General features: G+C 43.0%; 99 protein-coding genes, 1 tRNA gene and 6 pseudogenes (1 of these 106 running past the window's edge). 45 read left to right on the forward strand and 61 right to left on the reverse strand.

What is annotated here, in order from left to right:
- Positions 1–303, forward strand: a 303-nt coding sequence (locus C4S60_RS00005) for an integrase core domain-containing protein (RefSeq protein WP_146060826.1), incomplete at its 5' end; no start/stop codon positions are given.
- Between the two features lie 768 nt (positions 304–1,071).
- Here the strand turns inward: C4S60_RS00005 and C4S60_RS00010 are convergent.
- The 3 genes and pseudogenes from C4S60_RS00010 to C4S60_RS00020 all read right to left on the reverse strand — a co-directional run.
- A pseudogene (locus C4S60_RS00010) lies at positions 1,072–1,584 on the reverse strand (helix-turn-helix domain-containing protein); the annotation flags it as partial.
- Between the two features lie 318 nt (positions 1,585–1,902).
- Positions 1,903–2,214, reverse strand: a complete 312-nt coding sequence (gene yciH / locus C4S60_RS00015; protein WP_103878275.1) for a stress response translation initiation inhibitor YciH — start codon at positions 2,212–2,214, stop codon at positions 1,903–1,905.
- A 1-nt stretch (position 2,215) separates the two neighbouring features.
- A complete protein-coding gene (locus tag C4S60_RS00020; protein WP_103878276.1) occupies positions 2,216–2,584 on the reverse strand; it encodes a DUF3319 domain-containing protein in 369 nt (122 codons plus the stop codon).
- Between the two features lie 94 nt (positions 2,585–2,678).
- On the opposite strand from C4S60_RS00020, the gene C4S60_RS00025 reads away from it, so the two are divergent.
- Positions 2,679–3,635, forward strand: a complete 957-nt coding sequence (locus tag C4S60_RS00025; RefSeq protein WP_103878277.1) for a tyrosine-type recombinase/integrase — start codon at positions 2,679–2,681, stop codon at positions 3,633–3,635.
- On the opposite strand, the gene C4S60_RS00030 is transcribed toward C4S60_RS00025, so the two are convergent.
- Entirely contained in the window at positions 3,632–4,627 is a 996-nt protein-coding gene (locus tag C4S60_RS00030) for a D-alanine--D-alanine ligase (protein ID WP_103878278.1), read from the reverse strand. The two genes, C4S60_RS00025 and C4S60_RS00030, sit on opposite strands and share 4 nt — an antisense overlap.
- A gap of 181 nt (positions 4,628–4,808) precedes the next feature.
- A complete protein-coding gene (locus C4S60_RS00035) occupies positions 4,809–5,387 on the reverse strand; it encodes an SPOR domain-containing protein (protein WP_103878604.1) in 579 nt (192 codons plus the stop codon).
- Between the two features lie 243 nt (positions 5,388–5,630).
- Between C4S60_RS00035 and C4S60_RS00040 the strand changes: the two genes are divergently transcribed.
- Positions 5,631–8,318 (forward strand): bifunctional acetate--CoA ligase family protein/GNAT family N-acetyltransferase, encoded by a 2,688-nt coding sequence (locus C4S60_RS00040; RefSeq protein ID WP_103878279.1) that lies wholly within the window; start codon positions 5,631–5,633, stop codon positions 8,316–8,318.
- Between the two features lie 18 nt (positions 8,319–8,336).
- On the opposite strand, the gene C4S60_RS00045 is transcribed toward C4S60_RS00040, so the two are convergent.
- Positions 8,337–9,224 (reverse strand): LysR family transcriptional regulator, encoded by an 888-nt coding sequence (locus C4S60_RS00045; RefSeq protein WP_103878280.1) that lies wholly within the window; start codon positions 9,222–9,224, stop codon positions 8,337–8,339.
- Between the two features lie 201 nt (positions 9,225–9,425).
- Between C4S60_RS00045 and C4S60_RS00050 the strand changes: the two genes are divergently transcribed.
- Complete coding sequence (locus C4S60_RS00050) at positions 9,426–11,603, forward strand: TonB-dependent hemoglobin/transferrin/lactoferrin family receptor (protein ID WP_103878281.1); 2,178 nt, start codon at positions 9,426–9,428, stop codon at positions 11,601–11,603.
- A 197-nt stretch (positions 11,604–11,800) separates the two neighbouring features.
- On the opposite strand, the gene C4S60_RS00055 is transcribed toward C4S60_RS00050, so the two are convergent.
- Positions 11,801–12,172: an NADH:ubiquinone oxidoreductase gene (locus C4S60_RS00055; protein WP_103878282.1), complete on the reverse strand. Its 372-nt coding sequence runs from the start codon at positions 12,170–12,172 to the stop codon at positions 11,801–11,803.
- A gap of 501 nt (positions 12,173–12,673) precedes the next feature.
- Between C4S60_RS00055 and C4S60_RS00060 the strand changes: the two genes are divergently transcribed.
- From C4S60_RS00060 to C4S60_RS00070, 3 genes are all read left to right on the forward strand, one after another.
- The gene (locus C4S60_RS00060; protein ID WP_103878283.1) at positions 12,674–13,906 is read left to right on the forward strand and encodes an L-lactate MFS transporter; all 1,233 of its coding nucleotides are present in this window, start codon (positions 12,674–12,676) and stop codon (positions 13,904–13,906) included.
- Positions 13,907–14,066: 160 nt separating this feature from the next.
- Positions 14,067–16,421, forward strand: coding sequence for a fatty acid cis/trans isomerase (locus C4S60_RS00065; protein ID WP_103878284.1), 2,355 nt, complete (start codon positions 14,067–14,069; stop codon positions 16,419–16,421).
- A 30-nt stretch (positions 16,422–16,451) separates the two neighbouring features.
- A complete protein-coding gene (locus tag C4S60_RS00070; RefSeq protein ID WP_103878285.1) occupies positions 16,452–16,637 on the forward strand; it encodes a hypothetical protein in 186 nt (61 codons plus the stop codon).
- Between the two features lie 64 nt (positions 16,638–16,701).
- On the opposite strand, the gene C4S60_RS00075 is transcribed toward C4S60_RS00070, so the two are convergent.
- The 3 genes from C4S60_RS00075 to torS form a co-directional block, all read right to left on the reverse strand.
- A complete protein-coding gene (locus tag C4S60_RS00075; protein ID WP_103878286.1) occupies positions 16,702–17,241 on the reverse strand; it encodes an RES family NAD+ phosphorylase in 540 nt (179 codons plus the stop codon).
- Positions 17,238–17,591, reverse strand: coding sequence for a hypothetical protein (locus C4S60_RS00080; protein ID WP_103878287.1), 354 nt, complete (start codon positions 17,589–17,591; stop codon positions 17,238–17,240). Before C4S60_RS00080 ends, C4S60_RS00075 begins: the two co-directional genes overlap by 4 nt.
- Positions 17,592–17,666: 75 nt before the next feature.
- Positions 17,667–20,588, reverse strand: coding sequence for a TMAO reductase system sensor histidine kinase/response regulator TorS (gene torS, locus C4S60_RS00085; protein ID WP_103878288.1), 2,922 nt, complete (start codon positions 20,586–20,588; stop codon positions 17,667–17,669).
- A gap of 92 nt (positions 20,589–20,680) precedes the next feature.
- Between torS and torT the strand changes: the two genes are divergently transcribed.
- Positions 20,681–21,691: a TMAO reductase system periplasmic protein TorT gene (gene torT, locus C4S60_RS00090; protein ID WP_103878289.1), complete on the forward strand. Its 1,011-nt coding sequence runs from the start codon at positions 20,681–20,683 to the stop codon at positions 21,689–21,691.
- A gap of 142 nt (positions 21,692–21,833) precedes the next feature.
- Entirely contained in the window at positions 21,834–22,289 is a 456-nt protein-coding gene (locus tag C4S60_RS00095) for a methylglyoxal synthase (protein ID WP_103878290.1), read from the forward strand.
- A 67-nt stretch (positions 22,290–22,356) separates the two neighbouring features.
- On the opposite strand, the gene C4S60_RS00100 is transcribed toward C4S60_RS00095, so the two are convergent.
- The 3 genes from C4S60_RS00100 to C4S60_RS00110 all read right to left on the reverse strand — a co-directional run bounded on the left by C4S60_RS00100 (position 22,357) and on the right by C4S60_RS00110 (position 25,485).
- Positions 22,357–23,586, reverse strand: coding sequence for an ABC transporter substrate-binding protein (locus C4S60_RS00100; RefSeq protein WP_103878291.1), 1,230 nt, complete (start codon positions 23,584–23,586; stop codon positions 22,357–22,359).
- A 127-nt stretch (positions 23,587–23,713) separates the two neighbouring features.
- Positions 23,714–24,565 carry a carbohydrate ABC transporter permease gene (locus C4S60_RS00105; protein ID WP_103878292.1) on the reverse strand — a complete coding sequence of 284 codons (852 nt, stop codon included), beginning with the start codon at positions 24,563–24,565 and terminating at the stop codon, positions 23,714–23,716.
- Positions 24,565–25,485, reverse strand: coding sequence for a carbohydrate ABC transporter permease (locus tag C4S60_RS00110; protein WP_425275098.1), 921 nt, complete (start codon positions 25,483–25,485; stop codon positions 24,565–24,567). The genes C4S60_RS00105 and C4S60_RS00110 overlap by 1 nt, the downstream gene beginning before the upstream one ends.
- A 278-nt stretch (positions 25,486–25,763) precedes the next feature.
- Here C4S60_RS00110 and C4S60_RS00115 point away from each other — a divergent pair, with 278 nt between their 5' ends.
- Positions 25,764–26,846: an ABC transporter ATP-binding protein gene (locus C4S60_RS00115; RefSeq protein WP_103878293.1), complete on the forward strand. Its 1,083-nt coding sequence runs from the start codon at positions 25,764–25,766 to the stop codon at positions 26,844–26,846.
- A gap of 27 nt (positions 26,847–26,873) precedes the next feature.
- Here the strand turns inward: C4S60_RS00115 and C4S60_RS00120 are convergent, their stop codons facing one another.
- From C4S60_RS00120 to C4S60_RS00135, 4 genes are all read right to left on the reverse strand, one after another.
- The gene (locus C4S60_RS00120; protein ID WP_103878294.1) at positions 26,874–27,785 is read right to left on the reverse strand and encodes an alpha/beta fold hydrolase; all 912 of its coding nucleotides are present in this window, start codon (positions 27,783–27,785) and stop codon (positions 26,874–26,876) included.
- 143 nt (positions 27,786–27,928) lie between these two features.
- Positions 27,929–31,102 (reverse strand): response regulator, encoded by a 3,174-nt coding sequence (locus C4S60_RS00125; RefSeq protein WP_244182980.1) that lies wholly within the window; start codon positions 31,100–31,102, stop codon positions 27,929–27,931.
- A gap of 172 nt (positions 31,103–31,274) precedes the next feature.
- Positions 31,275–32,150 carry a YdcF family protein gene (locus C4S60_RS00130; RefSeq protein WP_103878295.1) on the reverse strand — a complete coding sequence of 292 codons (876 nt, stop codon included), beginning with the start codon at positions 32,148–32,150 and terminating at the stop codon, positions 31,275–31,277.
- 12 nt (positions 32,151–32,162) lie between these two features.
- A complete protein-coding gene (locus C4S60_RS00135) occupies positions 32,163–32,561 on the reverse strand; it encodes an OsmC family protein (RefSeq protein WP_103878296.1) in 399 nt (132 codons plus the stop codon).
- A gap of 127 nt (positions 32,562–32,688) precedes the next feature.
- On the opposite strand from C4S60_RS00135, the gene msrB reads away from it, so the two are divergent.
- Positions 32,689–33,825, forward strand: coding sequence for a peptide-methionine (R)-S-oxide reductase MsrB (gene msrB, locus C4S60_RS00140; RefSeq protein WP_103878297.1), 1,137 nt, complete (start codon positions 32,689–32,691; stop codon positions 33,823–33,825).
- Between the two features lie 259 nt (positions 33,826–34,084).
- Complete coding sequence (locus C4S60_RS00145; RefSeq protein WP_103878298.1) at positions 34,085–35,191, forward strand: mechanosensitive ion channel family protein; 1,107 nt, start codon at positions 34,085–34,087, stop codon at positions 35,189–35,191.
- A gap of 56 nt (positions 35,192–35,247) precedes the next feature.
- Here C4S60_RS00145 and aroG read toward each other — a convergent pair whose 3' ends face one another.
- Positions 35,248–36,300, reverse strand: a complete 1,053-nt coding sequence (gene aroG / locus C4S60_RS00150) for a 3-deoxy-7-phosphoheptulonate synthase AroG (RefSeq protein ID WP_103878299.1) — start codon at positions 36,298–36,300, stop codon at positions 35,248–35,250.
- A gap of 534 nt (positions 36,301–36,834) precedes the next feature.
- On the opposite strand from aroG, the gene C4S60_RS00155 reads away from it, so the two are divergent.
- On the forward strand, positions 36,835–38,445 hold the full coding sequence (locus tag C4S60_RS00155; protein WP_103878300.1) for a VRR-NUC domain-containing protein: 1,611 nt from the start codon (positions 36,835–36,837) through the stop codon (positions 38,443–38,445).
- A 73-nt stretch (positions 38,446–38,518) separates the two neighbouring features.
- Here C4S60_RS00155 and C4S60_RS00160 read toward each other — a convergent pair whose 3' ends face one another.
- On the reverse strand, positions 38,519–39,199 hold the full coding sequence (locus C4S60_RS00160) for a MaoC family dehydratase (RefSeq protein WP_103878607.1): 681 nt from the start codon (positions 39,197–39,199) through the stop codon (positions 38,519–38,521).
- A 331-nt stretch (positions 39,200–39,530) separates the two neighbouring features.
- On the opposite strand from C4S60_RS00160, the gene C4S60_RS00165 reads away from it, so the two are divergent.
- Positions 39,531–39,621, forward strand: a tRNA-Ser gene (locus C4S60_RS00165).
- Positions 39,622–40,226: 605 nt separating this feature from the next.
- Here C4S60_RS00165 and C4S60_RS00175 read toward each other — a convergent pair.
- On the reverse strand, positions 40,227–40,832 hold the full coding sequence (locus tag C4S60_RS00175) for a TetR/AcrR family transcriptional regulator (RefSeq protein WP_103878301.1): 606 nt from the start codon (positions 40,830–40,832) through the stop codon (positions 40,227–40,229).
- Between the two features lie 141 nt (positions 40,833–40,973).
- Between C4S60_RS00175 and C4S60_RS00180 the strand changes: the two genes are divergently transcribed.
- From C4S60_RS00180 to C4S60_RS23835, 4 genes are all read left to right on the forward strand, one after another.
- Positions 40,974–41,528: a hypothetical protein gene (locus C4S60_RS00180; protein WP_103878302.1), complete on the forward strand. Its 555-nt coding sequence runs from the start codon at positions 40,974–40,976 to the stop codon at positions 41,526–41,528.
- 124 nt (positions 41,529–41,652) lie between these two features.
- A complete protein-coding gene (locus tag C4S60_RS00185; RefSeq protein WP_103878303.1) occupies positions 41,653–42,681 on the forward strand; it encodes an acyltransferase in 1,029 nt (342 codons plus the stop codon).
- A 354-nt stretch (positions 42,682–43,035) separates the two neighbouring features.
- A complete protein-coding gene (locus C4S60_RS00190; protein WP_103878304.1) occupies positions 43,036–44,106 on the forward strand; it encodes a hypothetical protein in 1,071 nt (356 codons plus the stop codon).
- 200 nt (positions 44,107–44,306) lie between these two features.
- Entirely contained in the window at positions 44,307–44,435 is a 129-nt protein-coding gene (locus tag C4S60_RS23835; protein WP_279626931.1) for a hypothetical protein, read from the forward strand.
- A gap of 129 nt (positions 44,436–44,564) precedes the next feature.
- On the opposite strand, the gene hypF is transcribed toward C4S60_RS23835, so the two are convergent.
- Genes hypF through hypA form a run of 6 tightly spaced genes read right to left on the reverse strand, consistent with a single transcriptional unit; the run spans position 44,565 to position 50,407 of the window.
- On the reverse strand, positions 44,565–46,859 hold the full coding sequence (hypF, locus tag C4S60_RS00195) for a carbamoyltransferase HypF (protein WP_160111305.1): 2,295 nt from the start codon (positions 46,857–46,859) through the stop codon (positions 44,565–44,567).
- Positions 46,860–46,889: 30 nt separating this feature from the next.
- Positions 46,890–47,903, reverse strand: a complete 1,014-nt coding sequence (gene hypE, locus C4S60_RS00200) for a hydrogenase expression/formation protein HypE (protein ID WP_103878306.1) — start codon at positions 47,901–47,903, stop codon at positions 46,890–46,892.
- A 46-nt stretch (positions 47,904–47,949) separates the two neighbouring features.
- Positions 47,950–49,056: a hydrogenase formation protein HypD gene (gene hypD / locus C4S60_RS00205; protein WP_103878307.1), complete on the reverse strand. Its 1,107-nt coding sequence runs from the start codon at positions 49,054–49,056 to the stop codon at positions 47,950–47,952.
- Positions 49,057–49,080: 24 nt separating this feature from the next.
- Positions 49,081–49,341 (reverse strand): HypC/HybG/HupF family hydrogenase formation chaperone, encoded by a 261-nt coding sequence (locus tag C4S60_RS00210; RefSeq protein ID WP_103878308.1) that lies wholly within the window; start codon positions 49,339–49,341, stop codon positions 49,081–49,083.
- On the reverse strand, positions 49,341–50,066 hold the full coding sequence (hypB, locus tag C4S60_RS00215) for a hydrogenase nickel incorporation protein HypB (RefSeq protein WP_103878309.1): 726 nt from the start codon (positions 50,064–50,066) through the stop codon (positions 49,341–49,343). The genes C4S60_RS00210 and hypB overlap by 1 nt, the downstream gene beginning before the upstream one ends.
- Positions 50,066–50,407, reverse strand: coding sequence for a hydrogenase maturation nickel metallochaperone HypA (gene hypA / locus C4S60_RS00220; protein ID WP_103878310.1), 342 nt, complete (start codon positions 50,405–50,407; stop codon positions 50,066–50,068). Before hypA ends, hypB begins: the two co-directional genes overlap by 1 nt.
- Before the next feature lie 118 nt (positions 50,408–50,525).
- Between hypA and C4S60_RS00225 the strand changes: the two genes are divergently transcribed.
- Genes C4S60_RS00225 through C4S60_RS00245 form a run of 5 tightly spaced genes read left to right on the forward strand, consistent with a single transcriptional unit; the run spans position 50,526 to position 55,190 of the window.
- Positions 50,526–51,656: a 4Fe-4S dicluster domain-containing protein gene (locus C4S60_RS00225; RefSeq protein ID WP_160111306.1), complete on the forward strand. Its 1,131-nt coding sequence runs from the start codon at positions 50,526–50,528 to the stop codon at positions 51,654–51,656.
- A 52-nt stretch (positions 51,657–51,708) separates the two neighbouring features.
- Entirely contained in the window at positions 51,709–52,569 is an 861-nt protein-coding gene (locus tag C4S60_RS00230; RefSeq protein ID WP_208623222.1) for an FAD/NAD(P)-binding protein, read from the forward strand.
- The gene (locus C4S60_RS00235; protein ID WP_208623223.1) at positions 52,569–53,375 is read left to right on the forward strand and encodes an NADH-quinone oxidoreductase subunit B family protein; all 807 of its coding nucleotides are present in this window, start codon (positions 52,569–52,571) and stop codon (positions 53,373–53,375) included. The genes C4S60_RS00230 and C4S60_RS00235 overlap by 1 nt, the downstream gene beginning before the upstream one ends.
- Entirely contained in the window at positions 53,372–54,703 is a 1,332-nt protein-coding gene (locus C4S60_RS00240) for a Ni/Fe hydrogenase subunit alpha (protein ID WP_103878312.1), read from the forward strand. Before C4S60_RS00235 ends, C4S60_RS00240 begins: the two co-directional genes overlap by 4 nt.
- Positions 54,696–55,190 (forward strand): hydrogenase maturation protease, encoded by a 495-nt coding sequence (locus C4S60_RS00245; RefSeq protein WP_160111307.1) that lies wholly within the window; start codon positions 54,696–54,698, stop codon positions 55,188–55,190. Before C4S60_RS00240 ends, C4S60_RS00245 begins: the two co-directional genes overlap by 8 nt.
- A gap of 402 nt (positions 55,191–55,592) precedes the next feature.
- Here C4S60_RS00245 and C4S60_RS23395 read toward each other — a convergent pair whose 3' ends face one another.
- On the reverse strand, positions 55,593–56,324 hold the full coding sequence (locus tag C4S60_RS23395) for an HD domain-containing protein (protein WP_208623224.1): 732 nt from the start codon (positions 56,322–56,324) through the stop codon (positions 55,593–55,595).
- A 138-nt stretch (positions 56,325–56,462) separates the two neighbouring features.
- On the opposite strand from C4S60_RS23395, the gene C4S60_RS00255 reads away from it, so the two are divergent.
- The 3 genes from C4S60_RS00255 (at position 56,463) to C4S60_RS00265 (ending at position 63,309) form a co-directional block, all read left to right on the forward strand.
- The gene (locus C4S60_RS00255) at positions 56,463–57,437 is read left to right on the forward strand and encodes a GlxA family transcriptional regulator (RefSeq protein WP_103878314.1); all 975 of its coding nucleotides are present in this window, start codon (positions 56,463–56,465) and stop codon (positions 57,435–57,437) included.
- A 787-nt stretch (positions 57,438–58,224) separates the two neighbouring features.
- Positions 58,225–60,633, forward strand: a complete 2,409-nt coding sequence (gene ppsA, locus C4S60_RS00260) for a phosphoenolpyruvate synthase (RefSeq protein WP_103878315.1) — start codon at positions 58,225–58,227, stop codon at positions 60,631–60,633.
- A gap of 30 nt (positions 60,634–60,663) precedes the next feature.
- Positions 60,664–63,309, forward strand: a complete 2,646-nt coding sequence (locus C4S60_RS00265) for a cation-translocating P-type ATPase (protein WP_103878316.1) — start codon at positions 60,664–60,666, stop codon at positions 63,307–63,309.
- 565 nt (positions 63,310–63,874) lie between these two features.
- On the opposite strand, the gene C4S60_RS00270 is transcribed toward C4S60_RS00265, so the two are convergent.
- Complete coding sequence (locus C4S60_RS00270) at positions 63,875–64,768, reverse strand: EamA family transporter (RefSeq protein WP_103878317.1); 894 nt, start codon at positions 64,766–64,768, stop codon at positions 63,875–63,877.
- Positions 64,769–64,864: 96 nt separating this feature from the next.
- On the opposite strand from C4S60_RS00270, the gene C4S60_RS00275 reads away from it, so the two are divergent.
- Positions 64,865–66,250, forward strand: a complete 1,386-nt coding sequence (locus C4S60_RS00275; protein ID WP_103878318.1) for an aminotransferase-like domain-containing protein — start codon at positions 64,865–64,867, stop codon at positions 66,248–66,250.
- 209 nt (positions 66,251–66,459) lie between these two features.
- Here the strand turns inward: C4S60_RS00275 and C4S60_RS00280 are convergent, their stop codons facing one another.
- Positions 66,460–66,933 carry a hypothetical protein gene (locus C4S60_RS00280; RefSeq protein WP_146060827.1) on the reverse strand — a complete coding sequence of 158 codons (474 nt, stop codon included), beginning with the start codon at positions 66,931–66,933 and terminating at the stop codon, positions 66,460–66,462.
- Positions 66,934–67,100: 167 nt separating this feature from the next.
- Complete coding sequence (locus C4S60_RS00285; protein ID WP_103878320.1) at positions 67,101–67,481, reverse strand: hypothetical protein; 381 nt, start codon at positions 67,479–67,481, stop codon at positions 67,101–67,103.
- Positions 67,482–67,636: 155 nt separating this feature from the next.
- Between C4S60_RS00285 and C4S60_RS00290 the strand changes: the two genes are divergently transcribed.
- Positions 67,637–67,921, forward strand: a complete 285-nt coding sequence (locus tag C4S60_RS00290) for a hypothetical protein (RefSeq protein ID WP_103878321.1) — start codon at positions 67,637–67,639, stop codon at positions 67,919–67,921.
- Positions 67,922–68,121: 200 nt separating this feature from the next.
- Here C4S60_RS00290 and C4S60_RS00295 read toward each other — a convergent pair whose 3' ends face one another.
- Both C4S60_RS00295 and C4S60_RS00300 read right to left on the reverse strand, forming a co-directional pair.
- Entirely contained in the window at positions 68,122–69,501 is a 1,380-nt protein-coding gene (locus tag C4S60_RS00295; RefSeq protein WP_103878322.1) for a DEAD/DEAH box helicase, read from the reverse strand.
- Positions 69,495–70,025 carry a hypothetical protein gene (locus tag C4S60_RS00300; protein ID WP_103878323.1) on the reverse strand — a complete coding sequence of 177 codons (531 nt, stop codon included), beginning with the start codon at positions 70,023–70,025 and terminating at the stop codon, positions 69,495–69,497. The genes C4S60_RS00295 and C4S60_RS00300 overlap by 7 nt, the downstream gene beginning before the upstream one ends.
- Positions 70,026–70,129: 104 nt before the next feature.
- On the opposite strand from C4S60_RS00300, the gene C4S60_RS00305 reads away from it, so the two are divergent.
- On the forward strand, positions 70,130–70,444 hold the full coding sequence (locus C4S60_RS00305; protein WP_103878324.1) for a helix-turn-helix domain-containing protein: 315 nt from the start codon (positions 70,130–70,132) through the stop codon (positions 70,442–70,444).
- Positions 70,445–70,779: 335 nt separating this feature from the next.
- Here the strand turns inward: C4S60_RS00305 and C4S60_RS00310 are convergent, their stop codons facing one another.
- A complete protein-coding gene (locus C4S60_RS00310; protein ID WP_103878325.1) occupies positions 70,780–71,652 on the reverse strand; it encodes an SDR family oxidoreductase in 873 nt (290 codons plus the stop codon).
- Between the two features lie 27 nt (positions 71,653–71,679).
- Positions 71,680–72,297, reverse strand: coding sequence for a hypothetical protein (locus C4S60_RS00315; protein WP_103878326.1), 618 nt, complete (start codon positions 72,295–72,297; stop codon positions 71,680–71,682).
- 207 nt (positions 72,298–72,504) lie between these two features.
- Between C4S60_RS00315 and C4S60_RS00320 the strand changes: the two genes are divergently transcribed.
- Positions 72,505–73,053 carry a TetR/AcrR family transcriptional regulator gene (locus C4S60_RS00320; protein ID WP_103878327.1) on the forward strand — a complete coding sequence of 183 codons (549 nt, stop codon included), beginning with the start codon at positions 72,505–72,507 and terminating at the stop codon, positions 73,051–73,053.
- A gap of 309 nt (positions 73,054–73,362) precedes the next feature.
- Here the strand turns inward: C4S60_RS00320 and C4S60_RS00325 are convergent, their stop codons facing one another.
- The 5 genes from C4S60_RS00325 to C4S60_RS00345 form a co-directional block, all read right to left on the reverse strand.
- The gene (locus C4S60_RS00325) at positions 73,363–73,998 is read right to left on the reverse strand and encodes a LysE family translocator (protein WP_103878328.1); all 636 of its coding nucleotides are present in this window, start codon (positions 73,996–73,998) and stop codon (positions 73,363–73,365) included.
- Between the two features lie 46 nt (positions 73,999–74,044).
- Positions 74,045–74,881, reverse strand: coding sequence for an AraC family transcriptional regulator (locus C4S60_RS00330; RefSeq protein WP_103878329.1), 837 nt, complete (start codon positions 74,879–74,881; stop codon positions 74,045–74,047).
- 566 nt (positions 74,882–75,447) lie between these two features.
- Positions 75,448–75,894: a PTS sugar transporter subunit IIA gene (locus C4S60_RS00335; protein ID WP_103878611.1), complete on the reverse strand. Its 447-nt coding sequence runs from the start codon at positions 75,892–75,894 to the stop codon at positions 75,448–75,450.
- A complete protein-coding gene (locus tag C4S60_RS00340; protein ID WP_103878330.1) occupies positions 75,891–77,144 on the reverse strand; it encodes a PTS ascorbate transporter subunit IIC in 1,254 nt (417 codons plus the stop codon). Before C4S60_RS00340 ends, C4S60_RS00335 begins: the two co-directional genes overlap by 4 nt.
- Positions 77,145–77,156: 12 nt before the next feature.
- The gene (locus tag C4S60_RS00345) at positions 77,157–77,429 is read right to left on the reverse strand and encodes a PTS sugar transporter subunit IIB (protein ID WP_103878331.1); all 273 of its coding nucleotides are present in this window, start codon (positions 77,427–77,429) and stop codon (positions 77,157–77,159) included.
- Positions 77,430–77,837: 408 nt separating this feature from the next.
- Here C4S60_RS00345 and C4S60_RS00350 point away from each other — a divergent pair, with 408 nt between their 5' ends.
- Both C4S60_RS00350 and C4S60_RS00355 read left to right on the forward strand, forming a co-directional pair.
- Positions 77,838–78,317 carry a hypothetical protein gene (locus C4S60_RS00350; RefSeq protein WP_103878332.1) on the forward strand — a complete coding sequence of 160 codons (480 nt, stop codon included), beginning with the start codon at positions 77,838–77,840 and terminating at the stop codon, positions 78,315–78,317.
- Positions 78,318–79,804: 1,487 nt separating this feature from the next.
- Positions 79,805–80,761: an alpha/beta fold hydrolase gene (locus C4S60_RS00355; RefSeq protein ID WP_103878333.1), complete on the forward strand. Its 957-nt coding sequence runs from the start codon at positions 79,805–79,807 to the stop codon at positions 80,759–80,761.
- 120 nt (positions 80,762–80,881) lie between these two features.
- Here the strand turns inward: C4S60_RS00355 and C4S60_RS00360 are convergent, their stop codons facing one another.
- The 6 genes from C4S60_RS00360 to C4S60_RS00385 all read right to left on the reverse strand — a co-directional run bounded on the left by C4S60_RS00360 (position 80,882) and on the right by C4S60_RS00385 (position 85,855).
- Entirely contained in the window at positions 80,882–81,679 is a 798-nt protein-coding gene (locus C4S60_RS00360) for an amino acid ABC transporter ATP-binding protein (RefSeq protein WP_167390948.1), read from the reverse strand.
- 20 nt (positions 81,680–81,699) lie between these two features.
- The gene (locus C4S60_RS00365) at positions 81,700–82,359 is read right to left on the reverse strand and encodes an amino acid ABC transporter permease (protein WP_103878335.1); all 660 of its coding nucleotides are present in this window, start codon (positions 82,357–82,359) and stop codon (positions 81,700–81,702) included.
- Between the two features lie 10 nt (positions 82,360–82,369).
- On the reverse strand, positions 82,370–83,020 hold the full coding sequence (locus C4S60_RS00370) for an amino acid ABC transporter permease (RefSeq protein ID WP_103878336.1): 651 nt from the start codon (positions 83,018–83,020) through the stop codon (positions 82,370–82,372).
- A 1-nt stretch (position 83,021) separates the two neighbouring features.
- Positions 83,022–83,975 carry an agmatinase gene (gene speB / locus C4S60_RS00375; protein WP_103878337.1) on the reverse strand — a complete coding sequence of 318 codons (954 nt, stop codon included), beginning with the start codon at positions 83,973–83,975 and terminating at the stop codon, positions 83,022–83,024.
- Complete coding sequence (speB, locus tag C4S60_RS00380) at positions 83,972–84,940, reverse strand: agmatinase (RefSeq protein ID WP_103878338.1); 969 nt, start codon at positions 84,938–84,940, stop codon at positions 83,972–83,974. The genes speB (C4S60_RS00375) and speB (C4S60_RS00380) overlap by 4 nt, the downstream gene beginning before the upstream one ends.
- 63 nt (positions 84,941–85,003) lie before the next feature.
- A complete protein-coding gene (locus tag C4S60_RS00385) occupies positions 85,004–85,855 on the reverse strand; it encodes a transporter substrate-binding domain-containing protein (RefSeq protein ID WP_103878339.1) in 852 nt (283 codons plus the stop codon).
- Between the two features lie 313 nt (positions 85,856–86,168).
- Between C4S60_RS00385 and gcvA the strand changes: the two genes are divergently transcribed.
- The 4 genes and pseudogenes from gcvA to C4S60_RS00405 all read left to right on the forward strand — a co-directional run.
- Positions 86,169–87,104, forward strand: a complete 936-nt coding sequence (gene gcvA, locus C4S60_RS00390; RefSeq protein ID WP_160111308.1) for a transcriptional regulator GcvA — start codon at positions 86,169–86,171, stop codon at positions 87,102–87,104.
- 112 nt (positions 87,105–87,216) lie between these two features.
- Positions 87,217–88,422: a M24 family metallopeptidase gene (locus C4S60_RS00395; protein ID WP_103878341.1), complete on the forward strand. Its 1,206-nt coding sequence runs from the start codon at positions 87,217–87,219 to the stop codon at positions 88,420–88,422.
- Between the two features lie 3 nt (positions 88,423–88,425).
- Positions 88,426–89,307 (forward strand): DMT family transporter, encoded by an 882-nt coding sequence (locus tag C4S60_RS00400; protein ID WP_103878342.1) that lies wholly within the window; start codon positions 88,426–88,428, stop codon positions 89,305–89,307.
- 252 nt (positions 89,308–89,559) lie between these two features.
- A pseudogene (locus C4S60_RS00405) lies at positions 89,560–89,751 on the forward strand (transposase); the annotation flags it as partial.
- A 50-nt stretch (positions 89,752–89,801) separates the two neighbouring features.
- Here the strand turns inward: C4S60_RS00405 and C4S60_RS00410 are convergent.
- The 4 genes and pseudogenes from C4S60_RS00410 to C4S60_RS00425 all read right to left on the reverse strand — a co-directional run bounded on the left by C4S60_RS00410 (position 89,802) and on the right by C4S60_RS00425 (position 92,517).
- Positions 89,802–90,877: pseudogene (locus C4S60_RS00410) on the reverse strand (IS3 family transposase).
- Positions 90,878–90,922: 45 nt separating this feature from the next.
- Positions 90,923–91,315 (reverse strand): hypothetical protein, encoded by a 393-nt coding sequence (locus C4S60_RS00415; RefSeq protein WP_103878344.1) that lies wholly within the window; start codon positions 91,313–91,315, stop codon positions 90,923–90,925.
- An 87-nt stretch (positions 91,316–91,402) separates the two neighbouring features.
- Positions 91,403–91,798, reverse strand: a complete 396-nt coding sequence (locus tag C4S60_RS00420) for an ACT domain-containing protein (RefSeq protein ID WP_103878345.1) — start codon at positions 91,796–91,798, stop codon at positions 91,403–91,405.
- Positions 91,799–91,899: 101 nt separating this feature from the next.
- Positions 91,900–92,517: a hypothetical protein gene (locus tag C4S60_RS00425; protein WP_103878346.1), complete on the reverse strand. Its 618-nt coding sequence runs from the start codon at positions 92,515–92,517 to the stop codon at positions 91,900–91,902.
- Positions 92,518–92,801: 284 nt separating this feature from the next.
- Between C4S60_RS00425 and C4S60_RS23725 the strand changes: the two are divergent.
- Positions 92,802–92,948, forward strand: a pseudogene (locus C4S60_RS23725) (TetR/AcrR family transcriptional regulator); the annotation flags it as partial.
- Positions 92,949–94,090: 1,142 nt separating this feature from the next.
- Here the strand turns inward: C4S60_RS23725 and C4S60_RS23400 are convergent.
- Positions 94,091–94,309, reverse strand: a complete 219-nt coding sequence (locus C4S60_RS23400; RefSeq protein WP_146060828.1) for a hypothetical protein — start codon at positions 94,307–94,309, stop codon at positions 94,091–94,093.
- Between the two features lie 525 nt (positions 94,310–94,834).
- Positions 94,835–95,353 carry a hypothetical protein gene (locus tag C4S60_RS00435; protein ID WP_103878347.1) on the reverse strand — a complete coding sequence of 173 codons (519 nt, stop codon included), beginning with the start codon at positions 95,351–95,353 and terminating at the stop codon, positions 94,835–94,837.
- Between the two features lie 683 nt (positions 95,354–96,036).
- Here C4S60_RS00435 and C4S60_RS00440 point away from each other — a divergent pair.
- Positions 96,037–96,912 (forward strand): alpha/beta hydrolase family protein, encoded by an 876-nt coding sequence (locus tag C4S60_RS00440; RefSeq protein WP_160111310.1) that lies wholly within the window; start codon positions 96,037–96,039, stop codon positions 96,910–96,912.
- A gap of 336 nt (positions 96,913–97,248) precedes the next feature.
- On the opposite strand, the gene C4S60_RS00445 is transcribed toward C4S60_RS00440, so the two are convergent.
- The 6 genes from C4S60_RS00445 to C4S60_RS00470 all read right to left on the reverse strand — a co-directional run bounded on the left by C4S60_RS00445 (position 97,249) and on the right by C4S60_RS00470 (position 104,798).
- Positions 97,249–97,716: a prepilin-type N-terminal cleavage/methylation domain-containing protein gene (locus tag C4S60_RS00445; RefSeq protein ID WP_160111311.1), complete on the reverse strand. Its 468-nt coding sequence runs from the start codon at positions 97,714–97,716 to the stop codon at positions 97,249–97,251.
- A 380-nt stretch (positions 97,717–98,096) separates the two neighbouring features.
- Entirely contained in the window at positions 98,097–98,870 is a 774-nt protein-coding gene (locus C4S60_RS00450; protein WP_103878350.1) for a substrate-binding periplasmic protein, read from the reverse strand.
- An 11-nt stretch (positions 98,871–98,881) separates the two neighbouring features.
- A complete protein-coding gene (locus C4S60_RS00455; RefSeq protein WP_160111312.1) occupies positions 98,882–100,372 on the reverse strand; it encodes a methyl-accepting chemotaxis protein in 1,491 nt (496 codons plus the stop codon).
- Positions 100,373–100,437: 65 nt separating this feature from the next.
- Positions 100,438–101,352 carry a GGDEF domain-containing protein gene (locus C4S60_RS00460; RefSeq protein ID WP_103878352.1) on the reverse strand — a complete coding sequence of 305 codons (915 nt, stop codon included), beginning with the start codon at positions 101,350–101,352 and terminating at the stop codon, positions 100,438–100,440.
- A 369-nt stretch (positions 101,353–101,721) separates the two neighbouring features.
- A complete protein-coding gene (locus tag C4S60_RS00465) occupies positions 101,722–103,302 on the reverse strand; it encodes a sensor domain-containing phosphodiesterase (protein WP_160111313.1) in 1,581 nt (526 codons plus the stop codon).
- A 419-nt stretch (positions 103,303–103,721) separates the two neighbouring features.
- Positions 103,722–104,798 carry an AraC family transcriptional regulator gene (locus tag C4S60_RS00470; RefSeq protein WP_103878354.1) on the reverse strand — a complete coding sequence of 359 codons (1,077 nt, stop codon included), beginning with the start codon at positions 104,796–104,798 and terminating at the stop codon, positions 103,722–103,724.
- Between the two features lie 657 nt (positions 104,799–105,455).
- On the opposite strand from C4S60_RS00470, the gene C4S60_RS00475 reads away from it, so the two are divergent.
- The gene (locus tag C4S60_RS00475) at positions 105,456–105,737 is read left to right on the forward strand and encodes a hypothetical protein (protein ID WP_103878355.1); all 282 of its coding nucleotides are present in this window, start codon (positions 105,456–105,458) and stop codon (positions 105,735–105,737) included.
- A gap of 71 nt (positions 105,738–105,808) precedes the next feature.
- Here C4S60_RS00475 and C4S60_RS23910 read toward each other — a convergent pair.
- The 3 genes and pseudogenes from C4S60_RS23910 to C4S60_RS00485 all read right to left on the reverse strand — a co-directional run.
- A pseudogene (locus C4S60_RS23910) lies at positions 105,809–106,406 on the reverse strand (IS3 family transposase); the annotation flags it as partial.
- A 76-nt stretch (positions 106,407–106,482) separates the two neighbouring features.
- Positions 106,483–106,925, reverse strand: a pseudogene (locus C4S60_RS00480) (transposase); the annotation flags it as partial.
- Between the two features lie 218 nt (positions 106,926–107,143).
- Positions 107,144–108,118, reverse strand: coding sequence for a LysR family transcriptional regulator (locus tag C4S60_RS00485; protein ID WP_103878356.1), 975 nt, complete (start codon positions 108,116–108,118; stop codon positions 107,144–107,146).
- A gap of 225 nt (positions 108,119–108,343) precedes the next feature.
- On the opposite strand from C4S60_RS00485, the gene C4S60_RS00490 reads away from it, so the two are divergent.
- On the forward strand, positions 108,344–108,895 hold the full coding sequence (locus tag C4S60_RS00490) for a TetR/AcrR family transcriptional regulator (RefSeq protein WP_103878357.1): 552 nt from the start codon (positions 108,344–108,346) through the stop codon (positions 108,893–108,895).
- 78 nt (positions 108,896–108,973) lie between these two features.
- On the opposite strand, the gene C4S60_RS00495 is transcribed toward C4S60_RS00490, so the two are convergent.
- On the reverse strand, positions 108,974–109,156 hold the full coding sequence (locus C4S60_RS00495; protein ID WP_103878358.1) for a hypothetical protein: 183 nt from the start codon (positions 109,154–109,156) through the stop codon (positions 108,974–108,976).
- A gap of 252 nt (positions 109,157–109,408) precedes the next feature.
- Here C4S60_RS00495 and C4S60_RS00500 point away from each other — a divergent pair, with 252 nt between their 5' ends.
- From C4S60_RS00500 to cas6f, 5 genes are all read left to right on the forward strand, one after another.
- Positions 109,409–110,329, forward strand: coding sequence for an IS5 family transposase (locus C4S60_RS00500; RefSeq protein WP_103878359.1), 921 nt, complete (start codon positions 109,409–109,411; stop codon positions 110,327–110,329).
- A gap of 307 nt (positions 110,330–110,636) precedes the next feature.
- Complete coding sequence (locus C4S60_RS00505) at positions 110,637–111,821, forward strand: TniQ family protein (RefSeq protein ID WP_103878360.1); 1,185 nt, start codon at positions 110,637–110,639, stop codon at positions 111,819–111,821.
- Complete coding sequence (locus C4S60_RS00510) at positions 111,822–113,744, forward strand: type I-F CRISPR-associated protein Csy2 (RefSeq protein ID WP_103878361.1); 1,923 nt, start codon at positions 111,822–111,824, stop codon at positions 113,742–113,744.
- Entirely contained in the window at positions 113,716–114,774 is a 1,059-nt protein-coding gene (csy3, locus tag C4S60_RS00515) for a type I-F CRISPR-associated protein Csy3 (RefSeq protein ID WP_103878362.1), read from the forward strand. The genes C4S60_RS00510 and csy3 overlap by 29 nt, the downstream gene beginning before the upstream one ends.
- A 2-nt stretch (positions 114,775–114,776) precedes the next feature.
- On the forward strand, positions 114,777–115,343 hold the 5' portion of the coding sequence (gene cas6f, locus C4S60_RS00520) for a type I-F CRISPR-associated endoribonuclease Cas6/Csy4 (RefSeq protein ID WP_103878363.1). The gene runs 33 nt beyond the window's last position; only the first 567 of its 600 coding nucleotides appear in the window; it begins with the start codon at positions 114,777–114,779; the stop codon falls past the right edge of the window.

The raw sequence follows: 115,343 nt of genomic DNA on the forward strand, positions 1-115,343 counted from the left end.
AAGCGTAGCGATGAGCTGATCCACCACTCAGACAGAGGTCTCCAATATTGTTCAGGAGAATACCAAGCACTACACAATAAACATGGGGTAAGCTGCTCCATGACTGATGGTTATGACTGCTATCAAAATGCTCTAGCAGAACGGGTCAATGGGATCTTAAAAATGGAGTACTTACTGAACAAGCCGAGTAACTTGAGTGAAGCTCGGAAAATGGTTGCAGAATCAGTGAGACTCTATAATGAAAAGAGACCACACACGGCTCTAAAATACAAAACGCCCGATGAAGTACATCGAGCGTTTTAATCTAAAAAGTGTCAACCCATATCAGGACGGGTCACCATACAGTATCCATTTGCATTTCGAATAGGTCGAAAGTTACTGCCTCAAAACAATGCAATTTCGCGCCTCCAGTTCCCATTTTTTATCTTTATGCGGTATAAAACAATGGCTTATCGCGATATAAAACACTAATCACCAAAGCGCCCGTTACTTTGCTTGTAATTAAATTACAGAACCAAAGTGATAGTCTTTTGAACGTAGTGATTTATACTGTACGTGTATCAATAACTATGGAGAGAGTAAGTGGTCACAGCCAGAATTGAGTGAGAGTGGTTTTTACGCTGGCATATAGCAAGCTAAAGGGAACTATCTATCAAGAATTCGATCATAATTAAAGAACTTCACATCCAGAGTGAGGCATCATATTTGATGTTACGGCGTCACTTGATGGGTTAGGGCGCCCTTTAACGCACTATAACTAAATTCACTTTTGATAACACACACTGTTTAGTAATTGTGATAAGTAATAGTAATTCTCATACCTAAATACCGACCTGGTGAGTTATGGCACGCGTGTGACGCGGTAACTAAAGAGTGATTCAGATTCTAATTGAAGCGGAATAAGACATGTTTTTGCTAAAGTCCATAAAAATAAAGAAAAGAATGATCAAGTGCGTGCCGGCATTTGCAGGACACAGCCTGCGCTTTAGGTTACGCCGTAACCCAAATGAGCTTCCGTAGGTTTCAATAAAACGATTTTGAAGGGTTTCAGAGATTGGTGTCGTTTTGAGGGTTCATTAAGCGGCCAGCAGCATCATCGATGAAAGCCAATAGGCAGCATTTGTCGCTGCGTCCTTCGAACCAGTCATGGTGCGAGCCATCAATTTGAATGAGTTCGCCAAGGCAATCTCTGCGATAGCGAGGTTGATAGACTTTTGGCTTGCGCTTAGAGTGTGGAGTCCATAGACCGTCAGCGATCATCCATTGACGGAGCGTTTCTTTAGAAACCGTTAGGTTGTGATACTCAGAGAGTTTTTCTAGCGCAAACGTTGGTGAAAAGTCGAAGTATTGCTCACGCACGATCCTTAATACTTCAGCTCGAAATCGATCATCATAACGGTGGTTGCTTGGGCGGCCTCGAGCTGCATGTGCCAAGCTTTGAGCACCATAAGTTGCCAGTTGATTTAGTAAGCGTCTGACATGTCGAGTAGAGATATTCAAAATATCAGCAGCGTCGATTTGTCGTAAGCGTTTTTCTCGCACATCCGTCAGGACTTTGAATCGATTAATCTCGTGATCACTCATAGCAATTAACATCAGTTTAGGTCCTCATAAGCTAACTACGATTTAAGCTTAGGAGGACATTTTAAAGTTGCTCAAACCGGACATTACTATATTGCTTCCACAACCATAGTGCGTATTATCTATCTTATGTTAAATGCAGTGTAACGCTAGGTAAAATCTATGCCTTTTTCCTCTCCTGACCCTCATAACAGCGTCCCATTTAACGATAACTGTTATTTACCATAAAATAGCTAATAACTACATGCTTTAATCTTAGGATTAAACCTCGTTGTTATTAGTACTAAAAAGCCAGCATTAATGCTGGCTTTTGCTCCGGTATTATCCACCGGAAAGCTTAACGGTATAACCTTTCTTTTCCAAAACTGTTTTGATCTTCTCGCGTGCATCGCCTTGAATCTCGATATCACCGTCCTTGACTGATCCCCCGCATCCGCATACTTTCTTTAGTTCTGCCGCCAGGAGTTTCAATGCCGCATCTTCCAGGTCCAGGCCGGTAATGATTGATACACCTTTGCCTTTACGACCTTTAGTTTGCTTCTGAATCCGAACGATTCCATCGCCTTTTGGGCGAACCGGTTTCTGTTTTTCTTCTTTGATTCGTCCGGTTTCTGTTGAATATACTAGAGTCATATTACTTCTTTGTTTGTTCTGCTTTCTGCTTCGCGATTAGATAAGCCTCAATGTGCCGTTGTATGGCAAGCTTACCGCCTTTGATAAGTTTACCATTAAACATGCAATACCATGCGTTATTTTCCCCGGTATCATTTTTTAAGGTAAAACCGTGAAAATTTTCCTGTGTGACTTTGGAGGCTTTCGCTTCTGCCGATTGTGCTAATTGGGATGGCTCGATAATCGAGGCCGTATCACACCACCAATCGATGCTCTTCTTTACAGCAGACAACGAACCTTGTAGTTCTCTGTTTTTTATAGCCACTTTCCATAATTGGTTGTTAGAACCAATAGATTTAAGGGTAAAACCTCGATAACTCGCTAGAGCCATATAGACCTTTCTCTTATGTATGTGATTGTCTTAGCTTGCGTTTGTCATGGTATCAGCTATTCTGTATCAATCAATTAAGTTATAGTGCGTTAGTATGAAAAAAGATGTTCCGAAAGTCACAAATCATAAACAAATAAGTAGATTTAGCGCCTTATTAAAGAATTCTATAAACGCTGCAGAGTTTGATGAAATGACGTCCGGGTATTACTCGAAGAGCTCTAATTTAGCTATGTCGAAGGATTGGCGGATATTTAATGACTTTTGCGTAACAAAGAATCGTAAATCTCTACCAGCATCTGTCGCGACTGTGAAGGAATTCATCTCTCACGAACGTGCTAATCGCAAATACTCCTCCCTAAAACGTTACACTGTGACGATATCTCTTGTTCACTACCTGTTTGATTTCAAAGATCCAGTAAAGAACCGCGAAATAGGACTCCTTTTACAAGATATTCAAGTAAGCACAATGGATAAGGTTAAACAAACCGTTCCACTCTCTGAACATCATCTTGAACAGTTGAACGCCAAGCTACAATCTAGTCAGGATATCAAAGATATACGTGATCTTGCTATCTATCATGTGATGTTCGAATGTGCACTAAAACGAAACGAGTTAAAACGATTGGAGATAAACAGTGTTCGTATTGATGACGATATTTGTATTTTGTCCATAGACGAAAGCCATTATCGGTTAAGTGAAACAGCAAAAAACGCGCTTTGTCGTTGGTTAGCAATTACGCCCTACTCTGTTCTGTTTTCAGCTATCGATCGCCACGGCAACATAAGCGCCAATGTGTTAAATGATTCTTCCGTTTATCGTGTGCTAAGGAGAGCAAGCGATTTACTCGCGTTACCAGCGCAGTTAAGTTTCTCTTCGCAATCAGGCCGTGTTGGAGCGGTACAAAAATTGAGTAACGAAGGGTATAGAATAAAAGAAATTCAGGATTTCGGCCGATGGGCAAGTCCGGCAATGCCACTTCAATACAGTGGCAATCGACAATCGGCCGAAAAGGAAAAGTCAAAATTTAAAGACGACAATAAATATGATTAGCGAAAGGATGACTCGATGCAATCGGACAAAAAGTCCGAGAATGCCACTCCGGAATGTTCAACCATCTTAGGAAACATAGAAATAGGTGTCATTCCTGGGAATGTATTAACCTCATTTAGATAAATGATATTATCCTCCGTTAGGAAAAAGTCGATGCGAGACAGGTGCTTCAATTTCATTTGCTTAAACACCTTTTCAGCACAATCATGGATAATTTTGCGTTGCTCATCAGTCAGATCATCCGCTTCTACTTTAGTGGTCGAATGACTGTCCGCACTGTACTTCTCGTCATAACTGTAAAAACTGTCGTTAGGTGCAATTATCTCACCTGGTTTGGTGATCCGTAATTCACCCCGATACTCATATGCAGCTACTTCGAGTTCTCTAGGCTTTACTGACTGCTCTACGACGACTTGATCAGAGTAACCAAACGCCGCATCAATCGCTTGTTCTAGCTGTTCCTTTTCGGTGACACTGTAACACCCCACTGATGAACCTTGTTTTGCTGCCTTCACAAACACTTTGCCCCACTTATCATAAGCTTCTTGTGCCAATAACCTGCTCTGTGGGCTATTCTCTGTTAGAAACAAATATGGAGTGTTTGGGATTCCTAAGGTGTCATACCAAAGCTTTGATGTGATTTTATTAAAGCTATTACTGCTCGCTTCTGGTCCACATCCCAGATAGGGAATGCCAGCCATTTCAAACAAAGACTGGATATCACCAGTTTCGCCTGGGAAACCGTGAATACAAGGAACGACATAGTCAACTTTGACATCACAATGCTCATTGACGAGTGCTTTTTTATTTAAATCCAAAACAACAAGGTGGCCGTCGTTGCACCTCCATCCTTCCTGAGTGATTTCTACTCGGGTTACATCAAACTTTGGGTTCAGGTTTAGCTGACTCTCAAGGAAGTTAGCTGAAACGATAGAAACTTCATGCTCTGCTGAACCACCACCGCATAGAAGAAGGATATTGAGTTTTGACATCTTAAGCTTGTCCTTAAATTGCTTTAGATAAATGATAAACGATCGGGCATCAAGATTCAGTCCAAAATCTGTTAATTCTGTAGATGCTTCTACTGTATGTATAGATTACATACAAAAACGCGCTCAACGGCAGTTCTACTGCCAAGTTTGAGCGCGCTGTAATGCTTGTCCAATAACCGATTTAGTTAATTTTACTTAACGTTGGGTAGTCAGACTTTTTAATCTTATCGATGCTGCGTACAAAGGGTTTAAGATCCTGAAACTCTTTTGGTAATGTCGCTATTGCCGACTTTGCTTTTTGTTTAGTTGCGAAATCACCATACAAGACTGAGTACCATTTAGTTCCATTGACTACTTTGTAGTTTTGCCAAATAGGTTGACCACTCTTAGGGAGCTTATCAGAGAATGTCGAGACTTTGTCCTGACTTCCTACCGCTACAACCTGGATGGTGTAGCCAAAACGATAGTTCTGCTGCTCTTGCTTTTGGGACGGAGGGACAATTTTAACGACCTTATCCTCTGCAGGTATCGCTGTTGTTTTCTTGGGCTCAACCGTCTTTTTAATTTCTGTTTGCGTTTGTGGCTGAGGTGCCTTCTTTACTTCTTCTGCTGTCACAGTGGCAACAGCAACTGGGGCAGCGGTAGTTTGAGCGGGTTTATAGTCTTCTCGGTAACTTTCTGATTTCACCTCAGTAGTGTATTCACTAGAAGAACACGCCGCTAACAACGCAGTCAAACTTAAGATAACCACTTTTTTCATTTTATTACTGCCTGAGTTATAAATTTTGTAAATCATGTCGACAGAATTTATTCGAATCTACGATTCACGACACCTGTCCTAACTTCCTGTGACATGTTACACAATAATTGAGCTACAGCAATATGTTATCTGCAAAATTCAGAGCTTGCTATGTCTAACTGATGACATCCTGGGCTACTATAAGAGAGTTCGATCGCAGTTCCAAAATATCATGAATACGTTCCGCCCCTCCAGGAGTAGACCATGTCTTTAGATTTATTGTTCAAGCCCACTTCTATCGCTGTCATTGGTGCCTCTATCAAGCCAGATCGGGCTGGAAGTGTCGTGATAAGAAATCTGCTTTTAGGTGGTTATCAGGGAACCATTTTACCGGTGCATCCAAAGTATAAGTCAGTCAATGGTATACTTTGTTACCGCGCTGTTGCTGAGCTTCCACTGGTTCCTGATGTGGCAATTCTTTGTACCAAAGGAATAAGAAACGTCGATTTATTTAATGAGCTAGCAGTCGCCGGCGTTAAGTATGTCATTGTAATGGCTTCAGATATGTCGGTTCTTTACGATGATGACTGTACAATCGAGGACAAATGTCTTCAAATCGCGCATCAGTCAGGGATAAGGGTTATCGGCCCGAACAGTCTTGGTATCTTACTTCCGTGGCAGAAATTTAACGCTTCGTTTTCACCTGTGGATTGCCACCCCGGTAAACTTGCGTTTATATCGCAATCCTCGGCTGTGTGCACCACCATTCTCGACTGGGCCAAAGATAAAAATATTGGATTTTCCGCCTTTTTATCCATTGGTAACGGGCTAGATATTGATTTTGATGACATTCTCGACCATTTATCCCGAGACAGTAAGACCGAAGCTATTCTGTTGTATGTTGACTCCATAAGGGACGCTCGTAGATTCATGTCAGCTGCACGGGCAGCATCACGGAACCGCCGTATTCTGGTATTGAAAGCTGGTCGAAGCTCGGGTGTGCTAGGTTCGTCTCGTAATTATTCCAGTCCTTCGTTTGACATAGTCTATGATTCAGCAATTCAAAGGGCCGGTATGCTTCGAGTTAAGAATACACACGAGCTCTTTGCAGCGGTAGAAACGCTAACGCATTCCGTTCCGCTTAGAGGAGAAAGACTTGCAGTTATCACAAATGGTATGGGTCCTGCCCGTATGGCGCTGGATACACTCACGGATATTGGTGGTAGTGTCGCTCAACTATCACCCGAGACAATTGGTCAACTGACCGAGATATTGCCTGAGGCATGGTCTCATAGTAATCCTATTGACCTGATCGGTGACGCGACACCTAAACGATATTGTGACGCACTTAATGTCGTATTGGATAGTGACGATATTGACGCAGTCCTCATTATGCACAGCCCCTCCGCTACCGCGAAACCTGAACAGACTGCTCTCGAGGTTATTGAAACAATTAACCGGCACCCTAAGGCGAAACGATTTAACATACTAACCAACTGGTCCGGTGAAGCAACGGCCAAAAATGCCCGGTTATTATTTACCGAACACGGCATCCCCACATATCGGACACCCGAAAGCGCGGTCACAGCGTTCATGCACTTGGTCGAGTACCGGCGCAACCAGTGGCAATTGATGGAAACACCAACCACTACAGACTCTTATTCAACGGAACAACTTTCTAAAGCACATGACTGGCTTACCTCACATGTGATATCTGCCCCTGAAGACCAGCCATACACTCAACTCGAATCACATGTCTGTGAACAACTGTTTGAATTGTTTAACCTTCCAACCTTACCAACGTGGCTCGCACATGATCCAACAGAAGCTATCCATTTAGCCGATAAGATTGGATACCCTGTTGCAGTAAAACTTCGCTCTCCGGATATTGCCCATAAGTCGGATATTCACGGTGTAATGCTTAATTTGAGAGATGCCAACGAAGTGAGCAATGCTGCTCAGTCTATTCTCGATCGAACAACACTCTCCTATCCTGAGGCAAGAATTGAAGGCCTTACCATACAGCAAATGGCTAAGGTAGCCGGTGGTCAGGAAATAAGGGTAAAAGTCATGTGTGATGGCACATTTGGCCCAGCAATTTTCATCGGTCAGGGTGGCTCAGAATGGAATATCGACAAGGAAGCGGTCACTGCCCTTCCACCGCTTAATATGGCTCTCGCCCGTTACCTCATTATTAATGCCATCAATAAAGGTACGCTAAGATTTCAGCAATCTCCCAACCCTGTCAATTTGGGTAAACTCGCACAGTTTCTTGTCAAGATCTCGCAGATCGTCATAGCGTGCCCTGAGATAGAAGAGCTGGATATTCATCCCTTATTGTTGAATGGAGACGATATCACTATCCTCGACGCTTCGGTTTCAATTCGGGGTTATACTGGTGAGCCTCAGGCTCGGCTAGCTATTCGACCCTACCCAACAGAACTGGAAGAAACGCTTACACTCCATGACGGGTCTATGATCTCACTCCGTCCGATAAGGCCTGAAGATGAGCCCTACCATGCTGACTTTATTAAAAACGTCACCAAAGAAGACCTTTATAAGCGCTTCTTTTCCGATGTGGGCGAGTTCAACCATGAGGCTTTAGCAAACCTGACTCAGATTGATTATGACCGGGAAATGGCGTTCGTAGCAGTCGACCTTGGTTATTCGACACCTCATATCATCGGCGTTTCAAGAGTACTCGTTACGCCGGATAACACGGATGCTGAGTTCGCGATCCTGATCCGCTCAGACCTGAAAGGCAAAGGGCTCGGTAAGATCCTGATGAATAAAATCATCGCATACTGCAGAGACAAAAAAACACATCAAATATCGGGAATGACGATGCCGACTAACCGGGGAATGCTGACCCTGGCACAAAAGTTGGGATTTGAACTTGATGTCCAGTTTGAAGATGGCGTTGCCGATATGGTGTTGCGCTTAGACCATTAAGCGCACTTGGCTATCGAATCACTTCAAATCCCATGTTTGAGCAAGGTGGCGAATGCACCATGATTTTGCTTCGCCAATATTGCTTCGCTTCCATGCCATAACGATATCGATACTCATTTGTTCTGAGTCTTTTATCTGCATAAGCTTGCCCTGCTTTATCAATCGATCTGCTACCTGACTGGGCAGTGTACCAATTCCCAAACCACATACCAGTGCATCAATTTTGGCTTCCAGGTTAGATACTGTAAGACGCGGTTGCTTTTCCAAAATATTCACAGTTAACGCCGGCTGCTCCCTGGCTGTGTCTGCTATAGCAATAACACGGTAAGCTTCTCTGGCTGCAACATCAAATTTACCACTCCGTTTGTGTACATAGTGATCTGCCGATGCGACCCAAGTCATTGTCATTTGTCCCAGGACCTGGGTTTTTACACCCTGTGGGACTACCTCCGGGCGGGAACATACGAGTAGAGCACAACGATCTTCATTAAGCGACTCCCAACAACCCGCCAATACTTCCTCTTGAAGCTTGATACGCGTCTTGCTCACTTGTCCAAGTTTATCTACTAGGTCGAAGAAGTTTTCCGCAGGTACAATACTGTCGTATGCAATAGTGAGGTCTAACTCCCAACCGTTTGCTATGACCCTTGCCTCATTTACCATTGCTTCTGTTGCCTGCAGGATGACTCGGCCACGCTCTAAAATCAATTTACCGGCGTCTGTTAATGACGCCTTATGACCTGAACGGTCAAAAATCATAATGTCCAGATCTTGCTCTAGCTTTTGTATCTGATAACTGAGCGATGAAGTAGCTCTGTCCAGTTCAACAGCGGCAGCGGCGAAGGAACCTCGTCTGCTAATTGCGTCGAGGATATGAAGTGCTTCCAAAGTAATAGAGTTGTGCAATTGGATACCCGTTAGTTACTTTCAATGTAATGAAACATAGGATTTTTCTATGCAAAAACGATAGTAGTGTCTCTTAATGGCTATTTATTGGCCACTCACACACAAATCCCATAGTTTATTTATGATAATGATAGTAATTATCATTTGTATTCTATATTATCCATCCCAACCTTTTGTTTGACAACAATTACGGATGGTTATATGTCAAAGTTACCTTTTAAAAAACAGCTGCTTGCTTCTGCTGTTCTCTCTATATTAGTCTCTAGTGCCCACGCAGAGCAACAATCTAACCTATTAAATGAGGTTGTTGTAACAGCCACACGAACCGAACAAGATGCACAAGACGTGTCTTCGTCCGTGAGTAAAGTGACTAGCGAAAACATTGAGTCAACAATGGCGGGAGATGTAAAACAAGCTGTCAAGTACATGCCGGGGGTTCGCGCTGAAGGCAGTGGTCGATTCGGTATGTCAGGATTTAACATCAGGGGAATGGACGGTTCTCGAGTAAAAATACTGGTTGATGGTGTACAACAACCCCACGCTTATAATCCCGGCGCGTCAGAGCAACGTAAATATCCGAACGCAATAGAAATAGATACACTGGCGGAAATCGAAGTCAATAAAGGGCCCTCCTCGTCCTTATACGGCTCCGATGCATTAGGGGGAGTTGTCTTGATGCGTACCAAGAATCCCGATGATGTTCTAATAACGGATGGTGACGAGGACCGTTTTGGAATAAAGACGGGTTACTCTTCTGCTGATGAAAACTTTAAGACAACCGCTACTTGGGCACGCCGTCACGGTAAACTCGAAACCTTGCTCATGCTCACCTATGCCAATGGTTCAGAGACCAAAACTCACGGAAGCGCTGCAGACGTTGATGGTGTGTACCGTGGCGCTGCAAATCCCGCTAACAAAAAGCTTGGTAATGTGCTGGCTAAAGCGTTCTACCAGATAAACGACGATCATCGAGTGGGCACCACTATCGAGTACTATGATTATTCCTACGATGAAAAGACACGCTCACTTGAAGGCTATTCCATGGGTAGCATGCTCACTTATAACGACAGGTATTCTAACGACAACAATAAGAGGCTACGTTTAGGTTTTGAGCATGAATGGAATATCAACGCAGTTCTTGCTGACGATTTGATGTGGTCTGTTAACTATCAGGACAGCAACACGCTGAACGAAAACTACGATACGGTTTCTTCCCACATCCCTTCACTAAACTACGGTAGAAGGATGCGGGAGCGAAAAGCGTCGGACCAAACTATTCAACTGGACTTGCAGGCAAATAAGCTGATTGACTCATCCAACGCCTACCATATGCTTACTTATGGCCTGGCGTATATGGACAACAAGTTCAAAACAGAGAATACAGATTATAAATACGATCTCGGCACCGTGGCTCCAGGACACACTGATATCCCGGACGCAACCACTCAAAAGTTTGGAGTTTTCGTTCAGGATCAGATGTTTTTGTTGGACGAACAGTTAGTTCTTAACGCGGGAATTCGTTACGACTACTTTAACACCGAGCCAAAAACCAATGATGGCTATGACAAACAACAACCGAGCAGCCAGAATGATGCTTTTACTGGTAAACTCGGTGCCGTTTATCACCTCAATGATCAATACAGTGTTTTTGGGCAAATCAGTCAGGGCTTCAAAGCCCCCACGGTACAACAGCTGTACTACTTTTATGACCAAGGGGCTATTTTCGAACCGGATCCTAACCTGAAAGCGGAACGCAGTATCTCATATGAAACCGGCTTAAGAAGCCAAACTGATGCAGCAAAATACGAAATCGTTGGATTTTTCAACCAATATAGGGACTTCATCACGACACAGAAAGTGGGCACTTCCGAAGGGAAAGATGTCTATAGCCCAACGAACCTTGATCAAGTTGAAATAAAAGGATTAGAGTTTTCTTCTACAGCGTTGCTTGATCGCTTGCTCTACGGGCCTACAGGCCTATACGCTAAATTCTCTATTGCATATACCGAAGGTAAAGACCTTAAAACAGGCAAGGAGTTAGATACAATTTCGCCATTGACCTCTGTACTTGCTCTTGGCTATGACGATGTGATCAACAACTGGGGAGGCATTACCAGCCTAACTATGGTAGGACGTAAAACAGAGTGGCAGGAAGAAGACAATATCGATGCGCCAGGGTATGCGGTCATGGACATTACCGCTTACTACAAACCATTAGAAGATCTGACGCTACGAGCTGGGCTCTTCAATGCATTTGATACTAAGTACTGGCTATACGAAGATTTACGAAATAAAACGAGTTCTTCAACTCATAAGAACAACGATCTCTACACTCAACCCGGTCGAAACTGGGGTGTTAACTTAGAGTACATGTTTTAGTAATAGATATATTCAAGTGACCTCAAGATGCAGGACTCAGAGCTTCATCAAGGTGTTCAATTCAAGGAAAATAGTTGAAGGAATAGCTATTGACGCAGGAATGGGCATCTTGATGAGCTCCCAAAGGGCGAGTTTACTTGAGTATAAAACGAAGGGGAAGGTATGATACCCTCCCCTTCGTTTAACAAATCTTTCACTTAAGCGACTGACGTCTTCATTACTTTGGGTACTGGCGTAATACTGTCCCTGTAGCTAAACCATAAATAGCTAACAGCAATAATGTAAAACAGATATGAAAGCGCAAACACAATAGGTGAAGTAATCAAATCGTTCGAAATACCCAATGCAACACCAACGACAGTCACGGTCAACTTCGCAAGTGTACCAAGCAGAAGCAGTCCCATCGCAAACTGGGGAAATCGCGTGCTCGCAAAAGCAATCAAATAGCATGCACCAACCGCTAACGATGCAATTGTAAGACCGAGCAAGTAAGAGTGAATGTGATCTGCTGCCGCATAACCAGCTCCGACAGAGACACCAAGCAACATTAGAATTTTCGTAATGAACATAAGTTACCTCGACAAATAGGAAAAATAGTCTTTGAAATGTCCATTTTTCATTTATGCAAACTCATTTTACCTATATTGTGTAGTTAAAAAAAACCAATTACAAGCACGTTTTTTGCGCACTAATAGTACGATATTTCGCCTCGCCAGTTTCGTTACATTTATGCAACAGTAACAATCTCATTCCACTTTTAGTAACAGTATGTTACGTATTTTACCAACCAGAAACGAAATATAGTTAACAATGATGTTACATATTTATTTTTTTATTCTTTGTTCTATTTTGTGATCTAAGAATGCCAAGTAATAAAATGCACAAATTATTAATTCATTGTTAACTAAATATTTACACGAGCCAATTTATTTGGATTAATTCAAAAAAATCGATTCCAATCACAGTTTTATTGGTTATAATCCGCGCTCATTTGCGACATCTGTTGATAAACGCAAACTAAATTTGAATTTTTAACCCTCGAACAAAGTTCGTAATATCAGAGAACCATAATGAGCAAGATTGATAAAGCAATGCGAATCCTAATCGCCGGATTCTGTATCAACCTTTGTCTTGGCATCCTGTATGCTTGGAGTGTATTCAACAAAGCCCTAGTTAGTGATTGGGGCTGGAGCGCTGCTGACGCATCTTCTCCTTATGCGATTGCGACTATCACCTTCTCTATCTGTCTTCTGGTAGCAGGCGTACTTCAAGACCGAATGGGTCCACGTAACATCCTTATTCTAGGTGCAACCTTGACGGGACTTGGCATGATTGCCTCAAGCTTTGCCCAATCGGTACTAATGCTGAACATTACGTTTGGTGTTGTTACGGGTGCCGGTATTGGTTTTGGTTATGCGTGTCTATCCCCTTCTGCGATGAAATGGTTCCATCCGTCCAAAAAAGGCATGGTTAATGGTTTGATTGCCGCAGGCTTTGGCTTAGCCGCCGTCTATCTGGCTCCGCTGACGTCGACCTTGATTGGTCAAATGGGTATCAGCTCTGCATTTATGATTCTTGGTATTGGTGTTCTTATTATCGCTGTTCCCCTAGCCGCGACAATTAACAATCCACCACAGGGTTACAAACCGCAAGAACCAAAAGTAAAAGCAGGTCAAGCACCAGTACAAGTAAAAACGGCAACGGATATCACTTGGAAAGCGATGTTAAAGACGCCGCAATTCTATTCATTGTGGATCATGTACGCGTTTGCAGCTGCCGCAGGTCTGATGATCATTGGTAACATTACCAATATTGCCAGCGTGCAAGCTGACTTACCAAATGCAGTCTACCTGGCGTCACTACTAGCAATCTTCAACTCTGGTGGTCGAATTGCTGCTGGTATCTTGTCTGACAAGATTGGCGGTATCCGTACTCTGATGCTGGCGTTTATTCTACAGGGCATCAACATGGTTATGTTCTCTACCTTTACCAGTGAATTTACGCTGATCATCGGTACTGCTATCGCGGCTGTAGGCTACGGAACACTTTTGGCTGTTTTCCCATCTTTGACTGCTGAGTACTATGGTCTTAAGAACTACGGAACAAACTATGGTGTACTATACACATCTTGGGGTATTGGTGGCGCTATTGGTGCTGCGATCGTCGGTTACTCAATGACTCAAGGTGGTGGTTACAATCTTGCCTATACGATCTCTGCAGTCATGATGGGTGTGTGCGTCGTATTGTCACTGATAACCAAGCCTATTACCGAAGAAAAAGCGGTTCAATTAAAAGCGGCATAACCTTTAAACTTCGATTTATTCATAAGAAAGCCTGACTGAAAAGTCAGGCTTTTTTTTGCATTTTCTGAACTATCGTTGGAAATATATTGATTTATCTATAAAAATTAGCACTATGCTCACTCAGATTTGATACGCCTAGGCTTGGCATAGAGAACTCACTATGAAATTAAAGACAACATCCCTCTACTTGCTGATTCTGCTGTTTTCAGGATGTGCAACTTACGCAGGATTAAATTATGACCAGCTTTTCGGACAGCCCGAGGTCAGGGAACGTAACGTCGCATTATCTACACCAGAAGCCGACTTCTTTTTAAACGACGTTAAGCCCATCATAGATAACCGCTGTGTGGTGTGCCATGCGTGTTATGACGCCCCCTGCCAACTCAAACTTTCATCTGTTGACGGTATAGACAGAGGAGCAACTAAAGCCCTTGTCTATGAAGGTACCAGACTTACCGCAGCGCAACCTACTCGTTTGTTTGAAGATGCACAAACAACACAACAATGGCGCCAACTAGGCTTCACGCCTGTATTAAACGAACGTGAGCAATCTCTGGCGGCCAACCTTGATGCTGGACTGGTGTCTAGAATGATCACTCAAAAAGTACGACACCCTCTTCCAGAAACTAACCAATTGGAAGGGTTTGACTTTTCAATCGCCAGAGAGCAAGTGTGCCCGACAATCGAAGAATACGATGCCTATGAAGCAGACTATCCGTACTGGGGAATGCCTTTTGGTATGCCAAATTTAGACGAGTCTGAGTACGATACACTTATCGCCTGGTTAGGCAATGGTGCAAAAATGAATGCTCCCGTTCCATTGACGGTTGAAGAGCAGCAAATGGTGGATAAGTACGAGGTATTATTCAACCATAGTGCGCGAAAAAATCAGCTTACAGCGCGTTATATCTATGAGCACCTGTATTTAGCCAACCTGTATTTCTCTGAAATTGAATCTCAACGTCGCTTTTTCACTATTATTCGCTCAACAACCCCACCTGGGGAGCCTATTCGCAGAATCGTCACTCGACGTCCGTACGACGCCCCCGGTGTTGACCGTGTTTACTATCGTCTGATTCCAGTACAAAGTACTATTGTCGACAAAACTCACATGCCGTTTGCCCTGAACGATCAAAAGTTGGCACAATGGTACCAGTGGTTTATTGAACCCGATTATACCGTTGAGACACTACCGAGTTACAACATTCATGTTGCAGCAAATCCAATGACGGCTTTTAAAGACCTCCCAGTTAAAGCTCGATTTAACTTCTTGTTAGACAATGCACAAAATACAATAATGGCTTACATTAAAGGGCCGGTATGTCGTGGTCAATTGGCGCTTAATGTTATCAACGATCGTTTCTGGATCTTCTTTTTAGATCCAGAAAGATCTGAGTTACCTGAAGTCAATCAGTTTTATCAAGAACAAGCTGACAACCTCAAACTGCCGAGTGAACTAGAAAGCAATACGCTCCCTATTGCAAACTGGGTCAAATATTCTAATCAACAAACTCGTTATCTTGCCGCTAAATCCGAGTTCATGAACAAATGGTTCGCCGGTGGTAAACACCTGACGACAGATGTACTTTGGACTGGAAACGGCGAAAACCCAAATGCCGCGCTGACCATTTTCCGTCATTTTGATAGTGCCTCCGTGGTTCAGGGCCTTGTCGGTACACCACCGAAAACAGCCTGGATTTTAGATTACGCGTTGCTAGAACGAATCCATTATCTACTGGTCGCTGGCTTTGATGTTTACGGAAACTTCGGTCATCAACTGATCACTCGTATGTTTATGGATTTTTTACGAATGGAAGGTGAGAGTAACTTCCTGGCTCTGCTTCCAAACACGGTACGACACCAGGAGTTTAGTAGTTGGTATCAAGAACAAAGCCCTCAATTTAGTGCCTTTCTTCAGCGCAATATTAGTCCGTTTAGCCAGCCAACGCAGGTACTTTATTTGACAGAGGACTACAAAGAAGAGTTGTTCGACAAGTTGAAACATCTACTTGAGCCAGTACTTTATGATCGCTATAAAATAGTCAATACCGGACTCTCTGAAGAAAATGAAGCGCTGCTTCGTACAATAGACTTAATCAAAGGAGAAGGTTTAGCGCCCATTCCCCAGATAGTCATGTTAATGATAGAGACAGATAACGATTCCAACCAGTTGTTTACGTTACTTCATAACAACGCCCACAAAAACATCTCAAGTCTGTTCGCCGAAGAGAAAAACCGTGACTTCAAAAATGATGACCTGACGTTGGTGCGTGGGGTGATTGGTAGTTACCCTGCTGCGTATCTAAAACTTAAAGAGTCAGATATCAAAAATTTCGTTGTTTCTTTGGAAAACCTAAAAACTGAAGACGACTACATAAAACTACTCGACAATTATGCAGTTAGAAGAACCTCTAAAGAGTTCTGGTCATTTAGCGACCAAGTACACGAGTTCTACAAGCGAACTCAACCTATCGAATTTGGTCTTTTGGACTATAATCGATTTGAGAACAGATGAGTGCTCTTAAGAGCCCTTAGGAGGTGCAAGATGAGCATCAAAGATAGCATCGAAGCCATCGAGCAACAAATTTACGTTGCCTGTTCAGAAGGGGACTACGAAACCGTAAACATGTTGGAACATCAACTGGAACGCTTGAGAGGACTCTCCAATAAGGGACTGGAAGAAGACCCATACGCGCTTGAACACCGCACCTATTACGAAGACGAGTGGTAACTTGACTCGTGATAAACTACCCAAAGAAAGGGCTCAATTGAGCCCTTTTTCATTTCACAGCATTTTAAACACTCAATCGATCACCATAAACAGAACGCAACCTGCCATCAGGATCATGCAATTTAAGTTGTGATTTGTGCCAGTGAAAAAGAATTAAATTATACTCGCCCGTCATTTGGTAACTGGGAACCAAAATCCCCTTGATATCTTTACGTTTTTCTATCAAACGATACAGTTGCCAACCAGGCGGAATTTTCTTGTTTAGTAATTCGATACGCCACGGCGTCTGGAATTGCTGATAACAAAGCCTGAGATCGAGTATGCCATCTAAGTCTGCTTGATATGAGCAGAGCAGCATCGGGTCTAATAGTTTAGAGGATGCCCCCCCAGCGACCTCAGCAATACTAGTTTCTGGTTTCAGGCTCAAATACAGTGCATCACATCCTTTGGGATTAAATCTGCCTCCTACCCGCCTCGCTCCTTCCATACTCAAAGGAGACCAAGCCCATACCGGGTTATGCATTCGAAAACAGACGCCTGTAAATGAGATGAGAGGCTGGGAAAGTAGATGGTGAAAAGAGGGATGGTCGAGCACTTGCTTCACTCAAATGCTCCCATTTCCTTCGCCGTAATATAGTCGTTGATCGCTTCCACACCATCTGATTTATATTGTTTAATGATCTCCGAGGGTGTCAGGCGGCCAAACGAAGTAATAGGTTCACCAATAAACCAGGACCACGCAGCCTGCTCATTTGAAAACCAAGGTTGTACGCGACGCAAAATGGCATGCACTTCCAATAGCCGTGTCTGAATACGTGCCTGTTTTAATCGGTCGATTCTCTTCAGGGATTGCGCCGGCAGATCGACGAACAAAGCGATATGATCTACCGTCGTGTAAAATGTATTGGCCCACAGTTTGGGGTCTTCAATGCCTTCTCTTTGTAACGTCAACATAACCACTCCGACATTAAAACGACGCGTTTACATGTCGATTTTAGGTCATAAAACACGGGAAGTCACGAAAATACATCACACTGTGTATCTATCCAGTATTTGTTGCAATTCTTCAATCGAAGCCGTACGGGCGACGACTAACGGCTCTAACATGGACAGATAACTGCCGATATGGTCGTTAGATATTTCGATGTTTAAGCAAATCTCATATAACTGACGAAGACCTAACGCCCCAGCTGAACCTTTTAGTTTGTGAGCCAGCGATTTTATATCGCTACTACTGTCCATCTGCGCTGCCTGTTCGAGCTCTTTAAGCACCTCAGCGCTGGAAACCTCAAATGCGTTGACGATCGACTTTACTCTCTTTAAACCAAGTACCTGGATATCCGCCTCTAACACACTTTCGTCAATGATATTAGCTTCAAAAGCTTCTTGTTCTTCATATGGTTGGAGTGAATTGTCAGTAACATGCTCTGGGATCTCAACACCCTTTAATTGTGACTGAATTGTTTCCCTCAACGCCTCGCGATCAATAGGCTTAGGCAAATAACCATCGAAGCCAGCTTCGAGGTAGCTCTCTACTTCTTCATTAAACACATGAGCCGAGACTGCAATCATGGGAACCGTTTTGGTGTGATGATTAGACGACTCGATCGCTCTCAATTGATGCATAAGCTCCACACCATTACAGTCGGGCAAATTAATGTCTACCAGAACGATGTCAAATTGGTTGTTACTGAATACTGCCTTAGCGTCGGCACCAGTTTCAGCGCACATTACATGATGACCCATATTGACCAGAAAACCTTCCGCCACCATCAAGTTGACTGCGTTGTCTTCTACAAGCAGTACTCTGCCATTCACCGCTAGATTTGTGCCTAACGGCTCAATGATTTCCTGAGCCTCTAATTCACATTGCTCCAACGGTATAACAAACCAAAAGCGACTCCCTTCTCCCAAATAGGAATCTACGTATATCTCACCATTCATCGCCCTGACTAATTTCTGACTGATCGCTAAACCTAAACCTGTACCGCCAGTAGCGGAATGACCACTCTCTGCTTGTGTGAAAGCGTCAAACAACGTGAGTTGATCCTCGGGACTAATACCTATTCCCGTATCAGAGACTTCAATCATAATACATGTTTCATCATCCGGGTCTAAGCACACATATATGTCGACTTCTCCTGAGGTTGTAAACTTGATTGCGTTACCCACTAAGTTATTGAGCACCTGACTTAAACGGGTCACATCACCGCAATAAACACCGGAAACATCACTTTCAATATGAAACTTGAAATCAATTTGCTTCTCCAACGCTTTGCCATGCATTAGTTGATAGCAGTCCTGTATCATTCGATAGAGATCAAACGGTTTGTTTCTGATTTCCAGACGACCCGCTTCAATCTTTGAATAATCAAGAACATCATTGAGTATTGCGAGCAAATTTTGACCGCTTCGGTTTATTACCTCTAAGTACCGCTTCTGCTTGCTATTGAGAACCGTTTCTTCCATCAGTGCTGCTGTACCCAACACTCCATTCATTGGCGTACGTATCTCATGACTCATGGTAGCCAAGAAAGCGGATTTGGCGCGATTTGCCTGCTCCGCAGCGTTTCTCGCCTTAGCATGATTGAGCACCTCCTGATTCAGTCTCTCATTGCTCTTTTGTAGCTGTAATGTACGGTCTGCCACAATCTCTTCGAGATGTTCTTTATGCTCTTGTAACTCGCGTCTGGCATTAGCTTCAGCCTCTGCAACAACTTTTAAAGCCTGAGCGGTGTTGCGAGCAGTAATGATTGCTTGCCCCATGTGCGCCAGTTCATCGTGCCCTTTTACTGTGACATCCACCTTAAGCTGCCCTTTAGCAATAGAAAGTAGAGCTGACGAATACTCAGCCAAGCGCTTAACTACCGAAACGTACACCACGCGCCAGACAATAATGACGGCAACAACAAATCCCGCGATAGAGAGAAGTGTCAACGTCCATTGGGCATAATTAAGGGTAGAAGAAAGATCTGCTACAGCTTTGGTTGTAGCAGCATTCGACTGATCTACAAGCTTTGACACAGTAGAGTTTAATGATGAAAACAATTCTAATGTTTCTTGCATCAAAGATTGGGAACGCTGCCTTTCATTATGTTTTTGCTTTAATAGTGCAAAAATCTTTTTTCCTTCATTTAACTGGTTCAGTAGTGCGCTCATTTGCTCTGAGCGTGCAGGGTCCTCGACACCTCGAACTCTTCGCGTCATTATGCTGATGTTCTGTTGGTAATCTTTTTGTAATTGTTCGATACGTCCTAAGTCAGAGACTGTTCTGGACTCTTCAATTTGATTAAGAGTTCGGAATGCGAGTAAGTGGAGTTCGTGAAGTCGCTCAGATAAATCAAGATCAACTTCGACTAGAGTATCAAGCGCATCAAGTGCAGCGGATTTGTTGTCCTGTGCTAGCAGGCCGTAAATATGGGTTACGTTGGCGACAGCTATTGTACTGGTGTTTAGCACCTGAGTCCGCGTTAGCTGTTCGAGTTCGTCAGCTTTAATACGAAGTTGCTCAGCCACTTGTGTGATCGACTGTTCTAAAGTAATGGATTGCTCAACAGAAACGCCCAATTCAACAAGACTGTCGATGATCGACTGCACATCAGCTTCCAGTTCACTCAGTAATTGAGAATCAAATGAATCTGAACCAAGCGTTTTTATATGACTCAGTAACGATTCCAAACGAGCAAATAAGGTCTTGCCCGCTTCTTGATGTTGTTGCTTGGTTTTGGCGTTTGAAAGGGTTTGAACCGACGCAATGATACGCGCACTCAGTTCTGAAACCTCTCTCGCTTCGATCATTGACGGAATTGCGCTGTCCACCACATTTCGCTCAGTTTTGGCGACAAACGAAAACCCAGAAACTCCAATAACCGTTGATAACAAAACCAACAACGCCATGACCAGAAAGGAAAATAGCAATTTACGCCCAATACTGGCTTTAGAGAGTATCATTCAGCACTCCAACAGAATCCACTTCTTTACTCTTTGATAGTACGCTATATTTTGCAGTGTTGACGTTATAGATGCTACTAAACGATAAGGCTATGCTTAAAAAAACCATACTCAGTTCAATATTTGTATCTGCTTTATTCACCTTAAGCAGCGCCTCCGTTGCGTCAACCGTTCAAGAGCGGCCCACTGAAAAGCTCTGTGCCATTTATCCCCACCTCAAGGATTCTTACTGGCTTTCCGTTAATTATGGCATGGTCACAGAAGCAGAAAATCAAGGTGTCAATTTAAAGGTATTAGAGTCCGGTGGTTATCCAAATCTTGAAAAACAACGATCACAGCTGATTGCCTGTCGAGAATGGGGCGCAGATGCCATCATTCTGGGCACTGTATCACCAACGGCATTTACCCATGACTTAACGCAGTACACAAAAGATACGCCCGTTTTCGCCACCGTAAATCATCTTGTGGTGGATCCACTTCAGTCAATTCAAGTAAAAGGTGTAGTTGGCGTTGACTGGTACTGGATGGGCTACAAAGTTGGCCATTATCTCGCCAAGAAGCACCCAAAAGGCACTGGCGCTGTATCCGTTGCTTTTTTGCCCGGACCGCAGTCTAGCGGAGGGACCAAACCGGTCATTCTCGGTTTTGTAGAAGCAATTAAAAACAGTGACATCAATATAGTAGAAACGCTGTGGGCAGATAATGACAAGGAGTTACAGCGTAACCTTATACAGGCCGTGATTGAGAATCACACTGACTTAGAATACATCGTTGGCAGTGCAGTTGCGATTGAAGCTGCGATAAGTGAACTTAGAGGCAGTGGCAAGGCACAAGAAATCGACTTACTATCTGTCTATCTCAGTCACGGTGTCTATCGTGGGTTACTCCGTGACAAAGTAAAATTTGCCCCAACGGACAAAATGGTCGAGCAAGGACAACTTTCAGTTTTACAGGCGACTCGGTATTTACGTAATTTGCCCTATAGCGAAGATCTTGCCCCCACCATTGACGAGCTAACCCCACAACATATACCTGAATCGGCAGTCAAGGCGTCTCTCTCGCCAACTGGTTTCCGGCCGATTTTTTCAGTTGAAGGAAATTGATTATCACAGTTATCAATGAACATATTTGCGCAACAAGATTTCAAACATTAACATCGAACCAATGGCACTGACTTATAATTCCATTTGCTATATCACTATGTGGCAGTTGGAATTAGAAGATAGACATTAGGAATAGAAATACATGCAGAAAACCATTCGTACCATGCCGGCTCATAAACACATTGCTTTAGTTGCGCACGATCACTACAAGCCTGAGTTGTTGCGTTGGGTACAAGAAAACAAGGAAAAGTTACAAGGTCACTTTCTTTATGCTACGGGCACTACAGGGAATATGCTTAGCAAAGAAACCGGACTGGCTATCAAAAGCATGATCAGTGGCCCTATGGGTGGTGACCAGCAAATAGGCGCCCTGATTTCGGAAGGGAAACTCGACATGCTTATCTTCTTTTGGGACCCACTAAACGCTGTGCCCCATGATCCAGATGTAAAAGCATTGCTGCGTATTGCTAGTGTTTGGAACATTCCAGTGGCCACAAACCGCGCCACCGCCAACTTTTTGTTTGAGTCTAATCTGCTTTCGCAAGAAGTGGAGATTGAAATTCCAGATTATCAAGCTTACCTGGCCGAACGTACCTAATCACCAGTAAAACCATTAAATCGTATAAGCCCCTGAAGGAATTCAGGGGCTTTTTTGTGGCAAAGCGCTATTCTTTAAACGTGCGTTTTCTCACTTTCTCTAACTTTTCCAGTATCTTGTCAAGACGGTCTGGGTGGACCATAAACTCCTGAAACCCTTTCATTCCCTCTTTTGCCATAGCTGGGTCGGTATCACGATCATAAAACTGGGCGGTACCTGAAGCACTGGCCAACATAGCCACACCTTTATCTAAGAACGGGTCTGATTTAGCTTTTGCTTTGTTATTGGTCGGGATCTGTAACAGCATTTCGTTGATTAGCTGTTGATTTTCAGCTCGGGCAACAAATTCAAGGAATTTTCTCGCATCATCTTTATTTGTTGCCTTTGATGGAATATGGAGGGTATCCATTGGTGCATCTTCCGCCATACCTACCCCTTCATTAATTGCAGGAAATTGGAAAAAGCCCATCTTGCCGTCTAATTCTGCTGGGAAGTTCGGTGTGATGAAGTTACCCATCAAATACATCGCGGCTTGACCATTGTACAAGAAGGGTTGAGCCTCTTGCCAAGAATACGAAGCATGATTTTCAAGGAAGTAGCCAGGCTCTACAAGCTCAGCCCATTTCGCAAACGTATTTTTTACTCGTTGATCCGTGTACGGCACTTTGCCGTCCATAAGCTCAATATGGAAATCTAATCCGTTGGTTCTAAGGTTCAAATAGTCAAACCAGCCTGCAGCAGTCCAAAGATACTTAGTACCAATGGTAAATGGTGTCACATTGTTTTGTTTCAATGTGGCTGCAGCGGCCTTTAACTCATCCCAGGTGGTTGGTTCTGCGATTCCAAATTTATCAAAGAGATCCTTACGATAATAAACACCCCACTGATAATAAGTGTAAGGGACACCGTATTGCTTGCCATTTACTGTCATAGCAGGTGCTGCTGCAGAGAAATCTTGATTCATATCGTTTTGCTGCCATAAATCACTGACGTCTTCAAACAGTCCCCGATCGACGAATGTTTTCATGCGGTTCCCAGCATACCAGAACACAACATCTGGTGGTGATGTTACCAGCCAGTTACGAATGGTCGTCTTATAAGACTCATGATCGTAAAGATTGTATTTAACCTCAATATCCGGGTTCTCTTTCTCAAATCGGCTGACAATCTCTGCCCAGGCTTCTTTTGGAGCGGGATCGGATGCGTCCGAGTTAATGACCAGAGTTCCGGCGACGGATGGGAGCGATAATGAAGCCGCCAGTATCGCTGAAGTCGCGATATGTTTCACAGTGTTCATAGTAAGGTCCTTATTGTTAGGTTTAACACCTTGTCCTACTTATCGTTATGGTTATGTTTTTACTGACTACAAAAAGAGCTTGTACCGTGCTTTAACACACCCTACAAAGCTCCAAATACATTATTCATTACCCTTTTGTCGCACCTAGGGTAAGGCCGGCAATAAAGTGTTTCTGCATGGTAAAAAACAAGATGACCGGCGGGATAGCTGCAACAACAGCACCAGCAGACATATATTGCCAGGACGCCAGCCATTGCCCTTGCAACGAACTTAATCCTGCGGTAACTGGTCTCACCTCATCACTTTGCACTAACACTAACGCCCAAAAGAAGTCATTCCAGATGAATGTAAAAACGAGTACGGCGAGCGCGGCGAGTGCAGGCCTGACTAATGGCAAAACAATATGACGGAAGATTTTCCACTCACTTACTCCCTCAACCCTCGCAGCCTCGATGAGCGCATCGGGAATGCCAACGATAAAATTTCGCATAAACAAAGTACAAAAGCCGGTTTGGAATGCGATGTGAAAAATGATAAGCGCCCAGTGAGTGTCGTAGAGACCAAATGTTATAGTCAGATCACGTACTGGTATCATAAGCACTTGAAAGGGAACGAAGTTGCCACCGATAAACATGGCAAACAACCAAATATTTGCTTTAAATTTATACTTAGCCAAAGCAAAGCCCGCTAATGTTGATAAAGCAACCGCCCCTGCAACTGCGGGTAGCGTGATAAGAAGACTGTTAACCAGATACTGCCCCATGGCCGTCGAAGCAAAAACCTGTGTATAGTTTTCAACCAAATAGACACCATCGGGCCATCCCCAATAATTGCCTTTGTTAATGTCTTCTATTGACCGAATGGATGTCATCATGACAGCAATCAACGGTAACAACCAAAGTACGATGGAAATCGGTAATGCCACACGATAACTGATATTGGCAAATCGTCCTGCCTTTTGAATAGGTTGCGGATACATTACTTTTCACTCCTCAACATTCGCCACAGGAAGTATGCTATGTATACATCCATTATAAGAAATAGCATGACAGAGACAGCCGCACCATAACCCATCCGGTAGTTGAAAATAGACTCTTCATACATCTGATACGCTAAAACCATCGAACTTCCCCACGGGCCACCAGCCGTCATCGTTGCAACCAAATCAAATGACCGAAGTGCACCAATGACAGTCACAACTATCGCGATAAAAGTTGCGGGTCGAAGTTGGGGAAGAACGACATACCAAAGCATTTTCATTTTCTTTGCTCCATCAAGGCGTGCCGCTTCCAGTTGCTCCGGATCCAGATTATTCAAACCCGTAAGGTATAGGATCATGCAGTAGGATATTTGCGGCCATAACCCTGCGGCAATGATTCCGTAGGTAACGTATTTTTCATTAGACAGAATGGCAACCGGGTCAAATCCCAGTGCACCCATCACCAAATTGAACAGCCCAAAGGAAGGATCATAAAACCAGGCAAATACCAGCCCTACCACTACCTGAGAAATGACAAAAGGAAAGAAGAACAGGGATTTAACGGCGCGTATGCCGAACACTTGTTGATTTAAAAAAAGCGCTATGGCAAGACCTATTGGCGGAGCAAGCATATAAAAGATCAGCCAGAGAAAGTTATTTTTCAGCGAGGTATAAAACGCATCAGAATCGAAAAGTTCACGGTAATTCTCAAGGCCTACCCAGGTTTTCTCTCCCAGTCCATCCCACTCGAAAAAGGACAGCCAAATACTGTCAATGATGGGATAGATAACATAGACAACAAAAATAGCGATGGCTGGCGCTAAAAACACCCAAGGAGCCATTTTTGACCTTGAATGGCCTTTCTTACCATAATTTGTTCTGTGCTCACTCTTAGATAACGTTTTCACAGAATCTGCCATAGTGACGACTCCTTGCTTGACCCCAACGATTAGCCCACGATGTGTCGTTCATGGATTTACTCTTATTTAGCAATTACTCACTTTTGATTTATCTATATTTTTAGCTCACTGTTGACTTTTTGCACAATGAAGTTAAATAACTGTAAACCTTTCCACACTTTTTCAAATAAATACTCTAGTTAGCTTGATACTGATCACCCATTTAACTGTAGTCGATGACAATTCATACAAAAAGGCGATACTTTGAACAGTGAAGGAAAATTTCCCAGGAGTGCAACATGGCGAATATTGAACTAACGGAAGTCATTAAACGCTTTGGTGATGTACAAACAATTCATAACGTTAATCTCTCTATCACCCATGGTGAGTTCGTGGTATTTGTTGGCCCGTCTGGGTGTGGAAAATCAACATTACTAAGACTTATCGCAGGACTCGAAGAAATTACAGAGGGTGAAATCACCATTGACAACCAACTTGTCAATGACGTAGATCCTGCAGAACGCGGGGTCGCAATGGTTTTTCAGTCCTATGCACTCTACCCTCACATGACGGTGGAAGAAAACATGGGCTTTGGTCTAAAAATGACGGGCCACGACAGCGCTTTTATCGACAAGCAAGTAAATAACGCCGCTAAAACGCTTCAACTCGATCACCTGCTTCAGCGAAAACCAAAAGAACTGTCCGGTGGCCAAAGACAAAGGGTTGCCATTGGACGAGCAATCGTAAGAAATCCCAAGGTATTTTTGTTTGACGAACCCCTATCTAATTTGGATGCTGAGCTTCGTGTAGATATGCGACTGCAAATCGCTAAACTGCATCAGGATTTACAAAATACAATGGTATATGTAACTCATGATCAAGTTGAGGCGATGACGCTGGCAGATAAGATTGTCGTTTTAAGAGATGGCAAGGTGGAGCAAGTGGGTTCTCCTTTAGAGTTGTACCACAAACCAGACAATGAGTTTGTTGCAGGGTTTATAGGTTCACCAAAGATGAACTTCATTCCTTGTCATGTTGAATCGTTTGAAGGCGACATATTAACGCTGGTCTCAGGTGATCAATCCTCAATCATGCTACCTAACCAGACCACTCCGCTAAAAGTCGGGCAACAGATTAAACTTGGAATTCGCCCAGAGCATCTCGTGGTTGGCGACCAGGAGAAAGTGGCCGTGACCTTTCAGAGTGAAGTCGTAGAGCGACTGGGAAACAGTACTTATATGTTTGGCCAGGCACTGGGCGTTGATGGTTTTAAAGTCCATTTACCCGGAGATCAGCATGTAGAGCGCTATATGACTGTGAACCTGAGTTGTCGCTCTGAGGATTGTCACTTATTTAATGAACAAGGACTGAGAATAAACTAGCAGGGCTTTGAGCCCTGCCTTAATTTTTTACGCTGACAGATGAGAAACCAAGGCAGCATTTATGCGCTCGAAAGCTTCATATTGCATAGCATGACCCGCATTTTCGAAAACTTTCAGCTCTGTATTCTTTCCTAACATTTCAACGACTCTTTGGGCATCTTCGATGGGAATAACCTTGTCATTCTTACCCCAAAGTACGAGTTTTCTTAACTTTGTCTGGCCTACTGACCTAAAATCCTCACTTGGATCCTTGGAAATCAGGTTACACCCCGTATTGATAATAGCGCGTCGAAATCCAGTGTATTGCATCTGTTGTTCAAACTGACTCTGCCATTGAGGAAAGCGTTCAGGATGTACTAAATCATTACTCTGGTTCTGCGGGAGCGACGGAATGAAGAAACTGTAACCTAACCACCTGCCAAGGATTGGCATGGTCAGTGGACCGATATCAACGGGTTGATTAAATGGCGCTACGTAACTGACACTTAGAATCTTTTCTGGGTACTGTGCTACATACGCAGAAGTTATCGCTCCCCCCATCGACAGACCGACGATATGAAATGAACGTCCCTTTGCTACGCATGCCACTAAATCCTCTATTTGAGATACAAACAAGCGCTTGTCATATTTAGTGTCGGGTCTGTCTGAAAACCCTCTGCCGTACAGATCAAACGTTAAGGTGCAATACCCTGCTCGATGAAGTGCTGGAACGGTGTTGTCCCACATGTATGAAGGTGCGGAGAAGCCGTGCACCAACACAACTAAGGGCGCATCAGAGTTACCCTGTAACTGGTAGTGTACTTTTCCCAAAGAAAGATCGACAAATCGACCAGGAGCCATCGCTCGGTGAACATCGTTCAACTGAAGCTTTTCTCTGTTTCGCCAAACCGGTAACAGAGCAATTAATACCAATACTAACGACAAAACAATCAGTAACATAATGCTAGCCCTAACAAAAAATTAGCCACTAATATTATGGAATATAACCAATGTTATCACCCTCTCAGACGTCACTCATATCTGCAGCCACAATACTTCATCAAGGGTTGTATTGATAACCGTTAGACGTGAGGTGCCTTTATTTATGACAGATAATTTTTCATCTCATGCAAAAGTTTTTCACGCCTCACCGGCTTAGGGACATAAGCGTCCATCCCGGCTTCGAAACATTTTTGAATATCATCATCGACCACACTTGCTGTTAGGGCGATTATCGGTGTAGGTTTCAGACCTTGGGCATGTTCAAAAGCACGGATTGCTTTAGTGGCATGAAAGCCATCCATGATGGGCATCATACAATCCATAAGAACAACATCGAAGCCTGGGTCACGTTCATATATATCAACTGCTTCCTTACCATCACCAGCAATAACAAATTCAAATCCCGCTTTCTCTAGATGAAGCGAAGCCACCTTTTGATTGACCAAATTATCTTCCACCAACAGCACCCTACCAATGTATGAATCAGGGGTCTTATCTCTCTTACGATGGTGCCCTACAGGTCTTTTTATTTCGTCTTCAACTGTCACCGATGCTCGCGTTGTCGCGACTTTAGAAGGTTGCAAGAAAGCGTCTTTCATTTCGACGGCGGCTGAAATCTTGTCTTTTAAAACCTCAGCTCTAAAGGGTTTTGGTACATAATCATCCATACCGGAATCAAAGCACTTTTGTATATCATCATCTACGACACTGGCGGTGAGTGCGATAATAGGCGTTCTGGGTTGATTCATTTCAGACTCATAAGTACGTATTGCCTTCGAGGCCTCAAATCCGTCCATGACAGGCATCATACAATCCATCAAGACAAAGCTGTATTGATTACCGGAACAAAACCACGCCAATGCTTCTCTACCGTTCTGAGCTATATCAAATTCGCATCCGATTTTTTTAAGATGCAAACTCGCAACTTTCTGGTTAACCGGATTGTCCTCCACCAACAATACTTTAAGCTTTTGGCTAGAAGCATCGACGCCTCTGCTTATACTCAAAGCTCCAACTTCCAATGATTTTGAACAGGCTTCAAGGGCTTTTAATAGACGATTACCCAATAGAGGATAAGTCAATAGTGCACTAATGTTATTACCAAAATCTTTGTTTGGACTATCAAACTGTCGAATCAGGCAGATTGCATTTTCGCTTACATCAAGTTGAGAATAAGACAACATTTCACTGCCCTCGTCACGACCACCATTCTCTACCACAATCAACACCCGTTTGTTTCCGTACTCAGAAACAGCATCTTGCAAACAGGGAACAACCTTAGTTACAGACAACCCATAAAAAGTAAGATCTCGTTTAATACGCTCTTCATACACCTTGCTGCTACACACCATCACTATCTCATTATGGTGAAGTTTGCCACGTTGTTGATAGTGCTTTTCATCGACCTCAAGGGCCAAATTGAAATAGAAACGGCTTCCCAGACCTTTGACAGAATCGAGTTGTATCTCTCCTCCCATTAACTCGATGAGTTGTGTACTGATAGCGAGCCCGAGGCCAGTACCGCCAAACTGACGTGTTGTTGAATCATCCTCCTGAGCAAACGCCTCAAAAATCGTAGCTTGGCGGTCTTTATCAATGCCTATCCCTGAGTCCTGTACTTCGAACTGAAGTGATACCAACGAATCTATCTGTCCCAAATAATGGACTCCAATCGTTACGCACCCTTTGTCAGTGAACTTAACGGCATTCGACATGAAATTCATAAGAATCTGACGGAGGCGGTGGTCATCGACCTGTACTCTGTATGGTACGCTCTCGTCAATGTCGACATTTAACTCAACCCCTTTCTCTTTGACTTTAGGAGCAATGATCGCCGCAATGTCATACATCGTTTCCCGGATAGAGGTAGAGTGTGGGTTGATCTGCAACATTCCAGATTCAATCTTTGAAAAATCCAGAATATCGTTAATCAAACTTAGTAATAATTGAGAAGACGTTTCGATGGTATCAACGTAGTCTTTTTGTGTCGCCGTTAATGCTGTATCTGAAAGGACCTCTGAGATTCCGATAACACCATTTAGCGGCGTCCGTATTTCATGCGACATATTAGCAAGAAAGCTACTTTTCGCTTTACTGGCCTGGATGGCGTTTTCCTTTGCTCTTTCAGCATCGTTTTTTGCCTCTAGTAATCGTTTTTGACTCTCTTGCCTTTCTCGGGTAAGTCGCTCTACTTCCTGAGCAAAGCGACTCAGTTCATCGTTACCTTTTACTCTGCTGCTCAATTGAATTTGGTGATTGCTGTCTTCTCTTTCCAGAAAGTCCAGCACTAACCCTAAATTTCGAGTAACCCGATGAGCTAAACTTGCACCAACGGCTAACACTAACATTGTAAGCGTGGTGACTATGGTCAGAAAAAGCGTACGTTGTTGCTCAAACTCATGAACATAATCTATGATTTCACTCCTGAGTTGTCCTTCAATGGCCTGTGAAACACCCTGAATTAAGTTGAGCCTCACCGATAATCCATCGAGGCCGACTCGTATCTCAGATGGAGAGATAGTATTTAAGCCTTTTGGTTCTAGTAACTGAGTACGGAAAAGAGTGCTTTGCTCAAAAGCTGGCTCTGAAAATGCGTTTAACAGCAAACTGACTTGTTGAGCATCCGCATTGATGGCGATGAATCGCTCCACAAACAATTGCTGGTTTTGCGCCAGACCAATTATGGCCTCTCTACCCATTTGCGCCGATAGTGCTTCTTCGGATAACCCTTGCAGCAGTAATCTGACCTGCCAAATTTCTTCGTCCGCCCAAAACATCAGCCATTCGAGCTGCATCAGAGCAAGCATATGTCCATCGACTTTGGGTAGTACCGTACTGAAGGGCGCCTTTTCAATAAGAAACAAGAGTTGGCTAAACGCTTCTACCTGCCATTCAACCTGCTCCCTGATTTCATCAGAAGTACTAGTATCGCTAATTGCCAGTATCGATTCTCGATAGTCATCGAGCAAATTAGAGATGGAACTGCTGTCATCGCTACTGAAAATAAGAGCAGCATAGGCTCTCAGCATCTCAACTTCTGTGCTTATATCGGTCGGTTCACCGGAAAGTCTGGCATCGTTCGCTGATTGTTGAGTATTAGACAAGACTTCGGTGAAGCGCACCAAACCTTCGACTTTTTCAAGATTAGCCAATTGTTGGTTCAAATTGGATATTTGCCGTGTAGCAAGATAGATGATGAGTACGATAGGTACCAATACTAGCACCAGCATCTTATATTTTACCGACAAGTCATTCCAAAAACTTAGTTTGCCCATTCCTTTGTCCAACTAAAGTTTAGTTACTATCAGTGTAGAACAGGAAATAGACGCGTCTAATTAATCAGAGACTTAATCGAGAAAATTGGACTGGGATCGAAGTACTGAACAGCCTCTCAACGAGCTATTTTGTTAATGGGCCCCCTGAATAATGGCATCAAATCACCAGCCGTCATCGCCACCACTTAACGGTGTCATCACGCTCTGGGTCCAGATAACGGTTTAAATAGTTAAGTATTGTATCCAACAGACTTAACTCCAGCGTGAGCAAGGAAAGCTGCTCTGTCTGAGACGTTCTGCGAATCACCCCTTGGAGAATGGGTAATTGGTCAATGAGAAACACATCTGGCTGCGCTTGTGACCTGACAAGTGTTTCCATGCGAGTGAGCGTGTTTTGTGCCAGTTCTAATGGTCGTTTTCTGATGTCTGAAATTGGCCCTTGAAAAACCTGAGAACAAACACCTTCCAAAAATACCCGATACGTCGTTAATTCATCGAGCAGTAAAAACAACTGGCCTCTAATACTTTGATGGGGATATGGAACGGGCAAGTGAGCAGCTAGCTGATAATCCATGTTTAGCTGTAGACCGTGCTCTGCACATTGCAACTGCAAATGCTTGAGTAATCCCTGATTAGGCATCAATTTTTGGATCGTAAACATTCGGTCGAGATGATAATCATTCGACAAGAATCGGACGTTGATAGAATCCCCTATTAGAGCAAGGCCACTTTCGATCATCTCCTTTGCTAAAAAGCTTACGTTCTCAATGGTATTGGTCGAACGCTCTTCAAGTATTATTGCTCCGATAGACTCGATCTGATGAGACGTCATTTGAGATGTAAACACATCGTACATCGCTTTGGCTTCAGAAACCGTCTGACCGTTAGTTAAGCCACCACAAAAAGCAATGACTTTTCGAGAACAATCGGTATCAGTAACAAAACGAGCCAGCGACGCTACGCGTGAGATGCCCTCTGCGGTTAAGCGGCCACTATTTAGCCGCTTGCCAAGCACTACAATGATTTCATCGAACTCCCTGTGCTTCAAAGCATTAAACCCCTAAACAATTTCCCAGGAGTGGCTCATCTCGATACCAGCACCAAGCATCAGGCATACTGAGCAGTACTTTTCAAGAGAGTCTCGAGTGACTTGTTCAACAATGGTTTCGTCTAAATTCGTACCACTCACTTCGAAATGAATGTTCACTTTAGTAAAAACTTTCGGTGCAGTTTCACGGCGTTCAGTCGTCAGTTTTGCATTGCACGAAGTGACATTTTGCTCTGCGCTTTTTAATCCATCGACCACATCGACAGAACTGCATCCCCCCGCAGCCATAAGAACCATTTCCATTGGACTAGGTGCGGTTTCACCGCCATTTCCGTCCATTACGACAGAGTGTCCAGATTGAGATTGACCTAAAAACTTAAAATCTTCGATCCATTTTACTTCAGCTTGCATATAAACCTCTAAAGGCAAACGTTGGGAGAAAGCGTGATAGTAACCTGTTGAGGACAAATTTTGAAATTTTTCAGGTGGTTCCTCTGTCCTCTAGAGAGATTGAACTTTTAACTCGTGTGGAGCAACCATGAAGAAGTTAACTAAATCGTTACTGACTACGTTTGTCGCAATCCCGTTAATGTTACTGATATATAGTCATGTTGGTAATGCCGATACCCCTACAGCCAAACCTCGTAACCTTGAGGTGGCAACTTTGGCAGGAGGCTGCTTTTGGTGCACAGAATCCGACCTCGAAGCGTTGAATGGCGTGCACGACGTGGTTTCTGGCTATTCCGGAGGAGAGCTCTTGAATCCAACCTATAAGCAAGTATCAAGCGGCAAAACTGGCCACATAGAGGTTATACAGGTCAGATACGATGCAGACAAAGTAAGCTATATCGATGTTCTAGACCAATTTTTCAGGCATATTGACCCGACCGACGCGAAAGGATCCTTTGTGGACAGAGGTCTGCATTACAGACCAGCAATTTTTTATCACAATGAAGCGCAAAAGAAAGTCGCACAGTCATTCATGTCAGATATCGAAGCGCTCGGTATCTACGGCAAACCTTTGGCCACGGAACTTATTGCCTTTAAAAAGTTCTGGCCTGCAGAGCAATACCATCAGGACTATTACAAAAAAAGTAGCCTGAAATATAAGTACTACCGTTATAACTCTGGAAGAGACCAGTATTTGGATGAGATCTTTGGCGACGATAGATCAGAAAATCCGGTCACTCTGCAGCAATTGATACAAAAAAACTCGAAGCGTCAAGAGATCAAAACCTACGCTAAACCAACCCAAGAGGAGATAAAGGCTTCACTGACTCCGCTTCAGTTCTATGTAACTCAAGAGGAAGGCACAGAACGCCCGTTCGACAACGAGTATTGGGACAATAAAGATGAAGGGATATATGTGGATATCGTTACAGGAGAACCTTTGTTCTCATCCACAGACAAGTACAAATCAGGGACCGGATGGCCCAGTTTTACCAAACCAATTCATGAGGGTTACATTGTCACAAAAACAGACTACAAACTACTATACCCGCGTACTGAGGTGAGAAGTCGTTATGGCGATTCCCACTTGGGGCACGTATTTGAAGATGGGCCAAAGCCTACGGGTCTACGCTACTGTATGAACTCCGCCGCACTGCGGTTTGTTCCGAAAAATCTCCTGGCGCAGCAAGGCTATGAAGAGTTCTTACCTTTGTTCGACAAGTAAGTTCGGTCATGCGTAACCATGCTGCAAGCGTAGGACTGGCATAAAAAACTTGAACGCACGCGATATCCTTTACTTTGGGTATCGCGTTTCTTTTTATAAGATACATCTTAATTTTCCTGTCGTTAACACACTTTGACTTACAAATCACCAACACTCCATGTAAGATTTCGCCAACTTTCAGAATACCGACCACAGAAAAACACGATAATATGTGTGGTTCAGTGGTTAACTTAACAGGTTAAAACTTAAGGTTTTATTTATGGACAACTCAATGGATACCCTCCAAACCTATATCCAATCATTCGGGTATGACTGGTTAAGCAATGTACTGCTTATTACCGGGGCGAGTTTACTGGTTTGGATTGTATGGAAAATTGTATATGGACGATTAGAAGCACTAACAAAGCATACTCGTCTGGTTTGGGACGATTTACTGCTTAAAGCAGTCAAAGCACCTGTTAGTGTTTTGATTTGGTTATGGCCAGCTACGGTCTCTATCGGTCTGATTTTAACATCTCACACAAAAGCAGACACTAGCTGGCTAAGCAAAGTCGATTTAATACTCGTTATCTCAACTTTTATTTGGATTTCTCTGCGCCTTATTCACAATGTTGAAGAATACATTCTGGCACAAAAGAAACGTGATGAGACGACGGTTCAAGCCATTGCTAAAGTAGCGCGACTTTTCTTCATCGTTATCGGCTTATTGACCGGCATGCAGGCACTGGGCCTGAGTTTGTCGGGTCTACTCACCTTTGGTGGTGTCGGTGGTTTGGTTGTCGGTTTAGCAGCAAAAGACCTACTGTCTAACTTCTTTGGCGGCATGATGATTTACTTCGACCGTCCTTTTAAGGTCGGTGACTGGATCCGATCTCCAGATCGAAATATCGAGGGTACCGTCGAGCGTATTGGCTGGCGTATGACCATCATTCGAACTTTTGATAAGCGACCTCTGTATGTGCCCAATTCTGTATTCAGTAACATAGTCGTCGAAAACCCATCAAGAATGCTCAACCGCCGGATACATGAAACCATTGGCCTTCGTTATGACGATGGAGAAAAAGTTGAATCCATCGTCAACGAAGTACGTACCATGCTTGAGAATCATAAAGACATAGATGCCAAACAGACTCTCATGGTCAACTTTGACGCCTTTGGCCCTTCATCTCTTAATTTCTTTATTTACACGTTTACCAAAACAGTAAACTGGGCTCGATACCATGAAGTTAAACAGGATGTGTTGCTAAACATAATGGAAATCATCAAGCGTAACGATGCTGACATCGCCTACCCGACTCAAACGTTAAAGTTGGAGCCCGCATCATTACACGCGAGTCAAGATCAATCGTCGCTTATCGTCAAATAATCAAGCAAACAAAAAAGCCCTCATCATGAGGGCTTCTTCTTATTTACACAGTCTGATTACGCTTTGCGACGAGCTTCTACAGCGTCGGCGAGTTCGCGCAGTACCTGCTCTGTATCATCCCATCCGATACAAGCGTCAGTAATAGACTGGCCATACGTTGGCGCGACGCCATCAACCAGATCCTGGCGACCTTCAACCAAGTGCGATTCAATCATTACACCGAAGATAGCTTCTTCACCTTTAGCCATTTGCGCAGCAACATCTGAAGCCACGACTTTCTGACGTTGGTACTGTTTCGAGCTGTTAGCGTGACTGAAGTCGATCATTACTTTTGCTGGCAAGCCAGAAGCGGTCAGTTCATCTTTGATCGTTTTCACATGATCTGCACTGTAGTTAGGTTCCTTACCGCCACGCAGGATAATGTGACAATCTGGATTTCCAGCCGTTTCAATGATCGCTGAATGACCGTACTTAGTGACAGATAGGAAGTGGTGAGATGAACTCGCAGAGCGGATAGCATCAGAAGCAATTTTGATATTGCCATCAGTGCCGTTCTTAAACCCTACCGGGCAAGAGATACCCGAAGCCAACTCACGGTGTACTTGCGATTCTGTCGTACGTGCACCAATTGCACCCCAACTGATAAGATCTGCAACGTATTGTGGCGTGATCATATCCAGAAACTCACTCGCGGTTGGCATGCCCATATCTGTCAAATCAAGGAGTAGCTTACGTCCCATACGCAGACCATCATTAATCTTAAAAGTATCGTTCAAATAAGGGTCATTAATCAGGCCCTTCCAGCCGACAGTGGTGCGTGGTTTTTCGAAATAAACACGCATGACAATCTCAAGGCGGTCACCCAATTCATCGCGCAGGACTTTCAGGCGCTTACCGTACTCTACTGCTGCTTCAGTATCATGAATAGAACACGGGCCAACGATCACTAGCAAGCGGTCATCGTCTCCCTGAAGGATATTGTGAATAGCTTTACGTGCGTTAAAAGTGGTTGAAGAAGCAACTTCTGTTGCCGGAAACTTCTCTAACACAGCAACTGGTGGTAATAGCTCTTTTACTTTATTAATTCTAACGTCGTCAGTCTGAAACATTGCTTACTTCTTCCTATGCTTTACATCTTTACCGCTTGCACGCCCTACCAATCCATTTTGTGACATGGGTCGTGCTCTTTCCTTGTAACTTATCTGCTTGAAACAAATTCTGCAATCATTAATTTTAAAAAAAGGCAAATTTCTTGGCTGTTTTTCCATATAAACACCGCGTAAACAAAAATTTACACTCTAATTTATTTAAAAATCAATGAGATAATTCTATATCTTAATATAATCATAGTAGTATGATTGTCAAACAAGCCTAATCAGAAATGGTTTAAAACTTCGCCAACTCTGCCTTTCTCGACGACTATACAGTTATCAAACCTTAGTTAAATAGTCTTACCTGAACCTGAAAAAACCGCGTACATCGAACTTTTTCTTATCAGAACAACGTAAAATGGACTATCCATTCAGATTTCCACAAGCAGCAGGAATTGCGTTACGATATAGAACATAGGACGTGACGTCACAAATGCCATTGCGTACTACACTATCACATCAGTAATAATTCAAAGGCAGGACACATCAGAAGTGGCAGGTACACCCGACATCGACCTCCCTCCCAAGTACTATTTGGGAAACTTTCATAGACTACTCAAACATGTAGCGGCGCTATATCAAGACCTGTTTATACAAGAGGAGTTAAACTGGATTAAGCGTTTTTATTCACTCAGTGAAGACGCACAGTGTCTTCTGGTAAGGCTACTTAGCCGGAAAGGTCAATGGTTTAGAACCGATAAACTAAAGTACAAAGAATTGGTTTCGGTCTCTGACAATTTATCAGAGCTAGCCCATTTTAAGTTCATTGAGTTTGAATACCCAAATTCCTGTGCAGAATTAGCGCAACGATTGCTCTCAAAAGCAGAGATATTGCAACTTTTTCCTGCTTTACCAAAAACTAAACGTAAACCCGAGTTGATCGCTCTGCTCCAGTCTTATAGCGAAATCCCCACCAATGTTTCTTTTGACCCGATTAAACTCGTTGACGAAGGTAAATTGGAACTCTTCTGTCTACTGTTTTTTGGCAATCGCTATCAAGAATTTGCCCAATTTGTATTGGAAAACCTGGGAATTCACCGTTTTGAGCAATATGAGATTTCCAAAAGTACCCGTCTTTTCAGCAGCAGAGATGAAATAGACTCCGCCATAGCCATACATCATTTGTACGCTACCTACGAACAAGCTGATAAGTCCTGCAAATCATCACTACTTGATTTAGCTGCTCGACTGCCCGTTGCTGTCGGTGACTATTCCCAGCGGCAATCACAAAAGCTGACGAATCTAATAGCACGGGATCTTGAGCGACTAGGAGAGTACGACCATTCGCTTTCATTATTCGAATCCACCACTCTGCCCCCGTCAAGGGAGAGACAGGTTCGTATTTTAATCTCTATGGACCGTTTCCAACCCGCCCTGACTCTCACGACTTCTATGCGTGACAATCCAGAGGATATCAATGAACAAGAGGTCGCTAACCGCTTACATGCGAAACTGGCTCGTAAACTTGGATTGTCTACTTCCGCCCCAAAGAAACTTCAACCTCCTGTACGAAAGCGTGTTCTCGATCTGAGTAATACAAGGGTAGAAGTCGCTGTCTGTAAAGACCTTGAACATCAGGGCTGGATACCTTACTTTCTGGAAAATAATTTTCTGAACACCCTGTTTGGTCTTACCTTTTGGGACATTATTTTCGCCCCTGTAGAGGGTGCTTTTATTAATCCCTACCAACGTCAACCACTAGATCTGTATCGTTCCAGTTTCGTTCAGAACCGAAAAGCTGCCATTGAAAACAGGCTTCAGGAGGTTCGTGACTTTGGTATCACACCTTTTAAGCAATTAATTGACGTAAAACGAGGCATTCTAAACCCGTTTATTGCCTGGGATCAGGTTGATGAGTCCTGGATTACGTTAGCGGAACAAACTTTGTCGCCCGAGCTTCTCGCAGATTTGTTCTCCGTAATGCTTAAAGATCTTCGTGTGTTTCGAAGTGGTATGCCCGATCTGGTTGCATTTAAAAATGGCAACTGGCTCTGGTGCGAAGTCAAAGGTCCGGGAGATAAGTTGCAGGACAATCAAAAACGATGGATGCATGAACTTGAGCGGCTGGGTATCAACTATGAAGTGTGTCTGGTAAATCAGTAAACGTGTCCGCAGAATAAACTAAACCCGGCAATCTATGCCGGGTTTGTGTTTGTTGGGAACGCAGATAACAGAATTAGAAATGCAGATGAATCACAGAGGTTGCGATACACGCAGGTCTGCGTATTCCTTCAATTTCAACTCGGATTTCACGTTCAATCTCCAACCCCTTCTTGATTGGCGTCACTTTGACCAGTGTGCTTTTCGCACGTAAGTTGCTTCCAACTTTTACAGGGTAAGGGAAACGCACCTGATTCAAACCAATATTGACCATCATCTTAGCTGTTGGGAACAGTGGTTTATCAGGATCGACACTGTCCGTCAGTGCCGGAAGTAAAGAAAGCGTCAAAAAACCATGAGCGATAGTCGTCTTAAACGGTGACTCCTGCTCGGCTTTCTCAGGGTTGGTATGAATCCACTGGTTGTCTTCTGTCACTACCCCAAACTGGTTGATTCTTTCCTGATCAACTTGAATCCAGTTACCTTCATGAATAACAGTGCCAATTTTGCCCTGTAGTTCATCAAAAAGTTCTTGCGCTGCGGGTTTGAGCACAATTTGTGGTTCGACCTCTACAACATGTGGTTCATTTACAGCTGGCTTGTGGTAGTCTCGGACCCAAGCTAAAAAGTTGCTGTGGCTCGTCTTATCAACGAACTCTGTCCAATACTCTCGGACTGTTGGCGACATCCATTGCATAAGCTCAGACTGATGCTTAATAGAATCAGCTCTTTGTTTAAACAATTTTACAACTTTCATCTTGACCTCAAATTCCAGTTCATAAGAACTAACGCTAATATTTTGAAGCAACTCACCTTTCGGCGCAAACTGTTTCGAGCGCACGCGTGTATTCTGAACGTTGTTTTATTCCAATAAATCAGATGGTTAAGTATAAAAAACGATATTTTATTTATTGGAACAGTTGTCAGATTTTTTCTCGTTGTGAACTCAATTCCGGCGAACCTGTCGATTTATCCACCACAAAGTTCAACTATCGAACACATTGATCACAATTAAAGCAAACAGCACCAGGTTGATGAATTTCTTCTTTACACACCTTAGATAACCCCATATTATTAGCGCCAACAACGGAGAGATGGCTGAGTGGTCGAAAGCACCGGTCTTGAAAACCGGCAACCGTTAATAGCGGTTCTAGGGTTCAAATCCCTATCTCTCCGCCACTTTTAAAGATTAAACCGCTGTTTTTACAGCGGTTTTTTCGTATCTAGAGCCTCGAAAATCATCTTGCACATATAGGTGGCACAGATGTACTTATTAAGACTTCCAAATAGTATATTACACACGTATCGCTACCCCTCTTTCACTGCGTAGCAGTGGCTATCCTAAAGAGTTAAAATTTTCCATTTTAACCCGTGAGCAAAAAGTAGCTTTACCTCGCTTTCTGAACTCTGGCAACACATTAAGATCTTTAACTTCAGGGATGTTATTCTCACTAAGTGGCTGATAATCTAATTTCAAGCACAAAGTAATATAGCCAGCAACTTGTCCCCCTCACTTCGGTTCGAAATACTTCTCGCAATCCACTACGCTGTTCGTCTCGAAATGTTGTAAAAGGATTTATTGGCTTATCCCAATCAACCTGTATATAGGCTGAAGATATTGTCTCAGGAACGTTATTAGCGATACGTATTACGGCGTGTGAAGTCATGATTAACTCCTTTCACGGCCTCCATTTCAATAATCTTCATACCTGTCCAGGAAGCATGTTATCTCATATTTAGATTTGAAACTTGTATAAAAACACATACTCCGGAATGTCCGAATTTTACAATTTTTTCACTTGGGTTAAGGCAATGTTCACAAAGGCATCTTCTAACTGCGCCCAACCTTCATCCGACTGTATGGAAACACCAGAAAATACAGATTCATTTTGAGAACGGATGACCAAATAATTCAGCGTGGCTCCTAGAATTGCTCCAAATGAGTGAAGGAATTGCATGTCAAATAGCCCTGTCTGATACAAAAACTGATAAATATTTTGCGCATGATTTTCCCTTATTTCTGCAAATATCTGGCAAACTGGAGAAGTATCTATAAGCTCCCATGTCAGAATAGCGGCCGTCGCTTTTCGGCTTCTTATTGCCACAATATGCTGATGAATTACAGCTCGTATGGCATCTCCCGGTTTTTGTTGAAAGTCCGTCTCAGACAAATCTCTTAGGCTTTCCTCAATATCAGGCCAAAATTCGACACTTTCTGCATAAGCAGTGGCCAGCCCTTCCAATCCCCCGAAGTAACGATATATCAGTACCTTATCTATTTTTGCAATCGTTGCAATACGCCTGACTTTTAGCTGCTGAAAGCCTTCTTCAACAAGTACCTGCTCAAAAGCGTTCAATATCTTAGCTTTAGTCAATTCTCTGTTTTTCATTTAACAACCCATGTCATCTGATTGATTTGACGAATAATTAGAATCCAACTCAATTCTATTGCCTCTCCTTCTTGGAATATCACTTTACACTTTATAGTAAACCTGACAAGATGTCACCACATGGTGACATTGGAGAATGTAATGAAAAATGCAAAACTGAAATTGCTTGCTGCTGCCTGTGCTTTACTTTGTCCATATGCAAACGCGAACACTAACACTAACACTAAATTGAAATACGGGATTGAACTTGATGCAGTTCCTTACTTACTAGGGGGCTACTACGTCTCAGCTTTAGTCGCTATCAACAACTTTCAGCTTAGGTACGTAACTACAAAATATGAAACACCTAGCTTCTATCTGAAAAATGGGTTTAAAGATGATAATGTCGAAGTGAAAGCATTCATTTTGGACTACTATTTTGACAATAGCCTCAAGGGTTTTTGGGTAGGCTCAGGGATAGAAAAATGGCAAGGGAAAGTTACCGAATCCTCAAGTGGGGTTGAGAAAGGGTATGACACAAACTTATTTACGATAGGTGGCGGTTACTCGTACTATCTTAATGATTACTTCTATCTCAACCCGTGGATTGGTTTACATATTCCGGTTTCTGGAGACGATAAAGTTTCTTTCACAAACAATACGTTTGATATCAATACTACAGCAGAGATTTCATTAAAACTCGGCTTTAAATATTAATAAGTGAGAAGTTTAGTCATGCCGATAAGTAAAAAAAATTATAGATATTGTCCATTGTGTAACAGTTCACAGATAAGTCTCGAGTTAAGAAGACCACTACATTTAATATATAGTGGACACAACAATGAGTAAAACAAGGAAAATAGCCAGTCTTGAAACAGCTAGGGTTTTAGCGTTTTTGGCAGTGGTGTTGATTCACAGCCAGTTCCTCATGTCTCTAAATCTTGGTGATAGTGGAGAGCCTTGGTTCGGTTACATTGTAAATCAATTAGCACGTTTTGCTGTTCCCCTTTTCTTTCTTATATCTGGCTATCTGATACAACCTAAATTGTATTCAAGTCCTTTTCCAACTGCATCTCAATATGCGTTACCTTTAATGCGTTTATGGTTGATATGGTCCGTCATTTATTTGTTGGTGCCTTTTAACTTGGGTATTGTTGTTGAGCAAGGTTATCTTACCGAAAGGCAGGGTTATTGGGATTCGTTAATGGTTAACCCGCTTAACTCCATTCTTGAGGGTGGTCTGGTTCATTTGTGGTTCTTACCTTCTTTGGTGATGGCGGTTTATATCATTGCCTTTGCGGTTAGTTCTAAAAAAGCACAATGGGTTTTAGTGATTGGTGCATTGTTGTACTTGTATGGACTGATGGGGGGGAGTTATCAAGTATTAACTGGCATTGAAGCGCCTGTGTTTACCAGAAATGGACCATTCTTCAGTTTACTGATGGTAAGTCTAGGTTGCGAGATTAGAAGTCGAAGCATAAGGCTAGATTCGGGAAATGCGATTAAGGTCATGTTAGTTGGTTTAATGGTCCATTTTGCCGAGGCGAGCGTTCTGCATCACTTGGGTTATAAATTTAGCTTGAATGATTATCTTGTTGGTACGGTGATGTGGGCGGTTGGTTTTTTCTTATGGCTGCTGGCTAATCCAGGTTGGGGGAACGGACTATTCGTATCTAAAATAGCCAGCCGAGTATTGCCACTTTACGTAGCGCACCTTCTTGTGATTATTGCCATGTTCAATGTTTGTGGCATTTTGGGTCTTAATGGGTTGTTAAAAGACATGGTGGTACTGGTTGGGGCGTTAGCGTTGTCATATCGCCTTGTCTGTTTGCTTGAGAGGACACCACTTTCATTTATGGTAAGGCGTTGAACCATATCTCATAACAACGTCTTTGATTCCCAAGGGGTAAAAGCGTTTTAGGAGTTTGCCATGTTTTGCAAACTCACCAAAAAATCGGCATAAAATGAACCTGACATCGCATTACCACCCATGTTACTCAATAAAAATGATCATTAATTAAATTGAACCATGCATATCTCATTGATATATATCAAGATATTGTTCATTTATTATTTAAGGTTGGTAGGATAGATGTAGAATGCCCCCTCTAAAAACTCTGGCGGTCTACAACATCGAATGTGCTGTTGTGGATGTTGAGTCTAAGGCAATAAACAACACTCGCTTAGCTAGAGTCAAATCAGTTTGAGTTTATTAGGGACAAAAATGCGTACAAATCGAGTCTTATTGTGCAGTTATATCATTTCTTCTATGTTAGTGGGTTGCGGTAGTGAAGAGAGTGGCGGCGGTGGTAGCACTCCATCTGCACCAAGCAATATCTATTCTGATATTGATGTGCAATCTTTCACTACGGTCATGCACCCTGAGAGTCATTGCTTTAACACGAACTCTAAGTTTCGCACAGAACACTTCATTGTGGCAGCGAAAGGCACTGTAAGTGATGCAAAACTACAAGAGGTGGCTCGTGTCGCACAGAACACTCTGGATGTAGATTTGGCCGCTTACAGTTGGGATGCTTGGTCTGATTTAGCAGTAGATTATTCAAACCCATTTGAAATTTGTGTAATCGCAAGCGAAGGCTCAAATGGCGCTGGTACTAAGTGGGGCTTTGTGGTTGGTCCAAATCGTTCGGGCCCTAACCTAGACAATCTTGTGAAGCACGAGCTCAAACATACCTATCAATCACGATTGATTGGTAAAACAGGTCTTAACGCTGCTCATACTTGGTATGCAGAGGCTATTGCAACAGCACTTTCAACAAATGAAACTGTTAGCGATAGTCAACTAAGTTCATTTATTTCTCAGGTCGGCCTGACTCCAACTCAAATTACCCACGACGGCATTCAGGATGCTGTAATGATGCAACTTTCAGATCCAAGTACTGAATATGGCGCATACAACATGGCTGTTCGTTACCTAGAAACCCAAGGGGTTTCAAATCATGCGCTATGGGAAGTATTCAAGGTCATTAAGCAGATTGAGACTAGCTGTATGGCTGACCACCAAGCTGCTCTAGACAATGGCGAAATGGTAAACCCTATTGCTGAAGACTCTACGTCATGTTCTGGTTACGCAACCACATACTCTAGCGGCGCTACAATGTGGAACGGTGAAGTTATCTCCGGCAGCATTGAAGACCCTATCGCTCCTAGCTCAGAGCCAGGTAAGTCTCGTTTCCAAGTTGCATTTGACTACGTGATGAGCCCATATGGTGTTTCGTATGATGGCATTGATGATACGACTTCATTCCGTGACACTATTATTAACGGCATGTAGATATCTAGTAACCTAAAACGTAACGTTCAAATTCCCATTTCTCCGCCACATTCAAAGCCTCGCTAACATAGCGGGGTTTTTATTTTTTCGCTCCTTTAACCGAGTTCGTATCGCTAGTATAGGTATCTATTAAGATCTTCTGTGATTTCCGGTCTTATCCACCACATTTTTGATGTTAACCGATCTTTTATGAGGGTGTGGTGCGCTTCGATGCACGCTTTGAACTTGGCTTCATTGGTAACAACATTTGGAAACTGGACACATACGCATTTGTCGATGGCAAAGAACTACACGTGCAAACTTACCAGTTTAACCGCATTCAGAAATAATCCGTCAGGGCCGTAATTGATGCTACGGCCAAACCCCTTCTCAGGTTCATTACAATGAGAAGACTTGCCTGCACAATTCATGACTTTGAGCAGAATAATCAATGTATATGCCGTAAATTGGCTTTTTTACTATTCGCCTTTGGCCAGAGCAACAGCCAACTGTCCCAATGCTAATCCGCCATCACCACAAGAATACTGCTGCTGTTCTATCGGATGGATATGTTCAGGTAGTGCCTGCTTGAAAAGGCGTGTCAATAACGCGTTATGAAATACACCACCGGTGAGTGCGACATGGTTGACATGGTGCTCAGCGCTGGCTTTGCTCACCATGTCTGCCAGTGCGTTAGCGAATGCCTGATGAAAAAGGTACGCCCTCTCTTCAACGCTTGCTTCTAGTCTATGCCAGTTACGCCAGAAGCTTGCCAGTTCCATGGTCAAACCGATAACCGGAATCATCAAGTCCGTCCTATCACTGTGTGTTATTCGCATCGCTGCGGCTTCTAACTGAAGCGCAGCTTGTGATTCGAATTCAACCTGATCATTAGTCAGGTTCAACGAAGCCGCCACTGCATCAAAAAAACGTCCTGCAGAACGGATGGAGTGTGAGTTCAGATTCTTATTCAGTGCGATGGTTAAAGTCTGAATCGGCTTTTTGGGTATCAATCTGGCGAGAGATTCCTGAGTAAGTTCGGGAAGAAAGGCTTTTAAATGAGCATGATAGCTTCGCCACGGCTCCTTAGCTGCTTTATCAGCCCCGACAAAGGGAATAGAGGGAATGCCACCTAACTGAGTAATATCCTTGTAATCTGCCAGAACCAGTTCCCCACCCCAAAAGGAGCCGCTATCTCCATATCCGAGACCATCCAACGCGAGTGCCAACACTTTTCCCTGGTCAATACGCCAGCCATTTTCCACCAGGCAACTGGCGATATGAGCATGATGGTGTTGAACCTGTATTAGCGTTGCTCCATTTCCCTTGTCGCAACGTTTTGCTGCAAGTTGATGGCTGAAATAACCGGGGTGTTTATCTGAAACATGGTGTCGTATCTGCGCCTGGTAAAGTTGCAGGTAATGCTCCAGCGCTGACTGATATTGAGCCTGGCTTTCAGTAAAGGTCAGATCACCAAGATATTGACTCACTATGATCTGCCGACCTTTTCCAATCGCGAAAGCACTTTTAAGGTCCCCGCCATATGCCAGATAGCCATCAGCATCAGGAAACCCAACCGGTAGCGAGATCGCATTGGGGGTCAGTCCGCGAGATCGTCGTAAAACTCGAATTTGGTTGTCGCTGTCGACTCTGACAATGGAATCGTCACAGCGCTGAACAATGTCGCGATTATGTACAAGGAACAGGTCGGCAATCGACTTTAGTTCCATAAATGCGGATGAATTGGTTAACACTGGTGGCAGATTCGTGCGGTTAGCGGACGTCATTACAAGTGGGAAGGGATAACCATCAGCCAATAAGTGCTGAATCGGATTAGAAGGCAACATAATCCCAACTTCATTAAGTTGTGGCGCGATGCCGTCCGGCAACATTGACTCCTTTTTTTTAGGCAACAGTACTATTGGAGCGACGGGACCGGACAACACCTGCCTTTGTGCGTCGTTTACGTAGGCAATGTGTTCTAACTGTTCGAGATCGCGAACCATGATAGCGAACGGCTTGTATTGGCGCTTTTTTCTCTCCCTCAGAACTTGTATCGCGTGTTCGCTCGTCGCATCGCAAACCAGATGAAATCCACCGACCGATTTAATGGCTATTATTCTGCCCTGCAGCAAAGCCGCTATTGAATTGTTTAGCCAGTCACCTGCAACTGGCACTTCTTCATGAGAATAAAGCTGAATTTCTGGTCCACACTCGTCGCAAGCAATGGGCTCTGCATGATAACGTCGGTCTGAGGGAGTGAGGTATTCATTGCGGCAATTTTCACACATCGGGAAGGCGTCCATCACTGTATTAGGCCTGTCATATGGTAGCGACTTAATGATGGTAAAGCGCGGGCCACAATGAGTGCAATTAATAAACGGATAGCGATAACGACGGTTGACACGAGTAAACAACTCATCAATGCAGGCTTTACAGGTCGCCGCATCAGGGATGATATGGGTATCCATGGATGTCGGCTTAGAAGCAGCAATCGAAAAGTCTTCAGGCAGGCTTTCCCAAACAAACTCACTATGACTGATGGACTCTATCTGTGCCAACGGTGGCAGATTTGTGGTGAGCTCATGTAAGAACGACGAAATATTGTCATTCGTCAAAAACCGTATCAGAACACCTGAGCCATCGTTTAACACCTCACCGAGCAATTGCCATTGTTGGGCCAGTTGCCAGACGAAAGGCCGAAAGCCTACGCCCTGAACTTTCCCTTTAACTCTTATGCTGACACCATTTGGTTTGCATATGTGTTGTGTCACGCGACTCCCCCTTATGTAGCGCTGTTCTGTCTAGCAAATTCTGGGCATGGGCTCATCCCAAGGGAGGTCCAGCCACCGACTGGCACCGAAGGCATTCAAAACCGACACCTTTTGGGAGGAGTTCACTTCGCCAATGATGGCAGCATCACTGCCTCCCTTTAATTGACGAAGCGTACTCAGCGCTAGATTCGCGTCCTTCGGGTCAACGATGGCAATAAATTTTCCCTCATTGGCAAAATTCAATACCTCCAGACCCAGTAGCTCACTCAGTCCTCGCACCGGCGAACTTACAGGCAAGGCTTGTTCTATCACTTGAAAACCACAGCCACTGCTAGCTACAAACTCATGCAATACGGCGTTAACGCCACCTCTTGTCGCATCTCTTAATGTTCGGATACCCTTAACCGGCAGCAAAGCCTCAACAAAAGGGTAAAGGTGCTGACAGTCGCTGTTCAACTGCCCTCCAAACCCCAGATTTTCACGGGCATTCAAAATAGTGGCACCATGATCGCCCAAGTTTCCGGAAATAAGGATCTGATCACCAGGTTGGATATGTTGCACACCCCAGTCTACGTTGGCAGGAATAACCCCAATACCACTTGTACTAATAAACAGCTTGTCGGCCGCCCCCTTTGGTACCACCTTCGTATCACCGGTAACGATTTCAATACCAGCCTCGCTCGCAGTCTTAGCCATTGAACAAGCAACTTGCTTCAATTCATCAATGGAAAAGCCTTCCTCAATAATAAACCCAGCAGATAGATAAATAGGCTTGGCACCACTCATAGCAATGTCGTTAGCCGTCCCGCAAACGGCTAATTTGCCAATATCACCGCCCGGAAATCGTATAGGATCCACAACGTATGAATCGCAGGAGAAAGCCAATTTTTCTCCTGTTAAGGTCAATGGCGCAAGCGGAATTCTCGCCTGATCTTCTTGTCTATTTAGAATTTCATTCGCAAAGTAAGACAGGAATATCTTGTTAACAAGCTCCTGCATTGCTTTACCTCCACTACCGTGAGCAAGGGTAATTCGGTCGGGCATTACTTGTTCCTTGTCGTTAAATAGATCACCGCTAAAATCAGAATAGCTAGTCCCGACAGTAGTGATAGTAGGCGGCGCAAGCCCCTTCGCCAGAAACCATCAAAGAGCCCAATGCATTTTCGGGAAAGCAAGATACAGCAAAAGCCGGGCAGTCGGTGGGCTTACACCGTCCGGCAAGCACATCACCACAACGCCGACCCTGAATGACACTGTCACAATTTGAAGTCACTTTTAGATCGACTCGTGCGCTGAATGGGCGGTAAGGTTCCGTCAACTCAATACCTGAGTCAGGAATTTCACCCAGCCCCATCCATTCACTGCGTTTTTTGCTGCAAAAAACTTCTGATATCGACCGTTGAGCATTTTGGTTTCCCTCGGTTGTCACTACTCGGGAATATTGGTTTTCAATTTCACATCTTCGCTGTGCAAATTGTGTTAGCAACATCAATATTGCTTGTAACATATCAAGAGGTTCAAACCCTGTAATGACACACGGTTTACGAAATGTGTCTGCTAGCGGCTGATAAGGCTTAGTACCAATAATCATCGATAAATGTCCCGGAAGCAGAAAACCATCGACTCTCGTCTCCCCTTTGCTCAATAGCGCGCTCAAAACCGGCATAATCGTGATGTGTTGACAGTAAACTTTAAAGTTGAGAACTTGTTTTTGCTTTGCCTGTTGCAGCGTGATTGCGGTGGCAGGCATGGTTGTCTCAAACCCCAGAGCAAAAAAAATGACCTGTTTATCGACATGTGTCTGAGCGAGCTTAAGGGCATCCATCGGCGAATATACCATTCTGACATCTAGGCCTCGCGCTTTAGCGTCGGCTAAACAGCCATCGCTACCTGGGACACGCATTGCATCGCCGAAACTGCAAAGAATGGTATTTGGCTGTTCGGCTAACGCTATACATTGATCGATACTTTTCTTCGAAAGCACGCATACCGGGCAACCGGGCCCATGAACGAACTCAATGTCATCAGGTAACAATTGCAGCAAGCCAAATTTGAACAGAGTATGTGTGTGACCTCCACAAACTTCCATCACTTGAATCGGTTTTAACGTATCTGGGAGCATTTGTAGCGCTCTGTCAATTCGCCTGATGAGCGCTTTTGCGTGTTTAGGGTTACGATATTCATCAACATAGTCCATCACGCCTGCTCCCAATTATCTATATTAATGATCATCATCAGCTCTACTCTCCGTAGCCTGCATTTCATCGAGTATTTCGAGTGTTTTTCTCGCCTGTTGCTCATCAATAAGACACATTGCAAAGCCTACGTGAATTAAAACCCAGCAGTTAACCAGGCTCTCTGGTTGACGATGCGCAACACAGTTAAGATTTACTTCGCGTACAATACCGCCCACATCAACTAAACCGAGATACTCTTCTGAACTGGTTATCTCTATCACTTTCCCAGGAAGTCCTAAACACATCAGTGTTCTCCTACCCATCGCAACCACAGTGGTAATCCCTCGCCCGTAGTCGAGGACAAGAGCAACGACTGGATTTCAGGATTAATGCGCTTGGCATTGGTGATGCAGAGGTCAGGATCAAATTGTACATAAGGCAACAAATCTATTTTGTTGATGATCATCAGCGTGGACTTGGCAATGACATCTGGATACTTGAGCGGTTTATCATCCCCTTCTGTAACCGAGATGATGACGACTTTATGCTGCTCACCCAGATCGAAGCTGGCCGGACAGATCAAATTTCCGACATTTTCAATAAACAACAGGCTGTGTTGTTGTAGCTCCAAATGGTTAATAGCGCTAGCCACCATCTCTGCATCCAGGTGGCAACCTTTACCTGTATTTATCTGTATTGCCTGCGTTCCCGTTGCTCGTATTTTTGCAGCGTCGTTGCTGGTTTGCTGATCGCCTTCAATAACCGCGCAGTGAACATCCTCAAGTTTATTTAGTGTTTCGGTTAACAACGTTGTTTTACCTGAGCCTGGACTAGATATCAGATTAAGGGTCCTGATATTACGCTGCGCTAGCCAATCACGATTCTTATCCGCTATTGCATCATTTTTAGCTAGCAAATCGGCTTCTAAGCGCAGTATTCGTGGTTTCACTTCGGTCACCGATGATAACTGGTGTTTATTGCCCTCTAGGAGTATCGCTTTTGATTCGCCACAACCGCATGTCGAGCACATTACAAAACCTCCAGTTGTTTTATTCTCATTTGTTCACCACCCTTGCGTCGCAGATTATAACCATTGCAGTTTGGGCATGTGCTAAGCCAATCTGAGATAGCAAAACTTGCATTGCAATCCTGGCAGCAAGCCTGTGCAGGTTGCCTAGAAATGACCAGTTGAGCAGAATCCGCCACCGTGTTGCGACAACAGATGTCGAAACAGAACCTCAATGCATCGACTTCTACGCCAGCAAACACACCCAATTCCAGAACCACTGTGCTGACTTGTGTAAAACATTTCTCATCAGCTTGATCTTCGATGATCTTGATTAGGCTCTCACACAACGACATTTCGTGCATAGTCAACTCGCTATCAACCAAAGCGGTAGAAATTTCCTTTATACATTCTAAAGATAGCTGATGATTCACAAACACAAAGAGTGTCTATACTAAATAAATGGATAGCGGAGATTTTCTCTTGAAAAATAGCTCAAAGACCAAAAAAGGCTGGCTAGGGAAAGCAAACTTTCACTCCCTGTTTGAAGCATTGCATCGTCAAGGCTATAAAATCATAGGCCCGACTGTTCGGGACGATACGATTGTGTTTGATACCGTTACCACCCCATCTGAACTGACTCACTCGGTTATTGATCTGCAGCAGTCTGGTCGCTATACCTTAGTAGAAGATAAATCCAATCGATATTTTTCGTGGAATACTGGACCGCAGGCGTTGAAGCCCCTGCTGTTTAAGACTCGGGAGACACTATGGACCTGCTCTGACAACGATGGTCAGCTGCAATTTAAGTCACCTGAGCAAGACGTTGAGCCTATCGCAGTTATAGGAGTAAGAGCCTGTGATTTGGCTGCGTTGGCAATTCATGACCAGCATTTTCTACAAGGCGCTTATATTGACGACTTCTATCAGCAGCATCGGAAAAACATACTGTTGGTCGCTGTCAATTGCAGCAGAAGTAATGAGCAGTGTTTCTGCGTCTCTACGGGCGATGGGCCCGAGGTCACCACTAATTACGATGTATTAATCGATGAACTTGATGATGGATTTTTAGTAAAGAGTAATAGTAAGCGTGGACTGGACGTAATACAGCATCTGGTGCTAGAACCTGCCACACAGGCCCAAGAAGTAACTGCTCAACAGCAAATCTCTAAAGCGCGCTCTGAACAAGGCTCCAAAAAACTACCTGAACTCGACAACCTGCTCAAACTGGTTAGTGGACTGAAGAAAAAAGACTGGCAAGACATCGCCGAGCGCTGCCTAGCGTGCGGTAACTGTACTCAGGTTTGTCCAACCTGTTTCTGTAGCACCCAAGAGTCAGCCCCCGATCTTATTCAGTCCAATTCAGAGCAAGTAAGGATCTGGGATTCGTGCTTCAGCGAAGAACATGGACACATATTTGGTAAGAACTATCGACCAGAAATTGAAGAACGGTACCGACAATGGATGCTACATAAATTGGTGTTCTGGCATCAACAATATGGCCGTTCGGGTTGCGTGGGTTGCGGTCGTTGTTCTACCTGGTGTCCGGTGGCGATCGATTTAGTCGAAGAAGCGTCATCTCTGGTGTCTCGGCTGTCATCAGACAACAAATAAATCTTTTTTAATTGGAGTGCATTTCATCCAGCACTGACTAAGGAACGGAAACGTGAAGGCTCAACTTTGTAAACAACATAATTCCGATATCATGAGTCGCGCCATGACGCCTATTACCGCGACGCTGGAAGATAAATCCGAAGAAACCTTGGGTGTGGTTACCATGTCTTTACGAATTGAATCCGATACGCCGTTTGAGTTTCAGTTTGGCCAATTCAATATGCTTTCTGTCTTCGGTGTCGGCGAGGTCGCTATTTCAATCATGGGAAGACAAGAGAATGTGTTGCTCCATACGATTCGTTCCGTCGGCCGCGTAACGCACGCCTTAACCAATCTAATACCTGGACAACAACTGGGCATACGTGGGCCATTTGGACAAGGCTGGCCCATTGAACGGGCCATTGGTAAGGATTTGATATTTATTACCGCCGGTCTTGGTTGTGCGCCTGTGGTCGCCGCTATAAAACATGCCGTGCAGACCCGTAAAAACCACAACCGTATTGTTATTTTACAAGGGGTTAAGCACCATCGGGATCTGCTGTGGCTTCCTCAATATGAGATTTGGCGCGACCAGCATCAGTGCCAGGTTTTATTAGCTGCCAGTGAAGAACACAAACGTAAGCAACACTGGAAACTGGGTCTGGTGACAGGACTGCTTGAACAAGCTCGCTTTGATGCTTACAACTGTATCGTTATGATGTGCGGCCCAGAAATCATGATGAAAGCTGCTCTAGAGCAGTTAGAGTCGATCGGCGTGCCTGATGATGCCTGTTACTTGAGCATGGAACGTAATTTTCAGTGTGGACAAGGATTTTGTGGTCACTGTCAAATAGGCCCTTACTTCGTTTGCAAAGACGGTCCCGTGTTTCATTTCCCCAGCATAAAACCTTGGTTTGGCCTTTGGGGGTTATAGTGACTACAACAAAAACAAAAATAGCGGTTCATAAACTGACCTCTTGCTCAGGTTGTCAGCTGGCCTTTATCAATCAAGGACCGGGATTGCTTTCCCTACTGGAACATATAGAGATATGTCACTTTATCGAGGTGGGCATCGATAACCCAGAATGCCCTGTGGATGTCGCGTTTATAGAAGGTAGCATATCAACACCTCACGACCTGGAACGAATAAAGTCTGTAAGAGCGTTGAGTAAACTGGTGGTCACCGTGGGTGCCTGCGCAACATCGGGTGGCGTTCAGGCATTAAGAAACCTGGCCTGTTTGTATGACGAACCACACCAATTGAAAGCGCGGGTCTATGCCGCTCCAGAACACATTGCCACTCTGGCGCACTCCCAACCAGTTGCTACAGCAATTAACGTTGATTTTGAACTTTGGGGCTGTCCCGTATCTACAGAACAACTGCTGCGCTTTTTGTCACAATTGCTTGTTGGCGCAAAGCCAAAATTAGAAAAAGAAAAGCTCTGTATGGAATGTAAACGGCAACAGAACGTTTGTGTAATGGTCACGAAGCAGGCTCTATGCCTTGGGCCAGTAATAAGAACAGGGTGCGGGGCAATGTGTCCCTCTTATGGTAAGGCATGTTATGGCTGTTATGGTCCCTCAGAGCAACCGAATACGCGCAGTCTGGCAAATCGGATGCAGGGGCTAGGTGCGGTCGACTCTGATATTGCCCAGCGTTTTGCTCAGTTTCATGGTGACACTCCGCAGTTTCGTGCTGAAATTGAGCACTGGATCGTACATAAGGAAGAAAAGCAGTGAGCAAGCGAACTATTCACCTTAACGTACCGTTTATTACCCGCCTGGAAGGCGAGGCCTCGCTTGAACTTGATGCCAGCGAAGGGAAGTTAGAGCAGGTTCACCTAAAGATATTTGAGCCCCCTCGTCTATTTGAGCAGTTTCTGGTCGGTAAGCGTTTCTCTGATGTCCCTGAACTGAGCGCTCGTATTTGCGGCATTTGTCCTATGGCCTATCAGCTCACGTCAATACTGGCGATGGAGAAGCTGTTCAACGTGCAAGTACCAGAGTCTATCGAAAAACTTCGTCGAATAATGAATTTGGCGGAATGGATACAAAGCCATGCGCTGCACATTCATTTCTTGGCGTTGCCTGATTTTCTTGGTTTCAACAACGGACTGGAGATGGCTAAAGCGCACCCCGATATTTTTAATCGGGGCATTCTGCTTCAGGCTTTCGGTAATCGAATACTGGCGTTGCTAGGGGGGCGTAGTGTGCACCCAATTGGCCTGAGGGTTGGCGGGTTTGAAGCCCTCCCCCAATTGGATGAACTTTTAGCAATGCAGTCCCAAGCTGAGGAGGCACGGAAGCTGTCCAAATCTTTAGTAAACTACCTTGCTACCCTTTCTATACCGGACTACCCGCAACCATTCGATTATGTGAGCTTGAAGTCCGCTCACCACTACCCTGTTAATCAGGGGCACATCGTCAGTGCGTCTGGACTCGTTATCGACATTGGAGCCTATACCGAACATTTCCACGAGCATCAAGAACCCCATTCAACCGCTCTATATTCTCTATTAGATGGAAGTGATTATCTGGTTGGCCCTTTGGCACGATTTAATCATAACTTTTCTCAGCTCGATATCGACACCCAGCAATTGGCGAAAGCCGTAGGGCAAATGGGTGCAAGTCGCAACATGCATGATTCTATTCTGATAAGGGCGTTAGAAATCCACTATGCCTGCCAGGAAATACTCACACTATTGACCGCGCTGGAGATTCCAACGAAACCCTATGTCGAGGTTACCCCTATAGCCGGAACTACCTGCCATGCGACCGAAGCGCCGCGTGGATTAATTTATCATCGCTACCAATTTGATGAAGCGGGCAAAGTCCTCGCATGCAGCATTATTCCACCCACCAGTCAGAATCAGGCACGTATAGAAAAGGATTTGCGTAACGCTGTACCTCGCTATGGCCTGGAACACAGCGACCAGGAACTGAAACAATTTTGCGAACAACTCATTCGCAACTATGACCCTTGCATCTCCTGCTCTACTCACTTTTTGACCTTTAAAGTGAATCGGGCTTCAAATGATAAAACAGCTAATTCGGGTAACTATGATTAATATCGTATGTTTTGGCAGTTCTCTTCGTGCAGATGACAGTGTCGGCCTGTTAGTGTTCGAACTGCTCCAATATGAACTGGACGCTAAACCATTTTGGGCGGATCAAGTACAACTTAACTACGCCGGAAATGCTGGCGCAAGGGCGTTACCTTACTTTTTGGATTGTGAATACCTTGTCGTGGTCGATGCGATAATGCCTGATACACCGACTAATCCTGGAGCCATCCACAAACTTTCAGCCCATGATGTTTCCCATCTCGATGATGGAAGTCTAAACCACGCATACAGCAGTCACCTGTTGGCCTTCCCTCAGTGTTGGCAATTATTGCGGTCGCTGGGAAAGCCATTACCAAAACTCACCATAATGGCGATCGAAATTTGTAACTATGAACTGTGCCAGCAAGAGGTAACACCGGATGTAAAAAAAGCAGCTCAAACCGTCGCAAAGAAGATTACCCGGTATTGCAGCAACCACTCCATAAAGTAAGCGTCACTGTGATTAACAGGACACTATTCGTGTCGATATACTATGACAAATTGAGTAAAGAACTAGGTCAGGAAGATTTTGAGTTGACCGTTTCAAAAGCATTACCATTGTATACATATGCTATTAGTAGTTTGGAGTTAAGATTCTTCGTTACCTCAAAATTCCACTTCCGGTCTACTTATTAGTTGTTATCATTCCGGAGGTGGTGTGTAAGAGTACACAGGTACAACCGCTCCTTTTCTATAAGTAAAGCCTGTGGGACCACAGGCTTTACTCAGACTGTGATAATTTGACACTCTCGTCACCCTACCACACTAAAATTTATCATAACACATGGTGATTTTTTGTAGCCAAATTTGCTATATACAAGGTAGGTAAAAATAATAACCTTGTAGGTGCATATCATGCACTTTTTATTAAATTGTTTTTGGCCATTTTCTTTAAGAATCCGAGTTCTACCATCGTTGACATATAGCTTTCTGGCTTACGTAAAACCTGGTCTTTAATCAGGTGCATCATTCCTTCTTTGCATCCTTTGTCATGATATAAATCTAGAATTTCGTGAAGTGTATTTTTATGGATGTCATGAACCCAAAGGCCCGCAACATCTGCTCCAGCACCATAGTGAAGTAATGCAACTTCAGGATCATGTTTGTGGGCAACACCTACAGAATTATGGAGAGCGACCATCTCATGAATAAGGTCAGCTTGATTAGACGTCAGATTATGGCTAATAGAAAAGTCGCGTGCAATGCTAGCACCCTCGATTTCAAAGGTATCTTGTTGAGGAGCCAGATCTGTTAACCCAATGTCATGCATGATGGAACCAATGAAAAACACTTCTTTATCGATTTTTTTTTGAACCTTATGACTCATCGCCAATCCAAATGCATAGCTTCGAATACTGTGATTGACTAAGAAATTCGGACTGTGCTGCTTAACCAAGTGTAATGCGTCCTGACAAGCTTTTGTATCCGGGAATGTATAATATTCAGGGGAAACATAAGGGGCTTTCTTTCTCAACAGTATGTTTCGTGCCCGCTCTGTTGTAGTATTTATGTCACTTTTGATGAAGTTACATAGCATACAAAATTTGCTTGGTTTAGGTTTAGACTGTGTTAATGTAAGAGCCATAATTTCGACCTTGTAGAGTTATTAAATCTATAAATTCTTAAAAATTGCCTTTAACAATCAAACTGAACCAGTTTGATAATAGAAGCAATTACTTTATAGTAAATATACAATGTGTTTTAAGCAGGAAAAGTATTAGAAATGACAAATTGCGCACCTAAACCGCCACGTACACACAACGTAGCCATTGTCCTATTCAACAAAGTTGTATTGGCGGACGCATTACTAGCATACGAAACATTTAGTCGAGCAAGGCTTCCTTCAGGTGAAGCACCGTATCACGTTTATTTCTGCGCAACGGATGATATAGAACAGAAAAATGGGTTGTTAATTAACGTGTTATATTCTCTAGAACACTTAGCTAATGCTGACACTATTATCATACCTGGAGTCTCAGATTTAACTTCTCCAGTATCAGAACAGTTGTCCTCATCCCTTCATAAACACGTTGAAAAATCTGGACGTCTATTGTCGATATGCACAGGGGCTTTCGTTCTGGCTTCTTCAGGTCTGCTTGATGGGTTGGAGGTCACCACACACTGGCTGCATGCAATGCAACTCAAACAAATGTACCCTCGGTTAAACGTAAATCCAGACGTATTGTATGTCGACAATGGACAAATTCTAACTTCCGCGGGAGCCATTGCAGGTGTAGATTTGTGTTTATATGTCGTTAGTTTGGATTTGGGTAGCAACATAGCTAATGAATTGGCCAAAGTTTCTGTGGTACAAATGCATAGGGATGGTGGTCAAAAGCAATTTATCAATAAAAACCATTCTACAACAGAGAAAAGTCAAATTTACAATTTAATTTGTAGGATAGAAGAAAATTTAGCTGATAACTATTCAATAGAACAAATGGCGGAACGAGTTTACATGACACCAAGAACATTCAGTAGAAAATTCAAGCATGAACTTGGCCTTACTCCGTTCGAATGGTTGAACTATGCCAGAATTAAACATGCCAAACAGCTTTTAGAGTCAACCGAGCTAACTATTGAACAAATATCGTACGCATCGGGATTAGGCTCGCCTAAAAATATGCGTAAGCAATTCCAAAAAAGTGTTGGAGTTAGCCCTAGAGACTACAGAAAGGCGTTTCATCATGCAAATTAAACTAAAGAAATTGCACAGAAATAACTAGTACACAACGCATAGAAAATAGAACCTTCAAATTAGATGCACCTACACATTTCAAACAAAGCTCTTCTAAAATAATCGCAATCAAATAACAATCCGCTGCCATACACCCTATCACCTTTGGAATCACGATTATTTGCAATCGCTAGCTTTATACTCAACGTCAAACGTCATATAACAACAAACTAACCTGAATTATAATTTTCTCAGTTGCTTTCTTTGGATATGAGAGCAATTACTTACTGCTAAAACTCTTCGCCACATTCTATTAACCTGGCCACCTATCGCGCCAAAACACAAACCTTCTTCGATTCAATAAAATACATCATTGTTCGCCGTCGCATGCCCTTTGCTTTTTTCCACTGAGCCTCTTAGGTAGGCAGTTAACACGTAGTATTTTGGTTGATATTTGATCATACCTTCAAATTAATAGGGATTAATTTTTGACGATTACGGTACAGATTACGGTACATTGACCAATTGCTTCAAACTGCGAGGCGTCCGGGCCAATCGACTATTATTCACGTCTTTTAACTTTGCAAAGCACAGCGCTGAAAAAGCGGCTTTAAGTGCTCTACGCGCTATACTCTGGGTCGCGACTTTGGTCGTGATTCACTGAACTCAACTTCGGTTCACATCACACCCGTTTGATATCGTTTTATCCTGTGTATTGATATAGAACACGAAACATGCAACTTCTCCTTTCACAGCCAGTAAGGCATCTATACTTATAGCGCCTATTCCTTTGGACAAGGAGACGAGCATGACAGGATACGACTATATTTATTGGTTCAATGAACTAACGATCGATGATGTGCCATTAGTGGGCGGTAAAAACGCTTCTCTAGGTGAGTTAACCGGTTTTTTAGGGACTGGAGACATAGGTCTGCCCGATGGTTTTGCGCTCAGCGCCGAAGCATTTCGAGAGTATTTACGGTACAACCAACTAGATGAAACCATCTATTCGATGTTGGACAACCTAGACAAAACCAATCTTGATGCGCTTCAAACCACTGCCGCATCTATACGTCAACACATCCTCGGTGGTGATTTCACCGAACAAATGAAAATCGAGATGGCGATGGCGTATGCCGAACTAGAAAAGCGATACGGTCCAAACTGTGACGTCGCCGTACGCAGTAGCGCTACTGCAGAAGACCTACCCAACGCATCGTTCGCGGGGCAGCAAGATACCTATCTGAATGTAACTGGATTTGATGAACTCATGTTCTACAGCAAAAAGGTATTTGCGTCCTTATTTACCGATCGCGCGATCAGTTATCGCATTGATCAAGGATTTGCTCACCGCCAGGTTGCACTGTCGATAGGGGTCCAAAAAATGGTGCGTTCTGATTTAGGGTCGGCAGGCGTCATGTTTACCCTCGATACAGAGTCCGGTTTTCGCGATCTCGTTCTTATCAATGCCGCCTACGGCCTTGGCGAGAATGTAGTACAGGGGAGCGTTTCACCCGATGAATTTTTTGTTTTCAAACCACTTTTGACTGGTGAACTTCGACCTATCGTCAAACGCCATCTCGGTGAAAAAGCGGTCAAGATGGTTTATGACAATGTGGATCCCGAGCATACCTCAACCCGCAATGTTTCCGTTTCTGAACAGTTGAGAAATCAGTTTTCGCTTGATGACGACGACGTACTTGCACTTGCCAAAGCGGGCGTGCTGATAGAAGCGCACTACTCCGAGAAGGCAGGTCATTCCATGCCAATGGATATAGAGTGGGCAAAAGACGGGGAAACCGGCCAACTCTTCATTCTTCAAGCCCGGCCTGAAACGGTTCACTCACAGCATTCACAAAGTTTTAGCGCCACCTATAAACTGCATAACAATGATAAAGTTCCTGCTTTGGTTCAAGGGCGAAGTGTTGGTAAAAAAATCGCCAGTGGTAAGGCCCGCATTATCAAAGATAAGTCAGAGATGGAATTGTTGCAGCAAGGTGAAGTCCTGGTATCAGACATTACCGACCCAGATTGGGAGCCGATAATGAAAAAAGCCTCTGCAATAGTGACCAATCGTGGTGGCCGGGTTTGTCACGCCGCTATCATCGCACGAGAGCTTGGCATTCCCGCTGTCGTTGGGTCTGGTGATGCGACTGAGTTACTCAGTCAAGGTGATGAAGTCACGGTATCTTGTGCCGAAGGCGATGATGGATATGTCTACCCCGGCTATCTGCCCTTCGACGTTGTGGAACATAAAGTGAATTTCTCCCATCGGCCAGCGACAAAAATGATGCTCAATTTGGCGGATCCTCACATGGCGTTTGAATTTGCCCAGTTACCAAATGATGGTGTGGGTTTGGCACGACTTGAATTTATCATCAATAACATGATTGGTATTCACCCTCGCGCTCTGTTGGAGTTTGACACTTTAGATGAAGACCTCAAACAACAAATTCAGCAACGAATAGCTGGATATCCATCTCCAACGCAGTTTTACGTGAATAGATTGGCAGAAGGTATTGGAGCTATTGCCGCAGCCTTCTATCCAAAACCCGTGATTATTCGATTCAGCGATTTCAAATCGAACGAATACCGCTCCCTGCTTGGAGGTGACGCCTACGAACCACATGAAGAAAACCCTATGATCGGATTTCGGGGAACTGGACGATATTTCGATGCCAGTTTTTCCGATTGTTTCGCGCTTGAGTGTCAAGCGGTGCGCCTCGTTCGTGAGCAACAAGGCTTGACCAACCTCGCCGTGATGTTGCCATTTGTACGCACACCTGAAGATTTAGTATCGGTGCAAGACTTAATGGCCTCTCATGGCATTCAACGTGGCGATAATGGACTCAAGCTCTATACCATGTGCGAAATACCTTCCAATGTGATTCTTGCGGATCGATTCCTGGAACATTGTGACGGCTATTCCATCGGCTCCAACGACCTGACTCAGTTAACGCTAGGTGTAGACCGAGACTCAGGATTGCTAACACAATATGATGAACGTCATGAGGCGGTTACGCGGATGTTGAGTATGGCGATTGAAGCCTGTCTGAAACGAGATAAATACGTCGGTATTTGTGGCCAGGCACCGTCTGATTTTCCAGAGATAACTCGCTGGCTGGTTGAACAAGGTATAGGCTCCATCTCGCTGAATCCGGACAGCCTAATCCCAATGACGGAATTAGTGATGGGAATCGAGGATTCTGACCATTAAAACACAAAGGTATCAGAAGGAGTCGCATAGATGTCCAATGACTCATTTGAAGTAAATGGCCAATCGCCGGAACATTATAGTGGCCTTACACAGCAAGAGGTATTGGACAAACAGAAACGTTATGGGCCAAACCAGTTGCCGGAACCATCGCTGGCTGGCCCATTCACCATCTTACTGAGACAGTTTTTTAGCCCATTCATTTATATCTTGCTGATCGCAGCAGTGGTTTCTTTTGTTCTTAAAGAGCACGCTGGCGGGGTATTTATCCTGTCAGTATTGTTTTTAAACGCCATCATAGGGACAGTTCAGGAGTACTCAGCTCAACGCTCGGCTGCTGCTTTACGCAATATGGTAAAAGGAGAAACCCATGTTATCCGCGATGGAATTGGCATGACGATAGCAGTAGAAGAAGTCGTGCCAGGGGATCTGGTGCTGCTTTCTTCTGGCGACAAAGTGCCAGCCGACGTGCGCCTGTTAAGTAGTCAGAACTTAGCCGTCGATGAGTCGTTACTCACCGGGGAGTCACTGGCCGTAAGTAAAAATGCCTGTGCAGATATAGCGGAAGATGCTCCTTTATCTGAGCGATTTAATCAGTGTTTTGCTTCTAGTATCGTCACACATGGGCGTGCTCAGGCGATAGTGACTGCAACTGCGATGAATACGGAAATTGGCAAAATCGCCAACCACGTTACTCGCGAGCGAGTCTCAGAGCCACCTCTTATGATACGAATAAAAAGCTTTACCTATCAGGTAGCCCAAGGGATTTTTGTCGCAATTTTAATACTAACCGTATTGATGTTACTCAATGGTGGCTACAGCCCTGAAGCCATCATTCTGATGACTATCGGTCTCGCGGTATCAGTAATTCCTGAAGGATTGCCAGTTGCGTTAACCGTTGCCTTAGCTATCGGTATGCGGCGCATGGCAAGAAACAACGTCATTATTCGTAAACTAGTAGCAGTAGAGGCGCTTGGCTCATGTACTTTTATCTGCTCCGACAAAACTGGCACCCTAACGGTGAACGAACTTACCATTCGCCACGTAATGCTACCCGATGGAAACCACGTTCAGGTAACGGGCGAAGGCGTGGCTCCAGGAGGCAAGGTTCACGCGTCCTCGGAACTGCATCACCTCAGGGAACTCTGTATTGCAGGTGTTCTCGCCAATGAAAGCCACCTGAATTACGCTGGCGGTGAATGGGTGTCTGATGGCGATATCGTTGATATTGCTTTTTTGGTACTCGCAAAAAAGTTGGGCATGTCTATCAGCGATCTTCGTCGGCAACAGGTTCAATTAGAACTGATTCCCTATGAGCCTGAAAAGGCTTACTGCGGCAGCGTAAACTATGATGGCGACACCAAATGGCTCTATGCCAAAGGTAGCCCAGAAAAAATGCTTCACATGTGCGATCAGATGGAAACGATCCTTGGGCCCGTTGACATCGACCGTGCCCGACTTGAGCAGCAATTTGAAGAACTGGCTCAACAAGGTTACCGTCTGATCGCCCTCGCCAAAAGAGAGGTTGATGAACATCATCGTCTCGAAAAAATGTGTTTCCTAGGCATGGTAGCAATGATCGACCCACTACGTCAGGAAGCGTTCGAGGCCATTCGACATTGCCGTTCAGCGGGTATAGAAGTGGCTATGGTCACAGGCGATCACCCGTCCACGGCGAAATCTATCGCGATTGAACTCGGTTTATGTAAAGCCAATGACTCCGTTGTCACAGGCAGTGTAATTCACGATGTGGTCACGAAAGGGGCGGATGCAATGGATGAACTTATTCGCTCATCAAGGGTATTTGCGCGTATTGAGCCACAGCAAAAAGAGATGATCGTCGACAGCCTGATGCGGCAAAATCACTTCGTCGCTGTCACCGGCGACGGTGTCAACGATGCTCCAGCAATGAGAAGAGCTAACACTGGCATCGCAATGGGTAAGCGTGGCACCGACGTAGCAAAAGAAGCGGCAGACCTTATCATTACCGATGATAACTTTGCCTCAATAGTCGCTGGAATTGAGCAAGGACGGGTCGTATACAATAATATTCGCAAGGTAATCGCTCTGTTGGTTGCAACGGGCTTTTCCGCGATTTTGTTGTTTTTTTTGACTGTCATCGCCGGCTTACCAATGCCGATGATAGCGGTACAATTGCTTTGGTTAAACCTAATAGCCAATGGCTTACAAGATGTGGCTCTGGCATTTGAACCTAAAGAAGGCAACGAGCTCAACCGTCTGCCACGAAGTCCCGATGAACGTATCTTTGATCGCCTTCTGATTGAGCATGTGCTGCTTTCAGGCACCGTGATGGGTGGTCTCGCCTTTATCAACTATTATTATTTGCTGCAATCCGGAGAGTCGATAGAACAAGCCCGCAATCTGACACTGATGCTAATGGTGCTATTTGGTAACATTCGGGCACTCAATGCTCGTTCAGAAACTCGTTCCCTATTCTCCCACTCGCTTAAAGCCAACCCGTTCTTAATGTTGGCCGTGCCAACGGCATTGTTGGTGCACATTGCTGCACTTTACACGCCGGGACTGAGCGATGTACTTGAGCTCCACCCCATTTCGCTGGAACAAATGCTAGAGTTATTCTTCATGGCGTGTGGTTTATTGATTGTTGAAGAAATATACAAGCTTTGGCGTCGACGAAGAGCAAAAAAAGCCCTCTGACTCTCAGGTATATATCGACGTGGATGTTTACTTAGGCGAGAAAAGGTGTAACTCAACTGTTTTTTGAGAGCACATTTAAATAAACCATACCTGAATAAAGCTTAATAAAACTAAATATCGTTTATAGACTAAATCAAGGTATGGTTGTTTTTATTTCAACGTATGGTTTCGTAAATTCAACGTTTAGTTGTTTTTACAAACGAACTGTTGAAACAACCTTAAATTGATATTTATAATTCATTTATAATCAGAAGCTTACCAGAAAAACAACCATATGTTGATATCAGCAAAAACAACCATAAATTGATAATTTCGTGAATCAACGAATTTGGCCCCGCTCTAACGGTAAGAAAGTTACTTTCTATATCCTGATGAAAACACCTCGTTACTCCTCATTCGCAGCTCTTCACCCTTTGCTTAAACGCCATCGCTTTAGCAAGGTTTTGGACAAAAGCTTGTTACGTTTTCTCGGAGTTGGCTAGCTTTCGGATAAGATTAGGTAGGGCAAAAGGAAAGACCCGCCCCCACCTTTCTTGTTGACAGCTTCGGCACGTACGAGGCAATGTTAACTTTGAGTTACTGGCTTAGCGTTTACTGAGCTCTGTGGTTGAGCTGGTTTCACGATTAAGCCAATACCAATCAGAAACAGCGTACAAGCCATGATTTGAGCTACGCTGAGCACTTCGTCATACATGAAGTAGCCTGATATCAGCGCAAACACAGGAACAAGTAAAGTCAGTGGTGCTGTCATGCTTAGTGGGTAGCGGATCAGCAGACGGTTCCATACCCAGTAACCAAATAGCGTGGTTGGGTAAGCTTGAAATCCAACGGCGATGGTTGTGCTAGTATCCCAAACGTCAAAGGCATGGGTTACGATGCTCGGGCCATGCATACTGACCGCAAACAGTACCAGCGGAACTGGCGCAAACAACATCCCCCAAACATTAAAAGCAAAAGCTTGAGTGGTTTTAGATGCTTTCACGATCATACCCATGATCGTCCAACACGTTGCGGCAATCATAATGAGTGCCAGGCCTTGAGGGGTAATGTTGCCATTGGTGGCGTAAGCCAAAATCAGTAGAGCAGCCAGAGCCGTAATTGCACCTGTGACCTTACGTTTTGATGCCATCTCTTTATGGATGAAAACGCCTACTGCCATGCTGATTAAGGCATTCGATGAGAGTAAAACCGATGACATGCCTGAAGAAAGGCCAGCTGTAATTGACCAAGAAGCCATGCCCCAAATACCCACGCCAAATACGATGCCGTAGCTAATGAGGTAGCGCCAAGCCACACTTGGTCTGCGAATAAAAAAGAGCGCTGGTAAAACAGCGAATGAGAACCTTGCTGCCGTTGCTAATAGTGGGTGAACTTCGGTAATGCCCATTTTAATCATCGAGAAGTTGAACCCCCAAATCGCCATTACTAGCACCGCTAAAAATAAATCGTTTCGTATCATAACTGTACTCCCTTATTGTTGAAAAATATTATTACTTGAGTACAGTTATAGGTACAGATACAATTTTTTAATAAAAAAGAAGTACAGTTTTCGCTTATGAGTATGTACAGAACGATGGCGAGCCAGTTTGTTCGTGAAATTGAGTCAGGTAAATTGCCACAAGGTAGCCGTATGCCCTCACTTAGACAGATTTCAAAACAGCAGTCGGTGAGCATGTCTACGGCAGTACGCTGTTACCAAGAACTGGAATCACAAGGGTGGATTCATGCTCGCCCTCAAGCGGGTTATTACGTGTCGGCTCGTAAAAGCCAACATCGAACGCCGCAAATCGTGCCATTCATCAGTAAGGTTTCGAGCGTTGACCAAAGCTTTGCGATTCATTCTGAATATAATGGGCCGCTTGGCGTCTCTAGCACGGATATTGATGAACAAGCGTTGAATGAATTAGAGCGCAGCTTTCGCCGAGCCAGTAAGCGTTTAGGTAATAGCCGACTCAATCAGTACCCCAATACTCAAGGTGAACCGTCTTTGCGAGATGCGCTGAGTGTCCATTTTGCCAAGCGTGGACTGCATATTAACCCAGCTGAGTTGGTCATCACTTCTGGTTGCATGCCTGCGATTAAGTCTGCGTTAGAATCGTGTACCCAAGTGGGGGATGCGATAGCGATTAGCTCGCCGTGTTTTAGCGGTATTTTGGATTTACTGGGTCAAATGGGTCGCAAGATTGTTGAGATCCCATCACTGGAAGACGGCATCGACTTGGCTCAGCTTGAATCTCACCTCAAGCAAAGTAGTGTCAAAGCAGGCATTTTTTGTACCTCTCACATGAATCCACAAGGGATCACTATGTCAGCCCAGCAAAAGCAAACGTTGGCTGAGCTTGCCAATCAGTACCAAGTGCCTATCATCGAAGATGACGTCTATCTAGAGCTCTCTTACGCCGAGCATACACCACTGCCAGCCAAGTATTATGACCAAGGCGGCTACATCTTGTGGTGTGGTTCAGTGTCGAAAAGTTTATCGCCTAGCTACCGTTTAGGCTGGTGTCTACCTGGGTGCTATATTGAACGTTATCGTCAGCAACATACCGCTTCAAGCTTTGGTGTGTCTCTGCCAACTCAGCTTGGTATTGCAGACTTTATCGAATCAGGGCACTACGCCAAGCAGCTAAAACGTCGCCGCACTAAATTGCTTAATTTGAGGCAGGCTTATCTTGGTTTTCTTACCGAGCGTTTGCCTGAGAAGGTCAACATCAGTAACCCTCAAGGGGGAATGGTGCTTTGGTTACAAGTACCCGATCTGGACTCGGAAAAGTTCGAATCCTTGATGGCAAAGAATCAAATTGATATTCGCTTGGGAAGACTGTTCAGCACGCTATCGCTTTATAATGATTGCTTAAGAATCAACATGGGCTTTGAGCTAACCAATGAGGTCAAAGCAGAGTTAGTGAAGTTGGTGGAGGCGATTAAGCAAGCGTGCTGACCCAGATCAAAGTGAATAGGGGTTGGTCTACTTTTTGCCCCAAAAAGCTTAAGTACTCAAAAACCATAATTCTGTTATTTGCTCTGATACTGCTTGAAACTCATTTTGGGGCAGCGATTGGTTAGAAATCATCGACGGTGAAGGCTCTGAGTCAGACCTTTCCTTGCTTTCGGAACAACCAATTCGGTCTGTCTCGCTTCTGTGCAGTGTTAGTCACTAGTATGTATGTGAAGCGGTATCGTAGATTGATAAAAGCGAGCTCTCTGGTCACAAAAAACCTCCCGATAATCCTCTTGAGAATCAGCAACAAAAACCACTCTCAGGTTTTTGGTGGCTCTCACGGCTAACTTAGAACGTAACCAACCTGAAAAATGGGAGTTTCTTAAAGCATCCATACCGTAAATCCATAAGAACTTAGGATATTCATTTTCCTCAATCAATCTATTGAGAGTCTCTGATGTCGTAAAGTCATGTTTGTAGTCATTTAAATCAATGCTCTGTACTGTGACCCCCAAAGTCTCATTAACTCTGTTGATCTCTTGAACAAGTGAATCTGAAAGCTTTGCACGAAATACATGTTGCATATACATATGTAGGGCCCATGTGCACCTAACAGAACGTTCTATACTAGGATCAAAGTTATTATAATCCGCCCCCAACTTATCGAGCTTTTTCAAATTCACTGAAGTTTGAATCCTTATCATTTGATTTAGAAAGTGCTTCTGCATGTTAATGATCACATACCATGGTGGATTAATAAATTTATGGCGCACTGAGTTACTTGCCATAACGTAAGGTTTGCCCTAGAAACCGAGTCAACCATGAGAAAACCTGTTCTACACCGGACATCTTATATCAACCTAACCACATTGTTCTTTCCGTCAAAATCAGCGTTGTTATCAAGAAAGTGCTTTGGCTGACCATCAAGAAGCAAGACATAAAGCTTGCATTCAAGAAAAACTCCAACCAAGTAATGATTTTTCGGTATCTGATAACTTGGTATTAGTGCCTGTTCGTCGTCGCAGAGGTAGCGGATATGGAGTAGCTTTACCCTTTTCAGGCCAACTAAATTACTACCTTCAATAAAGCCACCAAAGGGAACGGCAAACGTTTTGCCGTTCTTGAGCAAAGCTTCTACCGTTCCATCATTATGTCGATTGTGCCCAATCGGTCCATGTTCGTTTATCCTGTCGACGCGATAGGATCTAACTATGTGAATTGACTTATACATACACTCAATACTGGTTATATATACAGTTTAATTATAATCCAATAGCCACGGAAGAGCCATGCTGAGCGGAGCAGTTTACTAATCTCGGCCGACGTCACACAAGGTCATACTTTTTCCAAACTAATTTTGTTAGATAGTCTGATAGATTGGTTCTCATGTATACGAAACTATTACTACTATCGCTGGTCAATATGGCGGAGTTGGTCACGAAACAGCAACTCCCCCCGCTTTTTACCCTTTTGCGAAAAGCTATCAAAAAGTACGAATCGGATGAAATAGATTGGCACCTGGTCAATGGGCTCTCTGATCTCGACATTCTGTTTTTGATTGCAATGGCTGACACGGATATGTCGGTGAACTTTGATACTACAGTCTTGGAAGAAGCTGTGCGTTTCGTCGGGTGGGTGCATAAGATGGAGACGGAGCAGGTTTATCATTAGGGTTGGTGTGCTGACTGTTGGTTGAGGTATATTGTGTACAACTTCGAATCAGCAACACTTTAACTACGCCCAAAGGTGGAAGAAAACTACTACCACGTGATGTGATATCTTTTCGGACACTGTATTAACAAGACGATTAGCGGGTTGCATTTGAGTCTCAACGATAAAACGCAAACTAAATAGCTCACATTTATCCATTATTAAGCTGTTTGAAACGCTGAAATGATGCGCTGTTTGAACCCACTAAACTGAACCTCATAAGCAAGGCTAGCAACACCATTTACCATACTACCGAGGTCAGCAGCACCATTCCATCTCAAGCCAGCATTGCTGCTTACGAGACCAATATTGAGGTCTTTAGCAACTTCCTCTCGTCCTGATTCACTTGCTGCGAAAGTTCCAGGAGTGCCTGCATTAGTGAACATACAAGATTCTGGAATATCTTGTTCTATCCTCTCGGCAAACTCTATCAAGCTTTGCTCTGCGAACGTGAATAACCAAGCCTGTTGGTGCGAGGCATGACTCACTCGTAGAATCCGCCCCAGCACTTGCCTAAAGTAGAGCTCTGTTTTAACCGAGCTGATATGGCAACAAACTTGAAGCCTTGGTATATCCGTACCCTCACTAATCATCCCAACACTGACTATCCACTGAGTACTATTCTTCCGAAAACGTTCAATCTCAGCTAAAGGGGCCTCATGACGATAGGTCACGATAGAAACAGTTTGTTGATACTTATGCAAAAGTATCTTTTTAATCTCTTGGGCATGTTGAACAGAAGAAGCAACGACTAGCCCTCCGGCATTCTGATTTTGAGTACGTATCTCCGCTAGCTTTCTACAACCAAGTCCAAGCAGATATTCCATAGCTTCTTCATTTTGAATTACGCTCCGATAAGGAGCTTTAGTCTGCTTTAACATCTCTAGAATCGATGAAAACGATTCTTCTTTTCCGTCGCTAGTTATCGACAAGTGTTCATTGTCTACGAGTACAATTCGTGGTGCTCTACATACATGGTCAGCGACGGCTTGTTTGAGAGTGTATTGATAGTCGACCAAGATCTGCCCATCGGGGTCGCTATACCGCGCTATCACTATCGGTAATGCATCTGAACGCCAAGGTGTACCTGAAAGCGCTAATGTATAGGTAGCCAGTCCTTGAATCTTGGTAAGGATCTGTTGTCCCCAAACGTTCGCTTTCTCATACTCGGAGCCAGAGCAATGGTGTATCTCATCAAACACAACAAATACTCGATAGTTACGTAGTGTCTGCCAAAACTCTTCGCTGAGAAATTGAATAGATTGGTAAGTAAGCGACTGCCCAATCGAACCCAACCCACCATTAAAAGTGCAATTGAGGACTGCTGAAAAGGTTCTTTTTATCCCATCTGATACCGTTAGCGAAGGTGAAAAACACAAAACAAGATCTACCATGTCATCCTTCAACAATCTGGAAGCAATATGTGCCGCCAATACTGTTTTCCCTGCTCCTGGAGTGGCTTGGCAAAAAAAGTGGTGTTGCATGTTTTTGTAGTTTTGTAACGCTCTTTCAGAGCATTCTTGCTGCCATTTCCTCAACATTCGGCAACATCCGAAAAGATGGTGTTAATTACGTTGGTTAGTACGTTAACTCTACCAAATAGATGTGCTGAGCGATTTCTCGCTTGCTGCAACATTGGATTGAGCCTCTGTTCCAGTTCAGGGAAACGACGATTGAGCGATTGGTACTCGTCGATCTCACCCAGAACAATCTCTAACTCAGCTTTGTACTGGTTTCGCTCATGGCGCAATACCGAGTAATCTGAAGTGGGTTTAGCTGTAGAGGAGGCATTCTTCCGTTCTGCTTTGGGTTTCACATTAAGAGAGCGAAACAAATCCGTTTGAAAGTATCTTTTATCTCGTCCTTCTCCCTCACTTTCAAGCCAACCGTTACTCACAAAACGAAGGATTTGTCTGTAGAGTATTTTTCTTGCCTCATCAGGCACCTTCCTAAGATCACAAACAGAAAGAGAGGCGTCGCGTAGTTCAATAACCGAAAAACCATCCATACCTTTTTCAATCAATAACTTGTGCATAATCGCACTGATTTTCGTCGAACGTTTCATTTACAACTCTTGTAGAACAAAAAAACTAAGGATTGCTTAGTATACAGAAATCGATAAAACTAAGAAAATCTTAGTTACTGTAGGTTTTCACACATGAACCGAAAATGTCATTTACTAACCCAATCCCAGCGCGACTCAAAGAAGCACGTAAAAAAGCTAACCTCTCCCAAAAATCCTTGGGAGTGAGAATAGGTATGGATGAGGGTTCGGCAAGTGCCAGAATGAATCAGTATGAGAAAGGCAAACACGCTCCTGACATACAGACTCTAAAGCTCATTGCTGACGAGCTTGGCGTCCCTTTGAATTATTTCTTTTGTGAGGAAGAAAGCTCTGCCAAGTTAGCTTGCTTGATTGCAAAATTGAGTGAAGAGGAGAGGCAAGAGCTTATCAATAAGTTGAGCGGTTCCGAAGATAATTAGGTCGGCAGCTCATATTCGATCTTATGACCGCTGGTCGGTCGCGACTAGAATGTGCCAAGCGACCAGTGATTAAATTAACTCGCTATTGGACAGAAGTTTGTCAGGCGTTTTACTAATTTAGCAACATACGAATAATTTTTTGTACTGCTTAAATAGCAAAACGGCACTATTTGCATAGTGCCGTGGATGGAAGATTCTGGACAAAAGCTTTCACTCGTGATTTGCGTTACCAGTATTACTTTATGCAGAACTTGCAAGAGAACATTCAGTACATCGCTCATCTCTGAAATATTTTTGCCCCGAAACGTTTTAGACTTTCTTAAGACTCTTTATAATCATGGCTTGTTTACCACCGTAAATACTTCTGCATAGTAATCCCTAATTTTACGCTCTCCATAGGTTGGAGCAATAAAGTCATTTCCCATAACAGTTAAGAAAAACTCAGCAGCACCACCCCATTTCTCAGGTAGGTGTTTCATTAAACACAAAGTTAAACGCCTTAGACAGTCAGGTAATCGGACAATATTCACGTCTTTATACTGTGCTTCAAAAGCAAACTGTGCAATCTGAGTAGTTGTTAATACTTCAGGGCCACCTATGTCTAGTTCTTTCAAGTTAGAATGAATAGCTTCAATACAAAATGCAGCGAGGTCTTCACCATGAATTGGGTTTAACTTTATCGATGAAGAGCCAAACAAGTAAACACTACCTTTGGTTGCCATGTGATAGATTTCTTCCAAATCAGAGAAGAAGCCATTTGGTCTAATAACGCATGGTTGTAGCCTTTCTGAGCTGAGTAGATGGGTAGAAAACCTTTCCTTAGCTCTCAACATGCGAATATTGGAATATTTTGGCGCATTGAGCGCTGAAATATAGATAAATTTCTCAACTCCTGCTTTTTCAGCCTCTAGCAGAACGTTTAGATTGGCTTGGTAGTCGATATCCATATACTTCAAACCATCTTGCTGTCGAGTAATACCTAAGCAAGAGATAACGACATCGACATCATTGCAAATGCCTTCAAGTTGTTGCTGGTTAGTAACTTGCGCCTCAATAATCTGTGCTTCATTTACCCCGTTTACTAGTAACTTTTGTTTGTTGCGAGCCAGCGCAACAAAGTCCTGTCCACGCTCTTGTAGTTGCTTAACGATATACAGGCCTAAGTAGCCAGTCGCACCCACAACTAAAACCTTTTTCGATGTCGTCATCATACTTTCCTTACCTTCTACGGCTAATTACTCCGCTAATGTTCGGCGGTACGGCTCTTCTCTTACGCCATGAGAAAGTACTAACTTAATCATGAAAATTGGAGCTATCCACTCAAGACCGACAGGGGAAGGGATAAGCGGAGCAAGAATGATCGATAGTATTACGATCAACAACGCGACAGGGCGTTGTAGGTACAAAGGTGTAAAATGAATAAATACAATTGATGCCATCATCATGCCATACCAAAAGAAGGCATAAGACCATGCGATGTCAAAACACAGTGGAATCGCAAACAATTGAAAATGGATAGCTGGGAATAGGAATTTACTTCTAACCAGTTTTCCCAGCCAATTAACATCTAGGTTTTGGTCGGTATAAAGATACCGCTTCATTGAACCAAGCGAGTTTGTTAGCACACCACCAATCATATCCAAGGTTAAAACGGCTGCTACGATAATTTGTAATACACTCCAATCAAGCTCTTTCCACGCAAAAAAGTATAGGATTGCTGGTGCTATGAATGCAGCATAATTTGCAATTGCACTCTCAGCTTTAGTCGCACCATAGCCTGTTGTGAAATTAAACTTGCCGTTGCACTGCCAGTTAATAGGTGCATCTTTTATGGTGATTTGATCTTTGGTCATGTTGTCCCCTTCATTTGAAATTATTACGGTCGAGCAATAATGCAATCTTATTTAGTCCATCCGGTCTAAATAAGATTAGCCGATCAATTTTGATCTTGTCAATAGTTTTTAGTCCAACTGGTCTTTTATATCTTGGTTTTTATCGTCCAGTGGACTTTTAAAGAAAAAGATAATATAGTCCAAGTGGACTTTAAAAAGGGAGAAACCATGCCAAAAATCGTAGATCGAGAAGCATACCGTAATGAATTAATCACCAAAGCAGTTGATATTTTTTCAGAACACGGGCTGAACGGATTAGGAATGCGAGGCATTGCAGAAGCATTGGGTGTGTCCAAAAGCGCTCTTTATCATTACTTTTCAAGTAAAGAAGAGTTATTTACCGCCTGTACAGAGTTTGTGCTAGAGCCACACTCACTTTATGGCGTAGATAGTACTTCAGCTCTACCTGGAGACAAGAAGCAAGCTATAGTCCAATTGATAAAAACCTTGGATAGCCGTTTTAAGGGCGAAATGACGGTGCTACTGGACTATGTCAAAAATAGGGACAGCCAAGATATAGCGAATGATAAGCTTCTAAAAATGGCTGACAGCAAATTCCTAGCAGAGCTAAATAAAATCGTAGGCAGAGAGAATGCTAATCAGGCGTATGCTTTGTTACTTGGTGGTTTAATGACCAGACTACTAAATGGCAACCAAACCAAAATTGAAGAGATAGCTTCTTGGATCCTCCAACTTTCATGGGGGGATGCAAGTTAGCGGATATTCTTTTTTGCTCTGGAAAAGGAGCGAATTAGAGCAAGGGTACTGACACTTTCTGCCCAGAACCGAGTTATGTCTTTTATTGAACTTACATAACTAGGCAAACAAATATTACTGGTTAGAATCACTACTTTTGCAAGAAATTGGGAGATTTCTTGCATCACTAGCTACTAGCCTGATATCAAGAAATGTAGGGCAAAATCGAAACGAGATCTATCGGCCTAACACCTCTCTGAATTGGAATGGGGCAAATCTGAGCTAGCCGGAGTAGTTATCTCGAAGCTGGACACTGGTAAGCCCAAACTTCTAATGCAAGTAACCAATAAACAACGAGAGCCCAAAGAAGAAGAGTACTAACCCAGCAGCTCTTTCTACCACGTGAATATAATTTGATAAGGGTCTTTGGACCTTAGGTTGCGCGATCATAGATGCGACAAATAAATCCCAAACTAAAACCGCGAAAAACATCCACATTCCGCATGACACTTGCTGCGTAAGTGTAACTTCATTACCCAGGATCACTGTCATCAAGCTCATATAGAAAAGGGCGTTCTTTGGATTGAGTATCGCCGAGTTGAAACCTAGCACTAATTGTTTTAGGACCGACGGTACTTCTAACTGTTCGAAATCTAAATCAGTATTTCGTTTTTTACTTCTTAGCAAAGCATAGCCTAACCACAGTAACCATAACCCTCCGACTACTTCAACGACCAGATAGATAGCCTGATTATCACGAATTATGGTCCAACCAAATATCGCTACTCCAATATAGAGCCCGTTCCCCAGAGCAACACCTAAGCAAATGAAGCGGCTCCCTTGCAGCCTATGACGAATGGAGTGAGCAACGATTAAGAAGAAATCTTGGCCAGGACTTAATAACGCTAGAAAATGAGCTATAGCCAGTGCAGGAAATGCAACTGGGAAAAAAGTAGAGTACGACATATTTGGGCATCCATTTAAAACACCCAACTACTATGCAGTACTCAGTTTAATCATTATTGTCGATAATTGACTTAATCAATTGATATTGCCCCGGAGTTGACGCTGTGTAGGACACAAAGGTGCGATGTAACTGACTCTGGTCAAAAAAGCCTAGCTCGTTCGCGACATCAGTAATTTCCATACCTCCCTTCAGAAGCACCTTTGCCTTCTCGACCCTGTAGTTGCTTAGAAATGATTTAGGAGTTATCCCAAATTGTCTTTTGAACTTTCTGATCAGGGTTTCTTGGCTATATCTAAGCTGGTTGGCGATAGCTTCAAGTTGTGGAGCATTTTCAATGTCTTTTAGAAGCAAATCTCTGACTTTGTATGCTAGGTCATCATTATTGTCACCGATGCTAGGTGAACAGCATCGACTTAACAGATCGAGTATTGAGTTTTCGATTGATGAGGCGATATGCTGTGATTCATGATTAATGAGCATCGAGACTGAATTTTCAATACCTAGTTCACGCGATTGGTCGGAGAACAAGATATGATCAACTCTAAAGCTTTTCACTTCGTAGCCAAATAGCTTCGATAGTGCATTGCAACACCACTGATTATCTATGTAAAGCATGCGGTAGCTTCTAGGAGTGTTGTCTACAGGATTGCAGGCGTGAACCATATTAGGCTCAATAAGAATCACATCACCTTCATTTAATAGCACATTGGAACTGTAAAGGGACAAGCACGTTTGACCTGCAAGCATAATCCCAATAGATAGCTCGGGATGGTAATGGGCTTTGTAACCTTGAGTACTATCTCGAGTTGTTCTTACCGTCAGATAGGGTGTTAGTCGGCTCGTCCAATAGTCCTGACTAATGTCCCTTATTTTACTCTCCATGCTATCAAATCACCTTTCCACTAAACGTTGCGGTATCGAGATTTCCACATTACATAAAGTAAGTCAAAAATTCGACTTTAGTTTGACAACTCAGGAAGAGTGAAACACGAAATGGGGCATTTCTCCGTTACATGCCCCTTCGGCACGTCTCTGGACAGAAGTTTGTCAGTGCTTTTCTAAATTAGAAACCAATGAATAACTTCTAGTATCTCAAAACGAAAATGACGGCCAATTACCGTGATCGTCATTTTGTAAGATATTGGGCATAAACGTTCATCCTAGATCTGTGGTGTCAGATTCACTTTTTGCAAGATTTTTCGTTGAATATGCAAAACACGGACAACCCCTGAAGCGCTTCTTCCCTAAACCGTTAACGTGTTTACTAAATTGCTGCTCCAAACTTGGGTAATGTGACATTAAAAGCTATAAGGCTGTGATTTAGCATGTGCCTCTGATACATACAGAATGAAAATGGTAGGCCAACCTGCCGATTGACAGATATGCTGGAAAAAAAGCCCATGCTATTGAGCACGGGCATGGTTTATTTATATGAGTTACAGCTAATTTCAGTACTGTTCTAAGATCTCATATATCTCATTAGCCGAATTTGAGCTGATAATACTTTCCACATCCTCTTCGTTTTGAAATAACTCTGATAGCTGCATTATCGTCTCAATATGGTTACTTGAGTCTTCCGCCGCTAGGGTAATCGCCATAAAAACATTACCGTTCTCTTTAGACTCTAAATCTACCCCGTGCCTGAATACTGTAAGCTGCAGGCCTTTTTCAATGACACCATCTTCAGGTCGTGCATGAGGCATTGCAATTTTTGGTGCCAAAACATAGTAAGGCCCTAGCTCTTTATGTGAGTTCTTGATAGCTTCGGCATATTTTTCTGATACTTTGCCTTTTTTAACAAGGGTTGAGCAGCAAAGATCTATTGCACTATCAACGGACATATCGCGCTCTTCGATGATGATGCCATCAAGACCTATTAGCTCAGATAGGTTCATGATACCGCCCATCCAAGAACCAAGCCGATTACACCGAAGTCAAAGTCAGCAAATGTAGTTGCTTCTAAACCAAGGCCACCAAGTACCGGAAGCAGCATCATTGGCAAAAATGAGATACAAAGCCCCTGCGCAAATGAGCCCAAAACAGCGCCTCGTAAACCGCCTGTTGCGTTACCATATACACCCGCAGCACCACCAACAAAGAAATGAGGAACAACACCTGCAACAATGATTGTCCAGCTAAGTGCGCCCTGAATACCCATGGCTACCAAGCCTGCGGCAAATGAGCTAAGAAAGCCAATCAATACTGCATTTGGTGCCATTGGAAAAACCATAGGGCAATCAAGAGCTGGTTTTGCACCAGGTACTAGGTTGTCAGAGATACCTTTAAAAGCAGGAACAATTTCAGCAATCAGCATTTTTACGCCCTGAAGGACAATGTATACACCACCAGCAAAGATAAGTGACTGCATAATGGTAAACACAAACCAGTTCTGACCACCGGATACAGTTTCAACAAATGAGCCTCCTGCAAACAGAGAAGCAATTAAAAAGAACACACTCATTGTTACCGCGACAGCTACAGGTGTGTCACGCAGGAACATCAGACTCTTAGGAACTTGTATGTCTTCTGTACTTTTTTCTGTATTACCCAGCTTACTACCAACATAAGCAGCGATTACATAGGAGAATGTTGAGAAATGACCAATTGCAAGTTGATCTGTACCCATTACTTTCTCAGTATAATATTGCCCAATAGCTGGCATGATAACCATCAGCGAGCCAACAAGAAGCGAGCCGATAACGACCAGTATTGTTCCGTCCATACCAGATGTTGAAAGAATTACTGCAACTAACATGGACATAAACATAGTGTGATGTCCGGTCAGGAAGATATATTTTAATTTAGTAACACGAGCTAGTATGATATTAACGGCAAAAGCGAAGAACATAATGAGAGCCATTTCATATCCAAAAGCTTCCTGAGCTAGGGCAACAATAGCTTCATTATTCGGAATAACACCACTGACGCCAAAAGCTTCGGAAAACACAACAGAAAAATTATTTAATGCCCCTACCAATGCGCTTGCTCCGAAGCCTAGGATCAGGAAGCCCATTACGGTTTTGATGGTGCCTTTTAACACGGTAGACATATCAGCTTTTTGAGCGACAAGACCGACAAATGCTATAAGGCCAACCATGATTGCAGGCTCTTTTAAAAGGCCAAGCATAAACTGGAAAAAGTTCATATTACTACCCCCTTAATTAATAATTTCTTTAAGCTGAGCTTCGATGTCAGCTTTATCAAAAATATTCGCTAAACTAATGATGTTCATCTTTCCTGCATCTTTCAGTTGTACTGCAATATCAGTTGCTGCAACCCATATATCTGCTTCGCTGGATGCAGAGGAAGATAAATCTTCGTGGTCGACTTGTGCTTCAACTCCAAGCTTTGTTATAACTTCTTTTACAGCCATCTCCATCATTAATGATGTACCTAAGCCGTTGCCGCATACTACTTGTATTTTCTTCATTGCCTTATCCCGACCTCTGTTTTGTTTCAATTCTTATTGGTGAATCATTTGCTCTGATGAGCAAACCACTGCCATAGAGGATAAGGGACTAGCCCCCACATGAACGTGATCATTGTCGCAAGGTAATTTTTTACTTGCGATAATGATCACGCTTTGTAAAATTGTGAGTGCTCGGATAAAATGAGCATACCTGAGCTTAATAATTTCGACATTATCGGGACAGTTTCACGGATAATAGCGACATTTGTCACATTTCATCGGACAGAATCATAAGTTAAGTAAGCGCTGAAGGGCATACAACAAGCTCAGATAAGTCAATCCTGATTTTTTGGGAAAAGATCATATGATATATATTGGAATGGATAATATTCCTGTAATGCAAGTCATAATCCCCTTGGAGAACAAAACGTGAAGAAACAAACGCCCCCAAGCTATCTTGCTAAAGGAGCCCGATTCAAAACAGATAAACATGGATATGTTACGGTTATTGATTACTACAATCATTACACCATCATCGTTGAGTTCGAGAATACAGGAAATATCCGCGCAACAACTTCAGCAAAGTTGAGAAGCGGAGATGTATCAGACAGGTCGGTACCACCCGATTCAATGATGGTGGGTAAAGTGGTTCAATCAGAAAAACATGGTGAACTAACCATAGATAGGTTTGAATCCGACAAACTGGTACTTTTAAGAACGGCAGAGGGTGAAGAGGTAAGAATGCTCTTTCCTGCATTGCAAAACCTCATCGATCAACAAAATAATCCATCGGATACATCTGAAGAAGAACCAAAAGTTACTTCTTTAAATGACCTGACAAAGCGGAACAAAAAAACCCGTGACGTTAATAAGTTACTAAAGAAAATGCTGAGAGACTATGGGAAATAGTTCTGTTCTTCTGCCATTGTTTGTACCGAAAACTTTAAGCTCCTTTTCACGCAACCTCGAACATATTCAGGTTAGTCTCAGCATGTACTAGTTAATCATTTCAAACTCAATAGCTTCCTTCCTCCCAATGAGTTTTCTTATCCAGTATAACGCCTGATTTCGGAAATCCTCGAATGGAAATTCTCACAGCTCATTTCCTGATGTAGTGACCTCTGGCTATTTGGATATAACAAAAGTTATCTGAAGGGTAGATTAAAGTCCAAATCGCCTAAGCTGCTAATTTCAATCAACATTTTTTGGGAGAATATAGCTAGAAAATGATGTCCAGTTGTGAGTTATGCTTTCCTGCGAACTTGCATAACAATGCAGACTAGACTCACTTGTTGAGAACTCAGCTTTTGCACAGAGTTGGGAGTTTTCCTGCACCACCCGCCAACCATGAGGAAATGTACTGTGATTTCAGTGACACGATCTACCACTGAGCAATTACATTAAATTGCATAGGGGCAAAGGTTAGTCAGAACTGATAACTCTGACTCGTCACTGTCGGATAGGCGGCACCTGTTGCCAGGTGCCTCCCTCCTCAGAACCGTACGTGCAACTTTCACTGCATACGGCTCAAGCCTCCACAAAGGCACCGTTAAGCACCCAGTAACTAAGTAACTAAATTACCTTTGCGATACACACTTAAAGCTTTAAAACTGCCCCAATGGTCACTCAGTGGATAATAAACCACGGTTCGTTGTCAGAAGACACACTAATTTCATTCGAAATCATCATTTGCTTTTCTTCTTTAATAAAGTTCTTCAAGCTATCTCGCAACGGGAGACCAGTTAGAAGTCAGCTCGCTTTCGCGCCAGATATAAACCTGTATCCACTTCATTACAAAGTAGCATTCGCTTTTTCTAGCCTCCTTTACCTGCATACCTATCGGCAACCTTCACAGGCTGCTTTCCCATAGGGAGATATACAGGCTTACCCTGTTCCGTATGTTGCGTAAAATGTCAACTTAGATGCCCACTATATTGCGAAGAGTACGCTGATCACGAAAGAGTAATGTCCAACCTCTTTCCGACTCTCATTGCCATTTTGGCTACAGCGTATTAACCACTTCCACTGCTTCATCGTATAACGCACCTTACATGGATTCACATTACATTCATCATATTGACTCCCTAGCACTTACCCGAATTGTGGTTTTCAGGAGGAACATCCTCTCACGATTTTGTTCCCACTCAGCCTAACGGCCAAGTTTCGTTACATTGTCAGATCCGCTGCTTTATTCAGGATCCCAGGGTCATCTGGTGATACAGACGGTTCACTCTTGTCGTGGTGAACAACGCTTCATACGACTTCAGGTCGCACGGACAGAAATGAGTTTCGGCAATTAGACTTTTAGTATCTAATGAATAGACTGAAATAGAGATAAATTGCCTAACACTACGCTCAAGATTCATAGTGCAGATCAAATTACTTAAGGATGAGAAATGAAGAAGCTAAATCTATTTGATACGCTCAACGCTGCCTCACTGCTGCTCGTCTCTCCGGAATGGCCTAAAGTGAAAGCAGCTCAAAAGCGAGCGCAATCATTTGAAAACCCTGTTGTCAATATACCACTGGAAACTCGCACTATCGCTGGGCGAAAAATTCGCTTGGCACAAGCAGGTCCCGTTGACGCACCAACAGTTGTTCTACTCAGCCCATTTCCGGCTAGTATCCTCAATTTTGCGGGTTCTTGGGAATCACTCACTGCCAATTTCAGAGTAATCGCAATAGATTTACCCGGTTTTGGTGGCTCTGAAGGTAATCGTCATGATATGACGCCAACCGTTCAAGGAAGTCACCTTGCTGCAATCTTTGACGCTCTTGAGCTAAACGACATTCACCTTGTCGCTCCTGATGTAGGAATGGCTTCTGCCCTTAGTTATGTGCTCGACCACGATCACAGATTGACCAGTATGGTGATAGGCCACAGTATCGGTAATCCCAACCCAGTAGAGCTTGGTTTTATGATCGATATGCTGGCCAGGTTTGGTTTCATGCGAACCACCACTTCTCTATTAGGAGCGGGTCCGCTTATCGCGTATTCTGCCAAGATTGGAGCCGTGCGACACCAAGCCAGCGCTGTTGAAATTGATGATTATAAGAAATCCTATGCAGGTAGAGCGCCTGAAGTGATACATTGGTTTAAAGATTTTCATGCAAAGTCTGAAGCGATTGCGGCACGTCTCGATGAAATTCAGATCCCAACATTAGTATTTTGGGGAGAATTAGATGTGCTATTTGATGTCAGTAATGCTGAACGTATCCATGCAGCACTACCTAATAGTAAACTGCATATTCTCCCCGAAGCAGGTCACTTTTCATGGGCGGATCAACCGAGAATGTTCGCCTCGATGATTGAGAATTGGGTTGAAAACGAGCACCAAGTACTGGTTAGATAAACTTGGTCTCTTACAGAACTGGCGAGATGGTCAGTTCGTTAGGGTTAAGATGGTTTGGGGCATTTATGTGTTTCATACCCTAAGAAAAGTGGAAACCATGAGGTTTCCACTCCGATACACCTAGGCTACATCTAATCTGCTGTTTCGGTCTGACCAAGTGCTAAGAAAACCTCTCAAATAGTCTGATTTGGGTTCTTTGAACAGGATATCAGGATGCCCCTGTTCTTCTATTTCGCCATTTGCCAAGTAAACCACCTTATCAGAGACCTGAGCGGCAAAGCCCATTTCATGGGTAACTATAACCATAGTCATGCCTTCCTGAGCCAACGACTTCATTACCTTAAGCACTTCACCAACCAACTCGGGGTCAAGAGCAGATGTTGGCTCATCAAACAGCATGATTTTCGGCTCGGTTGCCAATGAGCGTGCTATGGCTACTCGTTGCTGCTGACCACCAGAAAGCTGATTCGGGTAAGAATTTTCCTTATGAGCCATATTTACCTTTTCAAGCACTTTTTGAGCACGTTGCCTAGCTTCATCTTTTGCAATTTTTTTAACATACACTAGAGGAGCCATTACATTTTCAATCACCGTCATATGTGGCCACAGATTAAATTGCTGAAAAACCATACAAACTTCACTCAAGCTTTTCTGGACAATATGATCTGGTTGAGTTAAAAAATTCCCCTGCCCATCCGCACCATAGCCAATCATTTTGCCATTAATTAGCACTTCACCGCAGTCATACTTTTCAAGAAAATTCATGCATCGTAACATTGTACTTTTTCCTGAGCCTGATCCGCCAATAATACAAACTACCTCACCATAATCAATTTCCAGATTAATTCCCTTCAATACTTCATTGTCGCCAAAGCTTTTTTTGAGATCGACCAATTTTATTGCATGCTTCGTTGTCATCATATGTCCTTATAACTTCATTAGCTTCTGGCTAGATAGCGTGTTGCATAGCTTTCGCTCCAGCGTCCTACACGCGAAAGGGCAAATGTGATAATCCAGTACGCTACAGCCAGAAAAAGATACGGTTCAACCACAGTAAAGGTTTGTGTTGCCATGCTAATCGCGGCTTTAGTAATTTCAGGTACAGTAATAATGGACAAAATAGCTGACTCTTTGACCAAAATGATACTCTGGTTAATTCCTGGGGGGATTATTAGCCCCAGCATTTGCGGCAGTTGTACCCGAATCAGTATCTGCAATTTTGAAAAACCCAAATCAAATGCACTTTCTAGCTGACCCTTCGGAATATTGGCAAAGCCGGAACGGTAGATTTCAGCAAAGTAGGCAGAACCGTATAATCCAAGTCCAATAATACCAACCTGCTCTGCCGACAGCTCTATACCTATAAATGGGCCGCCATAGAACAAAAGATAAACCTGCACCAAAAGCGGAGTACCGCGAAAAAGGGTCAAGTAAGCCGCATAGAAAACTTTAGCTACAATTAATTTAATACGACTAAGACCATAGATAAGCAAGCCACCAGACACACTAATTAACAGCGACATAGAGCAGACATAAAGGGTATATACCAATCCCTTAGTTAAAAGAGGTGCGTAGTTAACATAAAGTGAAAAATCCATCTTCTATCTCCTAATGAATCTCTAGCCTTGACTCTATATAGCGACCAGCAACGCCGATACAGGATGTTAGTATTAAATAGAGTAAACCTGCGGTAACAAAGAACTCAATGGGGCGATAAGTCGTAGATGAGTATGTCTGGGCTATACGCATCAAGTCTGTAACGGCAATAGTAGAAATAAGTGCTGAGTTTTTTACAATATCGATTGTTTCATTAACGAGTGATGGTAGCGTTTGTCGGAACACCTGTGGCAACTCAATATATCTGAGCCTCTGCCATCCATTAATACCAAATGTCCATGCAGCTTCTCTTTGCCCTTTAGGCAGCACCTGAAAACCGCCTCGCAGAATCTCCGCCTGAAACGCTGCAGTGTTCATGGACAGTGCAATAATCGCTGCTGCAATTGAAGGTATCTGAATACCTATCAGCGGCAAAAAATAGAAGACTATTACAAGCTGTACAAGTAGCGGTGTTCCTCGCAGACAACTGATATAAAAAGCGCAAATATTGCAAATTGACCTTTTAGTAGACATTCTACCCAGACAAAGCACCACTCCAATGAAGAAACCGATGGCTATCGAGAGCAATGAAATCCAAGTAGTCATCCACATGCCCCGTAACAGCGAAGGCATATTCTCAAGAACCACCGTAAAATCTAACATATCAACCTCCTGTTGCTCTGTCCTTGCGGTGTTTAGATTCTGCTGCAATACAGAGCAACTCAAACATTATTGTTGCACCTACCAGAGCGGTGACACCTGTAGGATCAAATGGTGGTGAAACCTCAACGACATCTGCGCCAATAATATTCAAGCCACTTAGTCCGCGGATGACCTGAAGGGCATCATAGGAGGTCATGCCACCAATTTCTGGCGTTCCAGTTCCCGGAGCAAAGGCAGGGTCGAGACAGTCAACATCGAAGGTAACGTAAACAGGGGCCTCACCAACCAATAGCTTAATTTCATCCAGAACTCCGGTTATACCTAATTGATAGAACTCCTCCATATAAATAACCCTCATTCCGCTTTCGTGGCTGAAGCTCCAGATATCTGAGGTATTAACCGTTCCGCGTATACCGATTTGTATAGTTTTTCTTGGATCGATGAGTCCCTCTTCAACAGCTATTTTGAAAGGGGAGCCGTGGTGAAACTTGGAACCTAAATAGTCGTCACCGGTATCACAGTGGGCATCCAAATGTACCAACGCCACTGGGCCATCTTTTGCCAGAGCTCTTAAGATAGGCAGCGTAATCGAGTGATCCCCGCCAGCTGCAATTGGTAGAGCACCACAGGCTAAAACTCTTTCGAAAAATTTCTGAATTGAATTGTGACTTTGTGTTAGTTCAAATGGACTCTCAGGAAGCGCATCACCCACATCTGCTACACGGCACAGCTCAAAAGGTGCGGTACCTGTTTCCTGGTTGATCGTCCGCATGAAGCTGGACTGATTGCGTACTTCACGAGGGCCATGGCGAGTGCCTGTTCGATTGGTTACACCGCCATCAAAGGGAACACCAATCAAAGCTATGTCTACATCTTCCAAAGAAGGCTTGTAGGAACAACGCATAAAGGTAGCGATACCACTATAGCGGGGTTGTTGCTGTGGATTCTGGCTCATACTGTTACCTCGTCTGAATAGTGTGCTACGTAACCAATTAAATTCATTAGTAGCTGCGCAGCGAGGGTTGCTGTTATTTCGGCTGAATCGTATGGGGGAGAAACTTCACATACGTCAATACCGACAACATCACCATGCTGGCACAACTGTTCTAAAAGCTCTAATACTTCGTAATAGCTGAAACCTCCATGACTGGGAGTTCCAGTTCCTGGAGCGATGGAAGGATCAAACCCATCAATGTCGATGGTGATGTAGAGACGCACTCCTTTTGGGATACTAGCCAGAATGTCGGCCAAGGGCTGCGACCTAAATTGGCGTACAGAAATAATATTTGAGCCAACAGCTCGCGCATCTGTATAGTCCATCTGGTTTGAAGAAGATACATTACGAATACCTAACTGTGTCAGACCAGTTACGTGCTCCATCTCAGATACACGGCGCATACAATTACCGTGACCATAACGAACACCATGTCTCTCGTCGACGAAATCTAGGTGAGCATCAATTTGAATAATGTGAATAGGATCCTGTTCACTGAAAGCTGCAACGGTTGCTGCAGTAATGGCATGATCCCCACCAAGCGTTACTGGAATAGCCCCGTTTTTTAGTATGCCTCGAACGCCTTGTTCAATATTCCGCAAACAAGATGGTGTATCTGTATGGATTATGTCAACATCACCAAGATCTACGATCCGTACTTTTTCTTGTTCTAAATACAGCGTATCGGATTCATGGTCATAAGCTCCGCTGTGACCAAATGAAAACAATGTCGAAGCCTGACGAATGGCTCTTGGACCAAAGCGAGCACCAGAACGATATTGGCACCCCATATCATAGGGAGCTCCCAGAATTGCGAAATCAGCCTCAAACATCGTACCGAACTCTACAGTAGGACTTTTTGCAAAAGTACAAAAGCCAACAAAAGGCAGGTTCAGACGGCCATGTTCATAATTATTATTACTCATTTTTGTTTCTCGGTAAGCTTGTATTGATGAGGGGCTCAAATCCAGCCCCTAAAATGGACAAGATTAATTAACTGGAGTTGGAACAGTCCCGGTTGGAATCTCCATTGTGAATCCAAACCACTTTTTCTGAAGCTGAGTCAATTTACCGCTTTTATGGAGCTTTTCGATACCATCGCTAAAGAACTGTACCAGTGTCGCAGAGTCTGTATCTTTACGTCCCACCCAGCCATAATAGGTAGCAGGGCCAAATGGAGGCTGAACAATTTCGAACATATCCGGACGCTCTTTGACGATTGGGGCGAGATTTGGAATCGCCTGCGGCACTACATCTACCCTGCGAGATGCCAGAGCAGCGTACGCCTCATTGTAGTCAGTAAACTCCTTTATCGCTTTATAACCTGCCCCTTTAGTTTTTAGCACTTCTTCTTCAAAGGAAGCAATTACACCCAGTTGAGCGGAACCAGCCTGAGTACCAACAATCATCCCTTCCATGTCAATTGGCTTCGTGATACGAGAATCACCCTTACGTTTTAACATGGCAACCGACGCAGTAGAAATTGGATAGGTAAAGGCGTAATTGTCTGCGCGGCTTTTTGTAATGGTGAGCGATGTGGCAACAAAATCGTAGCGGTTCGCATTAAGACCCGCAAGAATGCCCTGAAACGGCAGATCCAATTGCTTTAACTTTACACCCGGCAAATCCTTTAATATCTCTTCCAATATATCCTTGCCGTAACCAACGATTTTGCCATCTTCAAGCATTTCGAAAGGGGCATAACGCGCTTCCGTCGCAATTACGATTTCGCCCCTTTCCTTGATGTCATCAAGTAGGTCTGCTTGTGTTGTCTGAGAAACTGCAGAGCAAAACAAAGCAGCACTCACAAATAGTTTTCTGATTGATATTTGGGTATTCATATACATGACCTCATTCCAGTTAATCGGGTAATACCTTGATTACTATCCTGATACAGACGCAGGGCCTGAGACAAACAGTGATTACTAATCAATCATCATAAGCTGAAGTTATGCACCAAATCCGAGCAGATTTTCACCAGATTTGGACTAAAAAGGTGCACTTAAAATGTAGGGGATGTAACCAGCAAGCAGTTTTGACCGCAGGTCTAACGGTCTTTCTTTTATTGCTTAGTTGGCATATATGATGCTTTGTTTCCTGGTACATTTTTAACGGAGCTCCTTTTCAGGTGCACTCATTAATAAGGAAAGCGCGTTGTCCCTACGACTACCACCTCTGGAGGCTCTTCGCTATTTTGAAGCCGCCGCTCGACATGAAAGTTTTACTCTTGCAGCTCAGGAATTATGCGTGTCACAAAGTGCTGTCAGTCAAAAAGTCATCCAATTGGAAGATCGCCTGAACTTCAAGTTGTTTGAGCGCAAACCCAGACAATTGCTATTGACCAATAATGGTGAACAATTATTTCATTCGGTTCAGTTGGCACTGATTCAGATCCGAGATACGTTGAACGACATAGAAACACGTGAGTATATGAGCCGACTAGAGGTTTATTGTATGCCTTCATTTGCTAGTCGATGGCTGATGCCCTGCCTGAAAGATTTCTACCAAGATAACTCCAATATAGATTTACACCTTGTTGCAAACCTAGCAGAACCCAATTTCCGCAATGAAGAGGTTGACGTCGGTATATGTCATGGCGTGGGAGATCAGCCCTCTATGGAGCAGTATCTGCTATTTCGAGACTATATCTACCCTGTGGCGAGCCCAGAACTAGTTGAAAGCCTCGATCTAAGAACGCCGGATGATTTGAGCAAAGCGGTTCTTCTGCATGACTCTATACCTCAGGCAAAGTTATCTACATCCTGGCAACGCTGGCTATCTGATCATGGTGTTAAAGGAATAGACTATAACAGTGGATACAGCTTTAATCAGGCAGACCTTATTGTACAGGCAGCAATAGATGGTCAAGGGGTCGCGTTGGGTCGTCATGCATTGGTTGCAAGAGATGTAGCAAAAGGTCGCCTTATCCCTTTGTTTGGGCACGCAATGGAAGATGACGGCGTCTATATAGTTTGTCTTAAAAAACTTATAGAACGACCTCAGGTGAAAACATTTTTTAATTGGATGAAGCAGCAGGCGAGATTATTTGAACAGCAGTACGACGTACATAAATTGGTGAACGACCGCTAAACTTAGCATTGGGGTATAAGCTGACTTAATAGACGCATTAATATTCATTGTTTGTCCGCTCAAATAGAATGGAACAAGATATTGGTATTGTAATCAGAAAAGGTTCAAACCAATGTTAGATATTATTGAAATTCGTAATGGTGAAAAGGTGAAGGGCACCTTTTCTTCAACTGAAATGCTCTCCCGATTAGCCTCCCTTCGATTTTTACTCGAGCAGAACAAACTAGATGCTATAGTTTTCACATCAATACAGAATATTAATTATTACAGCGACTTTCTTTACTGTTCCTTTGGTCGCCCCTACGCCTTAGTTGTCACAGCGGATCGTTCTGTAACCATATCGGCCAATATTGACGGCGGCCAACCGTATCGTCGCAGCCTCGGAGACAACCTTATTTATACGGATTGGCAGCAGGATAATTACTATAAGGCCATAGCATCGTTGCTTCCGGGTGTTCGTAAAGTTGGTATCGAATCAGATCATCTAACATTGAGAGCGCAACAAAAATTCGTTCATACTTTACCAGGTGCAAGTTTCATTGATATCAGTGATGAAGTCATGAAAAAACGCATGGTTAAGAGTGAAGAAGAAATTGCGTTAATTAAGCATGGCGCTCGAATCGCAGATATTGGGGGCGCAGCCTGTGTGGAAGCCATAGCTGCAAACGTACCGGAATATGAAGTTGCATTGGCATCAAACACTGCGATGACCCGCGCAATTGCAGAGACCTTTCCTCATGTTGAACTACGCGACACATGGACTTGGTTCCAATCAGGGCTCAATACGGACGGCGCACATAACTCACTGACCACTCGTCGTATTCAGTCAGGTGATATTTTAAGCCTCAACTGTTTTCCTATGATTGCTGGTTATTATACTGCACTTGAGCGCACTCTTTTTCTAGATCATTGTAGCGATGAGCATCTTCGTATATGGGAAATCAACTGTGAAGTGCACAAAAAAGGGCTCGAATTAATCCGACCCGGCGTTCGCTGCTGTGATATCGCGACTGAGCTGAATGAGATCTATCAACAATACGGTCTGCTAGAAAACAGAACCTTCGGCTATGGTCACTCTTTCGGTGTTTTGAGTCATTATTACGGTAGAGAGGCGGGCTTAGAGTTGAGGGAAGATATTACCACCGTACTTGAACCTGGGATGGTTGTCTCTATGGAGCCTATGCTAATGATTCCTGAGGGCCTACCAGGCGCTGGAGGTTATCGTGAGCATGATATTTTGGTGGTGAACGAAGAGGGTGCGGAAAACATAACTAAGTTTGCCTTTGGGCCTGAACATAACATTATTAGTAAAGGATAACCAATGAATCCCGCTCATTTAGTAGCCGTAATAACGATTCTTATGTGGTCTTCGCTGGCGGTGTTAACCGTCAGCGTGAAACATATTTCACCTCTACTAAGTGTTGGTCTTGTTTTAATTGTTGCATCACTTCCAGGTCTGCGCTACTGGCGACAGTGGAACATGCCCATAAAGTACTGGATATTTAGTATCACAGGAATGTTTGGATACCATTATCTTCTATTTGATGCCTTTGCTAAAGCACCAGCAATTAACGTTAATCTGATCCAATATCTTTGGCCGCTATTTATTGTTCTTGGTTCACCTTTGGTTACTCGCCTTCCACTTAATTGGGGACATATTCTGGGTGGCATTCTGGGTTTTGGAGGAATTGCAATAGCCCTCTCTCCAAGCGAAGGTTCTTTCTCTGGTAAGTATTTACTAGGTTATACAGAGGCTCTGCTGGCCGCACTGCTATGGACGTTTTATACATTGTCAAACAAGAAAAATAAACACATGAGTATTTCCACAGTGGCGGGTATATGCTTTATCTCTGGCGTCCTTTCTGTTGTTTGTTATTTTCTAGTTATGCCTAGCTCTCAGGGTGTGACTTTGGATGGAAAAGACGTATTATCGATTATTGCTTTAGGTCTCGGACCTATGGGGCTAGCTTTTTACACATGGGACTATGCTGTGCGGCATGGCGATCCCCGCTTTATTGGTACTCTATGTTATTTTACTCCTCTCATCTCAACCCTGCTTATGGTCTTTGTTTACCAAGATATTGAGCTTGAAATGGTCCATCTAATAGCGCTTGCCTTTGTAAGCATAGGGGCACTGTTAGGAAGAATAGTTAAGGACCGTCCAAGCCGGCGCGCACAAATTTCGAAACAATATCTTCAATAGAGCGATTTTAAGTTGTGTTAAGGGACAATTTCGAGCGATACGTACAGTGCACTCAAACAGACTGTATGCATCGCTCCAAAGGTGGTAACCTGGTTCGTCAACTTAACAATAACAGATTAAGTATTTGATATTCAGTACACATTAACCCTGCTAGCCCCCTGACTAGCTACATCGAGTAGGCACAATGTAGTGGTTTAATGATCCCGAACACCAAATTAGGTGGTAAAGTCTCCACCATAAATGAGGTGTTCAATGACAAAACGACAACGACGTACATTTTCTTCTGAGTTCAAAGTAGATGCCGCAAGCTTTGTTCTTGATCAAGGTTACTCAATATCTGAAGCGGCACGCTCTCTAGACATCGGTGATACGGCCTTACGACGCTGGGTCGATCAACTAAAGATTGAGCGTGGTGGGGAAACGCCAACTGTAAAAGCTCTGACGCTGACCTTTCCCCGAGATTAATACCACCGCCTCGATGAAGTTTCCCATGTTTACGCCGCTTGATTGGCATAATCAATTGGCGACATATAATTTAGAGAGCTATGGGGTCGAATATGGTTGTAGTGCTCTCTCCATAATTTTATTTCGTACCTTGCTTCATCCAGAGTGCGGAACCAATGCTGATTGAGGCACTCATTTCTGAACTTGCCGTTTAAACTTTCCACGAACGCGTTTTGAGTCGGTTTACCTGGTTGTATAAAGGCTAAGATTACCGAGGTTGTCTTAGACCAAAAGAACATGCCTTTACTGGTGAATTCCGTTCCGTTGTCGCAAACAATACGGTTAGGCTTATCACGCACTTCAATCAGTTGAGTCAAAAAGCGAGCGACTTGCTGTCCACTGATTGATACAGATACAAGTTGCCCGACGACTTCTCGTTAATAGTCATCAACGACATTGAGAATGCGAAAGCGTCTTCCACTACTCAGTTGGTCGGAGACAAAGTCCATCGACCAGCGTTGGTTCAATCTGCTTGGAACATCCATGACCAATCGAGGACGCTGTAGCTTTTTCCGTGTCTTCGTCCTGACTTGCAGCCCTTCTTCTGTGTAAAGGCGATACGTATGCTTCTTATTCACAACCAAGCCCTCAGCCTTTAGTAAGCTATGGAGCATCAAGTAACCGTAGCGAGAGTATTGCGCCGCGAGTTCTTTCAAGCGCCCACGTACGTCTATGTCTGACGCGGCTTTAGGATGGTATCGAAACGCCGTTCGACTCAAACATGCAAGCTTGCAGGCCGCTCTTTCGCTTAACTGGTGAGTATCAATTAGGTGGCGGACGATGAGCTTTCGAGAAGATGGCGTTACCACTTTTTTGAGACGACGTCCTTCATCGCTTCAACTTCAAGTAACTTCTCGGCGAGCAGTTTCTTGAGCTTGTTGTTCTCAGACTCAAGCTCTCTTAAGCGTTTCGCTTCGTTGACTTCCAAGCCTGCATACTTGCTACGCCAATTGTAAAACGTGCCCGATGATATCCCCATGTCACGACAAATGTCGTCTACCTTAGCACCAGCTTCGTGCTGCTTTATCGCTTTAATGATTTGTTCTTCCGTGTATCGTTTTTTCATTTTGAGATCTCCATTATTTCTAGTGTATTAGAAATCTCATCGAAGTCATGGTGCTAATTCAGGGGGAAAGGTCATACTCTTTGCAACGTAAAAACTCAACCCAGAAATTAACCAGAAAAATATCCACGATATATGTTTACCTTTGGTGAATGAGGCCGAAAACAAGCCACTAACTAAAAAGACAACGGCGATTACCATAAGTATTTGCTTTTGGATATACTCACCTGGATTTGAAAGTATAAAAAGAATTCCTGCAAACCCCCACCAAGCTACTGTAGTTAAATGCCACGCAAATCTTAAAACTCTCTTTGTAAACCAGTCGTCACCAAGTAGCTTAGGTAACTCCCTTTTAAAGAGCCGAATCAAAATATAGCGCTCACCTAGATAGGAATGAACTACACCTAATAGTATTGCGAAAAATGCACTCGTAACTAACATACATACCTCATAATTCTCTTTTAGTTTCGACGGCTAACGCGCTGTTAAGGAGTGAGCAATGCAATACCGAAGTCGTCGAATACCGCCTTAAAAACTGAGCTCTTCTAACGCTAAAACTGCCGCTTCAGCCTTGCTACTTTGAACGAAAATATGGTCGTGATAATAAGCTGCAATTACATTAGCACTAATGCCCTTTGACGCTAGCTTACTCGCAACTGCTGCTGTAAGACCGACTGCTTCCAAGCTAGAGTGAACCGTCAAAGTGATTTGACTATACGTACCATCAAACGACAAAACAGCTTTCTCTGCGACTGACTTTTCAAGAACCAAAGTTAAGCCCTCAGGTTCAACAAACGTAGCGACTGGATTTAACTGAACGTAGTCTGAAAGCTGACCTGAAACAGTACAAAATACAAACTCAGTTTCTACTAATTTGGGACTTGCCGAACGTAACAGTTCGTCTAAATCTGTAATCCCTGACATATTGGTTTCCTCTTATATTGCTAACATATTGTTCATACACATGGGGCTTATCTTATTGGTTTATGATAACCATGGCGCCTTACTGTGCCTTTTATAGTCATCTACTCCGTTAATGTTCGACGATACGGTTCTTCTCTTACCGCATGAGAAAGTACTAACTTGATGATGAAAATTGGAGCCATCCACTCAAGGCCAACAGGTGAAGAGGTAAGCTGAGCCAAAATAATCGATAACATAACAATCAACAACGCGACAGGGCGATGTAGGTACAAAGGTATAAGATGAATGAATATAATTGATGTCATCATAATACCGTACCAAAAAAAGGCATAAGACCATGCAATATCAAAACACAATGGGATCGCAAACAATTGGAAATGGACAGCTGGAAATAGGAATTTACTTCCAACTAACTTCCCCAACCAATTTACATCAAGATCGTTATTGGTATAGAGATAGCGCTTCATAGAACTAAGCGAATTCGTTAGTACACCACCGATAATGTCTAACGTTAATATAGAAGCAACGGTAATTTGTAATACATTCCAATCAAGCTCTTTCCATGAAAAAAAGTATAGGATTAGAGGCGCGAGGAACGAAGCATAATTTGCAATAGCACTCTCAGTCTTTGTGGCGCCATAACCTGTAGTGAAGTTAAATTTACCCTTGCACTCCCAGTTAATAGGTGCGTCATTTAAGACTGTTTTGTCCTTGTTCATAATAGCCTCCCCCCCCTTTGTCTGCGATAGTTTAAGAAAAAACCGAAAATTCAACCTTTATAGTCCAACTGGTCCAGATAAGAATACTCGATCATTCTTTACCTTGTCAATTTTTAGCCTGTGTGAACCGAAAAAATTTATTTTTACCCGTCAATGGACTTATAAATCAAACAAAAATATAGCCCAAATGTACTTATAAAGTAGAAAATCATGCCTAAGATAATCAGTATAGAAGCATGTCATCACGAACTTATCGCCAAATCCGCTGATATTTTTCAGTACACGCTCTGAACGGAATAGGAATGCGTGGTATAGCTGATGCTCTGGGGGCATCCAAAAATACGCTTCATCACAAATTCTCAAGTAAAGAAGAGCTATTTACTACCTGTACTGGATTTTTGCTTGAACCCCACTCCTCCTACGGTACATAAGGAGCTTTCCAGCCAATCAAGAAAACAGAAAGAAAGCCATAGCACTATTGATAAAAGCTTGGGGTAGTCAATTTAGGGGCTAAGTGGAAGTGTTATAGGATTATGTCAAAAACAGTGATAGACAAGGTATTGTGAATGATTAGCTTTTAAAAATAGCTAGCTGAAAATTCTCTGCTGAACTAAATAGAATCGAAGGCATAGAGAACGCCAACCATGCGTATTCTTTGCCAAATGGCGATTTAATTACTTAGCTATTAATTGAAAAGAACCAAATTTTTAAGATACATCTTATTGGATCCTTCAACTCCGTATTAATATTTGAGCTAACAGTACTTTTTGCGATGAAAAAAACGAATTATATGGTTATTGATATTTTTGCCAGAACCAAATTATGTAACTCGTGGCGCTAATACAGCTACCCCAAAACTAGTTATAGCCACTTCTATTAAAAATAATATGGGGGGAGCTCGACTGATTGAACTCTACTAAATTTATAAATCCCGTACCACTTTTACGTATCTAAGTAAGAAGCTGGTTTGCTAGATAGCAATTTTTCTTTTATCGATTTATTCACGGGAAAGACACTGACATATTAAAACTGAACCGCATAGGAGTTACTTATGCAGATGAAATAGCACTAGCTACAACGAGCAAGACTGGAAGAGGCCGGCTCTTATTTCCTAATCAAAAGAAAACAAATATAAAGGTACAATATTTCTCTGATTGTCCCCCTAAGGTAAGGCTTTGGAAAAAACAGAACACTCTCATCCAAAATGATATTGATCCGAGAAATATAGAAATAATTTTTCACTAATAGGTCTATATCATTGCATTGTTTTTAATTATCCACCCTTTACAGCGAATTCGATCATCACTACTCAGTCACCACATGTTTCTCAACAGAGTTTGACGAAAAGATGAACAAAATGACATCGTGCTTGCCCACTTTTTCAAAAACTTCATTTGTGAAACAAAATTTAGTAATAAACTAAGTTACGAAGCCTCTGTATTCGAGAGCATCACGTATCGCACTGTATTCCATTCTCTCGCCAAACTCAATATGCCTACATGCACTATCCACTGAATCTAAGGGCTCACTTTCCCTCGTTAATAGACGCAACCCTGATAAGAGATCACAGTTATCAATTCGGCATGCTACTTTGATACTTTTCGCTTCTTGCAAAAACGCATACAGAAGTAAGACCAAATAACCACATAGAAGCAGCAGTAGCTAAACTAAACATACTTTCTGATACCAAAGGTAATACAACTGAGAAAATGAGCAAGGCAATAACAAACAACTCAAATCCAGAACCCAAAAGCGGATGCTTGTTGCGAAATATAGCCCATCGATAAGCCATTCTTGTTCGGTCCTCCAAACAACTCCCGCAATATTGCTAACGTAACTAGCACTATACAAAATAGCCAGATATGTGATTAATGCATACACGAGAGTGAAAGATATTAATAAAATCGTACTAACCGATTGAATCCAATTACAATTGTGATCAGTGAAGAAGATAGATTAGCAAACCTAATCAATCTTAAAGTAAACATACCGTTCAATTGTTCAGGAAACTTAAGACGCGCTAGCACCACGAAAACTCCTCTAAATTAATCAACTCCTCTTTGAAAAAGTCTTCCAAAAAATCCGTCCTCTCGAAACCGCAGTTCATATCTGTGTGGCTTGCTAAATGCTGTAACAATTTTTCGAGTTTGGACATACTTTGCTCCTAAGGTCTAGGCCCTTAATAATGCTCACCATAGTCAGTAAGTTAATATCCCCCCCCAATGTTCACAATTAAACTACTCAAATTCGTCGATTAAGCAGAATTAACCAAGAGGCCTCATGTATATCAGCTCAAATTCCATTTTTCTCGGAGTCATTATGCGATTAGGGACCAAAAACGAAAGCTACCTGTTGAAGTGTCAAACGTTTCATCATGATCTGTGTTGATGCCGATTCCATATTCACTGTCTAATATTTGGCTATGCGTGTGCTCTAAGGTTTCACCAAATACAAACTCTAAAAAATGGCCATCGTTTCTCCTACCCAAAAAATAGCCAACGGTGTTAGCAGCCTGTCTAAAATCGACTTCCTCTAACCTTGTTGATAAATCTTTGTCCTTTGGTTCAAACTCTCCGATTTCAATATATTGAAAACTTTCTGGTAAGAGAAAACGCTCGGACAAAATAGCGTGAACCTGCGTGTAGGCTGTATTTCTGTCGATACACCCCAATAAGGAAGGGTAAACCTTGCTACAAGGAAAAGATCTTGTCACTTCATCGAGAGTAATCAAGTCTTGAGCGAATAGTAGGCTTCCATAAAGACCCTTAGAGTTTTGAGCCAGACAATGGAACATGACGCCTCGCTGTTCAGAAAGATAATCTTGTTCGAAGCGCAAAAAGCTTCTTATTAAATCATCAGCGCTTACTCCTTAGGCTCTTGAAAAAATACTGAGCTCAACGACTTTTGGTTTGGCCCCTACCACATTTATCAAACCGAATTCCTCCATTAGAAAAAAGCTGCCCTATCTAACGCTATGAATTGAAACATCTGCAATTCTTACAATTCGGAATTTAAGCAGTGACCGTCGTAACTGATCCGCAGCCACTCATTGGTACCAAAATCTAGCCATTCAACTTTTGACATTTCAACAACATTTCATGAGCCAATATACATGCCCTATTCTTTTATGTCCACACGGTCCACAATAAAAAGTCCACCTGGACTAAATAAATTGACAACGATCACTTTGCCTCCTTAAACTGAGGCGATGATGACAATTTGAGGCTCATAAAAACTGCCCGCAGGCAGAATATCATGTCAATGAAGCATCATTTATCAAGTTCGAAACCCTCAGGTAATTGTATTCATGGAGATGGATATCATGTTTGAATTTGAGAATAACAAGACAAGAGTTTCCTATCGAATAAATACACGTACTCATATTCAATTCAAGGCCGCTCGAAGTAGTACATGTGAAAAGTCAGTTTGGCAGGGAGTACCTCTCAGCTCTTGATTGATTTAACCATTGCGTAGAAACAGAAAATTCAGTATTTCACAATGATAAGGAATAGTTTGGAAATGCAACCACTTACCATTAACCTACCCGACGGACACCAGACTGTCGTTCAACTACACTCTCCCATCGACAAAAGTCAGGGACTGATAATATTTATACCAGCGCTCGGAGTATCAGTTGACTATTATAAAGACTTTGCAAAACAACTGACGAACAGTGGCTTTACCTTCGCAGCCATAGAAATGCGAGGAATGCGACACAGCTCATTACAAGACGCTAGAAGAGATAATTTTGGATACAAAGAGATATTGGAAACCGACCTTTCTACTGTTGTTCCACTGCTAATTGAGCGATACCCTAAACTCAACGTTTGGTTATGTGGGCATAGTCTTGGAGGCCAACTCGCTTTGCTGCACGCTTCAAGCTTGATCAAAAATGGATATCAATCAAGAGTGCGAGGCATAGTGCTGATCGCTGGCGGAAGCAATCATTATCAGTCATTGCCGTCACTCTTGAAACGATGTAAACGCTATCTTGGCATCAACGCTATCAGAAGCGTAAACGCAATCTTAGGTTATTTTCCAGGACACATACTGGGGTTTGGAGGCAGACAACCGAAGAACTTGATTTCAGACTGGACGTACGAGGGGCTCAAAGGAAGATACCAAATACGCAACACAGAAATCGACTACAACAAACTGCTTGAAAGCCTATCCTTACCAGTCCTCTTTATTTCTATTGAGGGAGACTTGTTGGTGCCAAAATCAAGCGCTGAGCGCTTGGCCTCTAAACTGCCCCTTGCCGAAGTTAGCAAAGTTGAATTGACCTCACGTGAATACAGTAATCACGTACTCGACCATTTTCGCTGGAGCAAGTATCCTAAACCTATTGTTGATATTACAACTAACTGGTTAGTAGATTTGAAACGACAGTCCTAGGTCACTGTTTGCTTACTTAATCATGAAAAGGAATCGATGCAAGCGTTCGTATGAAATCTGCCATGCTTGCATCGTAACGAAAAGAACAAACTGATGGAAATGGCAAAGCACCCATTGAAAGAGTAACTCAATGTGGCACTGTGCAACTATGAGGACAATGAGATCAGGGCTAAGTTCGCACAGTCAGTCCAACTCCTGTTCTCACCCGTTCAGTGATGATAAACACTTTAACTTCACTCCTCTAACAACCGTTAGGCTGAATGCCTATCTCGCGATACACCAACAAACCGCTAGTATCAATTTGGAATGCGTAGTGAACGAAACACTCCTTATTGGCTAAAACGACCCCTTAGGTATAAAAAACATACCGTAGCCTTCTTTACCTGCGATCACGTTAGATACTTTCAAATTGTCGACCACACACAAACGATTCAAACAGGTTTTATCTAAAGCCGATTCACCTGTACCTAAGTGATATATATCGCCTTCTATCAAGTGTTCAAACCCGTTCTCCCAGATTTCTCTTGGCGTACCCTTATTGTAAATTGTAAGTTCGAATCCCCCCATATCCAACTTAGTTCCCTTCACATCAACACCACGGTTTTGATACAAATCGCTTGCCATCGATTTTGCCTCTACAAATGTAACCGCAAGGTGCAGGGAGTAACTTACACCTTTTAGAAGGACCAACCTTGCTTCGTTTGCAATACTCAAGTGTCGAGGAAAGGCAACAGCGGCTAATGTCCCCAATATAACGACCACCACTATGAGTTCCATTAATGTAAAACCATATAACTTACGCAACTGAAACCTCCTAGTAAGACCACCGAACATTTCTCTAAAAATCATCTAACACGATGAGACGTAGATGGAGTGTATTTTGGCAGTAGGCAGGTACTCAATGTCCTAATTCATCAACAAAGAGTCAAATCAACTCAGTTTGTTGAAACCAACATCCATGAGAGAAAAAATACGAACTGCAATGTGATGGTTCCAACGAAAACAGTCGTCCAATCGACATATAGAGAGCAAATGGGTTTCAAATCAATTTAATATTGTATGAAGGGCGCAAAATAAAAAGCCCGTTTTATCTGCAACGTATATAACGTGGGGGAACGATAAAACGGGCAAAACTTAATATGCGAAGGGATTCGCGTCCAATGACTTACAAACTGAACTCGATTCTATCGCTGAAGATATTGACTCCAATCCGTGAGGCCATACTTTTTCATTATCTTATCTATCTCCCCTGATTTATGTAGCTCTTTCATTCGCGAATCAAAATAGTTCATCGCTTTTGATACCAGAGGATTGTGCCGAGAATTTGGGGTAAACGCTAAATAAATTGGGGCGCTACTTGCACACCCGGCTTCTTTAAAGTCGCTACTGACCCCAAGCAGTGACATTTCATAAACTGTTGAAGAATACGTAAACAGGAAAGCTTCTATCCTATTCTTTTTAAGCTTAGTTAGGCTTCGCTTGATGTACTCACTATTATAAGGTATTTGCTCGAATTGAGACGAGTGAGCAGAGATGTACGCATTAAGTTCTTCAACAGAAGTGTCGGCGGCGATTCCAAATCTTTTCCCATCAAGTGAGCTCACTCCCTCGTAGCGCCAATCGGAATCGGCATTCGTGAAAAAGCACATCCGCTGTAATCCAACGGGCTCATTTGGATAAATCAAACTCGGGGCTTCATCTTTAGCTGGAGCTAATAAAGCATGAGCTTTACCGCTATCCGCCCCTTTGATTGCGCGCGACCAAGGGAAGACAGACACTTTTATTTCATAGGGGCTGCCTTCAAACACCTTTTTCACGGTGTCCATGACATAACCTTCTTTTTCAGGGTCAGAACAAAGCTGCGGACACCAATCAATAGAATTGATCATCAAAGCTCCTTTTGCTGAAGCCAGCATAGGGAACGAGAGCATCGCGATAAACATAGCTCTTCTCTTCATTGTTATTTCTCCTACGTTACAAACTTACTTACTTTGCTTGATAGTACTTTTCTAGATTCGTCTAATCGCTTAGAAAGGGCTCCAATAGAATCAAACATATCTTTACTTTCCACTCCTGCAGAAAAAATTGACTGAATATCTCGATCTAAAGCTTCAGAAATGGCACTTTGTTCATCCGAAGCTGTAGAAATGCTATCCGTCGACTGCTCAATCGTTTCAATTTGATGCTTTAAGTTTTGCAGCAACTCTTTGGAATTCATTGCGCTTGTCATACACTCATTACTCGTTTTGCGCGAGCTATCAATAGAACTAACAACCGCCAGCGTTTGGTCAATTAGTTGCTTCAATGAATCTTCAATCTCTCTCGTACTATGTTGAGTTCGCGCAGCCAATGCTCTAACCTCATCAGCAACAACGGCAAAACCTCTTCCTTGCTCCCCAGCGCGAGCGGCTTCAATCGCTGCATTTAGAGCAAGTAAACTCGTTTGTTCGGAAATGTCGCCTATGACGCTGAGCAGATCGTTAATCCCACGAACGTCTGACTCTAGAGCAGCTACCGCTTTACAGGCTAGATCGAGCTCTGTTCCCATAAGACCGTTTGAGCTAACAGCTTCTTTAACTTGTTTGTAAACATCCGAGACGTGAGCTGACGCTGCTGTGGCACTTTCCGCTGTACTTTTTGCGCTTTTCGCTATGTCATTCGACGCATCCAAAAACTGTGATGTGGATTCATTGACACCTTCTGTATCAGAGCTCTGTTTATAAAGCAGCTGTGATCCCAAATCACAGGATTTCGCAAGATCTGAGGACATGGTGGACAAATCATTGACTGAGTCCTTAACGTCGGAAATCAAATGTTGAATCTGATGTGCAAACGCATTAAAAGCCGTGCCGAGTTGACCAAGCTCGTCTTGTTGAAGAGTTGGCAATCTCTTTGTTAAGTCAGCATTACCATTGGCTATATCTTGAAGACTGGCCGTTACAATATTGATTGGTTTCAACACATATATGTGCAGTGATAGATGGACACTAATGACTAAGCACAATATCAAGAACAGATCCTCAACCACTTTCAAAACCAGTAATTCTGAAAGTTCATTCTGGATATGTTCATCTGACAAGGTGATCTCAACCCAACCTAACGAGTCGCCTGAGTTATAACCACCAACTTCATAAACCAATGGAATATATACTTTATTCTTATCTATATCGTGTTTATCTATCTCTTTTTCATCAGTACTCTCAAAAAGAGATATAGAGTCTATATATAGAGAGTCCTGCTCAGAACTAATCAACAATTCGATCAGTTCAGCATTCTCATCCCATAGTGCTGATGGCAAAGTTTCAGATAATCTTTTCGATGTTTTTTCAACGTCAAATTTACGTTGCTCCCACAAGCCATCTCGTTTTTTCACGTATTCATAATAACCGTAACCACCAACAACAACCGTCACCAACAGGCCAATTATAAAGCCAACCTTAACAGATATAGAATTGATCATCCTCATTCCTCATTACAGCTCGAAATTAATAATATCAAGTTCAAACAAGCGGTATAAATATTATTCTAACTTGAGAATTCATACCTGTTCCGTCCATTTTTTTTCGATTTATACAGAGCTTTATCAGCGATTCTCAGCGCTTCTAAAATATCTCCACCTTCAGGTTTAATGGATATACCAATACTGACCGTTAAGGATCTATCTACGTCATAATGAATTTCTTCAGTACGTTGAATGACTTTTTTAGCGAGCATTACTGCTTTCGATTCATCACCCTCATAAATTGATATAACAAACTCTTCACCCCCAAGGCGAGCACAAAAGTCATGACCAAGAGTGCTCTCTCTCAGCATTTCCGCAAAAACTTTTAACACCCTGTCCCCACGTTCATGCCCATATACATCGTTGATACTCTTAAAATGATCAATGTCCAGAACGAGGATAGCTTGTCTGCAGTTGGAAGTGACGTTGGGGCTCTCAAAGAACCCTCTTCTATTTGGCAACAGCGTCAACCAATCCGTTAAAGAGTGCCTCTTAGCTAAGCAATAAGAAGAATATAAGTTGCGAACTAAATTTCTCAGCGCCAATAATATAATCAAAAAACCGACGAGCTCTATGCAGCTTACCAGTCCGAGAAATAACCCTGTGTGGCTTTGTTCAGGCCGCTCACCCAATAAAACCTCTAAGGAAAATGAAGTTATAAAACAGCAAAGAGCTACTAGGAACCCTATATAGATAGAATAATAGTTTTTTATTAAGTACTTGGGGATCTTCCTAATATCAAAGATAATGGCCAGAACCATTGAAAGAAGAATGATTTCAAGAGCAAAATGTAAAAAAGTTACAATAGCATGATTTACATCCAACTCTAGAGCTATAATAATATTTAATGAAGTCAGTATTAAAAATACCAAAAACAACCAAACTGGTGCAGAGTAATTATTATTCGAATACAAGAACTTCGCATTTCTTATTTTCACCTAAAACCTCCAGACTTGTTATCTCCCCAAGATTAAATCACATTGGCCAAACATTTTTTATTATTTAATGTATAAACCAATATAACACCGAAGTTATATAAATCATGAGTACCTGACTATCAACACAATGTCCTAGCATAACAATTGGACTAAGTGATAACTGTCAAAAAATCGATTAAACATTTAATAATCTTTCACTTCTAGAGAGTTAAGTTTTAATTTTTACAATTTAGCACATGATAAAAAGCTCCAAAGAGGTAATAGAAAATGACATGACGTTGCATCTTAACTTTAAGCGCACTTTAGGAAATTTAACTTACAGTGTGAGTAATGCTAATAACAGGACGTTACGTTGGTTATCATCGGCGATTATCCAAAATCAAAAGCCGCTAATCTAGTTAATGGCATCGAAATATGATAGCCCTGAATATTGCAACTCCCAATATAGTTATAACTATTCAAATACAACTGAGATTCAATTCCTTCTAGAGTCAAGCAAATCCCCTGCTCTGAACAAAGCGTGTAAAGAAACATAACATAAGATGATGTTCGCGCATCTTCTACCGCACGATGAACCAGTTCCTTATCAATTTTTAGCTGATCAAACGGGTACTTAAAAAAGCTAATAATCGAACTGTGTCCGCTACCAAAATCGTCCATCGCTAAAACAAAGCCAGATTCCTTCAGTTGCATAAGTTGCTCTGAAGCTATAAATTTGTCTTCGAGCAAAACTGACTCCGTCAACTCCAACACTACTTGTTCAGGTTTTAAATCACATGACTCAACGATAGACTTTGCTTTCTCTGGAAAGTACGGATCAATCAATTGCAATACTGAAACGTTAACGTTTACTTTGATGTCACTAGCCCAAGACTGATTATATTTTTTGATAAACTCACACGCGTCTAAAAGAACGACTTCTCCAAGTAATCCTATCAAACCTTTACTCTCTGCAACCTTTATAAAGTCTATCGGAGAGATGTGGCCATACTCGTAAGTATCCCATCTCGCTAGTGCCTCAAAACTGACTAGCCGCTGAGAATCCTTGTCCACAATAGGTTGATAACTGACAGTGATTGCCCCAGAGAGCAGAGCTTCCTCCAAATGAGTGTTGATATGTAGATAACGAGATACTTCATCGTGAACCAGAGAACTACATATCGCCCATTTCTGTGACTGTTTCTTAAATGCATAATCACATGTTTGCGAGGACCACCATATGACCGAACTAGCCGTCTGTTTGGGATCTCTACTTATATATCCACCTAAATACACTCTTCGTGCTAACAATTCACTTCGACCATCACCGCTTTGCTCGAGTTCAGCAATAAATGCTTCGCACAGTTGAGATACTTGTGCTTCTGTAACATCTCCCGTAATGAGTACAGAGAAAGTTTCAACGCTGTTTCTGTAAAATAGGCAACAATGCTCATCGAAGACGACAAAACAACTTTTGATGAGCTCTATAAAATCCATGCCTGCCAAATCACCATAGTTATGTATCTGCGATCGAAGCTCATCGACATAAATCGTGATAAGCGCGATACTCCCCATGCGAGCATCCACATCAATTTCGAGTTTTTCTTGATTTAACAAACCTGACTGCCTGTCACGAAAAACGGATTCAGACACACGTAGATCAAGATTAAGAAAAGGGGAGATGTCCCGGAGCATGCCAACAAGATAGTTACTAGAGCCCTCTTTGAACATAACACTAGTTTCCTCTACCCAGCAATATGATGCATCAGGCTTCTTAACACGATACCGCACCGTGGTTTGCTCATTAGGTTTTCTGGAATCAAACTCTTGAAGGGCCGCTGTAAGATATCGGTCTCTGTCTTCCTCATGTATTAGCAAAATCCACGATTGAAAATCTGTATTATTCAGTTTCACACCCAACTCGGTATACAGACGTGAGCAGAACACTTGGACCTCACCGTTTTCTGTCATTAGCCATAACCCAACATTGAAACCCTTAAGTGCATTGATAACACTTATATCTGATTTGCACCTATTCGACGATACCTTGAACATACATTTGCCTTTTTGCGGTTGATTGGCGTAGATGAACGCACTGATTTTACGTGCTTACCAAAAATATATTACTCAAACGTCATAACGTGATATGTCCAGAGCACCCAAAATGTTGGTCTTCCCCATCCACCGAGCAACATAAACAACTGATAAATAAGATTATTTATCACCAAGAGCGACAGTGGGGGAAAACAAACCGTTAAGTACCTTGAGAAACAAGCAGATTAAACAATAAATGCCAGGTAACACTGTGCTGACGGAATTCTTATGAGCTTTGCACATAGCTAAATGTACGACTGAATTTCATTTGCAAATTGCTATCAAACTGTAGAGAGCTATGTATGAAGTAGAGCAATATCGACAGGATCAATCCCTGACTGATTATTCGCTTGCTCGATAGACGCTAAATATTCACCAGGCGACACACCAAACCAACGTCTAAACGCCTTGTAAAAACTACTACTGTCTCTAAAACCAAGTGAATAACTAATCTCAGCGAAACTGTACACCCTCTCTCGTATCGCTTTGATCGCTTTGACCTTGCGTGCATGATCAACAATTTCACTAAAGCTTGTTCCTTCGCACTGTAACCGCCTTGCGAGTGTCTGTTTACTCATAAACAGAGTCGAACTTGCAACCTCGAGAGAAACTACTTTTTCATGTTCTAACATATCAAACGCTAGCTGCTTGACACGTGCACTAAGGCTCCAACTCGTCATTGCCTTCTTCACTTTCGTCGCACGATGCTCCAGTATTTTCCTTGTATACTCACTGGTATTAAAAACAGGTGTGCGTAAATGTTCTCGCGTAAACTCAATATAGTTGTGATCCATAGAAAACTGCGGCCTAACATCGAGCACACTCAAGTATTTGCGAGAGTAAGCAGGTTCAGAATATTTAAAGGCAGCTCCTGTGAGCACGAGTTGAGACTGGGAGAGGTGTTTTAACAATGAAACCAAACTACACACTGCATGCTCTGTCGCTTGGTAAGGATACCCTTTAGTCGGATCAACTAAATAGTGAAGTTGGCATTTGTCTCCCATTATCCTGATTTTCCATTGCTCGGAAGAGTTTGAGATTACGCTGTTATCCACCAAAATTTTTAGGCACTCATCTAATGTAGGCGCTTGGCAAATCCAACTATAAAGAAGATCTTTAGAGCATGAATTTGTAAACTCAGATAACCTTATAGCAAAACTACGATCCAAGGCATGGTCAGCCAGTAGTTCCCACAATCCAACCAATATGGACTCAGGCAGGTATTGGGCAGCACCAAAGTTATCTGAAACCATGCGTTCATAGTGAGGGCTTTGCGTTGTAGCTACGTCGCTAAGAGCCTCACAACAGTTAACTAGTTCCCAAATACGCTCTCTAGAAACGAGAGTCTGGATATCCTTCTCCGCTGGCCGCATACAATCTCCAATGTAATGATAAACGCTCAATGTTTCTAATTTGATTCTAACCAGAACAACTTATGTAAGAGAAATCCTTGCGTGGCCAATACCCATTCAAAGAATCAGGCCAAACATGCAACGTTAAGTCAATGAATGATAAAATAATGTTTCCTATTTGGAGAGATTAACTGCAACCAACATTTTTGTTAATAGACTGTTACGTATACCGGTATTCATATTTGAATTGTTAGCAATTACTTTCATGATAATAAGTTCAGAAAATTCGTACTTTGAAAGAAAAACTGATGAGCTCATGTTGCTGAGCTCATCAGTGTGCCCAACAACATGAAGGAAGCGAAAATTACTGCATTCAGATACGTTATTAACCCCTCTAAATCACGCAGGCCGTGTGATATCAAGAGGAGAGAATACTCTTCGTACCAACAACCAAACCTGTGACAATCCAGAACATCAACTTGATTAGTGATGACATACTCTATCTTTTTACTAAGCATTAAGATCAAGAAACTATCAACATTAGAGGCCTGAAATATGACCAAGAGATGCGAGTTATGTTTTACAGATGTCGATGAATCGATGCTAATAACGAATTGCAACTATAACTGTTGTAATGACTGTATACATACTTTCGCCTCGGCTGCGAAAGAGAACAATATGATAAAGCTTAATATAGTTGTTCTGAGAATGAGCTTTAAGAAACTAAAAAATCTCGCTTCCGATTCGTTCTTTCATGGCAAAGAAACAGAGATTACTTTAATCGCTATGAATGAGTGTATTTTAAAATTGAGAGAGTTATCTAAAAGTGGGTCTATTGGACCCAATAATGCAATACTCGAAGAAATGATTATGGATCTAGAAAACATCTTAAGCCAACAGTTCCCCCACGAACAGATTTCTTATTATGATTTTATCCAATCATTAAAAAGCAATCAGTAGGCCAGTACATTGGTGTGATATAAAGCAGCCACATTCAGTTTGGTTTGCTCTGAACCAGCCAGGCTAGACACTCATCTAAGAGATATTTTGGTTTCTAAATGCATTGGGCTTTGGTACCCAACAGCACTGTTGCTTCTCATGCAATTAAAATCAACCTCTATTTACTCTGAAGATCGTTTGACACATCTGCTGTCTTATCATTAACTGCTCATATTGGATTACTTCAACCGTCTTTTAACTGAAGAAACTTTCAACACATGCGTTAGTCAACAGTTCCCTTTTTCACTCAAATTCTTTAAATTACGGTTACTCAATTATTTCTCGGCAGTCTTCCGAGCAATACTGAGTAACGCGATCACCATAAGTTATAACACGCTCTGGGAGCCCTCAACGGAACAAAGCCATCGTAAAGGCATTACTGACTAGTGACGCAGCCATTCCCCATCCATAAACCAACAGATAACTTGCATACTGTTTTCGCGACTAAAGCCTGACGTTTCATAGTAGGCAACAATGCTTTTTAACATTACGATTATCACCTCTCTTTGCTGTTTTTTCTGAACACACCTTGTGACGATTCTCAACCCAATAATAAAACCCACTTCGAGAAACTCGGAACACCTTATCCATACTGGAACTACTAAAACTGAGCAGGTATTCGAGCGTAAACTAACAGTTTACTTTAGGTTTTTGGCTTTGTTGCATAATTCAGTTTCAGGATAGAGCCGCCCGTTTCGTGTGTTTCTTAGTCAATACGATAAGTTTCAGGCATACCTAACCTAGTGAGCTTGTTCAACGCTTTTATCATCGCGTAAGTTTCACACAGCTGAGCATTGTAATCTCTTAAGCTCAATTGCCCTTCTAACAACTATTTAACTCAATACATCGTGGTTTCTGAGAGTGAACGTTTGTGGTATCCATACCGCTTTTCCAATACTTATTTGACCCGTATAACTTCTGATAACCCACGGCAAGGTTTCTCGGGTGATCCCGGTCCCAGAAGACTGTCCCTTCTCTTGGGAGAGTAAGAGCAATGGCTCCCTTAATCAAAATAGCAGCGTGACAGGCTCTCGTGTCATAAGCCCCATCACCAAATACCTAGAGGATGCTTCGGTGTGTTTGTTTCAGTAAATTCGGAAAAACTTCCCAATCCTTAACCGTCGATAAACTTAGCTCAGTGGCAATAATTTAATGCTCGTGTTTAGAGCTTCTTCCATTCAGTGAGATTGGAAGACATTCAATACGAGTCAATAATGACAACCAAACGATCTTCGAGTACATAGGGGTTAATTATACTCGTACGAGCATGTACTATGCTCTGGGTATCTAAGTCCCGTTAACTTTTAACAGCAAACTGTTGATTAATACAGCGTACTGTCTTGCTGGGTCAGGTCGATTTCGCTTTATCATGCTCGTACACTTTCCAAAAAATACTCCGTGAGTTCATCGGCGATAACGTTGAAAACAAACTCAATACGTCTGCTTCTACGCAAGTCTTCGCTACAGACTAACCATACAGCATTCTCAACCAGAGAAAGGCGCTCCTCGAGAACAGGTTGAAGCTCCCTAACTGTACTGGCAACATCTACAGGCAACAAAGCAAGACCTACGCCTTTTAAACACAAGTTAAGCTGTGCGATTCGACTACGAGTCGAAACTACGAAATTTTTTTCAGCTACATTTGCAGCAACGCCATTTACATACTGCGTAAACTCCGTAAGGTCACCACTTCCGATAATTTGCATAGATTGAACATCTATATCGGCGTGATCTGCGTCATTGTGTTGCAGATACTCTTTAGATCCAAATAAGCCCCTAGTTTCTACTCCAACTTTTCGTGCAATATAGTTCGGATAGCTTGGCTTAATACTACATATAGCTATATCAACTTCTTGCTGAATGACATTAGGATCACTCGCGACAATCACTTCAACAACAATTTCGGGCTCCACTTCCCTCAATTTGGCTATTATCGCAGGAAGCCGGTATATCGCAGACATCTCACACGCCGAGATAATGACCTTGCCTTCCATTGATGTCGACTTGACGCTAGCTAGTTTAGAAAACTTACCTGCAGCCCTACCCATCTCCCGAACAACTTCGAGAAGCTCAGCGCCGTGGGGCGTAAGAGATATACGGTGGATAGAGCGCTTAAATAGGGAAACACCTAGCTCCTTTTCTAACTCCGCTATCTGGCGACTGATAGTTGGCTGACTTAAATTCAACGAAGCCGCTGCAGCAGATATTGTCCCCTCCTCCGCCACAACTAGGAAAGCTCTTGTGCGATTCCAATCAAAGCAGACAGGCTCCCAATTTGTATCCGCGTAAGCACTATAACTAGACGAGGGTACTGAACTGTCTGTTAAAGAGGTTACTTTCATCACGATTTCTTTATTCCGACCAGGTGGACATATTAATCTAATACATTAGAATAATGTGGTAAAGCTTTATTGACCAAGTGGACTTAATAAGAATCGAAAAACAACACAAACGCACAATATGAAAGGATGGTTACGAAAAGTAACCGGTGGGTTTTGAGTTTAGGAACAGCTACACAAACTATGATATGATGGCTAGATACATTTTTACTACTCAGAGATATAGAGATGCCAAAGTTTGTTGACCATGAAGTTATGAGAAGGAAAATTGCTTCAGATGCAACGAAAATATTCTTAGAACACGGTTATAAAAATCTTAGTATGAGGCAATTATGCGACAAGCTCGGGATGAGTAAAAGCAACGTTTACTATTATTACAAAAGCAAAGATGACCTATTTAAAGCGTCAACTGATATAGCTGTCAACTTTGACAACAGTAGCTTATTGTCGTCAAGACCCACATCCAACGAAGCAAACCTTGATGAGAAGCTAGAAAACTTTGTGACTATATTTAACCTACTCTCCCCTTCCTTCTTTCAAGAAATCAAACTTGTCTATGATTACATCGATGTTATTGGGACACAAAGCGTGTCGGAGGATCCAGCGATGCTTGTCGCAAATGAAAAATACTTATCTATGCTCAGCGAATATGTTTCTGAAAAGCACTGTTTAACTCTATTCACCATAATGCTGGGTCTATTAAGTACCCAGATACTGCGTGGAATACAATTAGATAGAGACTTCATCATTGAACAGGTTAAGAAATTGGTGGACTTGTAAAAGAATCATCAAGAGACATCTGTTATCTAAGTAGTTTTCTCGATGCATCCTATAGTAATACAAATATAACCTAGCAAATTATTGCTTTAGCTTTGACATCATCTCTTGGATTTGTTGTGAATTACAAAGCACCCGATATAGTAATTTCTCACTTTCATCATTGAGCGCCTGCGTCATGTTTCCCATTTTCTCAGCCTTTTCTATCTCAACAACACGCCTCAAATAACGGGTGTTTTCCTCGAGTAGTTTCAAAATCATCATCAGTAAGCCTCATTAGTTGAAAAGGTGAAACATGAAAGGTTATTGTGCGAATAACAGGTTCACATAAGATGAACCTTCATTATATATAACAATAATTTGTAATAACTTTATACAATTCTAACAAGCTACCACTACGAGCGGATATCAGATCATCACCGTCTTTAGCTCAAATGGGCCTTGTTGCTTAAATCAATGGAACTAAATCAGGAAGCTACGATCTGATCGGCTACACCCATCAATCGTCGTAGTCTCATGCCTAAACCTCGTTACAAAACAACTAACTGGAAGCAGTATAATCAAGCCTTAATCAACCGTGGCTCTCTGACCTTTTGGATTGATGAGGAAGCGATAGCCGAGTGGAAGCAAAACAAACAAGGCAAGCGTGGTAGACCTCGCCGATTCAGCGACTTAGCCATTACTACCGCTCTGATGGTGAAACGCGTTTTCTCTATGCCATTGAGAGCGCTACAAGGTTTTCTAGACTCCGTATTTAAGCTGGCTAACATCCCTCTTGTTTGCCCACACTACACCTGTATAAGCCGTCGATCTAAGGATGTTGAGGTTTCATTTAAAACTAAAACCAGAGGTGCGATACAACACCTAGCCATTGATGCCACTGGTCTCAAGGTTTATGGCGAAGGTGAATGGAAGGTCAAGAAGCATGGAAGTGATGGGAAGCGCAGAATCTGGCGTAAGCTGCACATCGCAGTAGATACAAGCACCCACGAAATAGTCGCAGCAGAGATGAGCTTATCTAACGTAACCGATGCCGAAGTGCTCCCCAACTTACTCAAGCAGACACGTCGGAAAATCATTGAGATATCAGGTGATGGCGCTTATGACACAAGGAGTTGCCATGATGCCATACGGATCAAGCGAGCTGTTCCGCTCATCCCACCAAGAGAAGGAGCAGCCTTCTGGGAACAAGGGCATCCTCGTAACTTAGCGGTAGGTTGCCAGAAGCTCTATGGCTCCAACAAGAAGTGGAAAAAGCGGTATGGCTATCATAAGCGCTCTCTATCAGAAACCGCAATGTACCGAGTAAAACAGCTGCTAGGTGGGAAATTAAGCCTGAGGAACTACAACGCTCAAGTTGGCGAGACTTACGCTATGATTAAAGCCCTGAATAAGCTTACAGGGCTTGGTATGCCTGAAACACAGTATATCGGTTAAGAATTAAGCACAATGGGGCAGGCATGCCTTCTCTCTGAATTAAGCAACAAAGCCTTTAAGTGCAATCGTTGCAATTGAGGCGGGATTATCCTTCTTCATTTGGTCAAGATCAGTTCTGCCAAGCCAGGTGAGTAACGTTGCCATTCTTGCGTCCGTAACTATTTTTACTTATAGGAACAGAGTTTACAGCAATGAGCACTAAGTTGATATTCAACTACATACCAATTTGTGTCGAACGTCTCAAACCAAACGAAAACACAATCGGTCTCGTTTTGAACTCCTATAGTGGAATTAGAGGAGGAGTTTTATGTTTTTGCAAAGGCCAAAGCCCCACACTAACGAGAGTTTGGAGAGCTTCTTTATCAGGGTTGCTAACAGCAATGGATATGAGGATGTCCATCGCTTCCTTGAGGCTACAAAACGCTACCTGCAAGACATCGACCATAATGGCTATAAGAGCTTTCCTACTGATATAACTCGGATAAACCCATACTCAGCTAAAAATAGTTCCAGCGCGCGAACGGCGTCATTCCTGAAACTCGCTCAACTGACATTTAATGAACCGACTGAGCTACTTGGGTTGACAATAAACAGAACGAACTTGAAGTATTCACCTTCGACATCTGCCGTGATACGAGGTTCTGAAGTGTTTCCTCGTAGTTTGCTCCGCACTAACTCGATACCCTGCTGCCCTTTGTGCCTCCAAAAAGATGGTTATGCTTCCTACCTCTGGCATTTGGAGGGTTACGATCATTGCCACATTCACGATGTGCTGTTAGTCAGCACTTGTGACTGTGGTGCTGAATATGACTATAGGACATCGGGGGTAAATGGAATTTGTGGCAATTGCAAAGAACCTATAGCTAAACAAAGTCGTGGGAGTAGCAGTGATGCTATATCCGCTGTAGCAAATTGGCTTGCTGGTAATGAATATAAAGATCTACCAGACGTCCCTCAAAGCTATCGCTGGGGCTTGGTACATTGGTGGATGCACCTTAATGACAACAAATTCGACCATCATTCATTCAGCCATTTTTTCGCAAACTGGCCAAGAGCATTTCATTCAATGATCGATGATGAAATCGAATTCAACCTTGAGCATGCGGTTGTCAGCACATCTGAATTACGATTAAAAGACCTTCTAGGCCGACTATTTTTCTGTTCGATTCGGCTGCCTGAACGGAATCTTCAACACAATATCATCTTAAGTGAGCTTCTCAGCCACTTAGAAAAGCGTTTGTGGCAAGACAAGGGGCTCATCGCTAACCTTAGAATGAATGCGTTAGAAGCAACCGTATTGCTAAATTGTAGCCTCGATCAGATAGCATCAATGGTTGAACAACGTATTTTGAAGCCAAACCGCAGAACCAAGCCGAATAGCCCTATTGAAACTACCGACTATTTATTTCATTTCGGCGATATTTTCTGTCTTTGGTTAGCTGAGTTCCAAACCGATGAGTTTAACCGTTCGTTCTATGTGTCGAGGTGGTAAGTGCAAACTCTAAAAGATCTAATCGAATCAAATCCTGACGACTTAAAAGCAACTCTAAAGCGTGCTTTTCGTCCTCTCACACCGCATATTGGGATTGATGGCAAAGAACTTGATGCACTGACGATATTAGTCAACTTGACCGATAAGACAGATAATCAAAAAGACCTGCTAGACCGAGCCAAATGCAAGCAAAAGCTTCGAGATGAAAAATGGTGGGCTAGTTGCCTAAACTGCGTTAATTATCGACAAAGCCATAACCCAAAATTTCCGGACATACGGTCTGAAGGTATCATTAGAACCGAAGCCCTAGGTGAGTTACCAAGCTTTCTACTCTCTTCTTCAAAAATCCCACCATACTATTGGTCATACGCACATGATTCAAAATACATAAATAAGAGCGCGTTACTCACCAATGAGTTTTGTTGGAATGGGGTTATATCATGCCTGGCTGAGCTTCTTAAAGATGTTGATCATCCACTTTGGAAAACGCTAACGAAATTAGGTTGCTATCAAAAAACTCGAAAAACAATAGCAAAGCAGTTAGCTTCAATTGCTCACGTAACTATAAATGTGCCGCTAGCCTCAAATTACTTGACTCAAATATCGTTCCCCGATAGCGATACGTCCTACATTTCACTCTCGCCGGTGGCATCTCTATCGATGCAGAGCCATTTTTATCAAGGGCTCCAAGATGAATATTTGCATACATCGACGACGCGGTATAGCCGAAGCACTAATATGGGTGTCACTGCGATGACATGTGGCGGTGCATTTAGAATGTTAAAGTCTAATACCAAGATTTCCACCACCCCTCACCATCGATTAAACAGCAAACGCCGCTGGTTAACGTCAGAGCATGTTCAATCCTTAACAAAGTACCAACGCCTTAATAAACGGTTAATGCCTGAAAATGCGCGAAAGGCGCTCCGTAGAAAATGTAAAATTGAGGTTCTGAATATGGTCAACGCTTGGTTGGCAATGCAAGACCACACCCTGGATTCAACCATACTTGTTCAGCATCTGAATCATGACCTATCTTGCTTAGGAGCCACCAAACGTTTTGCATACGATCCAGCGATGACCAAACTATTTACTGAGCTGTTGAAGCGAGCGTTTTCAAATTCAATCAATGATAGTACACAGCATACTAATGGGTCATATCTTGTCCTACCGAATATCAGGGTTTGTGGTGCAACGGCTTTAAGCTCTCCGGTAACGGTGGGGATTCCGTCACTTACCGCTTTCTTTGGATTCGTTCACGCATTCGAACGTAAATTAAATAGCCTTAATACCACGTTTCGTGTCGAATCCTTTGCGATATGCGTTCACCAACTCCATGTCGAACAGCGGGGATTAACAGCCGAGTTTGTGGAAAAAGGCAACGGGACTATATCAGCTCCCGCGACTCATGATGACTGGCAGTGTGATGCAGTATTTAGTCTTATTTTGAATACCAAATTTGCTCAACGCATTGACCTGAATACGTTAATTACAGCACTACCAAAGCGATTTGCTCGAGGTTCAGTAAAGATTGTGATTGACGATTTTAAATATCTAAACTCATTCAACACTATAGAGGCAGCGATCCAATTTCTGCCAATAAAGGTTGGAAAGTGGTTATCGCTTCACGCACAGCCAAACAATAACCTAGGTGATCTATTAGCTGCCATTAAAGAGGACTTTCAGCTTATGGCAAGCTGTGTCGGTTATCATTTGTTAGAAGAGCCCAAAGATAAGCCGAACTCTCTCAGAGGTTACAAACACGCTTTCGCTGAGTGCATTGTTGGGCTAATTAAGTCAATCACTTTTGGCTCCAAGACCGATGCTAACACCATTTTGTGGTCGCTAAACAGCCATAAAAATTACCTAGTGGTACAGCCAAGGAGTATCAGCGATGAAACTACCCTCGAGTCTAGCCTATGAGCGCTCTATCGACCCATCAGATGTCTGCTTTTTCGTCGTCTGGCCGGATCATAAAAAAACACCTTTAACTTATACATCTCGCATTCAGGTTGGGCAAATTGAATCGGCATCATTAGCGTATGATACATCCGGTCAACCCAAAAAAAGTGCTACTGCTGAGGCTTTAGCTCATGGGAACATGCACCAAGTTGATTTCTGTCACGTTCCATATGGTGCTAGTCATATCGAATGCTGCTTTTCCGTCTCTTTTTCTTCTGAACTACGCAAACCGTATAAATGTAATTCAAGCTCAGTCAAACAAACGTTAGTGAAACTTGTAGAACTGTATGAAAAGAAGATCGGCTGGACTGAGCTAGCTACCCGATACTTGATCAATATATGCGATGGCACGTGGCTGTGGAAAAACACCCGCAAAGCTTATTGCTGGAACATTGAACTGACGCCTTGGCCATGGAACCGGGAAAAGGTTGAATTTGAAGATATCCGTAATAACTACATTTCACGAAAAGACTTTGAAAATCATAAAGATTGGTTGGCCATAACAGAAATGATAAAAACCGCTTTTTCTAGCCCCAATGGGTTGGCGATATTTGAAGTCAGAGCCACCGTGCACCTGCCAACCAATGCCATAGTGCGGCCAAGCCAAGCTTTCACAGAAAAAGAAAGCGGCAGTAAGAGCAAATCCAGATCTCAAAACAGTCGTGTTTTTCAGCATACAACTGTTGATGGAGAACGTAGTCCTATATTAGGTGCCTTTAAAACTGGCGCAGCCATTGCCACAATAGATGATTGGTATCCAGAAGCAACTGAGCCACTTCGGGTTGGAAGGTTTGGCGTTCATCGCGAAGATGTTACTTGCTACCGTCATCCTTCTACCGGAAAAGATTTGTTTTCGTTACTGCAAAAAGCAGATCATTACATTGAAGTGTTGAGCTCTAACGAAGATCCAGATCAAGAGGCTATCAATGATATGCACTTCTTAATGGCGAACTTGATTAAGGGTGGATTGTTCCAGCATAAAGGAGACTAAACATGAAGTGGTATTACAGAACAATCACGTTTCTTCCAGAGAGATGCAACAACGAATCACTTGCAGCAAAGTGCCTTCGAGTTCTACATGGTTTCAACTATCGATATGAGACACGAAATACTGGCGTTTCATTTCCACTTTGGTGTGATGAAACGGTTGGGAAGAAGATTTCATTTATCAGTACAAACAAAATGGAGCTCGACTTACTACTTAAGCAGCACTACTTCGTCGAAATGGAAAAACTTCAGTATTTTAGTATATCAAAGACTGTTCTTGTGCCAGAAGGCTGTAGATACGTTTCGTTTAAACGCTGCCAATCCATAGATAAAGTAACAACAGCTGGGCAAGAGAGAAAAATCAGACGTCTAGAGAAACGTGCTAAATCCAGAGGCGAGCTGTTTGACCCATCATCATTTACTCAAAAAGAGCATACCGTATTGTCACACTACCACTCACTTGAAGAGTTCAGCAGTAAGACAAACCATAACTTTCGCCTCAATGTCAGAATGTTCTCGGAGCAACACAACGAAGGGGGCTCTGTTTTCAGTAGCTATGGTTTATCAAATTCA

It is taken from the genome of Vibrio hangzhouensis, from assembly GCF_900107935.1.
Taxonomy (GTDB): Bacteria; Pseudomonadota; Gammaproteobacteria; order Enterobacterales; family Vibrionaceae; genus Vibrio; species Vibrio hangzhouensis.

Bases quoted from the DNA above. Each gene is read 5' to 3' on its own strand.
- yciH (WP_103878275.1), bottom strand. From the start codon at position 2,214: ATGACTCTAGTATATTCAACAGAAACCGGACGAATCAAAGAAGAAAAA.
- C4S60_RS00020 (WP_103878276.1), bottom strand. From the start codon at position 2,584: ATGGCTCTAGCGAGTTATCGAGGTTTTACCCTTAAATCTATTGGTTCT.
- C4S60_RS00025 (WP_103878277.1), top strand. From the start codon at position 2,679: ATGAAAAAAGATGTTCCGAAAGTCACAAATCATAAACAAATAAGTAGA.
- C4S60_RS00030 (WP_103878278.1), bottom strand. From the start codon at position 4,627: ATGTCAAAACTCAATATCCTTCTTCTATGCGGTGGTGGTTCAGCAGAG.
- C4S60_RS00035 (WP_103878604.1), bottom strand. From the start codon at position 5,387: ATGAAAAAAGTGGTTATCTTAAGTTTGACTGCGTTGTTAGCGGCGTGT.
- C4S60_RS00040 (WP_103878279.1), top strand. From the start codon at position 5,631: ATGTCTTTAGATTTATTGTTCAAGCCCACTTCTATCGCTGTCATTGGT.
- C4S60_RS00050 (WP_103878281.1), top strand. From the start codon at position 9,426: ATGTCAAAGTTACCTTTTAAAAAACAGCTGCTTGCTTCTGCTGTTCTC.
- C4S60_RS00055 (WP_103878282.1), bottom strand. From the start codon at position 12,172: ATGTTCATTACGAAAATTCTAATGTTGCTTGGTGTCTCTGTCGGAGCT.
- C4S60_RS00060 (WP_103878283.1), top strand. From the start codon at position 12,674: ATGAGCAAGATTGATAAAGCAATGCGAATCCTAATCGCCGGATTCTGT.
- C4S60_RS00065 (WP_103878284.1), top strand. From the start codon at position 14,067: ATGAAATTAAAGACAACATCCCTCTACTTGCTGATTCTGCTGTTTTCA.
- C4S60_RS00070 (WP_103878285.1), top strand. From the start codon at position 16,452: ATGAGCATCAAAGATAGCATCGAAGCCATCGAGCAACAAATTTACGTT.
- C4S60_RS00080 (WP_103878287.1), bottom strand. From the start codon at position 17,591: ATGTTGACGTTACAAAGAGAAGGCATTGAAGACCCCAAACTGTGGGCC.
- torS (WP_103878288.1), bottom strand. From the start codon at position 20,588: ATGATACTCTCTAAAGCCAGTATTGGGCGTAAATTGCTATTTTCCTTT.
- torT (WP_103878289.1), top strand. From the start codon at position 20,681: ATGCTTAAAAAAACCATACTCAGTTCAATATTTGTATCTGCTTTATTC.
- C4S60_RS00095 (WP_103878290.1), top strand. From the start codon at position 21,834: ATGCAGAAAACCATTCGTACCATGCCGGCTCATAAACACATTGCTTTA.
- C4S60_RS00100 (WP_103878291.1), bottom strand. From the start codon at position 23,586: ATGAACACTGTGAAACATATCGCGACTTCAGCGATACTGGCGGCTTCA.
- C4S60_RS00105 (WP_103878292.1), bottom strand. From the start codon at position 24,565: ATGTATCCGCAACCTATTCAAAAGGCAGGACGATTTGCCAATATCAGT.
- C4S60_RS00110 (WP_425275098.1), bottom strand. From the start codon at position 25,485: ATGGCAGATTCTGTGAAAACGTTATCTAAGAGTGAGCACAGAACAAAT.
- C4S60_RS00115 (WP_103878293.1), top strand. From the start codon at position 25,764: ATGGCGAATATTGAACTAACGGAAGTCATTAAACGCTTTGGTGATGTA.
- C4S60_RS00120 (WP_103878294.1), bottom strand. From the start codon at position 27,785: ATGTTACTGATTGTTTTGTCGTTAGTATTGGTATTAATTGCTCTGTTA.
- C4S60_RS00125 (WP_244182980.1), bottom strand. From the start codon at position 31,102: ATGGGCAAACTAAGTTTTTGGAATGACTTGTCGGTAAAATATAAGATG.
- C4S60_RS00135 (WP_103878296.1), bottom strand. From the start codon at position 32,561: ATGCAAGCTGAAGTAAAATGGATCGAAGATTTTAAGTTTTTAGGTCAA.
- msrB (WP_103878297.1), top strand. From the start codon at position 32,689: ATGAAGAAGTTAACTAAATCGTTACTGACTACGTTTGTCGCAATCCCG.
- C4S60_RS00145 (WP_103878298.1), top strand. From the start codon at position 34,085: ATGGACAACTCAATGGATACCCTCCAAACCTATATCCAATCATTCGGG.
- aroG (WP_103878299.1), bottom strand. From the start codon at position 36,300: ATGTTTCAGACTGACGACGTTAGAATTAATAAAGTAAAAGAGCTATTA.
- C4S60_RS00160 (WP_103878607.1), bottom strand. From the start codon at position 39,199: ATGAAAGTTGTAAAATTGTTTAAACAAAGAGCTGATTCTATTAAGCAT.
- C4S60_RS00175 (WP_103878301.1), bottom strand. From the start codon at position 40,832: ATGAAAAACAGAGAATTGACTAAAGCTAAGATATTGAACGCTTTTGAG.
- C4S60_RS00180 (WP_103878302.1), top strand. From the start codon at position 40,974: ATGAAAAATGCAAAACTGAAATTGCTTGCTGCTGCCTGTGCTTTACTT.
- C4S60_RS00185 (WP_103878303.1), top strand. From the start codon at position 41,653: ATGAGTAAAACAAGGAAAATAGCCAGTCTTGAAACAGCTAGGGTTTTA.
- C4S60_RS00190 (WP_103878304.1), top strand. From the start codon at position 43,036: ATGCGTACAAATCGAGTCTTATTGTGCAGTTATATCATTTCTTCTATG.
- hypE (WP_103878306.1), bottom strand. From the start codon at position 47,903: ATGCCCGACCGAATTACCCTTGCTCACGGTAGTGGAGGTAAAGCAATG.
- hypD (WP_103878307.1), bottom strand. From the start codon at position 49,056: ATGGACTATGTTGATGAATATCGTAACCCTAAACACGCAAAAGCGCTC.
- C4S60_RS00210 (WP_103878308.1), bottom strand. From the start codon at position 49,341: ATGTGTTTAGGACTTCCTGGGAAAGTGATAGAGATAACCAGTTCAGAA.
- hypB (WP_103878309.1), bottom strand. From the start codon at position 50,066: ATGTGCTCGACATGCGGTTGTGGCGAATCAAAAGCGATACTCCTAGAG.
- hypA (WP_103878310.1), bottom strand. From the start codon at position 50,407: ATGCACGAAATGTCGTTGTGTGAGAGCCTAATCAAGATCATCGAAGAT.
- C4S60_RS00245 (WP_160111307.1), top strand. From the start codon at position 54,696: ATGATTAATATCGTATGTTTTGGCAGTTCTCTTCGTGCAGATGACAGT.
- C4S60_RS23395 (WP_208623224.1), bottom strand. From the start codon at position 56,324: ATGGCTCTTACATTAACACAGTCTAAACCTAAACCAAGCAAATTTTGT.
- C4S60_RS00255 (WP_103878314.1), top strand. From the start codon at position 56,463: ATGACAAATTGCGCACCTAAACCGCCACGTACACACAACGTAGCCATT.
- ppsA (WP_103878315.1), top strand. From the start codon at position 58,225: ATGACAGGATACGACTATATTTATTGGTTCAATGAACTAACGATCGAT.
- C4S60_RS00265 (WP_103878316.1), top strand. From the start codon at position 60,664: ATGTCCAATGACTCATTTGAAGTAAATGGCCAATCGCCGGAACATTAT.
- C4S60_RS00270 (WP_103878317.1), bottom strand. From the start codon at position 64,768: ATGATACGAAACGATTTATTTTTAGCGGTGCTAGTAATGGCGATTTGG.
- C4S60_RS00275 (WP_103878318.1), top strand. From the start codon at position 64,865: ATGAGTATGTACAGAACGATGGCGAGCCAGTTTGTTCGTGAAATTGAG.
- C4S60_RS00285 (WP_103878320.1), bottom strand. From the start codon at position 67,481: ATGTATAAGTCAATTCACATAGTTAGATCCTATCGCGTCGACAGGATA.
- C4S60_RS00290 (WP_103878321.1), top strand. From the start codon at position 67,637: ATGTATACGAAACTATTACTACTATCGCTGGTCAATATGGCGGAGTTG.
- C4S60_RS00295 (WP_103878322.1), bottom strand. From the start codon at position 69,501: ATGTTGAGGAAATGGCAGCAAGAATGCTCTGAAAGAGCGTTACAAAAC.
- C4S60_RS00300 (WP_103878323.1), bottom strand. From the start codon at position 70,025: ATGAAACGTTCGACGAAAATCAGTGCGATTATGCACAAGTTATTGATT.
- C4S60_RS00305 (WP_103878324.1), top strand. From the start codon at position 70,130: ATGTCATTTACTAACCCAATCCCAGCGCGACTCAAAGAAGCACGTAAA.
- C4S60_RS00310 (WP_103878325.1), bottom strand. From the start codon at position 71,652: ATGACGACATCGAAAAAGGTTTTAGTTGTGGGTGCGACTGGCTACTTA.
- C4S60_RS00315 (WP_103878326.1), bottom strand. From the start codon at position 72,297: ATGACCAAAGATCAAATCACCATAAAAGATGCACCTATTAACTGGCAG.
- C4S60_RS00320 (WP_103878327.1), top strand. From the start codon at position 72,505: ATGCCAAAAATCGTAGATCGAGAAGCATACCGTAATGAATTAATCACC.
- C4S60_RS00325 (WP_103878328.1), bottom strand. From the start codon at position 73,998: ATGTCGTACTCTACTTTTTTCCCAGTTGCATTTCCTGCACTGGCTATA.
- C4S60_RS00330 (WP_103878329.1), bottom strand. From the start codon at position 74,881: ATGGAGAGTAAAATAAGGGACATTAGTCAGGACTATTGGACGAGCCGA.
- C4S60_RS00335 (WP_103878611.1), bottom strand. From the start codon at position 75,894: ATGAACCTATCTGAGCTAATAGGTCTTGATGGCATCATCATCGAAGAG.
- C4S60_RS00340 (WP_103878330.1), bottom strand. From the start codon at position 77,144: ATGAACTTTTTCCAGTTTATGCTTGGCCTTTTAAAAGAGCCTGCAATC.
- C4S60_RS00345 (WP_103878331.1), bottom strand. From the start codon at position 77,429: ATGAAGAAAATACAAGTAGTATGCGGCAACGGCTTAGGTACATCATTA.
- C4S60_RS00355 (WP_103878333.1), top strand. From the start codon at position 79,805: ATGAAGAAGCTAAATCTATTTGATACGCTCAACGCTGCCTCACTGCTG.
- C4S60_RS00360 (WP_167390948.1), bottom strand. From the start codon at position 81,679: ATGACAACGAAGCATGCAATAAAATTGGTCGATCTCAAAAAAAGCTTT.
- C4S60_RS00365 (WP_103878335.1), bottom strand. From the start codon at position 82,359: ATGGATTTTTCACTTTATGTTAACTACGCACCTCTTTTAACTAAGGGA.
- C4S60_RS00370 (WP_103878336.1), bottom strand. From the start codon at position 83,020: ATGTTAGATTTTACGGTGGTTCTTGAGAATATGCCTTCGCTGTTACGG.
- speB (WP_103878337.1), bottom strand. From the start codon at position 83,975: ATGAGCCAGAATCCACAGCAACAACCCCGCTATAGTGGTATCGCTACC.
- speB (WP_103878338.1), bottom strand. From the start codon at position 84,940: ATGAGTAATAATAATTATGAACATGGCCGTCTGAACCTGCCTTTTGTT.
- C4S60_RS00385 (WP_103878339.1), bottom strand. From the start codon at position 85,855: ATGAATACCCAAATATCAATCAGAAAACTATTTGTGAGTGCTGCTTTG.
- C4S60_RS00395 (WP_103878341.1), top strand. From the start codon at position 87,217: ATGTTAGATATTATTGAAATTCGTAATGGTGAAAAGGTGAAGGGCACC.
- C4S60_RS00400 (WP_103878342.1), top strand. From the start codon at position 88,426: ATGAATCCCGCTCATTTAGTAGCCGTAATAACGATTCTTATGTGGTCT.
- C4S60_RS00415 (WP_103878344.1), bottom strand. From the start codon at position 91,315: ATGTTAGTTACGAGTGCATTTTTCGCAATACTATTAGGTGTAGTTCAT.
- C4S60_RS00420 (WP_103878345.1), bottom strand. From the start codon at position 91,798: ATGTCAGGGATTACAGATTTAGACGAACTGTTACGTTCGGCAAGTCCC.
- C4S60_RS00425 (WP_103878346.1), bottom strand. From the start codon at position 92,517: ATGAACAAGGACAAAACAGTCTTAAATGACGCACCTATTAACTGGGAG.
- C4S60_RS23400 (WP_146060828.1), bottom strand. From the start codon at position 94,309: ATGGCTTATCGATGGGCTATATTTCGCAACAAGCATCCGCTTTTGGGT.
- C4S60_RS00440 (WP_160111310.1), top strand. From the start codon at position 96,037: ATGCAACCACTTACCATTAACCTACCCGACGGACACCAGACTGTCGTT.
- C4S60_RS00450 (WP_103878350.1), bottom strand. From the start codon at position 98,870: ATGAAGAGAAGAGCTATGTTTATCGCGATGCTCTCGTTCCCTATGCTG.
- C4S60_RS00455 (WP_160111312.1), bottom strand. From the start codon at position 100,372: ATGATCAATTCTATATCTGTTAAGGTTGGCTTTATAATTGGCCTGTTG.
- C4S60_RS00465 (WP_160111313.1), bottom strand. From the start codon at position 103,302: ATGACAGAAAACGGTGAGGTCCAAGTGTTCTGCTCACGTCTGTATACC.
- C4S60_RS00470 (WP_103878354.1), bottom strand. From the start codon at position 104,798: ATGCGGCCAGCGGAGAAGGATATCCAGACTCTCGTTTCTAGAGAGCGT.
- C4S60_RS00475 (WP_103878355.1), top strand. From the start codon at position 105,456: ATGATAAAGCTTAATATAGTTGTTCTGAGAATGAGCTTTAAGAAACTA.
- C4S60_RS00485 (WP_103878356.1), bottom strand. From the start codon at position 108,118: ATGAAAGTAACCTCTTTAACAGACAGTTCAGTACCCTCGTCTAGTTAT.
- C4S60_RS00490 (WP_103878357.1), top strand. From the start codon at position 108,344: ATGCCAAAGTTTGTTGACCATGAAGTTATGAGAAGGAAAATTGCTTCA.
- C4S60_RS00495 (WP_103878358.1), bottom strand. From the start codon at position 109,156: ATGATGATTTTGAAACTACTCGAGGAAAACACCCGTTATTTGAGGCGT.
- C4S60_RS00500 (WP_103878359.1), top strand. From the start codon at position 109,409: ATGCCTAAACCTCGTTACAAAACAACTAACTGGAAGCAGTATAATCAA.
- C4S60_RS00505 (WP_103878360.1), top strand. From the start codon at position 110,637: ATGTTTTTGCAAAGGCCAAAGCCCCACACTAACGAGAGTTTGGAGAGC.
- csy3 (WP_103878362.1), top strand. From the start codon at position 113,716: ATGAAACTACCCTCGAGTCTAGCCTATGAGCGCTCTATCGACCCATCA.